Origin of the sequence: Aliiroseovarius crassostreae, assembly GCF_001307765.1 — a bacterium.
Taxonomy (GTDB): Bacteria; Pseudomonadota; Alphaproteobacteria; order Rhodobacterales; family Rhodobacteraceae; genus Aliiroseovarius; species Aliiroseovarius crassostreae.
The window spans coordinates 169,910-281,235 of record NZ_LKBA01000006.1; the positions used below are offsets into that span (position 1 = coordinate 169,910).

General features: G+C 59.2%; 118 protein-coding genes and 1 pseudogene (2 of these 119 running past the window's edge). 60 read left to right on the plus strand and 59 right to left on the minus strand.

All coding sequences use genetic code 11. The features are described from left to right. Window positions 1–1,027: the 3' portion of a fatty acid desaturase gene (locus AKJ29_RS07100; protein WP_055189395.1), read on the plus strand. 32 nt of this gene lie to the left of the window's left edge; only the last 1,027 of its 1,059 coding nucleotides appear in the window; its start codon lies beyond the left edge, outside the window; the stop codon is at window positions 1,025–1,027. A 269-nt stretch (window positions 1,028–1,296) separates the two neighbouring features. Here AKJ29_RS07100 and AKJ29_RS07105 read toward each other — a convergent pair whose 3' ends face one another. Further along, complete coding sequence (locus tag AKJ29_RS07105; RefSeq protein ID WP_139231545.1) at window positions 1,297–1,695, minus strand: hypothetical protein; 399 nt, start codon at window positions 1,693–1,695, stop codon at window positions 1,297–1,299. A gap of 189 nt (window positions 1,696–1,884) precedes the next feature. Between AKJ29_RS07105 and AKJ29_RS18650 the strand changes: the two genes are divergently transcribed. Continuing rightward, a complete protein-coding gene (locus AKJ29_RS18650) occupies window positions 1,885–2,112 on the plus strand; it encodes a recombinase family protein (RefSeq protein ID WP_235477391.1) in 228 nt (75 codons plus the stop codon). Beyond that, window positions 2,031–2,204: pseudogene (locus AKJ29_RS19235) on the plus strand (fatty acid desaturase); the annotation flags it as partial. The gene AKJ29_RS18650 and the pseudogene AKJ29_RS19235, both read left to right, overlap by 82 nt. 119 nt (window positions 2,205–2,323) lie before the next feature. Here the strand turns inward: AKJ29_RS19235 and AKJ29_RS07115 are convergent. From AKJ29_RS07115 to ruvC, 15 genes are all read right to left on the minus strand, one after another. Then, entirely contained in the window at window positions 2,324–3,019 is a 696-nt protein-coding gene (locus AKJ29_RS07115; protein WP_055189401.1) for a hypothetical protein, read from the minus strand. 200 nt (window positions 3,020–3,219) lie between these two features. Beyond that, entirely contained in the window at window positions 3,220–5,136 is a 1,917-nt protein-coding gene (ftsH, locus tag AKJ29_RS07120; protein ID WP_055189403.1) for an ATP-dependent zinc metalloprotease FtsH, read from the minus strand. Window positions 5,137–5,212: 76 nt separating this feature from the next. Beyond that, on the minus strand, window positions 5,213–6,493 hold the full coding sequence (tilS, locus tag AKJ29_RS07125; protein ID WP_055189405.1) for a tRNA lysidine(34) synthetase TilS: 1,281 nt from the start codon (window positions 6,491–6,493) through the stop codon (window positions 5,213–5,215). Between the two features lie 27 nt (window positions 6,494–6,520). Next, window positions 6,521–7,345 carry a tol-pal system protein YbgF gene (ybgF, locus tag AKJ29_RS07130; RefSeq protein ID WP_055189407.1) on the minus strand — a complete coding sequence of 275 codons (825 nt, stop codon included), beginning with the start codon at window positions 7,343–7,345 and terminating at the stop codon, window positions 6,521–6,523. A 224-nt stretch (window positions 7,346–7,569) separates the two neighbouring features. Then, window positions 7,570–8,073, minus strand: a complete 504-nt coding sequence (gene pal, locus AKJ29_RS07135) for a peptidoglycan-associated lipoprotein Pal (RefSeq protein ID WP_055189409.1) — start codon at window positions 8,071–8,073, stop codon at window positions 7,570–7,572. A gap of 141 nt (window positions 8,074–8,214) precedes the next feature. Beyond that, a complete protein-coding gene (tolB, locus tag AKJ29_RS07140) occupies window positions 8,215–9,534 on the minus strand; it encodes a Tol-Pal system beta propeller repeat protein TolB (protein ID WP_082392565.1) in 1,320 nt (439 codons plus the stop codon). 26 nt (window positions 9,535–9,560) lie between these two features. Continuing rightward, a complete protein-coding gene (locus AKJ29_RS07145) occupies window positions 9,561–10,604 on the minus strand; it encodes a hypothetical protein (protein ID WP_055189413.1) in 1,044 nt (347 codons plus the stop codon). 6 nt (window positions 10,605–10,610) lie between these two features. Then, window positions 10,611–11,090 carry a protein TolR gene (tolR, locus tag AKJ29_RS07150; RefSeq protein ID WP_055189415.1) on the minus strand — a complete coding sequence of 160 codons (480 nt, stop codon included), beginning with the start codon at window positions 11,088–11,090 and terminating at the stop codon, window positions 10,611–10,613. A gap of 1 nt (window position 11,091) precedes the next feature. Next, complete coding sequence (gene tolQ / locus AKJ29_RS07155) at window positions 11,092–11,787, minus strand: protein TolQ (protein WP_055189417.1); 696 nt, start codon at window positions 11,785–11,787, stop codon at window positions 11,092–11,094. Window positions 11,788–11,898: 111 nt separating this feature from the next. After that, window positions 11,899–12,279 (minus strand): tol-pal system-associated acyl-CoA thioesterase, encoded by a 381-nt coding sequence (ybgC, locus tag AKJ29_RS07160; RefSeq protein WP_055189419.1) that lies wholly within the window; start codon window positions 12,277–12,279, stop codon window positions 11,899–11,901. 29 nt (window positions 12,280–12,308) lie between these two features. Then, window positions 12,309–12,452 carry a hypothetical protein gene (locus AKJ29_RS19630; protein WP_161805383.1) on the minus strand — a complete coding sequence of 48 codons (144 nt, stop codon included), beginning with the start codon at window positions 12,450–12,452 and terminating at the stop codon, window positions 12,309–12,311. 89 nt (window positions 12,453–12,541) lie between these two features. After that, a complete protein-coding gene (locus AKJ29_RS07165) occupies window positions 12,542–13,207 on the minus strand; it encodes a type 2 periplasmic-binding domain-containing protein (RefSeq protein WP_055189421.1) in 666 nt (221 codons plus the stop codon). Window positions 13,208–13,333: 126 nt separating this feature from the next. Then, the gene (gene ruvB / locus AKJ29_RS07170; RefSeq protein ID WP_055189423.1) at window positions 13,334–14,380 is read right to left on the minus strand and encodes a Holliday junction branch migration DNA helicase RuvB; all 1,047 of its coding nucleotides are present in this window, start codon (window positions 14,378–14,380) and stop codon (window positions 13,334–13,336) included. Window positions 14,381–14,397: 17 nt separating this feature from the next. Then, window positions 14,398–15,081 (minus strand): Holliday junction branch migration protein RuvA, encoded by a 684-nt coding sequence (gene ruvA, locus AKJ29_RS07175; RefSeq protein WP_055189425.1) that lies wholly within the window; start codon window positions 15,079–15,081, stop codon window positions 14,398–14,400. After that, window positions 15,078–15,584, minus strand: coding sequence for a crossover junction endodeoxyribonuclease RuvC (gene ruvC / locus AKJ29_RS07180; RefSeq protein WP_055189427.1), 507 nt, complete (start codon window positions 15,582–15,584; stop codon window positions 15,078–15,080). The genes ruvA and ruvC overlap by 4 nt, the downstream gene beginning before the upstream one ends. Before the next feature lie 548 nt (window positions 15,585–16,132). Here ruvC and AKJ29_RS07185 point away from each other — a divergent pair. Both AKJ29_RS07185 and AKJ29_RS07190 read left to right on the plus strand, forming a co-directional pair. Continuing rightward, window positions 16,133–16,330: a DUF1127 domain-containing protein gene (locus AKJ29_RS07185; protein WP_055189430.1), complete on the plus strand. Its 198-nt coding sequence runs from the start codon at window positions 16,133–16,135 to the stop codon at window positions 16,328–16,330. 170 nt (window positions 16,331–16,500) lie between these two features. After that, window positions 16,501–17,136, plus strand: a complete 636-nt coding sequence (locus AKJ29_RS07190) for a methyltransferase family protein (RefSeq protein WP_055189432.1) — start codon at window positions 16,501–16,503, stop codon at window positions 17,134–17,136. A 91-nt stretch (window positions 17,137–17,227) separates the two neighbouring features. On the opposite strand, the gene AKJ29_RS07195 is transcribed toward AKJ29_RS07190, so the two are convergent. After that, window positions 17,228–18,670 (minus strand): Do family serine endopeptidase, encoded by a 1,443-nt coding sequence (locus AKJ29_RS07195; RefSeq protein WP_055190448.1) that lies wholly within the window; start codon window positions 18,668–18,670, stop codon window positions 17,228–17,230. Window positions 18,671–19,052: 382 nt separating this feature from the next. Here AKJ29_RS07195 and AKJ29_RS07200 point away from each other — a divergent pair, with 382 nt between their 5' ends. Continuing rightward, entirely contained in the window at window positions 19,053–20,036 is a 984-nt protein-coding gene (locus tag AKJ29_RS07200) for a hypothetical protein (RefSeq protein WP_161805384.1), read from the plus strand. 226 nt (window positions 20,037–20,262) lie between these two features. Here the strand turns inward: AKJ29_RS07200 and AKJ29_RS07205 are convergent, their stop codons facing one another. The 5 genes from AKJ29_RS07205 to rpiA form a co-directional block, all read right to left on the minus strand. Beyond that, on the minus strand, window positions 20,263–20,451 hold the full coding sequence (locus tag AKJ29_RS07205) for a DUF2065 domain-containing protein (protein ID WP_055189436.1): 189 nt from the start codon (window positions 20,449–20,451) through the stop codon (window positions 20,263–20,265). Further along, window positions 20,448–21,305, minus strand: coding sequence for a protease modulator HflC (hflC, locus tag AKJ29_RS07210; RefSeq protein ID WP_409360023.1), 858 nt, complete (start codon window positions 21,303–21,305; stop codon window positions 20,448–20,450). Before hflC ends, AKJ29_RS07205 begins: the two co-directional genes overlap by 4 nt. 14 nt (window positions 21,306–21,319) lie before the next feature. Further along, complete coding sequence (gene hflK, locus AKJ29_RS07215; RefSeq protein ID WP_055189440.1) at window positions 21,320–22,450, minus strand: FtsH protease activity modulator HflK; 1,131 nt, start codon at window positions 22,448–22,450, stop codon at window positions 21,320–21,322. A gap of 306 nt (window positions 22,451–22,756) precedes the next feature. After that, entirely contained in the window at window positions 22,757–24,133 is a 1,377-nt protein-coding gene (gene gor / locus AKJ29_RS07220) for a glutathione-disulfide reductase (RefSeq protein ID WP_055189442.1), read from the minus strand. A 243-nt stretch (window positions 24,134–24,376) separates the two neighbouring features. After that, window positions 24,377–25,159, minus strand: coding sequence for a ribose-5-phosphate isomerase RpiA (rpiA, locus tag AKJ29_RS07225; protein WP_055189444.1), 783 nt, complete (start codon window positions 25,157–25,159; stop codon window positions 24,377–24,379). 163 nt (window positions 25,160–25,322) lie between these two features. Here rpiA and AKJ29_RS07230 point away from each other — a divergent pair, with 163 nt between their 5' ends. The 3 genes from AKJ29_RS07230 to AKJ29_RS07240 all read left to right on the plus strand — a co-directional run bounded on the left by AKJ29_RS07230 (window position 25,323) and on the right by AKJ29_RS07240 (window position 28,197). Next, the gene (locus tag AKJ29_RS07230) at window positions 25,323–25,754 is read left to right on the plus strand and encodes a YbaN family protein (protein ID WP_235477337.1); all 432 of its coding nucleotides are present in this window, start codon (window positions 25,323–25,325) and stop codon (window positions 25,752–25,754) included. Window positions 25,755–25,843: 89 nt separating this feature from the next. Next, complete coding sequence (locus AKJ29_RS07235; RefSeq protein ID WP_055189446.1) at window positions 25,844–27,223, plus strand: L-serine ammonia-lyase; 1,380 nt, start codon at window positions 25,844–25,846, stop codon at window positions 27,221–27,223. Window positions 27,224–27,273: 50 nt separating this feature from the next. Next, window positions 27,274–28,197: a DMT family transporter gene (locus AKJ29_RS07240; protein WP_055189449.1), complete on the plus strand. Its 924-nt coding sequence runs from the start codon at window positions 27,274–27,276 to the stop codon at window positions 28,195–28,197. A 9-nt stretch (window positions 28,198–28,206) separates the two neighbouring features. Here AKJ29_RS07240 and AKJ29_RS07245 read toward each other — a convergent pair whose 3' ends face one another. Continuing rightward, window positions 28,207–28,878: a thiamine diphosphokinase gene (locus AKJ29_RS07245; protein ID WP_055190452.1), complete on the minus strand. Its 672-nt coding sequence runs from the start codon at window positions 28,876–28,878 to the stop codon at window positions 28,207–28,209. Between the two features lie 224 nt (window positions 28,879–29,102). On the opposite strand from AKJ29_RS07245, the gene AKJ29_RS07250 reads away from it, so the two are divergent. After that, entirely contained in the window at window positions 29,103–31,571 is a 2,469-nt protein-coding gene (locus AKJ29_RS07250) for a hypothetical protein (RefSeq protein ID WP_152972433.1), read from the plus strand. Window positions 31,572–31,638: 67 nt separating this feature from the next. Here AKJ29_RS07250 and AKJ29_RS07255 read toward each other — a convergent pair whose 3' ends face one another. Continuing rightward, entirely contained in the window at window positions 31,639–31,923 is a 285-nt protein-coding gene (locus tag AKJ29_RS07255; protein WP_055190454.1) for a DUF2842 domain-containing protein, read from the minus strand. Between the two features lie 76 nt (window positions 31,924–31,999). Beyond that, window positions 32,000–33,295: an adenylosuccinate synthase gene (locus tag AKJ29_RS07260; protein WP_055189453.1), complete on the minus strand. Its 1,296-nt coding sequence runs from the start codon at window positions 33,293–33,295 to the stop codon at window positions 32,000–32,002. 352 nt (window positions 33,296–33,647) lie between these two features. On the opposite strand from AKJ29_RS07260, the gene secG reads away from it, so the two are divergent. The 12 genes from secG (at window position 33,648) to AKJ29_RS07320 (ending at window position 44,907) form a co-directional block, all read left to right on the plus strand. After that, window positions 33,648–34,013, plus strand: a complete 366-nt coding sequence (gene secG / locus AKJ29_RS07265; protein WP_055189455.1) for a preprotein translocase subunit SecG — start codon at window positions 33,648–33,650, stop codon at window positions 34,011–34,013. A 207-nt stretch (window positions 34,014–34,220) separates the two neighbouring features. Further along, window positions 34,221–35,864, plus strand: a complete 1,644-nt coding sequence (locus tag AKJ29_RS07270; protein ID WP_055189457.1) for a CTP synthase — start codon at window positions 34,221–34,223, stop codon at window positions 35,862–35,864. Window positions 35,865–36,143: 279 nt separating this feature from the next. After that, window positions 36,144–36,578 carry a tellurite resistance TerB family protein gene (locus AKJ29_RS07275; RefSeq protein WP_055189459.1) on the plus strand — a complete coding sequence of 145 codons (435 nt, stop codon included), beginning with the start codon at window positions 36,144–36,146 and terminating at the stop codon, window positions 36,576–36,578. Between the two features lie 104 nt (window positions 36,579–36,682). Then, entirely contained in the window at window positions 36,683–36,976 is a 294-nt protein-coding gene (locus AKJ29_RS07280) for a DUF1330 domain-containing protein (RefSeq protein ID WP_055190456.1), read from the plus strand. Window positions 36,977–37,150: 174 nt separating this feature from the next. Beyond that, window positions 37,151–37,588: a tellurite resistance TerB family protein gene (locus tag AKJ29_RS07285; protein ID WP_055189461.1), complete on the plus strand. Its 438-nt coding sequence runs from the start codon at window positions 37,151–37,153 to the stop codon at window positions 37,586–37,588. A gap of 236 nt (window positions 37,589–37,824) precedes the next feature. Beyond that, a complete protein-coding gene (locus AKJ29_RS07290; RefSeq protein WP_235477338.1) occupies window positions 37,825–38,583 on the plus strand; it encodes an ABC transporter ATP-binding protein in 759 nt (252 codons plus the stop codon). 79 nt (window positions 38,584–38,662) lie between these two features. Then, window positions 38,663–39,373 carry a transporter substrate-binding domain-containing protein gene (locus AKJ29_RS07295; protein WP_055189463.1) on the plus strand — a complete coding sequence of 237 codons (711 nt, stop codon included), beginning with the start codon at window positions 38,663–38,665 and terminating at the stop codon, window positions 39,371–39,373. A 123-nt stretch (window positions 39,374–39,496) separates the two neighbouring features. Then, window positions 39,497–40,381, plus strand: a complete 885-nt coding sequence (locus tag AKJ29_RS07300) for an ABC transporter permease (protein WP_055190460.1) — start codon at window positions 39,497–39,499, stop codon at window positions 40,379–40,381. Further along, a complete protein-coding gene (locus tag AKJ29_RS07305) occupies window positions 40,378–41,184 on the plus strand; it encodes an ABC transporter permease (RefSeq protein WP_055189465.1) in 807 nt (268 codons plus the stop codon). Before AKJ29_RS07300 ends, AKJ29_RS07305 begins: the two co-directional genes overlap by 4 nt. A 278-nt stretch (window positions 41,185–41,462) precedes the next feature. Then, window positions 41,463–42,143 carry a type 1 glutamine amidotransferase gene (locus AKJ29_RS07310; RefSeq protein ID WP_055189467.1) on the plus strand — a complete coding sequence of 227 codons (681 nt, stop codon included), beginning with the start codon at window positions 41,463–41,465 and terminating at the stop codon, window positions 42,141–42,143. Then, window positions 42,143–43,522 carry a glutamine synthetase family protein gene (locus AKJ29_RS07315; protein ID WP_055190462.1) on the plus strand — a complete coding sequence of 460 codons (1,380 nt, stop codon included), beginning with the start codon at window positions 42,143–42,145 and terminating at the stop codon, window positions 43,520–43,522. Before AKJ29_RS07310 ends, AKJ29_RS07315 begins: the two co-directional genes overlap by 1 nt. Window positions 43,523–43,689: 167 nt before the next feature. After that, window positions 43,690–44,907 (plus strand): DegT/DnrJ/EryC1/StrS family aminotransferase, encoded by a 1,218-nt coding sequence (locus tag AKJ29_RS07320; RefSeq protein ID WP_055189469.1) that lies wholly within the window; start codon window positions 43,690–43,692, stop codon window positions 44,905–44,907. Window positions 44,908–45,106: 199 nt separating this feature from the next. On the opposite strand, the gene AKJ29_RS07325 is transcribed toward AKJ29_RS07320, so the two are convergent. Together AKJ29_RS07325 and AKJ29_RS07330 are read right to left on the minus strand one after the other, a co-directional pair. Beyond that, window positions 45,107–46,069 carry a LysR family transcriptional regulator gene (locus AKJ29_RS07325; protein ID WP_055189471.1) on the minus strand — a complete coding sequence of 321 codons (963 nt, stop codon included), beginning with the start codon at window positions 46,067–46,069 and terminating at the stop codon, window positions 45,107–45,109. Between the two features lie 64 nt (window positions 46,070–46,133). Next, on the minus strand, window positions 46,134–48,203 hold the full coding sequence (locus AKJ29_RS07330) for a ComEC/Rec2 family competence protein (RefSeq protein WP_235477339.1): 2,070 nt from the start codon (window positions 48,201–48,203) through the stop codon (window positions 46,134–46,136). Between the two features lie 89 nt (window positions 48,204–48,292). Here AKJ29_RS07330 and gltX point away from each other — a divergent pair, with 89 nt between their 5' ends. After that, window positions 48,293–49,696 (plus strand): glutamate--tRNA ligase, encoded by a 1,404-nt coding sequence (gltX, locus tag AKJ29_RS07335; RefSeq protein WP_055189473.1) that lies wholly within the window; start codon window positions 48,293–48,295, stop codon window positions 49,694–49,696. A gap of 58 nt (window positions 49,697–49,754) precedes the next feature. Beyond that, window positions 49,755–51,050, plus strand: a complete 1,296-nt coding sequence (gene gltA / locus AKJ29_RS07340) for a citrate synthase (RefSeq protein ID WP_055189474.1) — start codon at window positions 49,755–49,757, stop codon at window positions 51,048–51,050. Between the two features lie 77 nt (window positions 51,051–51,127). Here gltA and AKJ29_RS07345 read toward each other — a convergent pair whose 3' ends face one another. The 13 genes from AKJ29_RS07345 to AKJ29_RS07400 all read right to left on the minus strand — a co-directional run bounded on the left by AKJ29_RS07345 (window position 51,128) and on the right by AKJ29_RS07400 (window position 63,791). After that, window positions 51,128–51,982 (minus strand): hypothetical protein, encoded by an 855-nt coding sequence (locus tag AKJ29_RS07345; RefSeq protein ID WP_055189476.1) that lies wholly within the window; start codon window positions 51,980–51,982, stop codon window positions 51,128–51,130. A gap of 239 nt (window positions 51,983–52,221) precedes the next feature. Continuing rightward, entirely contained in the window at window positions 52,222–52,998 is a 777-nt protein-coding gene (locus AKJ29_RS07350; protein ID WP_055189477.1) for an enoyl-CoA hydratase-related protein, read from the minus strand. A gap of 169 nt (window positions 52,999–53,167) precedes the next feature. After that, a complete protein-coding gene (locus AKJ29_RS07355) occupies window positions 53,168–53,638 on the minus strand; it encodes a cytochrome c-type biogenesis protein (RefSeq protein ID WP_409360020.1) in 471 nt (156 codons plus the stop codon). Then, a complete protein-coding gene (locus AKJ29_RS07360; RefSeq protein WP_055189479.1) occupies window positions 53,635–55,608 on the minus strand; it encodes a heme lyase CcmF/NrfE family subunit in 1,974 nt (657 codons plus the stop codon). Before AKJ29_RS07360 ends, AKJ29_RS07355 begins: the two co-directional genes overlap by 4 nt. A gap of 117 nt (window positions 55,609–55,725) precedes the next feature. Further along, window positions 55,726–56,148 (minus strand): hypothetical protein, encoded by a 423-nt coding sequence (locus AKJ29_RS07365; protein ID WP_055189481.1) that lies wholly within the window; start codon window positions 56,146–56,148, stop codon window positions 55,726–55,728. Further along, entirely contained in the window at window positions 56,145–56,270 is a 126-nt protein-coding gene (locus tag AKJ29_RS20310; RefSeq protein WP_256415703.1) for a hypothetical protein, read from the minus strand. Before AKJ29_RS20310 ends, AKJ29_RS07365 begins: the two co-directional genes overlap by 4 nt. After that, window positions 56,267–56,458, minus strand: coding sequence for a hypothetical protein (locus tag AKJ29_RS07370; RefSeq protein ID WP_055189483.1), 192 nt, complete (start codon window positions 56,456–56,458; stop codon window positions 56,267–56,269). The genes AKJ29_RS20310 and AKJ29_RS07370 overlap by 4 nt, the downstream gene beginning before the upstream one ends. Next, on the minus strand, window positions 56,448–57,047 hold the full coding sequence (locus AKJ29_RS07375; RefSeq protein ID WP_055189484.1) for a holin family protein: 600 nt from the start codon (window positions 57,045–57,047) through the stop codon (window positions 56,448–56,450). The genes AKJ29_RS07370 and AKJ29_RS07375 overlap by 11 nt, the downstream gene beginning before the upstream one ends. Next, window positions 57,038–57,649 carry a holin-associated N-acetylmuramidase gene (locus AKJ29_RS07380; protein ID WP_055189486.1) on the minus strand — a complete coding sequence of 204 codons (612 nt, stop codon included), beginning with the start codon at window positions 57,647–57,649 and terminating at the stop codon, window positions 57,038–57,040. Before AKJ29_RS07380 ends, AKJ29_RS07375 begins: the two co-directional genes overlap by 10 nt. Window positions 57,650–57,714: 65 nt before the next feature. Then, a complete protein-coding gene (gene ccmE, locus AKJ29_RS07385) occupies window positions 57,715–58,158 on the minus strand; it encodes a cytochrome c maturation protein CcmE (protein WP_055190468.1) in 444 nt (147 codons plus the stop codon). Window positions 58,159–58,214: 56 nt separating this feature from the next. Next, the gene (gene argC, locus AKJ29_RS07390) at window positions 58,215–59,243 is read right to left on the minus strand and encodes an N-acetyl-gamma-glutamyl-phosphate reductase (protein WP_055189488.1); all 1,029 of its coding nucleotides are present in this window, start codon (window positions 59,241–59,243) and stop codon (window positions 58,215–58,217) included. A gap of 54 nt (window positions 59,244–59,297) precedes the next feature. Continuing rightward, window positions 59,298–60,110, minus strand: coding sequence for a glutamate racemase (gene murI / locus AKJ29_RS07395; RefSeq protein ID WP_055189490.1), 813 nt, complete (start codon window positions 60,108–60,110; stop codon window positions 59,298–59,300). A 264-nt stretch (window positions 60,111–60,374) separates the two neighbouring features. Next, window positions 60,375–63,791, minus strand: coding sequence for an indolepyruvate ferredoxin oxidoreductase family protein (locus tag AKJ29_RS07400; protein ID WP_055189492.1), 3,417 nt, complete (start codon window positions 63,789–63,791; stop codon window positions 60,375–60,377). A 210-nt stretch (window positions 63,792–64,001) separates the two neighbouring features. Between AKJ29_RS07400 and AKJ29_RS07405 the strand changes: the two genes are divergently transcribed. The 6 genes from AKJ29_RS07405 to grxD all read left to right on the plus strand — a co-directional run bounded on the left by AKJ29_RS07405 (window position 64,002) and on the right by grxD (window position 68,962). Then, entirely contained in the window at window positions 64,002–64,895 is an 894-nt protein-coding gene (locus AKJ29_RS07405) for a LysR family transcriptional regulator (RefSeq protein ID WP_055189494.1), read from the plus strand. Window positions 64,896–65,260: 365 nt separating this feature from the next. Then, the gene (purL, locus tag AKJ29_RS07410) at window positions 65,261–67,420 is read left to right on the plus strand and encodes a phosphoribosylformylglycinamidine synthase subunit PurL (protein WP_055190470.1); all 2,160 of its coding nucleotides are present in this window, start codon (window positions 65,261–65,263) and stop codon (window positions 67,418–67,420) included. Continuing rightward, window positions 67,420–67,959 (plus strand): hypothetical protein, encoded by a 540-nt coding sequence (locus AKJ29_RS07415; RefSeq protein ID WP_055189496.1) that lies wholly within the window; start codon window positions 67,420–67,422, stop codon window positions 67,957–67,959. The genes purL and AKJ29_RS07415 overlap by 1 nt, the downstream gene beginning before the upstream one ends. Before the next feature lie 145 nt (window positions 67,960–68,104). After that, window positions 68,105–68,341 carry a BolA family protein gene (locus AKJ29_RS07420; protein WP_055189497.1) on the plus strand — a complete coding sequence of 79 codons (237 nt, stop codon included), beginning with the start codon at window positions 68,105–68,107 and terminating at the stop codon, window positions 68,339–68,341. A gap of 3 nt (window positions 68,342–68,344) precedes the next feature. After that, complete coding sequence (locus AKJ29_RS19240; RefSeq protein WP_139231317.1) at window positions 68,345–68,587, plus strand: hypothetical protein; 243 nt, start codon at window positions 68,345–68,347, stop codon at window positions 68,585–68,587. A gap of 12 nt (window positions 68,588–68,599) precedes the next feature. Continuing rightward, a complete protein-coding gene (grxD, locus tag AKJ29_RS07425) occupies window positions 68,600–68,962 on the plus strand; it encodes a Grx4 family monothiol glutaredoxin (protein ID WP_055189499.1) in 363 nt (120 codons plus the stop codon). Between the two features lie 67 nt (window positions 68,963–69,029). Here the strand turns inward: grxD and AKJ29_RS07430 are convergent, their stop codons facing one another. Then, window positions 69,030–69,416, minus strand: coding sequence for a cell division protein ZapA (locus AKJ29_RS07430; RefSeq protein WP_055189501.1), 387 nt, complete (start codon window positions 69,414–69,416; stop codon window positions 69,030–69,032). Continuing rightward, a complete protein-coding gene (locus AKJ29_RS07435; RefSeq protein WP_055189502.1) occupies window positions 69,409–69,927 on the minus strand; it encodes a hypothetical protein in 519 nt (172 codons plus the stop codon). Before AKJ29_RS07435 ends, AKJ29_RS07430 begins: the two co-directional genes overlap by 8 nt. Window positions 69,928–70,302: 375 nt before the next feature. Between AKJ29_RS07435 and tkt the strand changes: the two genes are divergently transcribed. Beyond that, window positions 70,303–72,327 (plus strand): transketolase, encoded by a 2,025-nt coding sequence (gene tkt / locus AKJ29_RS07440; protein ID WP_055189504.1) that lies wholly within the window; start codon window positions 70,303–70,305, stop codon window positions 72,325–72,327. Window positions 72,328–72,550: 223 nt separating this feature from the next. Further along, complete coding sequence (locus AKJ29_RS07445) at window positions 72,551–73,426, plus strand: DMT family transporter (protein ID WP_055189506.1); 876 nt, start codon at window positions 72,551–72,553, stop codon at window positions 73,424–73,426. 8 nt (window positions 73,427–73,434) lie between these two features. Here AKJ29_RS07445 and AKJ29_RS07450 read toward each other — a convergent pair whose 3' ends face one another. Together AKJ29_RS07450 and AKJ29_RS07455 are read right to left on the minus strand one after the other, a co-directional pair. Next, the gene (locus AKJ29_RS07450) at window positions 73,435–73,956 is read right to left on the minus strand and encodes a hypothetical protein (RefSeq protein ID WP_055189508.1); all 522 of its coding nucleotides are present in this window, start codon (window positions 73,954–73,956) and stop codon (window positions 73,435–73,437) included. An 11-nt stretch (window positions 73,957–73,967) separates the two neighbouring features. Next, window positions 73,968–74,930, minus strand: a complete 963-nt coding sequence (locus tag AKJ29_RS07455) for a DUF808 domain-containing protein (protein WP_055189510.1) — start codon at window positions 74,928–74,930, stop codon at window positions 73,968–73,970. A 309-nt stretch (window positions 74,931–75,239) separates the two neighbouring features. Here AKJ29_RS07455 and gap (AKJ29_RS07460) point away from each other — a divergent pair, with 309 nt between their 5' ends. The 3 genes from gap (AKJ29_RS07460) to gap (AKJ29_RS07470) all read left to right on the plus strand — a co-directional run bounded on the left by gap (AKJ29_RS07460) (window position 75,240) and on the right by gap (AKJ29_RS07470) (window position 77,799). Beyond that, entirely contained in the window at window positions 75,240–76,238 is a 999-nt protein-coding gene (gap, locus tag AKJ29_RS07460; protein WP_055189511.1) for a type I glyceraldehyde-3-phosphate dehydrogenase, read from the plus strand. Between the two features lie 275 nt (window positions 76,239–76,513). Continuing rightward, on the plus strand, window positions 76,514–76,657 hold the full coding sequence (locus AKJ29_RS19860; protein ID WP_055189513.1) for a hypothetical protein: 144 nt from the start codon (window positions 76,514–76,516) through the stop codon (window positions 76,655–76,657). 140 nt (window positions 76,658–76,797) lie between these two features. After that, window positions 76,798–77,799, plus strand: coding sequence for a type I glyceraldehyde-3-phosphate dehydrogenase (gene gap, locus AKJ29_RS07470; RefSeq protein ID WP_055190473.1), 1,002 nt, complete (start codon window positions 76,798–76,800; stop codon window positions 77,797–77,799). A 149-nt stretch (window positions 77,800–77,948) separates the two neighbouring features. Here the strand turns inward: gap (AKJ29_RS07470) and coaD are convergent, their stop codons facing one another. The 3 genes from coaD to AKJ29_RS07485 all read right to left on the minus strand — a co-directional run bounded on the left by coaD (window position 77,949) and on the right by AKJ29_RS07485 (window position 80,076). After that, window positions 77,949–78,440 carry a pantetheine-phosphate adenylyltransferase gene (gene coaD, locus AKJ29_RS07475; RefSeq protein ID WP_055190475.1) on the minus strand — a complete coding sequence of 164 codons (492 nt, stop codon included), beginning with the start codon at window positions 78,438–78,440 and terminating at the stop codon, window positions 77,949–77,951. 223 nt (window positions 78,441–78,663) lie between these two features. After that, window positions 78,664–79,098 carry a CBS domain-containing protein gene (locus tag AKJ29_RS07480; protein ID WP_055189515.1) on the minus strand — a complete coding sequence of 145 codons (435 nt, stop codon included), beginning with the start codon at window positions 79,096–79,098 and terminating at the stop codon, window positions 78,664–78,666. Between the two features lie 78 nt (window positions 79,099–79,176). After that, window positions 79,177–80,076, minus strand: a complete 900-nt coding sequence (locus AKJ29_RS07485; RefSeq protein WP_055189517.1) for a LysR family transcriptional regulator — start codon at window positions 80,074–80,076, stop codon at window positions 79,177–79,179. A 271-nt stretch (window positions 80,077–80,347) separates the two neighbouring features. Here AKJ29_RS07485 and AKJ29_RS07490 point away from each other — a divergent pair, with 271 nt between their 5' ends. Continuing rightward, window positions 80,348–81,847, plus strand: a complete 1,500-nt coding sequence (locus tag AKJ29_RS07490) for a CoA-acylating methylmalonate-semialdehyde dehydrogenase (RefSeq protein WP_055189519.1) — start codon at window positions 80,348–80,350, stop codon at window positions 81,845–81,847. Between the two features lie 257 nt (window positions 81,848–82,104). Beyond that, entirely contained in the window at window positions 82,105–82,554 is a 450-nt protein-coding gene (locus AKJ29_RS07495; protein WP_055189521.1) for a hypothetical protein, read from the plus strand. Between the two features lie 73 nt (window positions 82,555–82,627). Here AKJ29_RS07495 and AKJ29_RS07500 read toward each other — a convergent pair whose 3' ends face one another. Continuing rightward, window positions 82,628–83,065 carry a hypothetical protein gene (locus tag AKJ29_RS07500; RefSeq protein WP_055189523.1) on the minus strand — a complete coding sequence of 146 codons (438 nt, stop codon included), beginning with the start codon at window positions 83,063–83,065 and terminating at the stop codon, window positions 82,628–82,630. Window positions 83,066–83,259: 194 nt separating this feature from the next. Here AKJ29_RS07500 and AKJ29_RS07505 point away from each other — a divergent pair, with 194 nt between their 5' ends. The 6 genes from AKJ29_RS07505 (at window position 83,260) to AKJ29_RS07530 (ending at window position 88,914) form a co-directional block, all read left to right on the plus strand. Continuing rightward, window positions 83,260–84,393 carry a carboxylate-amine ligase gene (locus AKJ29_RS07505; protein ID WP_055189525.1) on the plus strand — a complete coding sequence of 378 codons (1,134 nt, stop codon included), beginning with the start codon at window positions 83,260–83,262 and terminating at the stop codon, window positions 84,391–84,393. Between the two features lie 278 nt (window positions 84,394–84,671). Next, the gene (locus AKJ29_RS07510; protein WP_055189527.1) at window positions 84,672–85,823 is read left to right on the plus strand and encodes an acyl-CoA dehydrogenase family protein; all 1,152 of its coding nucleotides are present in this window, start codon (window positions 84,672–84,674) and stop codon (window positions 85,821–85,823) included. A 59-nt stretch (window positions 85,824–85,882) separates the two neighbouring features. After that, complete coding sequence (locus AKJ29_RS07515) at window positions 85,883–86,911, plus strand: enoyl-CoA hydratase/isomerase family protein (protein WP_055189529.1); 1,029 nt, start codon at window positions 85,883–85,885, stop codon at window positions 86,909–86,911. 11 nt (window positions 86,912–86,922) lie between these two features. After that, a complete protein-coding gene (mmsB, locus tag AKJ29_RS07520) occupies window positions 86,923–87,795 on the plus strand; it encodes a 3-hydroxyisobutyrate dehydrogenase (RefSeq protein WP_055189531.1) in 873 nt (290 codons plus the stop codon). A gap of 182 nt (window positions 87,796–87,977) precedes the next feature. After that, window positions 87,978–88,637, plus strand: coding sequence for a Crp/Fnr family transcriptional regulator (locus tag AKJ29_RS07525; RefSeq protein ID WP_055189533.1), 660 nt, complete (start codon window positions 87,978–87,980; stop codon window positions 88,635–88,637). Window positions 88,638–88,725: 88 nt separating this feature from the next. Then, a complete protein-coding gene (locus AKJ29_RS07530; protein ID WP_055189535.1) occupies window positions 88,726–88,914 on the plus strand; it encodes a YgaP family membrane protein in 189 nt (62 codons plus the stop codon). A 307-nt stretch (window positions 88,915–89,221) separates the two neighbouring features. On the opposite strand, the gene AKJ29_RS07535 is transcribed toward AKJ29_RS07530, so the two are convergent. The 3 genes from AKJ29_RS07535 to AKJ29_RS07545 all read right to left on the minus strand — a co-directional run bounded on the left by AKJ29_RS07535 (window position 89,222) and on the right by AKJ29_RS07545 (window position 92,464). Then, entirely contained in the window at window positions 89,222–90,613 is a 1,392-nt protein-coding gene (locus tag AKJ29_RS07535) for a TRAP transporter large permease (RefSeq protein WP_055189537.1), read from the minus strand. Between the two features lie 3 nt (window positions 90,614–90,616). Continuing rightward, the gene (locus AKJ29_RS07540; protein WP_055189539.1) at window positions 90,617–91,300 is read right to left on the minus strand and encodes a TRAP transporter small permease; all 684 of its coding nucleotides are present in this window, start codon (window positions 91,298–91,300) and stop codon (window positions 90,617–90,619) included. 162 nt (window positions 91,301–91,462) lie between these two features. Then, window positions 91,463–92,464 (minus strand): DctP family TRAP transporter solute-binding subunit, encoded by a 1,002-nt coding sequence (locus tag AKJ29_RS07545; protein WP_055189541.1) that lies wholly within the window; start codon window positions 92,462–92,464, stop codon window positions 91,463–91,465. Window positions 92,465–92,879: 415 nt separating this feature from the next. Between AKJ29_RS07545 and AKJ29_RS07550 the strand changes: the two genes are divergently transcribed. After that, window positions 92,880–93,515 (plus strand): hypothetical protein, encoded by a 636-nt coding sequence (locus AKJ29_RS07550; protein ID WP_055189545.1) that lies wholly within the window; start codon window positions 92,880–92,882, stop codon window positions 93,513–93,515. 54 nt (window positions 93,516–93,569) lie between these two features. On the opposite strand, the gene AKJ29_RS19985 is transcribed toward AKJ29_RS07550, so the two are convergent. Beyond that, window positions 93,570–93,728, minus strand: a complete 159-nt coding sequence (locus tag AKJ29_RS19985) for a hypothetical protein (RefSeq protein ID WP_235477401.1) — start codon at window positions 93,726–93,728, stop codon at window positions 93,570–93,572. A gap of 274 nt (window positions 93,729–94,002) precedes the next feature. Continuing rightward, complete coding sequence (locus AKJ29_RS07555) at window positions 94,003–94,209, minus strand: cold-shock protein (protein WP_055189547.1); 207 nt, start codon at window positions 94,207–94,209, stop codon at window positions 94,003–94,005. Window positions 94,210–94,381: 172 nt separating this feature from the next. Between AKJ29_RS07555 and AKJ29_RS07560 the strand changes: the two genes are divergently transcribed. Beyond that, a complete protein-coding gene (locus AKJ29_RS07560) occupies window positions 94,382–94,600 on the plus strand; it encodes a hypothetical protein (RefSeq protein ID WP_055189549.1) in 219 nt (72 codons plus the stop codon). Window positions 94,601–94,654: 54 nt separating this feature from the next. On the opposite strand, the gene AKJ29_RS07565 is transcribed toward AKJ29_RS07560, so the two are convergent. Continuing rightward, on the minus strand, window positions 94,655–94,891 hold the full coding sequence (locus tag AKJ29_RS07565; RefSeq protein ID WP_055189551.1) for a hypothetical protein: 237 nt from the start codon (window positions 94,889–94,891) through the stop codon (window positions 94,655–94,657). Between the two features lie 264 nt (window positions 94,892–95,155). Between AKJ29_RS07565 and AKJ29_RS07570 the strand changes: the two genes are divergently transcribed. The 8 genes from AKJ29_RS07570 to AKJ29_RS07605 all read left to right on the plus strand — a co-directional run bounded on the left by AKJ29_RS07570 (window position 95,156) and on the right by AKJ29_RS07605 (window position 101,122). Next, window positions 95,156–95,890 (plus strand): Crp/Fnr family transcriptional regulator, encoded by a 735-nt coding sequence (locus tag AKJ29_RS07570; protein ID WP_055189553.1) that lies wholly within the window; start codon window positions 95,156–95,158, stop codon window positions 95,888–95,890. Between the two features lie 430 nt (window positions 95,891–96,320). Then, window positions 96,321–96,587 (plus strand): hypothetical protein, encoded by a 267-nt coding sequence (locus AKJ29_RS07575; protein ID WP_235477340.1) that lies wholly within the window; start codon window positions 96,321–96,323, stop codon window positions 96,585–96,587. Beyond that, entirely contained in the window at window positions 96,584–96,970 is a 387-nt protein-coding gene (locus AKJ29_RS07580) for a hypothetical protein (protein WP_055189557.1), read from the plus strand. Before AKJ29_RS07575 ends, AKJ29_RS07580 begins: the two co-directional genes overlap by 4 nt. 46 nt (window positions 96,971–97,016) lie before the next feature. Beyond that, window positions 97,017–97,775, plus strand: coding sequence for a hypothetical protein (locus tag AKJ29_RS07585; protein ID WP_139231318.1), 759 nt, complete (start codon window positions 97,017–97,019; stop codon window positions 97,773–97,775). A 254-nt stretch (window positions 97,776–98,029) separates the two neighbouring features. Further along, the gene (locus tag AKJ29_RS07590; protein WP_235477341.1) at window positions 98,030–99,112 is read left to right on the plus strand and encodes a DUF1611 domain-containing protein; all 1,083 of its coding nucleotides are present in this window, start codon (window positions 98,030–98,032) and stop codon (window positions 99,110–99,112) included. Next, window positions 99,109–100,230, plus strand: a complete 1,122-nt coding sequence (locus tag AKJ29_RS07595) for an alanine/ornithine racemase family PLP-dependent enzyme (RefSeq protein WP_055189559.1) — start codon at window positions 99,109–99,111, stop codon at window positions 100,228–100,230. Before AKJ29_RS07590 ends, AKJ29_RS07595 begins: the two co-directional genes overlap by 4 nt. Before the next feature lie 108 nt (window positions 100,231–100,338). Beyond that, window positions 100,339–100,923, plus strand: a complete 585-nt coding sequence (locus tag AKJ29_RS19990) for a hypothetical protein (protein WP_074963613.1) — start codon at window positions 100,339–100,341, stop codon at window positions 100,921–100,923. Beyond that, window positions 100,904–101,122, plus strand: a complete 219-nt coding sequence (locus AKJ29_RS07605) for a hypothetical protein (RefSeq protein WP_139231319.1) — start codon at window positions 100,904–100,906, stop codon at window positions 101,120–101,122. The genes AKJ29_RS19990 and AKJ29_RS07605 overlap by 20 nt, the downstream gene beginning before the upstream one ends. A gap of 368 nt (window positions 101,123–101,490) precedes the next feature. Here the strand turns inward: AKJ29_RS07605 and AKJ29_RS07610 are convergent, their stop codons facing one another. Both AKJ29_RS07610 and AKJ29_RS07615 read right to left on the minus strand, forming a co-directional pair. Continuing rightward, complete coding sequence (locus tag AKJ29_RS07610; RefSeq protein WP_055189562.1) at window positions 101,491–102,729, minus strand: sigma-54-dependent transcriptional regulator; 1,239 nt, start codon at window positions 102,727–102,729, stop codon at window positions 101,491–101,493. Further along, the gene (locus AKJ29_RS07615) at window positions 102,726–104,426 is read right to left on the minus strand and encodes a sensor histidine kinase (RefSeq protein WP_055190479.1); all 1,701 of its coding nucleotides are present in this window, start codon (window positions 104,424–104,426) and stop codon (window positions 102,726–102,728) included. The genes AKJ29_RS07610 and AKJ29_RS07615 overlap by 4 nt, the downstream gene beginning before the upstream one ends. A 28-nt stretch (window positions 104,427–104,454) precedes the next feature. Between AKJ29_RS07615 and AKJ29_RS19245 the strand changes: the two genes are divergently transcribed. Next, window positions 104,455–104,742 (plus strand): hypothetical protein, encoded by a 288-nt coding sequence (locus tag AKJ29_RS19245; protein ID WP_152972434.1) that lies wholly within the window; start codon window positions 104,455–104,457, stop codon window positions 104,740–104,742. Between the two features lie 47 nt (window positions 104,743–104,789). Here the strand turns inward: AKJ29_RS19245 and AKJ29_RS07620 are convergent, their stop codons facing one another. After that, on the minus strand, window positions 104,790–105,251 hold the full coding sequence (locus AKJ29_RS07620) for an Lrp/AsnC family transcriptional regulator (protein ID WP_055189564.1): 462 nt from the start codon (window positions 105,249–105,251) through the stop codon (window positions 104,790–104,792). Between the two features lie 140 nt (window positions 105,252–105,391). Here AKJ29_RS07620 and AKJ29_RS07625 point away from each other — a divergent pair, with 140 nt between their 5' ends. The 5 genes from AKJ29_RS07625 (at window position 105,392) to AKJ29_RS07645 (ending at window position 109,439) form a co-directional block, all read left to right on the plus strand. Further along, window positions 105,392–105,712 carry a DUF2849 domain-containing protein gene (locus tag AKJ29_RS07625; protein ID WP_055189566.1) on the plus strand — a complete coding sequence of 107 codons (321 nt, stop codon included), beginning with the start codon at window positions 105,392–105,394 and terminating at the stop codon, window positions 105,710–105,712. Continuing rightward, entirely contained in the window at window positions 105,705–107,369 is a 1,665-nt protein-coding gene (locus AKJ29_RS07630; protein WP_055189568.1) for a nitrite/sulfite reductase, read from the plus strand. Before AKJ29_RS07625 ends, AKJ29_RS07630 begins: the two co-directional genes overlap by 8 nt. Continuing rightward, window positions 107,359–108,099 carry a phosphoadenylyl-sulfate reductase gene (locus AKJ29_RS07635; protein ID WP_055189570.1) on the plus strand — a complete coding sequence of 247 codons (741 nt, stop codon included), beginning with the start codon at window positions 107,359–107,361 and terminating at the stop codon, window positions 108,097–108,099. The genes AKJ29_RS07630 and AKJ29_RS07635 overlap by 11 nt, the downstream gene beginning before the upstream one ends. After that, complete coding sequence (locus tag AKJ29_RS07640) at window positions 108,096–108,518, plus strand: DUF934 domain-containing protein (protein ID WP_055189572.1); 423 nt, start codon at window positions 108,096–108,098, stop codon at window positions 108,516–108,518. Before AKJ29_RS07635 ends, AKJ29_RS07640 begins: the two co-directional genes overlap by 4 nt. A 66-nt stretch (window positions 108,519–108,584) precedes the next feature. Beyond that, window positions 108,585–109,439, plus strand: coding sequence for a ferredoxin--NADP reductase (locus tag AKJ29_RS07645; RefSeq protein ID WP_055189575.1), 855 nt, complete (start codon window positions 108,585–108,587; stop codon window positions 109,437–109,439). 318 nt (window positions 109,440–109,757) lie between these two features. Here AKJ29_RS07645 and infC read toward each other — a convergent pair whose 3' ends face one another. Next, window positions 109,758–110,303 carry a translation initiation factor IF-3 gene (gene infC, locus AKJ29_RS07650; RefSeq protein ID WP_063139423.1) on the minus strand — a complete coding sequence of 182 codons (546 nt, stop codon included), beginning with the start codon at window positions 110,301–110,303 and terminating at the stop codon, window positions 109,758–109,760. A 214-nt stretch (window positions 110,304–110,517) separates the two neighbouring features. Here infC and AKJ29_RS07655 point away from each other — a divergent pair, with 214 nt between their 5' ends. Then, window positions 110,518–111,132, plus strand: coding sequence for a hypothetical protein (locus AKJ29_RS07655; protein ID WP_055189581.1), 615 nt, complete (start codon window positions 110,518–110,520; stop codon window positions 111,130–111,132). Between the two features lie 117 nt (window positions 111,133–111,249). Here AKJ29_RS07655 and AKJ29_RS07660 read toward each other — a convergent pair whose 3' ends face one another. Beyond that, window positions 111,250–111,326, minus strand: partial view of an XdhC family protein gene (locus tag AKJ29_RS07660; protein ID WP_055189582.1) — the end only. Its footprint extends 895 nt past the window's final position; the window shows 77 of its 972 coding nt (coding positions 896–972); the start codon falls outside the window, past its right edge; the stop codon is at window positions 111,250–111,252.

Below are 111,326 nucleotides of genomic sequence, written 5' to 3' on the forward strand. Positions count from 1 at the left end.
AAAAACACAGGCAAAAACAGAAACGCAACCTGGCACACGCTCGGCGCGTGAATGGGTTTCGACCCTGGCGGAATACCGCGATCCGGACACCCTGCGCAGCAGCATCGAGCTTGCCATCAGCCTCCTGCCCTTCCTCGCCCTCTGGGCGCTGGCCTGGTGGGCACTGTCCGTCAGCTATGTGCTGGCATTTGCGCTGTCCGTTTTGAATGCGGCCTTCCTGCTGCGACTTTTTGCGATCCAGCATGATTGTGGCCACGGGGCCTATTACAAGAACCGACAGCTTAGCGACTGGATCGGCCGCGGGCTGGGGGTTCTGACCCTCACCCCTTATGACGTGTGGCGGCGCACCCATTCCGTGCACCACTCAACCGCCGGCAATCTGGATAAGCGCGGGATGGGGGATGTCCATACTCTGACCGTGGCGGAATATAACGCGCTGTCGCGCTGGGGGCAGCTGCATTACCGCCTTTACCGCCACCCGGTGACCCTGTTCGGCCTTGGCCCCAGCTATCTCTTTTATCTGCAGAACCGCCTGCCGATCGGGTTGATGAACAGCGCCCGCTACTGGATCAGCGCGATGCTGACCAACCTCGCGATCATCGCAGCACTTGGCGCGATCTACTGGTTTGGCGGGCTGATGCCGCTTCTGTTGATCTTTGTTCCCACCACGCTGGTCGCGGCCACCGCTGGTGTGTGGCTGTTTTACGTGCAGCACCAGTTCGAAACCACCCAATGGGATATGAACGAGAACTGGAACCTGCACGAAGCCGCCCTGCATGGCTCGTCCTATTACCGCCTGCCGAAACTGCTGCAATGGTTCAGCGCCAATATCGGCATCCACCATGTGCATCACCTTTACAGCCGCATCCCGTTCTACCGCCTGCCCGACGTGCTGCGCGATCATGCTGAACTTGCCGAAGAAGCCTATACGATGACGATCCGCGAAAGCTTTGCCAATGCGCGGCTGCACCTGTGGGATGAGAACAGCAAGTGCCTTCTTTCATTTGCCCAGGCGCGGGCGCTGTAAGGTCAAGATATCCTCCAGCCCGTCAGGCGGGCTGGACGGGACAGGCAGGGAACAGGTGGGGGGCCCGCCAGCCAGATTGTTTTCCCCTGCCCTGCGGGCATGCCTCGCGCGGCAAAAAAATTCTAGCTGTCGCCCTTGCTCTTGCTACCCCTACGTTCGCCACGTGGCAGTTTCCAAAATCATTTGGAAACTGCCTTCGATTGGGTGGCAGAGCATCGACGTGGGACGCCTAGTGGTGAGGTGTTGGGAAGCTACCCGAAATTAGCGGGTCATTTAGGAGCACATGTGAAAGTTGCGATTTGCCGGTTCTCTATACCATCTATTGGGACAGTGGAGAATACGACGAAAGACTGAGCGGCTTCGTCGCCATTGGTAATGGCGGAGTTGGGTAAATCTGCCCATTCTAAATAGTCGACAAAATCACCATAAAGCAATGATGGTACGGTATACATAGCTGAGATGTAATGTTCTGCCGCCCTCAAGCAATTATCTTTGCTGTTAAACTCGGCTGTGAAAATGTGGTATCCTTGATTTGCAGGCCTAAAGTCTAAAAGCATCAAAAGTACAAATTCCATAGTTTGAATCCCTATAATTTTTTTCACCTGAAACATTGCAAAACCAGAGCAATATTTGAATGGATAAATACGCAGTGTTTGTTTGTTATCCAATAGCATTCGCATTTAGCAGGTTGCGTTCGTAATGCGCTGATATTTTGGTGTTGCAAATGTCAGAACTTTTGCAACACTCCCCTGCCCTCTTTATTTCCAATAACTTGGATGTTGCATAAGTCTGTTGCATAAACTGGATATGCCCGCGTCAGCACACCGCAACAGAATATCGACCGACAGCTTGCCGCCCTGAAGGCAGAGGGCTGTGAACTCATTTTCAGCGAAAAGGCGAGCGGGAAAACCATGACCGCGCGACCTGAATTGAAGAGGGCTATTGCTGCTCTCAATCCCGATGATGTGTTTATTGTGCCTGAATGGGACAGAGCCACACGCTCCTTTACAGCCGCATCCCGTTCTACCGCCTGCCCGACGTGCTGCGCGATCATGCTGAACTTGCCGAAGAAGCCTATACGATGACGATCCGCGAAAGCTTTGCCAATGCGCGGCTGCACCTGTGGGATGAGAACAGCAAGTGCCTTCTTTCATTTGCCCAGGCGCGGGCGCTGTAAGGTCAAGATATCCTCCAGCCCGTCAGGCGGGCTGGACAGGACAGGCAAGGGGCAGGCCGGGGGCTGAAGCCCTGCCCGGCCAAACACAGCGGCCCACCCCATCTGCAAAGCGCATCCCCTCAGGGATAAAGAATTTCAGAAACCCGACCAAGCGTGCCTGTGTCGGGATCATATTGGGCCGAGAACCGCGCGCCGTCCTTTTCGTAAAACAGCACAACCGCGCCCCCTTCCAATCCCCAGATCTGAGGGGCCGCCGTCAGGTCAGACAAGATCACCGTGCCGCCCTGCCCGTCCGGGCCAAGCGCCATCACCGATTTCCGGTCGGAATGCGACAGGCGCCTGTCGCCGGAGCTGTCCTGATCCACAAATGTCAGCAGATATCCCCGCACGGGCCGGTCCTTCACGCGCTGTTCCCCCGGCGTTTCACCATAGAGCCCTTCGACATTGGTGATCAGCTGCTCGTTGCCGGAAAAGACCCAACGGGTCACGCCCGTCGATGGATCATAGAACCCCGTGTTCAACACCGAATCATAAGTATCTTTTGAGGCATAACCGCTGTCATATCCCTGTTCGGCCACCAGGCTCACCCGAAACAGCCCCTGCCCGGCCACCGGCCCGTTCACGCGGATCACACGGGTTTCAACAAGGGTCGTATCCTCCGGATCAATATTGACCACTTCCCGCGCGCTGCGATCGCGCAGCACATCTTTAAGCACAACCTGCCAGGTAAAAACCCCCGCAACCAGAACCAATATGCCGGCAAGCGCCAGCGCATTGAACCGCCAGATGAATTTGAAAAACCCGAGATCGTCCATCTTTTACTCCTAACCCATCTCTCCAAGGCAGGCCTTCTCTCTTAAGGGCTGCCCAGCGCACCCTCATTGCTACAGGCAACACCCTGTATTGAAATCTCTTTTACCCGGATCGGCGGCATGTCGCTTTCGTATGCAGACCGGACAAATGAAAACCGCCCCAAGGGTTCCCTCGGGGCGGTGTCTTTTATCTTTGTTGTGGCTTATGCGGTGGGTTCCGGTTCCGCATCCCCACCGGCACTGGGCTTTACCCGCGGCTTGGTTTTCGGAATGGCCGTGACCGAAGCGGCGCCATCATCCGGGGTGTCGGCCTCATCATCGCCGGCCTGCGGCGGCTGACCATCCATCACGCGCTGAATTTCCGCACCCGTCAGGGTTTCGTATTCAAGCAAGCCCTGCGCCAGACGGTCCCACTCCTCTTTATGTTCGGTGAGGATCCTGAACGCGGTGTCATAGCCGTTCTGGATAAAGCGTTTCACCTCATCCTCGATCAGCTCTTTGGTATGGGCCGAAACCGAGAAACCGGCGGTATTGCCCGAATAGCCCTCAGCCGCTTCGGCATAGTCGATATTGCCGACCTTGTCGGACATGCCCCAGCGCATCACCATGGCGCGCGCCAGACCCGATGCCTGCTGGATGTCGCCAGCGGGGCCGTTCGAGACGTTCTCTGCACCATATTTGATGATTTCGGCCGCCTTGCCCGCCATGGTCATCGCCAGCTTTTCTTCACATTCCGACAGATGCCAGTTCAGGCGGTCGATCTCGGGCAGGGACACCACCATACCCAGCGCACCGCCGCGCGGGATAATGGTCGCCTTATAGACCGGATCACATTGCGGCAGCTTGAGGCCAACCACGGCGTGCCCCGCTTCGTGATAAGCGGTCTTTTCCTTCTGATCATCCGTCAGCACCATCGAACGGCGCTCGGCCCCCATCATCACCTTATCTTTCGCGTTCTCGAAATCTTCCATGGTGACAAATCGGCGGCCCACGCGCGCAGCCATCAGCGCGGCCTCATTCACAAGGTTTGCCAGATCAGCACCCGAAAACCCCGGCGTACCACGCGCAATGATGCGCATATCCGCATCCGGGCCCAGCGGCACTTTGCGGGCATGCACGCCAAGGATCTTCTCACGACCCTTGATGTCCGGGTTCGGCACGGTGACCTGACGGTCGAAACGGCCGGGACGCAAGAGCGCCGGGTCCAGAACGTCACGACGGTTGGTCGCGGCCAGGATGATAACACCCTCATTGGCCTCAAACCCGTCCATTTCAACCAGCAGCTGGTTGAGCGTCTGTTCGCGCTCGTCATTGCCGCCACCATAACCGGCGCCACGATGACGACCCACGGCGTCGATCTCGTCGATGAAGACGATGCAGGGCGCGTTTTTCTTGGCCTGTTCGAACATGTCACGGACGCGTGACGCGCCGACACCCACGAACATTTCCACGAAATCCGACCCGGAAATGGTGAAGAAGGGCACACCTGCTTCGCCCGCAATGGCGCGGGCCAGCAGCGTTTTACCAGTGCCCGGAGGGCCCACCAGCAGCGCGCCTTTGGGGATCGTGCCGCCAAGGCGCGAAAACTTCTGCGGATTGCGCAGGAACTCGACAATCTCTTCCAGCTCTTCCTTGGCTTCGTCAATGCCGGCCACATCGTCAAAGGTCACACGGCCTTCGCGTTCGGTCAGCATCTTGGCCTTGGATTTGCCAAAGCCCATCGCGCCGCCTTTGCCACCGCCCTGCATCCGGTTCATCATGAAGAACCAGAACCCGATCAGCAGAATCACCGGCAGGAGCAGGGTCAGAAGGCTCATGAACCCCGATTGCCGCTGCGGCTCAACCTTGATGTCCACGTTTTTCGCCAGCAGCTTGTCCGACACATCGGAATCGCTGGGCAGAACAGTGGAAAACACTTTCCCATCCGAGGCCTGGTAGGTCAGTTCCTCGCCATCAATCGTGGCGGACTGCACCTGTCCCCCCTCCAGTGCGGCAACAAACTCTGTATAGCTGACCTTCGATGACGACATCGAGGCCTGCCCGTTTGAAAACAGGTTGAACAGGGTCAGGATCAGCAGAAACAGCACAATCCAGAAGGCGAAATTTCTCGCATTGCCCAAGAGGGATCTCCTTTGATTTCCGTGACACGATGGTCAGAGAGCGTCTTACCTTAAAATAGGGCGGAAGTCGCCATGTTCAATGCGATAAAACGGATGCAAGGAAATCCGTCAAGCTTGGGGCGGTCAGAATGCGGCAATTCGCGCCCGCCACACCGGGTTTATCCAGCAATGGCGCGGCAATCACACGGTAATTTGACCACAGCGCCGGGCTTGCCATCACTGTGGGGCGCGGCAGGCCTGCATCCCGCCAGTGCTTGACCTGGGAAATCCCCTCCCCCAAGGCACGAATCTCTCCGCCCTGATCCGACGCCAGCCGCCAGCGCCCATCCCAAAGCTGCCCCGGCGCCACAGAATGATCCGCGATTGCCGCCAGTTCGCGCGTGATCCGCAGGCCAGAGCGGTGCGGATGGATCAGGCAGCCCTGAAGCGTGGTTTTCTGCCGGTCCCATGCGGCTTCCTGAGAGCGCAACAGCGCCTCCAGCCGTGGCCGGTAAGGGGTTGAAGACACAAACCGGACGGCCTCCGCCAACAGCCGCAGGCGGATCTCTTCCGGCAATTCGCGAAACGGCTCGGTGTCAAACACCACATCCCCTGCCTCGACCCGGCAAAGGGCACAGGCCGCGTCATGCGCCATCCGGGTCAGGGCGGAGCGCGCCCGTGTCATCCCCTGCGCGGTGGCCACAAGCCGGTCCACATCCAGCCCCAGCTCTGCCAGATCCCGCATCGCATGGCGCATTTTCACCCGGTCAAACCGCGGATTGTCATTGGAGGGGTCATCGCTCCACGACACCCCGCGCGCCTCAAGCATTTCCCGCAACGCCGCCCGCCGGTCGGACAGGAGGGGCCGCAGCCAACGCATTCCATCTGCGCTCCAGTCGTCACGCATCGCGGCCAGCCCATCGACGCCGGACCCGCGCGCCAGACGCATCAGGAAGGTTTCCGCCTGATCCTCTTTGGTGTGCCCCAGGGCCACGGCCGCACAGCCTGCCTTACGGGCAGCTTTGGACAGAAGGTGATAACGCGCCTGCCGGGCCGCATTCTGCAGGTTCCCCTGCCCATCCCAGCCCTGCCTGTCCGAGCCCTGCCCATCCAAGCCCCGCCAGGTCAGGATCTCATGATCGACGCCGAGCCGCTGACACAGCCTTGCCACCGCCGCCGCTTCATCGGCAGAGCCATCACGCAACGCATGATCCACGGTAAATGCGGTGATCGCGGCCCCGGTCAGCCGCGCCCAGTCATGGCACAACAGAAGAAGGGCCGTGCTGTCACTGCCGCCGGAAACCGCCACGCCGAGATGCAAAAACGGGCCATCCGGCCCGTTTCGAGAGGTAAGAAAATCTGCGACCCGCCTGTTCATCCCTGACATCATCACTGGCTGCCCAAATCACTGGCAGCCCAAGGCCGCCCGTTCTGCTTCGGCATCTGATACGGTCGGATTGCCGGGGAAGCGGTTGCCCACTTCCGAAAGCGTCACGCAGGCCTCGGTCAACTGCCCCAGCCGGCCCAGAGATTGGCCAAGTCGAAACAGCGCATCCGGTGCGTGGGCCCCGTTGGGAGCCCCGGAAAAGGCATTCAGATAGGCGCGGGCCGCGTTTTTCACATCCCCCGCCCCGGTCAGCGCCTCGCCCCGTTGGAACTGGGCCTGTGCGGCCAGCGGTCCGGCGGGATAGGTATCAAGGAAAGTGGCAAACAGGGCCGCGGCCTCGTCAAACTGTTCCGCCTCAAGCGCCGCAGAGGCCGCATCGAAATCGGCCTGCTCTCCGATCGCAAGCTGTTCACCGCCCGCAGGCGGCGGGGGGGCCACCGCAACCGGCGCAGGCAGATCGCCACCCAGCGTGGTGGTTTCGCCCAACTGGCTGATATCGCCCCCTTCGAGTTCCACCAGGCGAAACTCAAGATTGGAAATCCGGTTGGTGCCGTCTTTCACGATCTGGTTGATCCTGAATTCCAGCTGTTCGATCTTATCGGTGAGCCGCGCCATTTCACCTTCGATGGTGGACAGGCGTTGCGAGGGGGATCCAAAAGCGGGGGCCACATTCGGGGCACCGGTGGTGGAAAGCTCGGTCTTGAGCGACTGAACCTCGACATACAGAAGCGACAGTTCCTGACGCACATCAGCGAGGGACTGCGCCCTGTCCTGCGCCACGGCAGGCAACACCGAGAGACCGCCCAGCAGGGCAAGCGTCGCTGCCATCAATTGTGCTCGCATCTGAACCACCTTTCCTCTTTGCAAAACCAGAAAACTAGTTTTCTAGTTTTCTAGTTTTCTAGTTTTCTAGTTTTCTAGTTTTCTAGTTTTCTAGTTTTCTAGTTTTCTAGTTTTCTAGTTTTCTAGTTTTCTAGTTTTCTAGTTTTCTAGTTTTCTAGTTTTCTCAGAAAACCAAAGCTCTCTCCCGGCCAATGTCAAGATGCAGACACCAACCGGGGCTTCCCTCAGCTGGTCAGGCCACCTGCCGCCAGCACCGTCACCGCGCGGCGGTTCTTGGCATAGCAGCTCTCGTCTGAACAGATCTCGATCGGACGTTCCTTGCCATAGCTTACCGTGCGCAGGCGGTTCGGGGCCACACCGCGATCAATCAGGAAATTCTGAACGGCAGACGCGCGGCGGGCGCCCAGCGCAAGGTTGTATTCCCGTGTGCCCTGTTCATCCGCATGCCCCTCGATCACAGCGGTAAAGGCCGGGTTTTCCGAAAGCCACGCCGCCTGTTTCATCAGCACATCCACCCCTTCCGGGCTGATCGAGGACTGATCCACCGCAAACAAAACGCGATCCCCGATGGTCTGCTGGAAATAGGCCGCGGAACGCGGGTCCGAGGCGCTGCCCGGCACAATCTGGTTCGCCCCAGCCCCATAGCCATCCACGGCAGCCGGGCTTTTCGAACAGCCCGCCAATGCCAGCGCGCCAATCACAATTGCGGTCAGTCTCATAGTTTTCATGATGTGTTCCTGTATCCTGTCCGACGTGTCCACGTCCGGTGATAAATTCTTTGCTCTTGTTTAGCGATAAGCCTAGCAGATCCGGGGCGAAAGGGGAAACCTGCCCCAGCGTCACCGGCCAAGCCCTGCCCATCTCCACCTCTATTTCAAAAGCGGCGACCAGGCCGGATCCGACGCGGGGCCATCCGTGACCACCCGACGCAGGTTCCGCCCGGAAATATCCACCGAGTAAAGCGCCGGGGCCCCGCCAGCCCCCTGGCTTTCGCGGGTAAACATGATCACCCGCCCATTGGGGGCCCAGCTCGGCCCCTCATCCAGGAACGATGCGGTCAGCAGGCGCTCTTCGCTGCCATCCGTGCGCATCACGCCAATGTGGAACCGGCCGGAGTTTTGCTTGGTAAAGGCGATCATATCTCCACGCGGCGACCAGACCGGGGTCCCGTAACGGCCCGGGCCAAAGGAAATCCGCTTGGCCTCCCCCCCTGCGGCGGGCATGATATAAAGCTGCTGGGTCCCCGACCGGTCGCTTTCAAACACGATATACTGGCCATCCGGCGAATAGCTCGGCGCAGTTTCGATTGAGGGCGCCGAGGTCAGACGCCGCTCGCCCCCCCCGTTAACATTCATCACGTAAAGATCGGTATTGCCCCCGGCAGACAGCGAATAGACCACACGCGTCCCATCGGGTGAGAAACGCGGTGCAAAGGTCATCGTCCCCTCTTTCGAGGACAGAACCCGCCGCGAGACCGAGGTCACATCCAGCACATTCACCTGCGGAAAACCGGTCTCATAGCTGGTATAAAGCACCTTGTCGCCGGCGGGCGAAAAGCGTGGGGCAAGCACCAGAGACGAACTGTCGGTCAGGTATTGCACATTCGCGCCGTCATAATCCATCACGCCCAGCCGCTTGCGCCGGGCATTCTTTGGCCCGCTTTCAGCCACGAACACCACGCGACTGTCGAAATAGCCGCTTTCACCGGTGATGCGCGAATAAACCGTATCCGCCACCTTATGGGCAATACGTCGCCACGAACTGACCGGGCCGCCAAGTTGCAACCCTTCCCCCAGCGGCTGGCCCGAGAACACGTCGAAGACCCGGAACTTGACGGTCAGGTTGCCACCGCTTTCGCTGACGGCCCCGGTGATCAGCGCCTGCGCATTGATCGCGCGCCAATCCTCATAGGCCACCGGGCTTGCAAAACTGGTGATGCGCGAAATATGCGCCGAGGCGGGGATTTCCCGAAACAGCCCGGTTCCCGAAAGATCCGCCGCCACCAGGCGCGAGATATTGGCTGCATACTCCCCAGCCCCCGCGTTTTCAGCCTGAAAACTGGGTGCCGCGAAAGGCAGGGGTTCGATGATCCCGTCATCAATAACAATGCGCAGAGGTTCCGCTTGGGCCGCCCCGATGCCCACGGGCCCGCCCAGCGCACTCAACCCGGCCAGAATGGCCGCAGACATCAGCTTTGCAATACGATGTTTCTGTCTCATTTGATCCTCATCTTGTCCGGGTTGAAGGTCATCTCGATCTGGCGCCATTGGCCATATTTTTCCTGCGGCAGGTCAAACCCGGACCGGCCACAGATCAGAACTGCCCTGCGGGCCGCCTGATATGCGATATCAGCGGCGGATTGGCTGGGTCCGTCCCAACTGGCAAGGCGCACAGCCTTGGGTTTTCCATCGCGGTCCATATCCACCATCACCACCACCGTGGTGCGCAGGGCATCCGACGAAGAGGACCCGATATTCCAGCACTGTTTCACCGCCAGACGAAGCCCCTCTTTTTCGCCACGGGTGAGTGGCGGGCCTTCGGGGGCGTCCTGCTGGGGCACGTCACGCTCTCCGCCGGCAATGGCGTCACTCACGGCGCTGGCCACCGCGTTGGCGGCGGAACTGGCGGGCGCTTGCGGTTCCGGCTGGGGTGGTTTTGGCGGGGTTGGTTTGTCCAGGTTCTGCGGGCGCACGCGCGGGCGGGCCGAGCTGGTGGGCGCGGCGGTCTTCGCCTCGGTCACGATCTCGGTTGTCGCTTCCTGCGGGGCGGCTGGGACAACCTCGGGCGTGGGCGTCGCATCTGCATCTTCCCGCGGGCTGGGCGCGTCAACCCGCTCGGGTGCCACCTCGGCCTCGGGCGCGGGTTTGGGCGCCGGTGTCGGGGCCACGCGCAGCGCATCCTGCAAGGCGGGTTCCGGTGCAGGTGGTTCCGGCACGGGATCAGGGATCGGCTCCGGCTCTGGGGTCGGCTCCGGTTCTGGTTCCGGGCGCGGCTGAGGCGCCGGTTCCGGCGCAGGAGCGGGCTCAGGTTCGGGTGCCGGGGTCGGTTCAGGTTCCGGCGCAGGTGCAGGCGGCGTGTCCGCCACAGCCGCTTCGGGCCTTGGCGCCGTCATCGCCGCGAACTCGTCCTCGGAAATGAACGACACATCAGACACGCGCAGCTTTACCTCGTCGTCCCGCCAGCCAATCAGCGATCCGAACAAGAGCCACAGGATCAGGAGCACATGGCCTGCCCCCGAAATATAAAGCCCGATGCGCATGAGGGATCAGCCTCCCTGCCCATCCAGGGTCGGCCCACCCCCATCGGTCACCATGCCGATGCTGGTAAAGCCCGCAGCGTTCAAAGCGCCCATCACGGTGGCAATCTCGGACCAGTTCACCGCACCATCTGCGCGCAGGAACACCTTGTCATCAGACCGTTCTGCGGCCACGGCACGCAGCTTGCCAATCAGGTCCTCCCGGGCAATCTCGGTCTTTTGCAGCATCACCCGACCATCTGCGTCAATGGTCACGGTCAGCGGCTCTTCCTCTACCGCAGGCAAGGCTGTGGCGGCGGTTTTCGGCAATTCCACCGGCACCCCCACCACCATCAGTGGCGCGGCCACCATGAAGATGATCAAAAGCACCAGCATCACATCCACGAAGGGCGTGATGTTGATCTCGGCCATCATCCGGCGATGTTTGCCCCGGCGGCGGCCCCGGCGGGCGCGGCGATCAGCGCCGCCCTGATTTACAGCGGCCCCCATATCAACTGTCCAACTGACGGCTGAGGATGGTGGCGAACTCGTCTGCAAATGCCTCGTAACCTGCGAGGATATTGTCACTGTCCACCGACAGTTTGTTGTAAAAGACCGCAGCCGGGATCGCAGCCAGAAGGCCCAGGCCGGTCGCGAGCAGCGCCTCGGCGATGCCCGGCGCCACAACGGCCAGGTTGGTGTTCTGTTGCTGGGCGATTTCGATAAAGGCGTTCATGATGCCCCAGACCGTGCCGAACAGCCCGACAAACGGCGCGGTCGATGCGGTGGTGGCGAGGAAACTCAGTCCCTGATTGAGTTTTTCGCCTTCCTTGGCAATCGCCACATCCATCGACCGGTCGATGCGGGACTGCGCCCCGGCAATCAGCCCCCCGTCAGAACGATGCGAGCGGCGCCATTCGATCATGCCGGCGGCAAACACCTTTTCCGGTGCGGCGTTGGGCGCAGCCCCCACCTGTTCGAACAATTCGTCCAGCGGCTCTCCCGACCAGAACATGCGGTCAAATTCCGCCGCCTCGGCTTGTGATTTCCGGTAAGCAATCAGTTTGGTCACAATGATGGCCCAGGACCAGAAGGAGGCGACAATCAGCAGGATCATAACCAGTTTCACGGTCAGGGTTGCACGAAGGAATAGGGCCAGAAAGGAGAAATCAATCTCCGCAGCCGCTGCAAGCGTTTCGGTTTCCATAGCTCTGTCTCTGCCTCACATCGCCCTCTTTGGGGCTGTTTTGCCGCCAAATTAGCGCAAAGGCACGGGGAAAGCTATCAAAACCGCGTCATCTGGCAGGATTTCGCAGCCTCAGTTGACACTCTGGCGAAAATTTGCCGGCAGGCGGGTCGGATGCCCATCCGCGAGACAGACAATGGTGACCTGCGCCTCGAACAGCACCTCTTCCCCCCGCCTGACCTTCTGATCCAGCACCAGCCGCGCGCCGGTCACGGTGTTGGTGGCGGTTTCCACCGACAGTTCATCGTCAAACCGCGCCGATCCAAAGTAATCCGCCTCAACCCGTCGCACCGCAAGAACCACGCCTTCGTCACGCATCGCGTTCTGATCCACGCCAATCTCACGCACCCAGTCAGAACGGGCCCGCTCAATATAGCGCAGGTAATTAGCGTAATAAACTATACCCGCCATATCGGTGTCTTCGTAGTAAACGCGGATCGGAAACTGGTGCATCGGGGCCTCTTACTGCCTTGCTCTGCAACTTAAAGCGCAAGCTTGTATTCCGCCAGCATTTCGTGACGCGCCCCATCCGGGTGCAGGTCGGAGCGGCATAACGCAAATCGGTCGAGCGTCAGCGGGGGCAGCTCCAGACCGCCAAATGCCTCCAGCGTCCGCCCCAGCGCCACCTAAATAAAGCACCCGGCCTGTTACCTGCATCACATATGGCGCAAATGCCCCGAGAATGCAAAGCAGGGACAGGCAACAAAGCTGCGCATCAGTGTCTGGTGTCATCCCCGGCGGCGACAGGCGCAGCAGGGGTCGCCTGCAATCTTGCAAAAAGCCGCAGCGCATGGCTCGCATCCTCCGCCGCCACCGGCATCACCGGATCATAGGCGGCAGCAATGATCCCCGCCACATCCGGACGCAGGATCACCTGACCGGTTTCCGACAACACAGCCAGCGGGCTTTTCGTCGAAAACGCCCCGTCCCCCCACAACAGTACCACCTGCACGGCCTGGGTCAGGGCAATCGTCTCGGCAGGCTGCTGGCCCATCTCACCCGCCATGCAGACAAAGACAAAACAGGCTTGAATGGCGCCCTGATCGTCAAACCGAAACGCGCGATACTGGCTGGCCCCACCCCCTTTCAGGCGCGCCACCAGCGGCTCAAGATCCGGCACCATCTTTTCCAGATTGGGCACCCCCAGCAGCTCATCCCAGTCACGAAAGAAAAACAGCATCAGGTTCGCGCCCAGCTCCGGGTCGGTCTCGGCCATCTTGTGACCGGCCAGCGCCACCACCGCCTCAACCGCACCTTTCACAACCTGAAGCGTCTCTTCCTCGACCCCGAACACCACGGGCACAATCGGCCGCCCCCAGCGGGCAAAAGCATAAGCCCCGTTCTTGTTGGTGAAATAGCTCTGAATCTCGTCAGGTGTCATGGCGCGGCCCTCTCGTCTTATCCCCAAAAGCCATAATTTCTCGCGCCGAAGGGGGCAATCGCAATTGTCTTTTTTTCTTGCTCCAAATACCTCCGCCGGAGGCAAGAAAATCAAATCACACGAACGTCACTTTCCAAAGAGGTCGGTCTGCGTCTTCTCCACCACCTCGGGCGCCTCCAGCCCAAGGTGACGCCACGCCTTTTGACCCAGCATCCGCCCACGAGGGGTGCGCTGAATGAGGCCCTGCTGCAAAAGGAAGGGTTCAATCACCTCTTCCAGCGCATCACGGCTTTCAGACAGCGCCGCAGCAAGGGTTTCGATCCCCACCGGGCCACCGCCGTAATGCTCTGCCATCAGGCCAAGATACCGCCGGTCGGCGCCATCCAGCCCCAGATGGTCAACCCCAAGCCGCGTAAGGGCCCCATCGGCAATCTCACGCGCGATGCGCCCATCGCCTTCGACCACGGCAAAATCCACCACACGGCGCAAAAGCCGCCCGGCAATCCGCGGCGTGCCGCGGGCGCGTTTGGCAATCTCTCGCGCGCCGTCATCATCAGCGGGCGTGCCCAGCTTGATGGCATTGCGGGTCACGATCTCATGCAGCTCATCCACGGAGTAGAATTGCAGTCGCGTCGGGATGCCAAACCGGTCGCGCAAAGGGGTGGTCAGCAGGCCCAGCCGCGTGGTTGCCCCCACCAGCGTGAAGGGCTGCAATTCAATCCGCACCGTGCGCGCCGCGGGGCCTTCACCGATCACCAGATCCAGCTCGAAATCTTCCATCGCCGGGTAAAGCACCTCTTCGACAACCGGGTTCAGCCGGTGGATTTCGTCAATGAACAACACGTCATTGGTTTCGAGATTGGTCAGGATCGCCGCCAGATCCCCCGCTTTTGCCAGCACCGGACCGCTTGTCATGCGAAAATTCACCCCAAGCTCGCGCGCCATGATCTGCGCCAGAGTGGTTTTGCCCAGGCCGGGGGGGCCGTGAAAGAGCACATGATCCATGGCCTCCCCACGACGCCGGGCACTTTCGATGAAAATGCGCAGGTTGGCGCGAGCCTCGGCCTGACCGATGAAATCGGTCAGCCGCTCGGGCCGCAAGGCGCGATCCTGTTCGATCGCGCGATCTTCGGGGCGCGGGGCGGCGCGCAGGGTGGGATCCGGGTCTGTCATATGTCTGTTCTACCTGATCAGCCCTTCGGCGCCAGCAGTTTCAGCGCCGCGCGGATAAGCGTTGCGGTATCTGCCTGCGGGATGTCCGCCATCGCCTGCGCCACGGCGGAGGCCGCATCACCCGGACCATATCCCAGATTGCCCAGCGCCGAGAGCGCCTCGCTTTGCGCGGCCGCATTGGCGGGCGGGGCTTTCGGTGTGGTTTTGCGGGGTTTGGGCGCGGCGGCCTCCCCTCCCTCATCCTCGACCACGTCCATGACCTCAGAGAGCGATCCGCCCCGCCCGGCCATTGCCATGACCGACGCGGCCTTGTCCTTGAGTTCATTCACGACGCGCTGAGCGGTTTTCGGGCCAACACCTTTTGCCGCTTTCACCGCGTTCCAGTCGCCCAGCGCAATTGCACGGCTGACCCCGTCCGGGCCCAAGGCCGACAGGATCGCCATCGACGCCTTGGCGCCAATCCCCTGCACCGAGATCAGCAGCCGGTGCCATTCCTTTTCAAGAAGCGAGGTAAAGCCGAAAAGCTGCAAGATATCCTCACGCACCAGCAACTCGGTATAAAGCGCCACCGCCTCCCCCGGGCCGGGCAAGGCGGACATGGTGCGGTCCGAGACATAGACCAGATAGCCCACGCCGCGCACATCAATCAGAACATGGTCTTCAGCGCGATATTCCAGCACCCCGGAAATTTTACCAATCATGCATTTGCCCTTTTCAATACGTCCGAAAGCCTGCCCGCGCTTTGTGCGTGAAAGGCATGGCAGATGGCAATGGCCAGCGCGTCAGAGGCATCCGCCCCGGCCAGCTTCACCCCTGGAAGCTGCATCCTGACCATATGTTCCACCTGCTGTTTGTCGGCATGCCCCACCCCGACCACGGCCTTTTTCACCGCGTTCGGCGCGTATTCCCCGATCTGCAGACCGAACCGGGCCGGCACCAGCATGGCAATCCCGCGCGCCTGCCCGAGTTTCAGCGTGCCAACCGCATCCTTGTTGACGAAAGTATGCTCAACCGCGGCCGTGTCCGGTTGATGCATCTGGAAAACATCGCAAAGCTGATCGAACAGCGACAGGAGCCGTGGGCCAAGATCGGTGCCGCTCGAATGGCAGATCCCGTTTGCCACATGGCGCATCTTCACGCCTTCGGTGTCAATCACCCCCCAGCCAAGGTTGCGAAGCCCCGGGTCAATTCCTATGACGCGCATCCTGCAGTCCTGCTCTTTAGTTATCGTTGCGGTTTGTTGTCGTTGCCGTCGCGTTGCGGTTTTTCCGCTGCTTCCGAATTAGCACGAAACAAGAACATGCGCCAGAACAATCCGCCTCTCCCGGCAGGTCTGCGGCGCGGCGGTGGCGCAGACCTGCCCGCGCACGGTGCAGGATCTGGGTCCGGCGGCGGCTGGTCGCAGGGCTGACGGCACAGGGCGTGCGAGGGCCGGGATGACGAGGACGGAGAGGGAATGATCTGACCGGCAGGTGAGTCGCAAACCCCGCATTTGCGACAAGGATCATTTGGCACTCATCTGGCAAGCCACACCGCAACAGCCAAAGCTTTTTTCTAAAAATCAGTTAATTCCGCCACGCCCCTTCATTCCCAGACCGATTTCGACCTCGTGAAACACGAATGCGACCCGTTGCAAAAAACGCATAGGGGACATGCAATTTGCGGCCTTGCTCGGGCCGGACAACGCCCCTAAGTGGCGCTGAGTGAGCAATGGTGCTCCCCCTTCGTTTTCTTGATCTAAGGACATGAACAATGGCTGTCTTCGAACCCACCCTGTTGAACCACGCTGGTTCTTCCTTCGGGGGCCGTCTGTCCATCGCAGTTCAGCGTGCCGTTGCCGCTGTAACCGCTTGGAATGACGCGCGCTCGACCCGTATTGCGCTGTCGAAACTGACCGACCGCGAACTTGCGGATATCGGTCTGACCCGAGCGGATATCAACGCCATCTGAGCGTTGCGATCCCGATCACAGTGGTTTCCAGGCGGCATCCTCTCTCTCCCAAAGATGCCCCACCACTCAAGAAAACCCGCAGCCTGCCTGCGGGTTTTTCTTTTCTCCGCTCCCCCGTTGAAATGCGCCGCCAGGCGGTCCATCTCAGGTTGAGAAAGAGGAGCGCCGTCATGTCTGCCATTCAAACCGCGAGCCTGCTGGTGCTCGCCCTTTATCTGCTGGCCTTTTTTGCAGGCTCGGCGCTGGCCGCCAGATCCGCAGGGCGGTCGATCTGGCTGTTTGGCAAGGCGCGCGGGCTGGATCGCCTTGCCGCAATCGGGTTTCGGGCAAGTTTTGGGCTCGCGCTGGTTGCACCTCCCCTTTATCTGATCGCGCCTGACGTCGCCAATATCGACCCGCTCTGGTGGCCCGGTCTTGGCGCGGCGGCCGTGCCCGGGCATCTGATCGCGGTGGGCGGGGCCATGCTGGCCTTTGCCGCTCAGATGGCGATGGGCGCCTCCTGGCGGGTCGGGGTGCTGGCCGAGGCAACCGGCGCGCTGGTCTCGGACGGGCTTTACACATTTTCGCGCAACCCCACCTTTCTTGGCCAGGCGATGCTGTTGGCCGGAGTCGCCCTGGCGCTTCCGTCCCTTCCGGGGGGCCTTGCCGTGTTGCTGTTTGTCGGGTCCGCGCAGATCCAGATCCGCTCGGAAGAGGCAGCACTTCTGGCCCATCATGGCGATGCGTTCAAAGCCTTCTGCGCCCGCACCCCGCGCTGGGTTGGACGGGCCCGGAATGGGGCTGGAACAGGTAAGTCATCGGGGTAAGCCGAGCACAATAGAAAAGCCCCGCCGAGAACCCGGCGGGGCTTTGTGTCTTTGATCGGATTGTCTGAAACGCGTCCGGAATATGCCGCGCTTACTCCTCCAGCGACAGTGCCAGGAAACGCGGCTCGCCATTGCGGCGGATCAGCAGCAGCATGGATTTGCGTCCGGCGTCACGACCATCCTCGATCATGGCCTCGAACCTGCTCAGGCTGGTGACCCCGGTCTGTCCGGCCTCGGCGATCACATCGCCCCGACGCAGACCTTTTTCAAAGGCTTCCGAGCTTTCATCCACATCAACCACAACAAGACCAGAGGCTCCGGGATTGAGACCCAGCTCTTCACGAAGCGTGTCATTCAGCTCTGTCAGCGTCATGCCAAGCAGCGTCTTTTCGACGGGGCTTCTCTGGCCCGGTGTCTGGCTGCCGTCATTTGAGGCCACAGCCTCTTCCCGACGGCCAAGCGTCACCTTCAGCGTTTCGGTCTGGCCACCGCGTTTCACGACAACGCGCACGGCCTTGCCCACCGGCGCATCGCCCACGATCTTGACCAGTTCACGGGTATTGGCCACATCAATCCCGTCAAAGGACAGGATCACGTCACCGGCCATAATACCCGCCTCTTTTGACGGCCCATCCGGCACATCATTGACCAGCACGCCATTGGTTGAACTCAGACCCAGCCCTTCGAGCATGTCCTCCGTGATGTCCTGAATGCGCACACCAAGCCAGCCACGACGGGTCTCGCCAAACTCCTGCAGCTGGCCGATCACTTTCTCAACCACATTGGAGGACATCGAGAAGCCGATCCCGATCGAGCCGCCATTGGGGCTGAGGATCGCAGTATTCACGCCGATCACTTCCCCATCCATGCTAAAGAGCGGTCCACCCGAGTTGCCCCGGTTGATCGCCGCGTCGGTCTGGATGTAATCGTCATAGACGCCGCCAAGGCCACGGTTGCGCGCCGAGATGATACCGGCGGAGACAGAAAAGCCCTGCCCCAGCGGGTTGCCCACGGCCATCACCCAGTCGCCCACACGCATCACGTCACTGTCACCGAATTTCACGAAATCCAGCGGTTCATCACTTTCGACCTTGAGCAGCGCAATGTCGGTGTTCGGATCGGTGCCGATCACCTTGGCGGGCAGCTCCTTTTCACCGCCAAAGAACTCGATCATAATCTCGTCCGCACCATCAATGACATGGTTGTTGGTCACGATGAAACCGTCTTCGGAAATCACAAACCCCGACCCCAGCGCCTGGCTGCGCCGCGGATTCGGGGCACCATTCCCCCCCGGCCCGTTGCGACCGCGGTCCCGGTCAAGGAAATCACGGAAGAAATCCTCAAACGGGCTGCCTTCGGGCACCATTGGCTGCTGGCCGACACGGCTTTCAATGATCGTGGAGGTGGTGATATTCACCACCGCCGGGCTGACCTGCTCGGCCAGATCCGCAAAGCTATCGGGCGCACCGCGCGCCTCGGTCCGAAGACCGGACACCAGCACAATCGCCGCGCTCATCACCAGTGCCACGAACATCATCATGCCCTGTGCGGGACGATGGCGTGTAATTGGAATTGCCTGCGCTCTCAAATCATCTCTCCTCGTTTTCACTCTCTGATTGGGACCCTGCTTGCGCGCGATCCCTTTGGGGACAGTCTCTAGATAGGAACAAAAATGTGCAACGCAAACTTGCACAAGGAAATGACGGGCACGTTCACCTGCTTGTGATCCCCATGCACATTCACGCGATAGGCCGGAATTGGCCGACATCCCCCCAAAGTCTCAACCTGATATTAGGACTTACCCGCCATAATTGCCCTGACAAACCGGTTGAGGCAATGATTTGAGGGTAGAGAACACAGCTTATCTTTCCTGCGACAGCACCTGCATACACCTGTGCCGCCAGCTTCTGTTTGCCTTGATACTCAGCATTTTCCCACCGGCGGCATTGCTGGCTGCCGACGACCGGTGCGGTGTCCCCGATGAAGTCAATGAACTGATCGACACGGTCAGCAGATATGCGGCAAAAGGTGCGGTGCTGTCGTCAGTGGAACAGCGCCAGCTTCGCCGCCAACTCATCCGTGCGCAATCCGTCATCTCCACCCGAGAGGATGATCTGGGCCTAGGCAGTTGGAAACCCGCATTTGACTGGATGGTCATCGCCACACAGGAAGCGTCGACTACGGGCCGGTTTCCGGACCCGGCAACGCTGCGCAGCCGTGTGGGTGTCCTGATCGCGGGGATGCGATTTTCCTGCAATGCCGGCGTGAGCGGTGGCAAGGGGGCTGCATGGGCAGGACAGGCGGACGGCACGATGAAAAACCGCCTGAAACGCTTTATGGAACGGGGTGTCTCTGACTTAACGGTTTTAGAACAATCGCTTGCGGGCCTTTTCCTTGTGACCTTCCTGGTGCCGATCATCATCGGGGCAATCTGGTTTTCCCATTGGATTATCCGCACCTATCACACGGAGGATAAGCCCCTGCACCCCGTATCAGAACCAATATCCACGCCGCCCCCTGCCCCCCCAACTGGCCTATTCAACCAGCATGAATGTCGCATTCACGCCGCTGTTGAATTCGATCTGGATGTTGTGGATGTCTCGATTGTCGCCCTGGATGAAATCGGTGCCCTGATTGCGCCTGTCAACTCCGGCGCATATGACCGGATCGTCACCTTGCTTGAGGAAAGGCGTGGCAATGGCCATTGTCAGATCATGGTCGGGCCACATCGTCTCGCCTTTCTGATACTGAACCATCACCACGGGCTGGCCGCCGGTTTTTTCTCCGATCCGCTGTCGCCAGAGCTGCTCGAAACTCTGTTGAACGCCTCTGTCACGCCGCCGGTTTTCACACCAATGCCGACGGCGTCATCCCCTGCGCCCGAATTGCCTGACGACTAGAACATATTTTTTTGAAATGGCGCTGAAACAGGACATGCAACTGACCGCAGGCGGTGGCGACCTCTCTTGTTCCGATGGCGCAGGGCTTACCCGAAACTGTGGCGCTGTCCTGAGCTCATCGCGGCGTCAGAAACGCAGCTGCAGACACAGCGCCGCACAACCGGCGCACAGCCGGCGCACAGGGACGTAGCCCGATGGGGGTCCCGCCCAATCACCTGTTCAAAACTCATCCACCCTGAGACAACCACACCATCACCGCCCCGAGACCAACCGCGCCCAGCCCGATGGCCCGGCGCTGGTCACGGGTCAATGCATTGATTGCCTGAACCAACTCATCAAGACGCGAAGGGGCCAGTGCGAACACCAGCCCCTCAATCACGAGCACAAGCCCGAAGCCTAAGAGCACAAAGCTCACTTCCGGCCCTCATCCGAATTCAGATAGTCGAAAAATTCGCTATCCGGCGAAATGACAAGCGAGGAGTTTTCACCGCTCAGCGAGGCTTCATAGGCCTGAAGCGAGCGCAGGAACGCATAGAATTCCTCATCCCGCCCAAGGGCATCTGCCAGAATGGCATTGCGTCGGGCATCCGCCTCACCGCGAATGATCTCGGCATTTTTACGCGCCTCTGAGGTGGTTTCCACCACGGTCCGATCTGCCGTTGCCCGCAGGCGTTGGGCGGCCTCGTTACCACGGGCAATTTCGTCTGCGGCAAGACGCTGACGTTCGGCTCGCATCCGTTCAAAAGTTGCCTCAAGGTTCTGCTTTGGCAGGTCGGCGCTTTTGATCCGCACGTCGATCACTTCGATCCCAAGATCAACCGATTGGCTGCGGGCGCGATCACGGATCTGGTTCATCAACACCACCCGGTCGGCGGATAGAACGACCCCGGATTTCACCTTCCCCAGAACGGCCCGAAGTTCGGCGTTCAGGATCCGTTCGAGCCGCGACGCTGCCCCGGCAATCCCCCCGGCCCCGACAGAACGACGGAATTCCTTTGCGTCAATGATGCGCCAGCGGGCAAAGGCGTCCACTTCCAGACGGCGCCCATCTGCCGGCGTCACCTCAAGCTTGCGCGTATCAAGCGGCAGGATCCGGTCATCATATTTCACGATTTCGTCGATCAGCGGCACTTTGAAATAAAGCCCCGGATCGCGCACCTCTTCCTTCACCTCACCAAAGCGAAGTTTCAGAACGGTTTCGCGCTCATCCACGATATAAATGGCTTGCAGCGCGGCCACGACAGCCACGACAACAACACCAATCAACATTTGTGTCTTGCGCATCACTTCGACCCTCCGCTGGATTTGTTCAGCTCATTGAGCGGCAGATAGGGCACAACGCCCCCTTCCCCGCCAACCGGGGTGTCAATGATCACCTTGTTCACCGATCCCATGACCTTTTCGAGGGTTTCGAGGTAAAGGCGTTTGCGCGTCACATCCTGTGCCTTCGCATATTCCTCATACACGGCGATGAAACGGGCGGCTTCCCCTTCGGCCTCATTCACGACTTTGGCACGATACCCTTCGGCCTCTTCCAGAAGCTGCGCCGCCTCACCACGTGCGGCTGCCACCACACGGTTGGCATAGGCGTCGGCCTGTTTTTGCAACGTGTCACGGGTTTGCTCAGCGGCCTGAACTTCACGGAAGCTGTCGATCACTTCGCGCGGCGGGTCAGCACGGTCGAAGTTCACGCGCACGATGTTCACCCCGGCCTCATAGCCATCCAGGGTCTGCTGGATCAGATCCTGCAATTCCTGCTGAATGACCCCACGGTCCGAGGTCAGGATCGGCGCCAGCAGGGAGCGGGCGATAATCTCGCGCATGGCCGATTCCGACACGGCGCGAATGGTGTCTTCGGGGGCTGCGAGGTTGTAGACGAACGCCTCGATATCCGAAATGTTCCAGACCACCTGGAAATCAATATCGACGATATTTTCATCCCCGGTCAGCATCAGGCCGGAATTGCCCTCGCCAATATTGATGATGTTTTCACGGGTCACCGGATAGATTTCCTTGGTCACCACCGGCCAGGGGGCAAAGTTCAGACCTTCCTGACCAACCCCGTAACGTGCGCCAAACAGCTGTTCGACCGATTGTTCCGAGGTATCAACGCGATAGAAGCTGGCAAACACCCAGACACCGGCAGCGGCCAAAGCCCCCAGCATCAGCGTGCCGCGACCGATCCCCGGCCCACCTGTGCCAGATCCCGAACCACCACGGCGTCCATCAGAACGGCCGCCCATCAGAACACGCAGCTGCTCTTGCCCCTTCTTCATCAACTCGTCGATTTCGGGGATCGGTTGGTCCCCGGGGCGCTGGGGACGATTGCCCCCCTGATTGCCGCCCTGTTTGTCGCCACCCGAACCGCCGCGGTTTCCACCGCCGCCCCAGGGGCCGCCATTATCGCTGGCCATGTGGTTATTGTCCTTATCTGGTCAAAGCATCAGAGCAATAACTGGCCTTTCGGGAGCGATTTTTCAAGGGAAAGCCCTTCGCTTGCGCGGGTTTTTCAGGTCATCGGGGGGGATTTTCAAAAAAACCAGAAAACTAGTTTTCTAGTTTTCTAGTTTTCTAGTTTTCTATGAAAACAGTGCAGCAGTCCCGGTACACAAGCTCTAAAGCGTTTCGACGTTCACCTGAGGCAGGGAAAAGTCGAAACACTGTAAATGAAACGCGCGCCCCAAAAAGCGCGCGTCCTCTTCTACTTTCAACGGTGCAAATCAATCGCGCCGTGTGGGTGTTTTCATCAACACAATCTCTTCCGACATGGTCGGGTGCACCGCCACGGTGCGGTCGAAATCTGCTTTGGTGGCCCCCATCTTCACCGCCACCGCTGCCAGCTGGATCATCTCGCCCGCACCCGGTCCAACGATATGAACCCCCAGCACTTTCTGGCTGGCCTGGCTCACCACCAGTTTGAACAGCACACGTTCGTCAGAGCCGATAAAGCTGGACTGCATCGGGCGGAACGCAGCCGTGTAGACGTCGATTTTTTCGGCGGCACGGGCCTCTTCCTCGCTCATGCCCACCGTGCCATATTCCGGCTGGGTAAACACGGCAGAGGCGACATTCTCGTGATCCGGGCTGGTCGGGTTGCCATTGAACACGGTTTCCACAAAAGCCATTGCCTCGCGGATGGCCACCGGCGTCAGGGTGATCCGGTTGGTCACATCCCCCACGGCGTAAATCGACGGGACCGAGGTCTGGCTGTATTGATCAACAACCACTTCCCCGCCACGACCCAGCTCAACCCCGGCTTCGGCAAGGCCCAGCCCGTCAGTATTGGGCACCCGGCCGGTTGCGAACATCACCTGGTCGAACATTTCTTCACGCCCATCGGTGCCCTTGACCCAGATGGCCCCGTCGCGGCGCTCCATCCGTTCCACTTCCAGCCCCACATGCAGGTCCACCCCGCGCGCAGAGATATGTTCCGCCAGAAATCCACGCACCTCGTCATCAAAGCCACGCAGGATCTGTGCGCCGCGATACCATTGCGCCACATGCGCGCCGAGACCGTTGAAAATACACGCAAATTCCGTAGCGATATAGCCCCCGCCAACAATCAGGATGCGATTAGGGAAGGTGTCGAGGTTGAAGACCTCGTTTGAGGTAATGCCAAGATCCTGTGCCCCGGGCGTATCAGGCAGGAAGGGGCGCCCGCCCGTGGCCACCAGGATATGCTTTGCGGTGAAGGTTTCCCCCGTGGACAGCGCCACCGTATGGGCATCTTTCACCACCGCGCGCGCATTGAAGATATCCGCACCGGAATTGCCCAGGTTGCGCTGATAGATCCCCTCAAGCCGATCCAGTTCCGCATGCAGCATCGGCTGAAACTGCCCCCAGTCGAACACACCTGCCGCATTGCCGCGCCAGCCATATTTCGCGGCCTCATCCGCCGCCGGGCCATAGTGGGAAGCAAACACCATCAGCTTTTTCGGCACGCAGCCGCGGATGACGCAGGTGCCGCCCATGCGGAACTCTTCCGCCAGCGCCACCTTGGCCCCGCCCTCTGCCGCCACCCGGCCCGCGCGCACGCCGCCGGACCCGCCACCGATGACAAACAGGTCATAGTCAAATTCGCTCGCAGTGGTGTTCATGGTCGTCCCTTCCGAAATCAAGTTGACGAGAACCTAGGGGTAAGGGGGAAAGGTTTCCAGAGTGGGAACGTGCGATTTTTCAACAAGCAGTCACAAAGCCGCGACCAGAGCGCGGGTCCGACAGTCCGGCGGACGCGACATACAGTCCGGCGGACGCGACATAAGGAGAGCCACCGCAGGCTGGAAAAGTTTAAACTCCGGCGTTTTTGATGTTCGAAAGTTTAAACTTTCCCCTCGGGAGGGTCACAAATCTTTAAAGATATTGTCTGTTTCGACAAACTCGATCCGGTCTTCCTCAAACGTGCCTTCATTGATGTCGATCACCTCAACCCGGCCATCCCCATGCCCCACGACAACCACGTCGCAGATGTCGATGAACAGGCCGTTCTCCACCACGCCGGGGATCTGGTTCAGCACCATCGACAATTTGCGCGGATCACCGATGCGTTTCAGATGCAGGTCAAGGATGTAATTGCCCTCATCCGAAAGAAAGGGCTGGTCCCCGTTCATGCGCAGCGTGGTGATCTGGCCCAGCACATCCATGGAGATCAGCATTTCTTCGACCAGGTTTTTTGACGTCTGCCAGCCGAACGGAACCACTTCCAAAGGCAGGGGAAAGGCGCCAAGTTGCTCAACCGATTTTGACGGATCTGCAATCACCACCATGCGGTCAGACGCGGTTGCGACAATCTTTTCAAGCAGATGCGCCCCGCCGGCGCCTTTGATCAGACAAAGGTCCGCGTCAAATTCATCGGTGCCGTCAATGGTCAGGTCCAGCCATTTGACCTCATCCAGCCCCGCAACCGGAATGCCCTGCGCCCGTGCAAGCTCTGCGGTGCGCACCGAGGTGGGAACACCGGTGACGCGCAAACCTTCTTCGCGCACAAGCTCCCCAAGGCAGCGCACCATCCAGGCGGCGGTTGAGCCCGTTCCAAGACCTACGCGCATCCCGTCCTCGACAAATTCCACTGCGCGCTTGGCGGCGACGAATTTGGCGGTATCGATGGGTGACAATTCGCCGGACATGGCGCCCCCTCCTCTTAAGACACTGTTTTGGCGGTTATAAATCAGATGTTGCCCCGTGGCGAGAGGGTCTGACCAGACCGCTATGAAAGGGGCGCTGCCCCTCGGCTCTTCGAGCCTCACCCCGGGATATTTTTAACAAGGAAAAGAGAGGTTTAGCGCGCCCATGCTGATTGCTGGACATTCCGAAAAGATTGCACCAGCATGGGGGCGGATAGGGTCGTTCTGGAGTGCGGCAAACGGCATGGGCAGGTTTTTCTTTATCGCGTTGGGCTGGGGCGCCGTGGGCCTTGGCCTATTGGGTATTCTGCTGCCAGTGGTGCCGACCACCCCCTTTTTGCTGGTGGCGGCGTTTGCCTTTGGGAAATCCAGCCCCCGGGCGCGTAAATGGCTGATTGAACACGCCCATTTTGGTCCGACCATTCGGGATTGGGAAGAACGAGGCGCGATTTCCCGGCGCGCAAAACTTCTGGCAACCAGCATGATGGCATTGGTGATAGCGTTTTCGGTGTGGAAGGGATTGCCGCTTTGGGTTCTGACCCTGCAGGGGGTTTTGATCGCGGCGGGCGCGGCTTTTGTGCTCACACGTCCTGACTAAGCACGAATATGTCGCTTTCCGCCCGTCATATGATCTAAAATTCGCCATGGTGGGGTCTATTGCTTGTTGACCAAATGCGCGAGGGTCTCATGTTTCTATCTGTCTTTGACATGTTCAAGGTTGGGGTTGGCCCCAGTTCGTCCCACACGATGGGACCGATGGTAGCCGGTGGCCGGTTTCTGGATCTGCTGCGCGAGCAGCCGTTTCAGGTGGCTGGGCTGCGGGCGTCCCTGCACGGGTCTTTGGCCTTTACCGGCGTGGGCCATGCCACGGACCGGGCGACTATTCTGGGCCTCGCAGGGTTTCTGCCCGACAGCTATGAACATGCGGCGGCAGAGGCCTGCCTGGATGCCATCAACGCCAGCAAGACGGTCAACCCGGAGGGGTTGGGGGCGCTGAAATTCGATCCAGCCACGGACCTGATCTTTGACTATGATCACCCGCTGCCCGGCCACGCCAACGGTATGGTGCTGATGGCCACGGATGCGCAGGGTGATGTTGTGGTTCGCGAGACCTATTACTCGATCGGTGGGGGGTTCGTGGTGACCGAGGCCGAACAGGCCGAAGAGCCGGTCCGCGACAAGGTAGATGCAAAAACCCATCCCTATCCATTTGAAACCGCAGCGCAAATGCTTGAGATGGCAGCCATGTCCGGCAAGTCGATTGCCGAGATGAAACGCGCCAACGAGCTGGAACATATGGGGCCAGCATCGCTGGATGCGGGCATCACGCGCCTGTGGCAGGTGATGGAGGATTGCATCACCCGCGGGCTGGATCGCGAGGGCATCCTGCCCGGTGGCCTGTCGGTGAAACGACGCGCGCGCGGCATTTACGAGGCCTTGCAGGCGGAGAAGGGGCTGAACCTGACCGCACCTCATACGATCAATGACTGGATGAGCGTCTATGCCATGGCGGTGAACGAAGAAAATGCCGCTGGCGGACAGGTGGTCACCGCCCCGACCAACGGGGCAGCGGGGGTATTGCCTGCAACCATCATGTACTGGCTCAACCATGTGCCGGGTGCAAGCCGCGACAAGATCGGCGAGTTCCTTTTGACCGCGTCGGCGATTGGCGGGATCGTCAAGCACAATGCCTCGATTTCAGGGGCAGAGGCGGGCTGTCAGGCGGAGGTCGGTTCGGCCAGTGCCATGGCGGCGGCCGGGCTGTGCGCCGTGATGGGCGGCACGCCGATGCAGGTGGAAAACGCCGCAGAGATCGCGCTGGAACACCACCTTGGACTGACCTGCGACCCGATCAAGGGGCTGGTTCAGGTGCCATGTATCGAACGCAATGGCGTGGGCGCGATCAAGGCGGTCTCGGCGGCGTCGCTTTCGCTGCGCGGGGATGGCACCCATCTTGTGCCGCTGGATGCCTGTGTGAAAACCATGTTCGAAACCGGGCAGGACATGATGGAGAAGTATAAAGAGACCTCTCTGGGCGGGCTTGCCGTGAATGTGCCGAACTGCTGATCTACCATAGGGTGAATTGACTTCTGACCGGGGCGGCGTAGGGTCGCCCCATGTCTAGTTCCATCACATCCTCAACCTCTCATGACCGCCCCTTCCTTGGCATCCTGTTGATGCTGGGATTTTGCATGTTGGTGCCGTTGTCGGATGCGCAGGCCAAGGCGCTGGGGGATGAAGTGGCGCTTTTGGCCCTGATCACCCTGCGATTTCTGTTTCCCCTTTTGCTTTACCCCTGGCTGAAGGCGCGCAACATCCCATGCCTGCCGCCCAAGGGCACACGGGTCTGGATGCTGGCGCGCGCGCTGGTTTTGCTGATCTCGATGGGGTTGATGTATCAGTCGCTGCGATTTCTGCCACTGGCGGATGCGGTGGCAATTGCCTTTGTGGCTCCGTTCATCATGCTGGCCCTTGGGGCGCTGGTGCTGGGCGAACAGGTTGGGCCACACCGGATTGGCGCCGCCCTGGTTGGTTTCATCGGCACGCTTCTGGTGATCCAGCCCAATTTCGTGGCGGTGGGGCTGGTGGCGCTCATGCCGCTTGGGGTCGCGCTTGGCTTTGCCATCTTCGCAATGATCACACGCAAGATTTCACGCGCAATGGATCCGCTGGCGATCCAGGTGGCCAATGGATCTCTCGGTGCTGTCATTTTGCTGCCGCTCTGGGGCATTGCCGGGGCAGACGCCCTGCCGCCGCTGCATCTTGCGCCAGATCTGGTCATGTTCGGAGTGATCGGGACCGCGTCGGCAATTTTGATGACCGCCAGCCTGAAATATGCCCCTTCTGCCACGCTGGCACCGATGCAATATCTGGAAATTCCCTTTGCCACGCTGATTGGCTGGCTTGCCTTTCACGACCTGCCCAACGGGCTTGCCGCGCTGGGAATCGCCATTACCGTGGCAGCCGGGCTTTACGTGATTACGCGCGAGCACCGGCAGGCGCGGCGTCAGGCAAAGTGTCAGGCTCAGCGCCCTACCTGACAGTCCGGCTTAGCCGAGCAGGGCCTCGATGACCGCCCCAAGATGGGCGCGCGGCAGGATCACCAACATGCCCGGCCGATCAAAGGACAGGGTCAGCTGGCCCTCGGCCACCTCATTTGAGGTCCCGACCCGCCCCCAGGGAGACAGGGTCAGCCCGTCAACCGGCCAGCGCAACCCGGTGCAGTTCCCGGTCACCTCCGCCATGGGGAAAAGTGACAAACGCGCCCCCAATGGCAGCGCCAGCTTGAGATTGTCCGCAAGATGGAAACAAAGATCCTCCTCTCCCAGCAAGACACAGGGCGCGGTGCTGCGCACCAATGCGTTGTAACAGGCAAGTTCATGATCCAGCCGTCCGCCCATGAACCCAACCCCCAGCACCAAGGGCGCCTGCCCCTGCTCAACCGCCCATTGCAACGCCTTGTCGAAATCCGTTCGGTTCTGGTCGGGGGTTTCCACAACACAGGCAGGGTCGAACACGGCACGAACCTCGGGGGTCAGACTGTCCAGATCCCCCACCACCGCCTCCGGCATCAGATCCAGCGACACAGCGGTCCCGGCCGCCCCATCCACCGCCACGAGGCGGGGGGCAAATTCAAGGCTCTCACGCAGAATCGAGTGGTTAACCCGCCCGCCTCCAAGCAGTGTTATTGACGCCAATTGTTGCAAAATATTCCCTTTCATGCGGTTATTGTTTCCAAATCGGCAAAAAAACACATTCCTGCCCAGAAAAAATACCGCGATTTTCCCGGTTTTGTTCATTTTCCCGAACCAGTGCATGGTAAACAGGTTCCTGCTGGATCGGGGGAGAAAGCGAGTTATTTATGGTGAGCAATAGCAAGATTCTCACTGTATCTTACGGCACATTTTCGTGCACGTTGGAGGGTTTTGACGAACCTTTCAACACGATGAAGTCAATTGCGGAGTATTTCCGTGATCTGGCGGCAGACGATCGCTACTTCGGCGCGGAACCACCCACGCCGGATGCAGAGATGCTGCATCGCATCGCTGAACGTGAGATTCAGAAACGGGTTGAAGCCCGCGTGGAAAAGGACGGTGTCGTCCTGCGTCAGGCTGACGCCGACGTGACCACCCAAACCGCCATTGGCGCAACCGCCGTGGAGGCGGGTCACCTGTTGACCGATGCGTCCACCACCGCCGCTGAAAACTCCGCTTCCGAACACGCCCCCACATCGCAGGCCGGCGCCGCTCAGGACGAGCCGACCCCGTCAGTGACTGAGGATGAGGACATCGCCCAACCGGAGGCTCCGGTTGCAGAGGTTCCGCAGGCAGATGAGGCGCCGCTGAACACGCCTGTTTCCGGCTCGATTGCTGACAAGCTCAGCCGCATTCGCGCGGTGGTCGATGAAAAGCGCGCCGAAGGGGCCGCAGCCTTTGTCGCCACCGATCAATATGCCGAAGATCAGGATCTTGATCGGGCCGACGTTTCCAATCTCTTTGTGGATACCGACGAGATTGAAGACCTGCCGGATGCCGTCGAGGCCGAGGTCGAAATGGACCTCGACACGGCCCCCGATACAGACACTGCTGCGCAGGACGCGGAGGGCGAGGACGCCCAGCCCCCTCAGAACCTGCGTTCTGAGGATGACGAAGCCCCCCTGCCTGACGCCCTGACCGCAGAAGAAGAGAATCTGTCTTCGGCAGAGATCCGCAAGCTGCGCCGCTCTCGCCGCGCCCAGCGCGCCCAACGTCTGCGTGAACTTGCACGCGCAGAACTGGCCGCACAGGGTATGTCGCAAGACGAGGATGAGGACGACGAGCAACCGGTTTCTGAACTCCAGGAGCAGGGGCTTGAAGAGGACGCGCAGCCCCGTGAGGACGCGCAGGAAGAAAGCCTGCAGGACGAAGATCTGGAAGACGAGAACGACATTGCAGAGGGCTCCTCGTCCATTTCGTCCGTTCTTGCCACGGTCGCGAAACATGGGCGCAGCAATGTGACCCTCGACGACGAGGCAGCCGATCAGGACAACCAACCTTCCGCATCTGTTGCAGAAACTGCTGAGCCTGAAACTCTCGATCAGGACCGCGGACAGGGTGAGGATACGATTTCCGGGATCCTGTCGCGACTGAACAGCGAGCCCAAGGCGGAAGAGGCCGCGGAAGAGGCAAGCGCAGACATCGCTGAGCCCGAAATCGCTGAAACTGTCGAAACCGAGGCTGATCTTGCCGAACAGGATGACATCGACCCGGAAGATACCGATCTGGACATGGCCGAAGAAGCGGCCACGGAGCGCGATGACCTACATGCCGAGGAGACTGCCGAAGAGGACGCTGCCCAGGAAGAAGAGGACACCTCCCCTCGCCCGGTCGCTCTGCGCAAACCCCGTGTGATTCGCGTGCGCCACGTGAAAGGCGGACAGCTTTCGTCCCCCGAGGACGACGCATCGCAGGACAATGAAAATGCAATGCTGACCCCGGAGGCTGAGGCGGAACTGATGGCCGAGCTGGCTGAGGCGGAAGCCGAAGCCGTTGCCGCGCAGACAGACGAAATCTCCGCTCAGGCCCCGCAGATCGAAGACGCACCCGCCATCGAGGAGGCCCCCGCCGAAGTCGCCACAGAAGAGCGTCCTGAAACACGCGATCTGCCGAAGCTCACCGCATTTGATGATGGCGGCGTCAGCGACAGCGAAAACGCGCTGGACCGGCTGCTGGCTGAGGCCGACACGCATATGGCCAGCACCGAGGTAAGCCGCCGCCGGTCTGCCATCGCACATCTCAAGGCAGCGGTTCAGGCCAAACGCGCAGATGACACACATGAGGATGCATCGGGTAAAAATGGTGACGACAGCGTCGGCGCCTATCGCGATGACCTTGCCCGTGTTGTGCGTCCGCGTCGCCCCGGCATGTCCGGAGGGTCGTCGCGCCGGATGCCCCCCCTGGTTCTGGTGTCCGAACAACGCGTTGACGAAATGGAAACAATTGATGAGGCCCCAGCGGTCCCGACCTCCAGTGACATCGTGCGCCCGCGCCGCGTTCTGCGCAACCCGCAGGCCGACCTCGCACGGGACGAGATCTCTGAAGACACGGCAACCGAACAGCTGGATGCCGGGTTTATCGACTATGTCGAACAAACCGGAGCCCATAAGATGGGAGAGCTGCTGGAAGCTGCAGCCTGCCACACCGTGCTGCTGAACGGGTATGAAAGCTTTACCCGTCCCCGCGTGATGGGCATGGTGCGCCGCTATGTGGGCGAAGAGGAGTTTTCGCGTGAAGAAGGTCTGCGCGCCTTTGGCAAACTGCTGCGCGAAGGGCGGATCAAACGCCTGAAACGCGGCCAGTTCGCCCTGACCGAAAGCACCCGCTTCCGTCCTGGCAGCGGTTCAGACGGAGAGACCGACGGGCGCCAATCTGCGTGACCCGGCACCAAACAGAAAAAGGCCCCTGCATTGCGGGGGCCTTTTTTGTGGTGAGATTACAGCAGCCTCAACCGTTCCGTTTGTCTTCGTCTTTCAGTGCATATTTCCCTGCCGGGTCGTGCGGATAATTGGCAGGATCTTCGTCCGGATCAGCCTTTCCCACCCCAAGGAACACTTTCTTGAACGGCAGCATCCAGAGGAAACCAAGACCGACATAGATGATCAGCTCCAGCCAGATCGGCGGGCGATTGAACAGCGACACAACCCAGATCGCCATGATGATATAGGCGGGCAAACCCAGCACAAGGATGAGCAGGGACAGTCGCTTGCGGGTTTTGTAACTCAGGGCCATCAGCGTTTCCTTCGGTTGAAAAAGGCGGGCAACGGTTTCCCGCACCCGCCTTCAATTCACGGCTTCGACCGGCGGATCAATCCGCAAACGGATCGGTCACCAGGATCGTATCATCCCGTTCCGGGCTGGTCGACAAAAGCGCCACCGGGCAGTCGATCAGCTCTTCCACGCGTTTGACGTATTTGATCGCGTTGGCGGGCAGGTCATTCCAGCTGCGCGCCCCTTCGGTCGATTCGCTCCAACCCGGCATCTCTTCATAGATCGGGGTGCAGCGGGCCTGTTGATCGGCGGCGGTGGGCAGGTAATCCAGACGCTCACCGTCCAGGTCATAACCCACGCAGATTTTCAGCGTTTCGAACCCGTCCAGAACGTCAAGCTTGGTCAACGAGATGCCGGACACACCGGAGGTGGCGCAGGTCTGGCGCACCAGGGCCGCATCAAACCAGCCGCAACGGCGCTTGCGACCGGTGGTGGTGCCAAACTCGTGGCCACGCTCGCCCAGGCGCTGTCCGTCCGCATCATCCAGCTCGGTCGGGAACGGGCCTTCGCCCACGCGGGTGGTGTAGGCCTTCACGATCCCCAGCACATAGTCAATCGAACCGGGACCAATGCCCACACCGGTTGCGGCCTGACCGGCAATCACGTTGGACGAGGTCACGAACGGATAGGTGCCGAAGTCGATGTCCAGAAGCGCGCCTTGTGCGCCTTCGAAAAGGATCCGTTTGCCGGATTTGCGCTTTTCATTAAGCACCTTCCAGACGGGAGCTGCAAAATTCAGAATTTTCGGTGCAACTTCCTTGAGTTGCGCGATCAGGGCGTCCCGGTCGATCGGTTCAACACCCAGACCTTTGCGCAGCGGATCATGGTGCTGCAGGGCGCGGTCCACACGGGCCTCAAGCGTGGCGTCATCGGCCAGGTCAGCCACACGGATCGCACGACGCCCGACCTTGTCTTCATAACACGGACCAATGCCGCGACCGGTGGTGCCGATCTTGGTGCCTTTGGACGCGGCCTCTTCGCGGGCGCGATCCAATTCACCGTGGAAGGGCAGGATCAGCGGGGTGTTTTCCGCGATCATCAGCGTCTCGGGCGAGATATCCACGCCCTGTGCCGTTACCGTTTCAATTTCTTTCAGAAGGTTCCAGGGATCCAGCACAACACCGTTGCCGATCACGCTGAGCTTACCCCCGCGCACAACGCCAGAGGGCAGCGCATGCAGCTTGTAAACCTTGCCGTCGATCACAAGAGTGTGGCCCGCATTGTGCCCGCCCTGAAACCGGCAGATCACATCTGCGCGTTCGCTGAGCCAGTCAACGATTTTGCCTTTACCTTCGTCACCCCACTGGGCGCCTACGACGACAACATTTGCCATGGTCTGTTCCTATCTCAAAGAAAACCCGGCCCGTCATAGCGGCTGGCGCGCGCTGGGGAAACACCTAATTCGCCGCAGATGCAAAAAGGCGGGAGTAAGGCGCGATACCAGAATACTAGTTTTCTAGTTTTCTAGTTTTCTAGTTTTCTAGTTTTCTAGTTTTCTAGTTTTCTAGTTTTCTAGTTTTCGTCGAACGCCCCAGCTGCCCGCCCTGCAAGCAAAATTTCATATTCAGACGAAAACAGGGCTTTCCCCTCACGAAAACAGAACGCCCCGAAACGCGGGTTGCGCTGCAGCGCCCTTTCGCCTAAATACCCGCGAAGACCGTCGTAACCGAATATTGGACCCCCTTATGGAAAATGTCGTCCTCGTCATTCATCTGATTCTGGCACTGTCACTGATCGGTGTTGTGCTTCTTCAGCGTTCTGAGGGCGGTGGTCTTGGGATCGGTGGCGGTGGGGGCGGCCTGATGTCCGCCCGCGGAGCGGCAACAGCCCTTGCAAAAGTGACCTGGGGTCTGGCAATTGCCTTCCTGATCACCTCGATCTCCCTGACGGTCATCGCTGCGAAAAACGCAGCAGACAGCTCGGTCACAGATGCGCTTGGCCTGCCGACGTCAACGGAAGAGGCCCCGGCAACTCCGGCGCTTCCGGATGTGGAAAGCCTGCTGCCGCCGGTATCGACCGACGAAAGCCTGACGCCGCCACGCGCCGAGTAATTCACTACAGATTGTGAAAGGGCGGTTTTTCCGCCCTTTATCTTGCGGTTCGGTTGCGCGGGTGGCCGGAATCGTGTAAGTCTTAAATCCCGTGGAACGCGGATTCGCAGGGGCCCGTCACCGACAGGTTTTTGCGTATTCCAAAAGAATTGACCGGGCCTCTCAGCAAAGCGCAAGAGGCCCATTTTCACGGGGGCAGCCAAGCTTATGGCACGTTACATCTTCATCACCGGTGGTGTTGTTTCTTCTCTTGGCAAAGGGCTGACCTCGGCCGCTTTGGGGGCACTGTTGCAGGCCCGTGGCTATTCGGTTCGCCTGCGCAAACTGGACCCTTACCTGAATGTCGACCCTGGCACGATGAGCCCGTTTGAGCATGGCGAGGTGTTTGTGACCGACGATGGGGCCGAGACCGATCTTGATCTGGGCCATTACGAACGCTTCACCGGCGTGGCCGCGCGCAACACCGATTCTGTCTCATCCGGCCGGATCTACACCAATGTGCTGGAGAAAGAGCGGCGCGGGGACTATCTGGGCAAAACCATCCAGGTGATCCCGCATGTCACCAACGAAATCAAAGACTTCATTGCCATTGGTGATGACGAGGTTGATTTCATGCTGTGCGAAATCGGTGGCACGGTGGGCGATATCGAAGCCCTGCCCTTTTTCGAAGCAATCCGCCAGTTCAGCCAGGAACGCCCGCGTGGGCAATGTATCTTCATGCACCTGACCCTGCTGCCCTATCTGGCCGCCTCGGGAGAACTGAAAACCAAACCGACCCAGCACAGCGTGAAAGAGCTGCGCTCGATCGGTATCGCCCCTGACGTGCTGGTCTGCCGCTCGGAACACCCGATCCCGGACAAGGAACGCGCCAAGATCGGCCTGTTCTGTAACGTGCGCCAGGAAGCCGTGATCCCCGCCTATGACCTGAAATCCATCTACGAAGCGCCGATGGCCTATCACAAGGTTGGCCTCGATCAGGCCGTTCTGGACGCCTTCCAGATCGCGCCAGCCCCGAAACCGGACCTGCGCCGCTGGGAAGATGTGGAAGACCGCATTCACAATGCCGAGGGCGAGGTGAAAGTGGCCGTTGTGGGCAAATATACCCAACTCGAAGATGCCTATAAGTCGATCAAAGAGGCGCTGACCCACGGCGGCATGGCCAACCGCACCAAGGTGAAACTGGAATGGGTCGATGCCGAGCTTTTCGACAAGGGCGACCCTGCCCCGCATCTGGAAGGGTTCCACGCAATCCTCGTGCCCGGCGGGTTTGGCGAACGCGGCACCGAAGGCAAGATCAAGGCAGCGCAGTTTGCCCGGGAACGCAAGATCCCCTATCTGGGCATCTGTCTGGGCATGCAGATGGCCGTGGTCGAGGCCGCGCGCAACGTGGCCGGCATCGCTGATGCAGGATCGGAAGAGTTTGACCACGAGGCGGGGCAGACCCGCTTCACCCCCGTCATCTACCACCTGAAGGAATGGGTGCAGGGCAATTACAAGGTCAAGCGCAAGCTAGGCGACGATAAGGGCGGCACCATGCGCCTTGGGGCCTATTCCGCCACGCTGAGCGAAGGATCAAACGTCGCGCGCATCTACGGCGCAACCGAACTGGAAGAGCGCCACCGCCATCGCTACGAGGTGGATGCGCAATACCGGGATCAGCTTGAAGCCTGCGGGCTGCAATTTTCGGGCATGTCACCCGATGGCCGCCTGCCCGAAATCGTTGAGTGGAAAGATCATCCCTGGTTTATCGGTGTGCAGTTCCACCCGGAACTGAAATCGAAACCCTTCGATCCCGCCCCCTTGTTCGCCGATTTCATCCGCGCGGCAAAAGAGGTGGAACGTCTGGTCTGACCCTGCCAACCCTGACATCAAAGGCGCGTCGCACAGCTGCGGCGCGCTTTTTTGTTGCCCTGTTGTCGGCGCATGCCTCCTTCGCGAAAACATTCTGGAGGAATGCCGGGGCACATGTAGATCCAGAAACGCCACAGCTGAGATGCCTCTTGCCGCGTTTCGGTTTTGCCCTGTGTCAGGTTGAAACCGAAACGCTTTATTGTGATCCAACAATATGTAGAAACGCTTTAGATTAAAATCGAAACGCTTTAGGCTCGCCGCAACACAGGAGAGGATCCCATGCTGTCCGAATTCTTTCAGAAGTTCCGAAAAACCCCGCAAGAGGCCCCCCCTCTGCCCGAACTGGATGGGCGGATTGCCATGGGGGTTCTTTTGGTGCGGCTTGCCAAGGCCGATCAGAACTACGCTGTGGAAGAAATCGCCATGATCGACAGGCTGTTTTCCCGATATGGAAACCTCAACCCCGTCGAGGCGGCCAAAGCCCGCGCCACCTGCGAAAAACTCGAGGCCGAAGCCCCGGACACCTCCGAACTGACCGCGCTGGTGCGCGAAGGCGTTTCCTCTGAAACCCGCCTTCAGATGCTTTCCGCCCTCTGGGGGGTCTCTCGTGCCGACGGGATCGTGCGCGATGAGGAAAGCTGTTTTGTCACCCGTGTCGCCCGCGAGCTTGGGCTGACCCGCGACGATATCACCAATGCGAACGGGGCGCCCTGACACATCACAGCGGGTTGCCACGCCTGGTGGGCCGCGACCAAAAAAGCTCGGCACCTTGCCGTCCGCCCCCCCTTTTCCCAAGTCGACAACAGATGGATGTGAATATGCCCAAAGGATATTGGATTGGCCGGATCGACGTCTCGAACCTCGAAGAATACAAGAAATACGTTGCGGCCAACGGCCCCGCCTTCGCCGCGTTCGACGCGCGCTTTCTGGTCAGGGGCGGCACGTTTGAAACCGTCGAAGGATCGGCCCGTTCCCGCAATGTTGTGATCAAGTTTCCAAGCTATCAGGCCGCAAAAGACTGCTATGCCAGCGCCGCCTACCAACAGGCCAAATCCCTGCGCGACCCCGTCAGCAGCGGCGATCTGATCATCATCGAAGGATATGGGGGCTGAGCCGCCGCGCTCTTCCTCTTGCCACAAATATCCCGGGGTGAGCGCGCAGCGCGAGGGGCAGCGCCCCTTTCTCACCACATGGGAGCACAGGGGATACACCCGATCCCCTGCCCACCCCAAAACCCTTTGTGATCCACCTTTTCAGCGCGCCCTTGCCCCCCTATAACTGATCCCATGATTGCTTCATTGTTCGACCGGCTGTTTGCCCCCGCCCCCTCGCCCCTCAATCAGGACGACGCCCAGCTTGCCCTGTCCGCGCTGCTGGTGCGGCTGGCGCGGTCCGACGGGGATTATGCGGCGACGGAAATCGCCGCGATAGATGCGGCTCTCACCGATCGCTACGGTCTGTCTCCGGACGCAGCCGCAGCCCTGAGGCATCAGGCCGAAACCTTCGAAACCCAGGCCCCTGACACTGTCCGCTTTACCCGGGCGATCAAGGATGCGGTGGGGCTTGAAGACCGTGTTGCGGTGATCGAAGCCGCCTGGTCGGTGGTCCTCGCGGATGGAACTCGCGCCGAGGAAGAGGACGCCCTGATGAGGATGGTGGCGCATCTTCTGGGGGTCAATGACCGCGATTCGAACCTGGCTCGGATCCGGGCCCAGAAGGGATAGTCCGGCCGGGCGCGGCACCCGCCAGACGTGTGTCGCTCCGGTCCCCGGCACACCTCACTGACAAATCGTCGGAATTACCGCCCTTTAGCCAAAGCTTACCCAACGCCACCGCCTTTTCGCCGTTGCATTTGTGCAAGATTTGCGCCCTACTCGCGGGTCAATGAACAAGGCAACTCCGGATCCATTCTGTGACCCCAGACACGATATCTGACCCTGCACACACTGCTGACACGCCCGTGATCGAAATCCGCGACCTGCATAAAAGCTATGGCGCATTGGAAGTTCTGAAAGGGGTCGATCTTGTCGCCCCGCGTGGCCATGTGGTGTCGCTGATCGGCTCTTCCGGCTCCGGCAAATCCACTCTTCTGCGCTGCGCCAACCTGCTTGAGGAAAGCCAGCAGGGAGAGATCAGGTTCGAAGGCGAGCCGATTGCCTGGCGTGGGCACGGGCTGGATCGCCACCCGGCAGACCGCAAACAGGTCACCCGGATCCGCACCAACCTGTCGATGGTGTTCCAGCAGTTCAACCTCTGGTCCCACATGACCATTCTGCAAAACGTGATGGAGGCACCAATCACGGTGATGGGCCGTGACAAGGCAGAGGTAGAGGAGAAGGCGCGTTACTATCTTGACAAGGTCGGCATTGGCGACAAATGCGACATGTGGCCCTCGCAGCTGTCGGGCGGCCAGCAGCAACGCGCGGCGATTGCGCGCGGGCTGTGCATGGAACCGCGCGCCCTGCTGTTTGATGAACCGACCTCGGCGCTTGATCCCGAGCTGGAACAAGAGGTGATCAAGGTGATCAAGGATCTGGCCGCCGAGGGGCGCACCATGGTCATCGTGACCCATGACATGCGCATGGCCGCCGACATCTCGGACCACGTCGTGTTCCTGCATCAGGGTCTGGTCGAAGAGGAAGGCGCCCCCGCAGAATTGTTTGGCAATCCGAAAAGTGACCGCCTGAAACAATTCCTGTCCCATTCGCAACCGGCCTGAAGCTAAGGTCGCGACATTCGACATTGATTTTCAGCGGGTTATCCGCAGACTAACAACAGAATAACCAAGGGAGAACAATATGAAGAAACTGATCCTGACCACGGCCGCCCTGGCTGTGAGCGCAGGGTTCGCTATGGCGGACACTGTGCGCATGGGCACCGAAGGCGCCTATGCTCCGTGGAACTTCGTCAATGACAATGGCGAGATTGACGGGTTCGAGCGCGAGCTGGGCGACGAGCTTTGCAAACGCGCCGAGCTGGAATGCACCTGGGTGAAAAACGACTGGGACAGCATCATTCCGAACCTCGTGTCGGGCAACTATGACACCATCATCGCGGGCATGTCGATCACCGACGAACGCGACGAAGTGATCGACTTCACCCAGGCCTATACGCCGCCCGATCCTTCGGCCTATGCCGCCATGTCGGCAGATGTGGACCCGGCCAACGCCGTGGTTGCCGCACAGGCCACCACCATTCAGGCCGGCTTTGTGGCCGCTCAGGGCTGGACCCTGATCGAGTTTGCGACCCCGGAAGAAACCGTAGCCGCGGTGAAAAACGGCGAAGCTGACGCCGTTCTGGCAGACAAGTCGTTCCTTGACAGCATGATCAGCCAAGAGGGGCTGGTGATGCTGGAGCGGACGGAAGCCATCGGTGACGGTGTGGGCATGGGATTTCGTGAATCGGATCCTGAACTGCGCGCCAAATTCGACGCCGCTATCCAGTCGATGAAAGACGATGGCACGCTGAACACCTTGATCGCAAAATGGGAAGTCTCGTCACAGTGGTGATCTGACTTTCTGATGTTCGGGGCCTGCCGGATTGGCGGGCCCCCTTTCAAACCTGGCCGCCTGACGGGCTTGCACTCCCACCCGATGCAGACCGCTCATGGCCCCCGCCCTTCGGATCCTGCGATGTTTTCCTACTGCACCGACCCCTCGACGCTTGAAGGCTTTCAGTGGCTTTCGTGCTACCTGACCACGGGCAAGCACATGTCTTTCTACCTGTCTTTCGGGACGGTTCTGGTGTTGTTGGCAATCACCGCGCCGGTGGCCCTTGGGTTTGGCTTTCTGGGGGCCATGGCCTCGCGCGCACGCTTTGCGCCGTTTCGCTGGATCGGCAAAGCCTATACCTCGATCGTGCGTGGTGTGCCGGATATTGCGTTCTTCCTGTTCTTTGTGATTGCGCTGGATCAGGCGTTTGAATGGATGCGCCACAAGGTGAAATGCCCCGACTGGACCGATCCGATCCGGCAGGGCAATGATTTCGTGGTCTGTGCGCAGGCGAAGCTGCCGCTGTCGACCAGTGCGCAATGGATGCATGAGACCTATGGGTTTTTCCTGGCTGTGCTGACCTTCTCCATCGTGTTCGGCGCTTTTGCGGCCAATGTGATCTTTGGTGCGATGAAGGCGGTGCCGCGGGCGCAGATGGAAACCGCCGAGGCCTATGGCATGTCCCATCGGCAGGCGTTCTGGCGGATCATGGTGCCGCAGATGTGGGTTTACGCCCTGCCCGGCCTCAGTAACCTGTGGATGATCCTGATCAAGGCCACGCCCCTTCTGTTCCTTCTGGGGGTCGAAGACGCGGTGTATTGGGCCAAGGAACTGGGCGCGACCAAAACGGCCAAGTTCTCGGACTACCCGCATTCCAACTGGCATATGTATTATTATTTTGGACTGCTGGTGTTTTACCTGGCCTTTACCAGCCTGTCGGAGCGCGTCTTCAAAAAGATCTCGGCCCGCCTGTCCAAAGGTCAGGCCACCGCAGCCGGGGAAGCACAAAGAAAGGCCGCGGCATGAGCTGTCTTCAAACCATTCAGGACTACGCGCTCCGCTCGATCGGGTATGGAGAACGACTGCTGCCGCGCACGGATTTCACCCTGTGTGACCAGTTTACCCTGATTGGCTCTGGGATGATCTGGAATATCTATTACGGCGTCGTGGCGATCTTCTTTGGCTTTTTCTTTGCCGTGCTTCTGGCGATGGGCAAGAACAGCCGTCATGCGCTCGCCCGAAAACCGGCAGAGTTTTTCATCTATGTGTTCCGCGGCTCTCCGCTGTTCATCCAGTTTTTCTTTGCCTATGCGGTGTTTTTGTCGCTGAAACAGGCCTATCCTGTGTTTCAGCCGCTGACCGCCGCCTGGCTTGGGGCGACGGTTGTGCTCTTTTGCAATACCTCCGCCTATTCTGCCGAGATCTTTTATGGCGCGCTTCGGTCCATCCCCAAAGGGGATCTGGAAGCGGCGGATGCCTACGGGATCATGGGGCTCACCCGGTTCCGGCGGATCACCTTTCCAACCATGCTACGGCTGGCCTGGCCATCTTATACAAACGAGGCGATCTTTCTGTTTCATGCCACGGCCCTGGTGTCCTTTTCCAGTTTTCCGGTGCGCGGCCAGCAGGGGGATGCGCTCTATTACGCCAGCTATTTTGCGGACAAGACCTTCAACCCGTTTGTCCCATACCCGATCCTTGCGATGTATTTCATCCTGCTTACGCTGGTGGTGATAACGATTTTTGGCCTGGCCAACCGGCATCTGAACCGGCACCTGCCGCAGGAACGGCGCGCACCTGCCAGGGGCCGCTTGAACCTGTTTCGGTAGGATAATGTGGCTGTAAAGGACCTTTCGTGTCCGACTCAGCCAGCCGTCTCAAGGCTCGCTTGGCGGGGGGCGCTTGACGGGGAAAGGGGCGCTGCCCCTCACCTCTTCGAGGCTCACCCCGGGATATTTGTGACAAGAAAATAAGCCGTGAAAACAGGCGTTCCTGCCTGTACTATCCTTTATGAGCGCCGATCCTGACATCCCTTCTTCAAAGTGGCTTGCCGGGCCGCATCTGCTCGTCTAGGTTAGGAGCGAAATTTGATCAAATTTGGTGTCACATGAAGATCGGTATCCTGCAAGCGGGCCATTCGCCCGACGAAGTTCGAGACAGTGTCGGCAATTACGGCGAAATGTTTACCCGGCTCCTCGATGGGCATGGGTTTGAGTTCGAGATTTTTTCGGTGGTGGATGGAGAGTTCCCTCCGGGCATCGACGCTGCGGATGGCTGGCTGATTACCGGATCCAAACATGGCGCTTATGAGGACCATGACTGGATCGGACCGCTGGAAGAGCTGATCCGCGACATTCGTGCGGCAGGACAGCCCCTGGTCGGCGTCTGCTTTGGGCATCAGATCATCGCGCAGGCCTTGGGCGGCAAGGTTGAGAAGTTTGCTGGTGGCTGGTCCGTTGGCCGGACGGAATATGATTTCGGCGATGAGGTGCTTGCGCTTAATGCCTGGCATCAGGATCAGGTGACCGAATTGCCCGAAGGCGCCGAGGTGATCGCATCAACCGATTTTTGTGCCAATGCCGCGGTGATCTACGGAGACAGGATCCTAACAATCCAACCACATCCGGAATTCACCGCAGATCTGATTGCCGGGCTGATTGAACATCGGGGGCGCGGCAAGGTGCCGGATGCGCTGCTGGATGAGGCAGAGCAGCAGCTTTCGACATCCACCGACAATGCCCGTTTTGCGGAACGCATGGCGCAGGTTCTGAAAAAAGGGGCAAAATGATGGGACAGTCCAACAAAACGACAACCGCCTGGATCGACACCCTGCCGGAAGCAGCGCAGGATTATCTGCACGGGAAACGTCTGGACGAAGTGGAATGTGTGATCTCTGATCTGCCGGGCATTGCCCGCGGCAAAGCGGTTCCGGCGGCAAAGTTTGGCCGGCAGGAGCATTTTCACCTGCCGGATAGCATCTTTTTCCAAACCATCACCGGAGATTGGGGGGAAGCTGCAGGGGACGAGGGGTTTATCGAACGCGACATGATCCTGAAGCCTGATATGTCCACCGCCACGGCCGCCCCCTGGACCGGAGACTGGACCCTGCAGGTGATCCATGACGCTTATGACCGCAATGGCGAGCCGGTGCCCTTCTCTCCTCGCAACGTCCTGAAACGGGTGGTTGAGTTATACCGTGCCAAAGGGTGGGAGCCGGTTGTGGCCCCGGAAATGGAGTTCTATCTCGTTGCCCGCAATCTGGACCCGGCTGAAGCGATCAAACCCATGATGGGCCGATCCGGACGTCCCGCTGCCGCACGGCAGGCCTATTCGATGACGGCCGTTGATGAATTTGGCCCGGTGATCGACGATATTTACGACTTTGCCGAAGCGCAGGGTTTCGAGATTGACGGGATCACGCAGGAAGGCGGCGCCGGTCAGCTGGAAATCAACCTGATCCACGGCGACCCGATCAAACTGGCCGACGAGGTGTTCTACTTCAAACGGCTGATCCGTGAAGCCGCGCTGCGCCACGATTGCTTTGCCACCTTCATGGCCAAACCGATTGAGGAAGAGCCGGGATCGGCCATGCATATCCATCATTCGGTTCTGGATTGTGAAACGGGCGAAAATATCTTTACCGGCCCGCAAGGCGGGGAGACGGATGCGTTTTTCCATTTTATCGCGGGTCTGCAGAACCACCTGCCCAGCGCCGTTGCCGTTCTTGCCCCTTACGTGAACTCCTATCGCCGTTATGTGAAGGACAACGCCGCCCCGATCAATCTGGAATGGGGACGTGACAATCGCACCACGGGCATTCGTGTGCCGATCGCGTCACCCAAGGCCCGACGGGTTGAAAACCGGATTGGCGGAATGGATTGCAACCCCTATCTCGGGATCGCCGCCTCACTTGCGGCCGGGTATCTTGGACTGGTCGAACAAAAACGCCCCAATGCCCAATACAGGGGGGACGCGTATGAAGGCGAAGGGGACATCCCCAACGGGCTGGGAAGCGCCCTGGATCTGTTTGATAACGCCACGGAAATGCAAAACATCCTTGGACCGGATTTTGCCCGTGTCTATTCCATCATCAAACGGACGGAATATGAAGAATTCCTGCAGGTTATCAGCCCGTGGGAGCGTGAACACCTTCTGCTGAACGTCTGATCTGAGCGATGATCACGCGCAGAAAGCCCGCTTTCCCTGGACGGAAGGCGGGTTTTTTATGGCCAGCCCCCGCAACCTGTTTTAGTATTTTGAAAGAGTAGTTTTGGGAAAGCTGAAAATCAAACCCGCTATCAGCCCCAATCGCCTTTGACAAAGCAGGAGATCCCATGTCGCTTGCCCCCAATGTCTATGACGCCGAACCCATCCCGGCTGCCGCACGCGCTGAAATTGATCGCCTGCTGCAATCGGGGGATCTGTTTCGCTATACCGCTGCCCAGGATGCGCCGGTTGCGCTTCTTGAAGAAGAATTCGCCGCAGAGATGGGGGCGAAATATGCGGTGGCGGTGGCGAGCTGCTCAGCCGCGCTGTTTCTTTCGCTCAAATCGCTCGACCTGCCACGCGACACCAAGGTGATCATTCCCGCCTTCACCTTCGCCGCTGTCCCCAGCTCCGTCATTCATGCGGATTGCGTGCCCGTGCTGGTCGAAGTTGGCGACAATTATCGCGTGGACCTGACTGATTTCGAGGCAAAGCTGCAAGACGATATCGGTGCGGTGATCATTAGCCACATGCGTGGGCATACGTCGGACATGGACGCCATCATGGCACTGTGCGATGCGCGCGGTGTCCCGGTGATTGAAGATGCGGCCCATTCTCTTGGCACGCTTTGGCATGACCGGAAAATTGGCACCATCGGCAAAATTGGCTGTTTTTCTTTCCAGAGCTATAAAATGCTGAATGCTGGCGAAGGGGGCATCCTGATTACGGACGATGCCAACCTCGCTGCCCGTGCCATCATCATGTCCGGCGCTTACGAGCATAACTGGAAAAAGCACAAAACGCCCCACGGAGACAACTCGCCTGAGCTTACAGATGCCTTTGCCCGTTGGCAAAACAGGCTGCCTCTCTACAATACCCGCCTGTCAAACCTGTCTGCGGCAGTCATCCGCCCCCAGATCCCCGAGCTTTCCAGACGGGTCACAGACGGATTGGCCAATCATGACTATGTCGCCGAACGCCTGAACCAAAGCCCCTGGCTGGCGGTCCCGCCCCCGCTCGAACCGGAAACCCGCGCCCCGGATTCGATCCAGTTTAACCTTGTTGGATTTTCCGATCAGGAAACGCTGAAATTTCAGGATGCGGCCAAGGCGCGCGGCGTATCCATTCAGGTGTTTGGGGCCAGTGAAGACAACGCGCGGGCGTTCTGGAACTGGCAGTTCATTCCGGATCCGGGCCCCTTGCCGCAAACCCGCAAAATGCTGATGCGCGCCTGTGACACGCGCCTGCCTGTTCGCCTGAAACAAAATGAGTTGGAATACATCGCACAGGCGCTGATCAAGGCCGCGGATGAGGTTGTGCAACACCGGCAACACTCCGCCGCCTGAGATGGGCCTGAAACAGCCCCCACGCTGACCGCACAGAAAACCAGAAAACTAGTTTTCTAGTTTTCTAGTTTTCTAGTTTTCTAGTTTTCTAGTTTTCTAGTTTTCTAGTTTTCTAGTTTTCTAGTTTTCTAGTTTTCTAGTTTTCTAGTTTTCTTTGAAATACGCCCCGGTCGGCCCCCGCCAAGCAGAAATCTTGCCCTCAAAGCAGCCGCAAGTCCTTTTGCAACCACGGCATTTCTGCCAGCGCAGGCTCCAGCACGGTTTGCGACAAAATGCTTTGTAGCGATTGTGCGATATCCAGCGGGAGTCCTCCCAGCACATCGCGCCGCGCCACTAAAGAGATCTGCCGCTTCAGCGCGCCAAAAGGCAGGGGCACCAACTCGACATCCTCACGAAATTGCTGCGCATGAAGATAGGCCAGCGGCGTGAGCACGCTCCACGCCCCGCCCTTTGCCACCATCGCCATGATCGCGTGATAGCTGTCCAGTTCAAACCGGCATTCCATGCGCAAATGGTGCCGTGCGATATAGTCGGAAATCTGCCGCCCCATGTAATGGCGCGCACTATATCGTACCAGGGGCAGATAAGAGAGCAGCGCTGCACTGTCCTTGCCACGCAGATACCCCCTTGGCACAACAGCCACAAAGGGATCCTGCAACATGGGGTGGATCTCCATCCAATGGGCCGCTGCACCAATGTCAGCGGCGACAATCACATCCAGCGCCCGTGCCTCCAACTGCTCATACAACCGATGCGACGCCCCGGTTTCCAGCAAAAACTGAGTTGTTCCAAGCTGTTGTGAAAGCTGTGTCAGCAATAGCGGTGTCACTTCCGCGTCAAGGTCCTCAATCACGCCAAGCCGTAGGCGCATCAAGCTGGCCAGTTCACTCTGGGCCAGTTCTGCACGAGCCTGCGCGGCTTCGTTCAAAATGGCCTGGGCCCTTTTCAGAAACAGCTCACCCGCCGGGGTCAGGGTCAACGGCCGGGCAGACCGATTGAAAAGCTCCGCCCCCAGCGACAGTTCCAGGTTGCTCAGTTGCTGGCTGACGGCAGAGGGGCTTGCCCCGAGGCGCCGCGCCGCTGCGGAAATTGCGCGCTCATCGGCAATGGCCACAAAGACTTCCACGCCCCAGAAGGTGATTTTGCCAACGGTTTCGACCATTTCCGCGCTCCTTGCCACATCGCCACAGGCTAGGGTCTTTGGGTCGGGCAATCAATATCCGCCGCTACCAGCGGGTCCACAACCGCTCCCCCTGCTGATCGCGCGCCGTAATCATGCGCCAGCCTGTCCCCTGAGGCCACAGCGCAAGGGAGCCGGTCTCGCGCAAATCGGTGGGGCTGATGATCCAGCAATCTGGCGACATCTTCGCCTCAGGGGGCTGGTTCATGACCACAATCCCCCCGGTGGCACAGGCCTCAACCAATCGTCCCGCCCCGCGTTTTCCACTGAGATGCACCATGGGCAGCCCGGCAAGAGCCAGTTCGGCATAGCCGTTGTCCCCCATAAAGGCCCCAAGCGCATAGGCCTCAACCTGCTCTGCGGGCGCACCATCGTTTTCCAGCCAGATCCGAGCCGCAAACCCCTCTCCCTTGGGTTTGGACAAAGCACGCCCCTGCTCGGTCATGACACCAACCAATCCACCTGTCTGGCTGATCAGGACCGGGGGTCTGTCGACACTGCTCCATAAAAACAGCCCACCCCCAAACACCAGCGCCCCCAGCAGCTTTTCCCACCGGGTCAGCAAAACCAGCAAAAGCCCTCCGAACGCCACCAAGGGCAAGACCGAAGACATCGGCTGCGGCACATAGCCAACCGCTCCATCCAGTGAGGAAACATAACCGGCAACGCCAATGATCCAGTTGATCGGTGGGCCCATCACCTTGATCGCCACCCAGCCCAGCCCAAACGGGCTGAGCAATGCCGCAAGCACCGCCGCGGGCATGACAATACTGCCCATCAGCGGCACGGACAGAAGATTGGCCAACAGGCCAAAATGGCTGACCTGATTGAAATGCGCCGCCGCAAACGGGGCTGTCGCGGCCGCTGCCACGGCAGAGGACAGCACCACCGCCACAACCGGCTGAAACCAGCGCGGCCCGAAAAACCGCCGATAAGGACCAAGCCAGCCGAACACCGCCACCAGTGCCGTGGTCGCGGCAAACGACATCTGGAAACCGGGTTCGGTCAGGGCTTCGGGATGCAGCAAAAGAACAATCACCGCCGCCATGGCCACGGCCCTCAGGCTCAGCGCGCGGCGGTCAAACAGGACGCCGACAAACATGGTGCTCACCATGATAAAGGCCCGTTCGGTCGACACGTTTCCCCCGGACAGAAGCAAATAGAATGCACCTGCCCCAATCGCCAGAACCGCCGCGATTTTCTTGGTCGGGCGTCGCAGGGCCAATCCGGGCAACAATGCCATCAGATAGCGCACAGCCTGATAGACAAACCCGGTGAGCAGCCCCATATGTAACCCGGAAATGGCCAGCAGATGCGCAAGGTTCGATCCACGCAACGCCTCCAATGTGGGACGGCTGATCGCAGAACGATCCCCCGTGATGATGGCGGCGGCAAATGCGCCCGCTTCGCCGGGCAGGATCCCCTGCACCCAGGCCGAAAGCGCCATGCGCAAGCGATTGATCTGCACCACACCCCAGCCGCCATCCGGCGGTTCAAGTTCCAGCACCGGGTTGCGGGTATAGCCAATTGCCCCGATCCCCCTGAACCACGCCATGCGCTGAAAATCGAACCCTCCGGGTTCAACCGGGCCGTTCGGGCCGGACAGATGGGCGGTCGCGGCCACACGCATCCCGATCTGCGGCGTGGTGAAACTGTCATCCCCATAAAGGGATATCCGCGCCTTTCGTGGCACCCGATCCGGGGACGTATCCGCCAGCCGGATCTGATCCAAGGTCAGCCGCACCGCTTCTTTTTGCGAGCGGTCCATGGCAATGATCCGCCCCTCAATCGGGCCGTAATAGCGAAAGTCGAGAACCGGCGCCGCCACGTAATGCGCCCTTGCCCCGGCCAGGAAAATCCCGGCGGCAATCAATGCCACGCCCCGAGACACAGGGCCAAGCCCCCAGGGCCAAAAACGGGTGATCAGGACAGAGAGGAGGAGGAGAACAACAAGTGCTCCGTAAACAAGAGGGCCCGGCTCTACCGGCAACAGGAAATAGATCCCGACCCCTGTTCCGAGGAAAATCGGCACCCAGTGCAGGAACCGTCCCCGTTCCCGTTCGACCCGGGTGAGGCCCGCCTGCATGACAGATAAGGGGCTGATCCTGGCCAGCACGCTTGTTCTTGGCCTCCCTTTTGCTTTAACACGCCCTTAACGCATCTACAGGCATACGCCTCACATGGTTTCCAAAAGGTTAACATCTCATGAACGCTGATCAGGTCGTCACCCGCTTCGCCCCCTCGCCCACCGGTTATCTGCATATCGGCGGTGCCCGCACGGCGCTGTTTAACTGGCTTTACGCCCGCGGCCGCGGAGGCAAGTTTCTGCTGCGCATCGAAGACACCGACCGGGCGCGCTCAACGCCCGAAGCGACAGATGCGATCCTGAGGGGCATGGAGTGGCTTGGGCTCGATCACGATGGAGAGGTGATCTCTCAGTTTGACCGCGCGGACCGTCATGCAGAAGTGGCGCATGAGATGCTGGCCAAGGGTTATGCCTATAAATGCTTCGCCACCCAGGACGAGATCCAGGCCTTCCGCGATCAGGCCAAGGCCGAGGGGAAATCCACCCTCTATCAATCGCCCTGGCGCGATGCGGATCCGGCCACCCACCCCGACGCCCCCTTCGTGGTGCGCCTGAAAGCCCCGCGTGAGGGCGTCACGGTGATCGAAGATGCGGTGCAGGGCAATGTCACGATCCGCAATGATCAGCTCGATGACATGATTTGTTTACGTTCCGATGGCACACCCACCTATATGCTGGCCGTTGTTGTGGACGATCATGATATGGGGGTGACCCATGCCATTCGGGGGGATGACCACCTGAACAACGCAGCCCGTCAGCAACTTGTCTATCATGCCATGGGTTGGGACATTCCGGTCTGGGCCCATATTCCACTGATCCATGGCCCCGACGGCAAGAAGCTGTCGAAACGCCATGGCGCGTTGGGGGTCGAGGAATATCAGGCGATGGGATATCCGGCTGAAGCGATGCGCAATTACCTGACCCGACTGGGCTGGTCGCATGGGGATGACGAGTTCTTCTCGGATGCGCAGGCGCTCGAATGGTTTGACCTGAAGGGAATCGGCAAATCTCCTGCCCGGTTCGATTTCAAGAAGCTCGACAACCTGTCCGGTCAGCATATGGCCGCAATGGAAGACGAGGCGATTTTAGCCGCATATGCAGCATTCCGTAGCGTCACAGGAGAAGTTGACCTGACAGCACTGCAAAGTGAACTTTTGTCAAAAGCGATGTATGTGCTGAAAACCAGCGCCAAAACCTTCCCTCAACTCACTGAAAAAGCTCATTTTGTTTTGGCATCTCGTCCATTGGATCGCGATGAGAAGGCCCAAAAGGCGCTGGACGATGTATCCCGTAGTATACTGAGAGAATTGACGCCGCAGCTGCAAAATGCTAGCTGGGATCGCAACACGCTTGAGGGGATCCTCAATGGCCTTGCCGAAGCCCATGGGCTGAAGTTCGGAAAGCTGGCCGCCCCACTGCGCGCTGCCCTCGCGGGACGTGCCGTAACCCCCAGCGTTTTTGACATGATGCTGGTGCTTGGGCCGGACGAAACCATTGCCCGACTAAACGACGCGAGCACATAATATACCAATACGACACCACCCGCCTGAACGGGCCGGGTCTTGCACGAAGGGAACTAGAATGGCTGAACAAACCGGAACCGCGAAACTCACATTTGGCGACAAGGAACTGGAATTGCCGATGTACTCGCCGACGGCAGGCCCGGATGTGATCGACATTCGCAAGCTCTATGCCCAGGGCGATGTCTTCACCTATGACCCGGGCTTCACCTCGACGGCAAGCTGCGATTCAACCATCACCTTCATTGATGGCGACAAGGGCGAGCTTCTGTATCGCGGCTATCCGATCGACCAGCTGGCGGAAAAATCGCATTACCTCGAAGTGTGCTACCTGCTGCTTTACGGTGAACTGCCTTCGGCCACCGAGCTTGAGGATTTCGAAAGCCGCGTGACCAACCACACGATGGTGCATGAGCAGATGATCAAGTTCTTCTCGGGCTTCCGTCGCGACGCACACCCGATGGCGATCATCACCGGCGTGATGGGGGCCATGTCAGCCTTCTATCATGACTCGCTTGACATCAATGACCCGTGGCAGCGCGAAGTTGCAGCGGTTCGCATGATCGCCAAGATCCCGACCATCACCGCGATGGCCTACAAATACTCGATCGGCCAACCGTTTGTGTATCCGCGCAACGATCTGGACTATGCCTCGAACTTCCTGCGCATGTGTTTCGCCGTGCCTGCCGAAGAATATGTGGTGAACCCGATCCTGAGCCGCGCCATGGACCGGATCTTTACCCTGCACGCAGATCACGAACAGAACGCCTCGACCTCGACCGTGCGTCTGGCCGGGTCGTCGGGTGCCAACCCGTTCGCCTGTATCGCCGCCGGGATCGCCTGTCTGTGGGGCCCTGCCCATGGTGGCGCCAATCAGGCCTGCCTGGAAATGCTGCGTGAAATCGGGTCGGTTGAGAACATCCCGGAATATGTGGCCCGCGCCAAGGACAAGAACGATCCGTTCCGCCTGATGGGCTTTGGTCACCGCGTCTACAAGAACTTCGACCCGCGTGCCAAGGTGATGAAGGAAAGCGCCGACGAAGTGCTGGGCCTTCTGGGCATCGAAGACAACGAAACCCTGAAAGTGGCCAAGGAACTGGAGCGCATCGCGCTGGAAGATCCGTATTTCGTTGACAAGAAACTCTACCCGAACGTGGATTTCTATTCCGGCATCATTCTGGAGGCCATGGGCTTCCCGACCTCGATGTTCACCCCGATCTTCGCGCTGTCGCGCACCGTGGGCTGGATTTCGCAATGGAAAGAGATGCTGGGTGATCCGGGCCAGAAGATCGGTCGTCCGCGTCAGCTCTATCTCGGTGCCACCGCCCGCGATTACACGGATGTAGAAACCCGCTGAAGCCCACCTGCTCCAACAAAAGGCCGCCCCAAGGGCGGCCTTTTTTACGTTTATTCGGCGCTGACACTCAGTGCAGATCAGTCCAGCGCTTCCGCCCAAGCCGCAGCCAGACCCGGCTTGTAGGTGGTCGTCAGAGGCGAGATTTTCGCACCCTCTGCCCCGAACGGAATACGCACCCCCAGATAGGCGCGATAGTCATTGCCATGGTCTTCTTCGTTGGCGGCGATATTCATGAGATCAATGCCGGCCTCACCGATCAAACGCGGCTGGAACGCATACGCGGCCTTGATACCGACTGACTTGTAATCACCCCAATCCTCCTCATCCTCGAACAGGTCAGAAGAGCGACCGTATTCCAAGTCAATCATTAGATTGAGCTTGTCAGTGATCGCCTGCGTCATGCCGAGGCGGACGAAGGTGCCCTCAAACCCGGTGTCACGGTCGTCTCCGGCCAATTCCGCCCTGCCCAGCTGTCCAAAGAAACCTGTGGTGCCGTTTGCCAGCTCGAACTGGCCCTCGATGCCATAGAGGTTTCCGCTTTCGGTACCATTTACAGAGCCGGCCTCTTCTCCCTGGAACCAGTTTCGCCCGGCGAAAACGCCGACATAGTTTTCACCCCACATATATCCCGCGTGCAGGCCCAGAGCACTTGCCCGACTGGGGGCGTAATCACTGAAGACCTTGCCATCCAGGTCGCGCCCAAAATGCGAAGCATCAATCATGAAGGCCCAGTTGCCCATCTCGGCGCGCAATTGACCGTCCAGCTTGAACAGGTCTTCCGAAGAATACTCATATTCTTCGTCCGAGTTTAGGAACGCAGACGTGCCAACACTGGCACCGATGCTGCCGGAGAAAGACAGTTCTGCCTGGGCAGGAAATGCCGCAGTGAATGCAAGACCTGAAGCCAGCAAACATTTGGAAAGATTTGTCATTTATAGTTTCCCCTCTAGGAAAGATTGATTCGCTCTGCGAGAGATAACCATTATTCTCCAGCCGCTACATGTAGCATTTGAGTTAACTATTATTGATTGCTGGAATCCTGTTACCTTGCCGCAACAATCCTGTTAGCTTGTTGTAACAACCCTGTTACCTTGCCGCATAAAGTCTCGATATCAGGTAAGATAAAGGCCGATCGACAAGCGAGCTTTCGATAAAACCCGCGCGGGGCCAGTCAACGCCCTTCATATTTCGGCCTGCGCTTTTCGAGGAAGGCCAGAACGCCTTCTTTGAAATCACGCGAGCGGCCACATTCGCCTTGCAGATGGGCCTCCAGCGCCAGTTGTTCGTCCAGAGAGTTGGTCAGCGACGCACGCATCGCCTTTTTGATATTGGCAAAACTCATGGTCGGACCATTGGCAAGATAGGCACCGCGCGCTTTCCAGGCCGCTTCAAAAGCGTCATCCGCCACGCATTCCCAGATCAGTCCCAGCTCGTCGGCCTCTTTCGCAGACAGTTTCTCAGCAAAAAGGGCCGCGCCCATTGCCTTGGCAAAGCCCATGGTGCGCGGCATCCAATAGGTGCCGCCCGCATCCGGGATCAAGCCGATGCGCGAAAACGCCTGCATGAAATAGGCGCTTTCCTTCGCGATCACCACGTCAGCGGCCAGCGCGATATTCGCCCCTGCCCCGGCAGCCGCGCCGTTGACCGCGCAGATCACCGGAATCGGCGCATTATAAATCGCATGCAACAGCGGTTCATATTCATCCTTCAGGGTGCGCTCCAGATCCACTGAATCCGCATTGGCGCGGTCCCCCAGATCCTGCCCCGAGCAGAAGGCGCGCCCTTCTCCCACGATCACCAGGGTGCGGGCGTTGTTCCCGGCATCCGTCACCGCATGGGCAATCTCGGCGCGCATCTGGGTATTGAGCGCATTCATCTTATCCGGCCGGTTCAGGGTCAGAACCGCCAGCCCGTCAGTGATTTCATAGGTGATCGTGTCGTATTTCATCGCATTCTCCCTGAGCTTGGCACATTTATAGCTGACCAAGCGGACGGCAAAAAGGGGAACGTGACGGCACGCTCCCCTTTCTGCAATCAAACGGTCATTTGAACGAGGCTGATCGCCCGCCTAAAGTGTTTCAGGGCACCCCTGAAACACATGTTTGTGCCGAAACGCCTTAGCCCTCCATCAACTCTTCAAGGCGTCTGGCTTCATCCTTAGACAACCCGTCATCCTTTTCGCGTCCCTGTGCGCGGCGGCGCAGATAGATCACACCTGTGATCGCCGCGATCAGGAACAACACCGGCCCAGCCAGCCACAGCACAATATTTGCCCCGGTGGCGGTGGGTTTCATCAGCACATACTCGCCGTAGCGTTCAACGATGAAGGCGACCACTTCGCTGTTGCTGTCCCCTTCCACCAGACGCTCGCGCACCAGCAGACGAAGGTCTTTAGCGATTGCGGCATTGCTTTCGTCGATGTTCTCCCCCCGGCAGACCACGCAGCGCAGACCCGCCGAGATATCACGGGCCCGTTGTTCCAGCACCGGATCATCCAGCACTTCATCCGGGTTCACCGCCAGTGTTGGGGTCGCCAGACTGGCAAGAACCACGGCCGCGACAATCAGACGTTTGATACGGGTCATCATTCTGCGGGCACTCCTTTCGGGGCACGGGTTCGGGCAGCACCTGCCGCGACACGGAAACGGCGGTCGGACAAGCTGATCAGCCCCCCCAGCGCCATCAGCGTACAGCCGAACCAGATCCAGTTCACAAAGGGTTTGATAAAGGTGCGCACCGCCCAGCCTCCATCATCTTGAGGATCACCGATCACCACATAGATATCCCTCCAGAACCCGTTGGAAATCGCCGCTTCGGTGGTTGGCATCCCCTGCACCGGATAGACGCGTTTCTCAGGATTGAGCAACGCCACGGTCTCGCCTTCCTGCTCAATCCGAACGGTAGCCTTGGTGGAGATGTAGTTTGGTCCCGGCTCGCGGTTCACCTCTTCCAGCGTCACGGTATAGCCTGACACCTCAAACGGTTCCCCGACCATCGTGGTCCGGATATCTTCATATTGCCACGCTTCCAGCCCCGAGATCCCCATCATGGTCACCCCAAGCCCAACATGGGCGGCAAATTTGCCCCAATCTGCACGAGGCAGACGGGTGAGGCGTGACAAGCGCCCGGCAAGGGCCCCTCGTCCGGTGCGCCCCATGATATCGACAATAGAGCCCGCCACCAGCCAGGTTCCGAGGAACATGCCAATCGGCCCCAGCGCCGACTTTCCGGTCTGCATCGCCCAGATCAGGGTCAACACCGACAGCGCGGCAATCAACGCCGGGACAAGCTGCTTTACCACCCGACCCAGCTTTGCGCGTTTCCACGACAGCATGGCCCCTATTGGCAAGATCAGCGCAAGCACAACCATGAAGGGGATAAAGGCGGCATTGAAAAACGGTGCGCCAACCGAAACCTTGCGATCAAATATTTCGCCAATCAGCGGCCAGATCGTGCCGATGAAAACCACGATTGAGCTCACCGCGAGAAGCACATTGTTGAACACAAGCGCGCTTTCCCGGCTTACGATTGAAAAGACACCTTTCGCTTCCATTGCATTGGCGCGGGCGGCAAAGAGCGTCAGCGCACCACCGGTAAAGACAGCGAGGATCATCAAGATGAACACGCCACGTTCCGGGTCCGATGCAAAGGCGTGGACCGAGGTGATCACCCCCGAACGCACAAGGAATGTGCCGATAATCGAGAAGCCGAAGGCGAGGATTGCCAGAAGGATCGTCCAGCTTTTCAGGCTTTCGCGCTTTTCAACCACGATGGCGGAATGAAACAGGGCTGCGGCAAAGAGCCATGGCATGAAGGATGCGTTTTCCACCGGATCCCAGAACCAGAAACCGCCCCAGCCCAGCTCGTAATAGGCCCACCACGACCCCAGCGCGATGCCGATGGTCAGGAAAACCCAGGCCGCCAGCGTCCAGGGGCGCACCCAGCGGCCCCAAGAGGCGTCAATCCGGCCCTCGATCAGGGCAGCCACGGCAAAAGAGAACGCCATCGACAGACCCACATAGCCCAGATAGAGGAAGGGCGGGTGCATGGCGAGGCCGATATCCTGCAACAGCGGGTTCAGGTCCCGCCCATCAAAAGGCGGGCTTTCAAACCGCAGGAACGGGTTTGAGGTAAAGAGGATGAAGGCCAGAAACGCCACCGCAATTGCACTTTGCACCGACAGAACACGCGCCCGCAAGGTCAGCGGCAGGTTGCCCCCGAACCAGGCGGCCATCGCGCCGAAAAACGACACGCTCATCACCCACAGAAGCATCGAGCCTTCATGGTTGCCCCACACGCCCGAGATCTTGTAGATCATCGGTTTCGCGCTGTGCGAGTTGTAATAAACCAACTGCACCGAAAAATCTGAGGTCACAAACGCGTAGGTCAGCGCGCCGAACGCGACAACGAGAAACGCAAGCTGCAGCGTGGCTGCTGGCACTGCCAGCTCCATCCAGCTGCGCCAGCCCTTATGTGCCCCAATCAGTGGCACCACCATCTGGATGGTTGCCACGCCCAGCGCCATGATCAGCGCAAAATGTCCAAGTTCAGTAATCATGAGGCGAACCCTACTCCTTCTCGCGGGGACCGACCAGCCCCGTTAAGGATTTTGCCCTGCGGCAGCTGGTCACGCCGTTAACCGATGTGCCCGGTCCTTAAAACCGAAGAAACCCTTTCAGTTTATGATGTAAATCAAGCCCGACAGACACACCGCCCCGAGCACGGGCCATAAAAACATGGCTCCATGCAGTCCAAAGGACCGATTAATCACGGAAAAGTGTAGAAGGGCACCCACAAGATACAGGGCCAGGAACACGAAATGCGCCGGGCTTTCCGCCGCCCATGCAGGTTCCCCCAACACCGAGAAGATCCACCACCAGCCCAGAACCAGGCTGGCCCCGGACCAGCTATAGGCCATTCCCAGGGCAAGCGGCGTGGCACGCACCACGTAAAGCCACAGAAAGGTCAGCGAAATCATCAACCCCATCAGCGTGATCGCCCCATATCCGATCTGGTAAATCGCCTCGTATCCCGCCCAAAGATACCCCAGTTGCAACACTGCGGCGATCACCATCATCAACGCAAAGGCCTGTTTCATTTCTGCAAAACCTCTCGCACCACCACATCCAATTCGGCGGCGGCATGTTTGTTTCTTTCGATCGACTGGCGCAGCTTGGCGCCAAAAATCAGCTCTTTGAGAAGGGAAATCAGCCGGGTCATCGCTCGCGCCCTCCTGCCGGAAGGCGTTCGCGAATAATTGTGGTGATCTCGATCAGGATGGATGAGTTCTTGTCCAGCACAGCCCGCGTGGCCTGATCTTTCTGAAGATCCCGGTAAAGAAGGTAAAAAACCAAGAGCACCCAGGGGCCATGCTCTGACACAAGTTTCAGGATCAGGTCACTGCCCATCGCGCCCTCCCCCAGCTTTCACCCAATCCTGCAAAGCCGCATTGCCGGATACATCCACTGACCCGGATGGCACAGGGGGCAAAAGCGGGGCTGGTGGGGCATCCGCTTGCGTAGCATTTTGGCGCTGCAACCCCTCAAGAGCCCTCAAATTGGCCACAACCTGAGGCGTGCGCGCAAGCGACATGGCGATTTCCTGCTGGAACGCCTGCCCCTTCGCCTGGTGGCGCGCCCCGAAATAGAAACTCACAATTGCGCCCAGCAGCCACCAGAGCGGTTCCGGCACCAAAGCCACCCCCTGCATTCGGGAGGAAAACCAGACCGGATCCACCATTGCCGCCAGAAAAAGAGCCAGAGTCCCCAATGCAAGGGCCGGGCGCGGAAGCCGGTTCAGCCCATCCATAAACCGATCAAACCCGCCTTTGCGGGCCACCATGAACTCCGCCGCATAAGCCTCTAACGTGGCCTGATGCAAATCTGCATCGCGCGCGGCCCCGGCTTCGCGGTTTTCAACAAATACCTCTGCGGTATCCCGGATCACATTCCGATTGGCACCAAACAGAATGTTCAAAATGCCACCAATCAGCCCCATTTTTCGACCCTTTCCCGATGTTCCAGATTCGAAAGATGATATTTTTCCGAGATGAATTCCTCGGCCCGCGTGATCCATCCGCCTTTGCCCCCATCGCGGCGGCGCGCGTATTTGCGCGATTTCGGTCGCTGATCCGCAAGACGGTAATAATAGTTGCGCCGTTCGATCCCATACGCGTCTGCCAGATGGTCCGGGGCTGCGGCCATGGCCAGACGCACCGCGCGCAGGGAGCGCGGGCCAAGCACGCCGTCCACGGCAACGGCATAGCCCATCTTGCCCACCAACCGTTGCAGGATACGCACCGCGCTCCCGCCTGCATTCACATACATGTCAAACACGCTGGGCTGCAGCGGGGCCGGCAAATCTGCAATTCTGGGTCGGTGAAAATAATGGCGCACAAAGATCTCGCGCGCCTGATCGCGGGTCAGAGCCTTGACGTCCTGAGAGGTGATCTTTCCATCCCCGGTCAGATCAATCCCCAGCCCACGCATGGTGTTGAGGGTGACCCCGTATTTCGTCGCCCCGCCCGGATCATCGGGGTCATTCACATACCCGCCTTCGCGGGCAATGATTTCATCTGCAATCTCTTCAACGCTTTTCATCGGGCCTCGCCCCCGTTACCTGAAACGGGGACAAGGATCGTTAAATTACGTTAAGATTGTTGAAATCAGGAGTTCGGATCCACGTAGACCCCGGTTTCCTTGAGGCTGTCGACCACCTCTTTGGGCATGTAATCCTCGTCATGTTTGGCGAGGATCTCCGACGCTTCGAACACGCCGTCCACATAGGTTCCGGTGCCGATCATGCCCTGGTTCTCAGCAAAAAGATCCGGCAGCACCCCGGTGAAACGCACCGGCACAATCTCCCCCCCATCGGTGACCGAGAAGCTGACCGTCTCGCCCTGACCGCGCACAATCGAGCCTTCGGTGACGAGACCACCCATGCGGAAAACCTCGTTAGAAGCGGGCGGTTCGGCAATCACTTCGCTGGGGGACCGGTAATAGTTGATCCCGTCTTGCAGCGCGTAGCCGATCAGACCCGTTGCAATAGCAAGTGCCACAAAAGCCAGAACGATGATCTGGATCCGGCGGGTTTTCTTTAGGTTCTTCATCCCAGCCATAGCGGGACACTCCTTTTTTCTGTTCGCGTGCGGGCGAGCGGCGGGCCTTATGGAAAGACCGGCACCAGCTCAAGTCCCGTGGTTTCTTTTTCACCGAGCATCAGGTTGGCATTCTGCAGGGCCTGTCCTGACGATCCCTTGCACAGGTTGTCCAAGGCCGAGACGACCAAGGCGCGACCGGGAACGCGGTCGCCGACCACCCCAAGATGGCATTGGTTCGAGCCCATCACCTGCCCCATGCCGGGCAATTGGCCCATCGGTAACACGGTCACAAACGGCTCGTCTTGATATTGCTCAACAAGTGCTGCGTGTATCGCTTCCGGGTCGCCCTGCACATAGCAATCGGCCAGAATGCCCCGGTTCACAGGCACCAGATGAGGGGTGAACATGATCCGCACCTCACGCCCTGCGAGCAGGGAAAACTCCTGGTCAAACTCGCCCAGATGGCGGTGTTTTCCGCCCTGCGCATAGCCCAGAACATCGGTCGAGCGTTCGGCAAACAACATGTTTTCCTTCAACGCCCGCCCAGCACCCGAAATACCGTTTTTCAGGTCGCAGATAATCGTGTCCAGATCCACCAACCCCTTGGAAATCAAGGGGCGCAGCGCAAATTGCACCGTTGCGGCATTGCAGCCGGTTCCTGCCACCAAACGCGCATCTTTGATCTCATCGCGGTAAAACTCGGTCAGGCCGTAGACCGCGGTTTTCTGCAGCTCGATGGCCACATGTTCGGCCCCATACCATTTTTCGTATTCCGCCGGATCACGCAGCCGGAAATCAGCGCCCAGATCAACAATCTTCACGTTTTCGGGAAGATCACGCACCAGCGCCTGGCTAAGCCCGTGGGGAAGGGCCGCGAAGGCCAGATCCACCTTGGAAAAGTCGATTTCATCCATCTTGACCAGTTTCGGCAGATCCAGATGACGCAGATGAGGATAGACCTCAGCCATCTCCATCCCCGCCTTACGATCTGCGGAGAGGGCGACAATTTCCATCGTCGGATGGGTGGCGATCAGCCGGACCAGTTCAGCGCCGGTATAGCCGGACGCGCCAAGAATAGCGATTTTATGGGTCATCACGACCTCCTTGCGAGTTGGGAATGATCTAATCGTTTTTACGACAGCCTTCAATCAGGCGGCTTCAAACGTGATCTTTCGTCGCAAGAACTGGGTGGCACGCGAGGAGACCTGCGCGGGGCTGCCCGTGGTCAGGAACTTGCTTTCCGTGCCCGCGCCCTTCATCTCCGGATGCCGGTCCAGATAATCTGCCAGGCTTTCCGCCACCAGACCGGCCTGACTGAACACTTTGACATCCGGGCCAAGTGCCGCCTGAAATTCCTTTTCCATCAAAGGGTAATGGGTGCAGCCCAGAATGGCGGCCTCGGGATTTGGCATTTTCCGTTTCAGCGCATCCACATGCGAGTGCACCAGCGCCTCTGCCAGGATCATGTCGCCTTCTTCAATGGCATCAACCACACCGCCACAGCTCTGCGCCTCGACATCCACACCGATGGCGCGGAACGCGAGTTCGCGCTGAAACGCGCGGCTGGCCACGGTGGCAGGGGTAGCAAACAGCGCCACATGTTTGGTTTCCACTTCACGCGGCGGCGTGTTGTCGCCCCAGGATCGTTCCGTCAGCGCCTCGATCAGCGGCACAAACACGCCCAACACCCGCTTATTGGGTGGGATCCAGCTTTCCTGCATCCGGCGCAGGGCAGCGGCCGAGGCGGTGTTACAGGCGAGAATCACCAGGTCACAGCCCTCTTCCCACAGTCGCGCCACCGCCTTTGTGGTCAGGTCATAGACGTCATCTGCATCGCGCACCCCGTAAGGCGCATGGGCATTGTCCCCGAAATAGACAAAATCGACATCTGGCAAGCGTTTGGTCACCGCATCCAACACTGTCAGACCACCCAGTCCCGAATCGAACACCCCTACTGCCATCTGTCTTATCCTTGTACTTGTTTTGCGAAAGCGTCTCGACTTTAGCCTGAGACAGGGAAAAGTCGAAACACTGTCAGAGATATCAAGGTCATAGGCGTTTCGGAATAACGATGTGTCACAAGTTTATCCCGAAGCGCTTCAGCCCCGGCCCCCGCAACGCGAAGGCCATGGTTCAAGGATTATGTCCGTTTGAACAGGAAATCCATCGCGGATTTACCTCAACGCGGGCGAGAGCGCCAACAGGCTGGGATTTCAGCCCGCAGATCACTCCGCGGCCTGAACCTGCCCCCCTGCACCGAACAGTCGCTGCAGCAGATTTTCCCGTTTCTTACCGGCTTTTGCGACATTTTCCGCCTTCACCGGGCCAAAGCCGCGAATATCCATCGGAAGCTCTGCCAACGCTTTGACAAGCGGCAGGTTGTCGTCGTTCAAAATCGCAAAGGCCCGCCCCATGTCCTCTTCGAACTGGGCAATCAACCCGCGTTCCATCTGGCGCTCTTCGGACCAGGCAAACACATCCCAGGCCGTGCCACGCAGGAATTTCAATCGGGCCAGCATCGGGGCAAGCCGCTCAAACCACGTGCCAAAGGCGCGTTTGCGCGGGCGACCATTCGGGTCGGTGCCGCCCAGGATCGGTGGGGCCAGATGGTAGGTCAGTTTCAGATCGCCATCAAACTCGGCATGCGCCTTGGTCTTGGTGTCACACAACAGCCGCGCCACTTCATATTCATCCTTATACGCCAGAAGCTTGTGATAGCTCAGCGCCACCGCCTCGCGCAGCTCCGCCGGGGCGCGCTCGACAAAAGCACGGTAACGGGCGGCGTAGTTTTCATTTTGGTACGCGGTCAGGTGCTCCACCCGGAAATTGATCTTTTCGTCCAGCGTCTGGGGCAGTTTGACAACATCGCCCTGCAGATAACCGGAGGCCTGTTCGGGATAAAGCACCGCCCAGCGCCCGATTTCAAAGGCGCGCTTGTTGCGCTCCGGCGCCTGACCATTGAGGTCAATGGCCTGCATCAGCGCCTCATGGGTCAGCGGCACATTGCCCGCCTGCCAGCTCGCCCCCAGCACCATCATGTTGGAGAAGATGCTGTCCCCCATCAGAACCCGGGCCAGCTCGCTCGCGTCAAACATGTGCAACTGGTCGCGAAGGCGCGCCTCAAGGGACAGGCGCAGCTGATCCCCCGGCAAGGTGAAATCCTTGTTGCGCGTGAACTCACCCGTCACGGTTTCATGGCTATCCACCACCGCCCCGGTGCGACCGGTTTTGGTCAGGCCAAGCGTGGTGGAGGCGGCGGACACGACAAGTTCGCACCCGATCAGCGCATCCAGCTCCCCTGTTGCCACCCGGATGGCCGAGATATCTTCGGGCCGTTCTGCCAGCCGCAGATGCACCGTGACAGCGCCGCCTTTCTGGGCAAGGCCGGCCATTTCCATCATGCCCGCGCCTTTGCCGTCGATATGTGCAGCCTGTGCTAAAATGGCCCCGATGGTGACAACACCCGTGCCGCCCACACCGGTGATCACCGTGTTGAAGGTGCCGTTGATCGCCGGCAAGACCGGGCTGGGCAGATCCGGCAGGTCCAGCGCAGCGGTTGCAGCCTTTTTGATCTTTGCCCCCTCGATGGTGACAAAGCTGGGGCAGAACCCGTTCACACAGGAGAAATCCTTGTTGCAGGACGACTGGTCAATGGCACGTTTGCGCCCCAGCTCAGTGTCAACCGGCACAATCGACACGCAGTTCGACTGCACCCCGCAATCGCCACAGCCTTCGCAAATATCGGTATTGATGAAGACCCGCTTGTCAGGATCGGGAAAGAGGCCGCGCTTGCGACGGCGACGCTTTTCAGCAGCACATGTCTGAATATAGAGGATGACCGACACCCCCTTGATATCCCGGCATTTCTTTTCGATCGCCAGAAACTCATCGCGGGTATGAAAACTCAGCCCCGCAGGGAACTGACCGACTTCCACATCTTCCTTGTCGTCATAGACCACAAAGATATTCTGCACGCCCATCGCCTGCACTTCACGCGCGATGCGCACCGCGTCCAAACCGCCTTCATTGGTCTGGCCCCCGGTCATGGCCACCGCGTCATTGAACAGGATCTTGTAGGTGATCGTGGTCCCGGCCGCGAGCGCCGCCCGGATCGCCAGAATGCCTGAGTGGTTATAGGTGCCATCGCCGAGGTTCTGGAACACGTGCCCGGTCTTGGAAAACGGCGCCTCGCCAATCCAGTTGGCCCCTTCCCCCCCCATCTGCGTAAAGCCAACGGTAGAGCGGTCCATCCACTGCACCATGTAGTGGCAGCCAATCCCCGCATAGGCGCGCGATCCATCCGGGACGCGGGTCGAGCTGTTATGCGGGCAACCGGAACAGAAATAGGGCAGTCGCGCCGCCAGTTGCGGGGCGTTATCCGCCTGTTTTGCCCTGCCAATTTCCGCAAGACCCGCCTTGACGGCATCGGTGCCACGCCCCTCGTCGATCAGGATCTGGCCAAGCTTTTCGGCAATCATGATCGGGTCCAGCGCATACCGGGTCGGGAACAGTTCGATCGGCTTGCCGCCCTCGGTCAGCTCGCCTTTATGCCAACCGTAAACGCGACGCCCCTGGCGCTTGTCAAAGATGGCCTCCTTGATCTGGACCTCAATCAGTTTCCGCTTTTCTTCAACTACAACAATAAGATCGAGGCCATCGGCCCATTCTTCAAAACTGGTCATGTCCAGTGGGAAGGTCTGACCGATCTTGTAGGTGGTGATCCCAAGACGTTCTGCCTCGTCCCCATCAACGCCCAGCAGGTTCATTGCATGCACCAGATCAAGCCAGTTCTTGCCCGCCGCGACAAAACCGATCTTGGCACCGGGTTTGCCCCAGACGCGGCGGTCAATCTTGTTGGCGCGCGCATAGGCCTCTGCGGCAAACCGCTTGCAGTCAATCATCCGCGCTTCCTGCGCAACCGGTGCGTCGCCCAGACGGATATTCAGCCCCCCTTCGGGCATATCAAAGGACGGGATGACCAGCTGCATACGATCCGGACGCCCATCCACGACAGAGGTGGCCTCAACCGTATCCTTCATCACTTTCAGACCGGCCCAGACCCCGGCAAAGCGGCTCAGACCATAACCATAGATGCCGTAATCAAGGATTTCCTGCACACCTGCGGGGGACAGAACCGGAATATAGGCGTCCACCATCGCCCAGTCCGACTGGTGCAGCACGGTCGAGCTTTCCCCCGTGTGGTCATCCCCCATTGCCATCAGCACACCGCCATGAGGCGATGATCCCGCCATGTTGGCATGGCGCATGACATCCCCGGTGCGATCCACCCCCGGCCCCTTGCCATACCACAACCCAAAGACGCCATCATAGGCGCCTTCGCCTCGCAGCTCAGCCTGCTGACTGCCCCAAAGGGCGGTGGCGGCAAGGTCCTCATTCAGCCCAGGTTGAAACAGGATATCGTTTTCTTTCAAAAGCTTGTCAGACCGCCCCATCCACAGGTCAACACCCCCCACCGGTGAGCCGCGATAGCCGGAAACCAGACCAGCCGTTTTCAGCCCCGACCGGCGGTCGCGCTCCTTCTGCATCAACATCAAGCGCACCAACGCCTGCGTGCCATTGAGCAGCACATGCTCTTTGGACAGATCGAACCGGTCATTCAGCGTCACGTCTGGCTTGCCCATGGCACCCTCCCTTGGAGTCGTGGTTTTATTGGGTTGCGGTCTTGTTGATCTACATTTTAGGTCACAATGCCTGACCTTTCAATTGTTTTATTTCCGCCACGCTTGTGCTTTTCACAGAAAAATTGTCGGATTAAACATTGGTTTCCTGGGCATTTCCCGCGATAACTTCTGGCAAGTTAAATATGCGAACAACATACGGATCCTTACCTGATGGATTGGGACAAGCTCAGAATATTTCATGCAGTGGCTGATGCAGGGTCCCTAACCCATGCTGGCGATGCGCTGCACCTGTCTCAATCTGCGGTGTCGCGCCAAATACGCGCGCTGGAAGAAAGCCTGAACGCAACCCTGTTTCATCGCCACGCGCGCGGACTGATTCTCACCGAACAGGGCGAGCTGCTGTTCGAGGCCACCAATGCCATGAATCACCGGCTGGAAGCCGCAGTGGCGCGCATTCGTGACAGCAAGGAAGAGGTCTATGGCGAGCTGCGCGTGACCACCACAACCGCTTTCGGATCGCTCTGGCTCGCGCCGCGCCTGCCGAAATTCTATGAGAAATACCCGGACCTGACCATTGACCTGATGCTTGAGGAGCGGGTGCTTGACCTGCCGATGCGCGAGGCTGACGTGGCCATCCGCATGAAAGAACCCAGCCAGGCCGACCTCATTCGCAAGCGCCTGATGGATGTCCACATGCGCCTTTATGCATCCCCCGGCTACCTGGAAAGCCATGGCACACCAGAGAGTTATGATGACCTGACCAAGCACAAGATCATCTGCCAAAGCACCTCTGCTCACCAGGTCTCTGCCGGTGCGGCCCTGGTCAAGCAACTGATCGCCTACGGCGTCAGCTCCAGCCTGACCGTGAACAATTACTTCGGCGTGCTGCAAGCCACACTGAACGGTTTGGGCATTGGCGTTTTGCCAGATTACATCATCGAGGATTTCCCGGAACTGCAGCGGGTTTTGCCGCAGGCCGAAAGCAAGGACATCCCGGTTTACCTCGCCTATCCAGAAGAATTGCGCCAATCCCAGCGCATTGCGGCCTTCCGGGATTTTGTCACTGAGGAAATCATCGCACAGCGCAAACGCGAAAAAGCCTGACCTTTCAGCGAATTGAAATCCACCCGTGTCAGATATTTGCGATAGCTATGCATGAGGCGCATAGCCGCAATGCGGCATTTACCCTTGTCACCCAGGTATTCAAGGCCTAAATCAGGCTCAAAGCCGATCATGGGCACTTGCCCTTCGGCTTTTACCTCCCTGTTGGACTTGGCCGGGCTATGCCCGGCCTTTTTTTTTGACCCCACCTCCCACAGCAACAATTTGCGGTGTTATCGCCGCAACTCGACAAATCCCCTGTTGAGCAGGCTTCCCACGCGCCCTCTTTTCCCATATGAGATGCCGCAACTGCCATTGCGCCCGCCACATGACCCAGGTGGGACGCGCCAAAAGGGGACATGCGCCAGATGCAAGAGCCAGCGATCACCACAGATCTCATCGAAGCCCACGGGCTCAAGCCGGATGAATATGAGCTCATTCTGGAAATCATCGGACGCGAGCCGAGCTTCACCGAACTTGGTATTTTCTCGGCCATGTGGAACGAGCACTGTTCCTACAAGTCCTCCAAGAAATGGCTGCGCACCCTGCCCACCGAAGGCCCGCAGGTGATCTGCGGTCCCGGCGAAAACGCGGGCGTGGTGGATATTGGCGACGGTCAGGCAGTCATCTTCAAGATGGAAAGCCACAACCACCCATCTTACATCGAACCTTATCAGGGCGCGGCCACCGGTGTGGGCGGCATCCTGCGCGACGTGTTCACCATGGGCGCCCGTCCGATTGCGGCGATGAACGCGCTCTCCTTTGGTGAGGTGGATCACCCGAAGACCAAGACGCTGGTCAATGGCGTGGTCGAAGGCATCGGTGGCTATGGCAACTGTTTCGGCGTGCCGAATGTGGGCGGCGAAGTGCGCTTCCACCCGGCCTATAATGGCAACTGCCTTGTGAACGCCTTTGCGGCGGGCCTGGCGGACGCCGACAAGATCTTCTACTCAGCGGCCTCAGGCGTCGGGATGCCCGTTGTGTATCTGGGGGCGAAAACCGGCCGTGACGGCGTGGGCGGCGCCACGATGGCGTCAGCCGAATTTGACGACACGATCGAGGAAAAGCGCCCCACCGTGCAGGTAGGCGACCCGTTCACCGAAAAACGCCTGATGGAAGCGACGCTGGAGCTGATGCAGACCGGCGCGGTGATTTCGATCCAGGATATGGGGGCTGCTGGCCTGACCTGTTCGGCCGTTGAAATGGGTGACAAAGGCGGGCTGGGCGTCAAGCTCAACCTCGAAGACGTGCCGCAGCGCGAAGAGAACATGACCGCTTACGAGATGATGCTCTCGGAAAGCCAGGAACGCATGTTGATGGTGCTGAACCCCGACCTGGAAGACGCAGCCCGCGCGGTCTTTGAAAAATGGGATCTGGACTTTGCTATCGTGGGCGAAACCCTGCCGGAAGACCGCTTCCTGATCATGCATAATGGCGAGGTGAAAGCCGATCTGCCGCTGTCGCCGCTGTCTGGCCGTGCGCCTGAATATGACCGCCCCTGGGTGGAAACTCCGCAGGCCGAGGAACTGGCCGACGTGCCGGAGATCGACGGCATCGACGGGCTGAAAGCGCTGCTGGGTTCACCCAACTATGCCGCCAAGAACTGGGTTTATGAGCAATATGACCACATGGTGATGGCCGACACGGTGCGCGCACCGGGTCTGGGCGCGGGCATCGTGCGGGTGCATGGCACCAACAAGGCACTGGCGTTCACCTCGGATGTGACGCCGCGCTACGTGCGCGCCAACCCGCTTGAAGGTGGGCGTCAGGCGGTGGCAGAGGCCTATCGCAACCTGACCGCCGTGGGGGCCAAACCGCTGGCCACCACCGACAACCTGAACTTCGGCAACCCGGAAAAGCCCGAAATCATGGGTCAGTTCGTGGGCGCAATCAAAGGTATCGGAGAGGCCGTGGCTGCGCTGGATGTGCCCATCGTGTCCGGCAACGTCTCGCTTTACAATGAAACCGACGGTCAGGCGATCCTGCCCACCCCGACCATTGGTGCCGTGGGGCTGATTGAAGATCTCGATCACCTGATCTGCGGTGATGCCCGCGACGGTCACGTGGCGATGATGGTGGGTGACATGGTTGGCCACCTTGGCCAATCCGCCCTGCTGGCGGAAGTGTTCAACCGCGAAGACGGCGATGCACCCCATGTGGATCTTGAGGCCGAGAAGAGAAACGGTGAGTTCATCCGTGCAAACCGTGACCTGATCAAGGCCTGCACTGACATTTCCGATGGCGGTCTGGCCATGGCGGCTTTTGAAATGGCAGAGGCCGGGAATGTTGGTGTTCAGCTGGACATGGCAGACACGCCGACCCTCTTTGGCGAGGATCAGGGCCGCTATCTCGTTGCGCTGAACTTTGATCAGGCGGAAGCCCTGATGATTGCCGCAGGCCAGGCCGGGGTCAAACTCACCTCGGTGGGCCGCTTCACCGGCGACACTGTAAAACTGGGCAGCTCGGAAGCGTCTTTGGAAGACATGCGCGAGATTTACCGCACAGGTTTCGACAAGGCCCATCGTTGATGTCACCTGCAAACACGGGGGGGGCCATTCCGGCCCTCACCGCCGACTGTCAGGCCTGCATGGGCATCTGCTGTGTGGCCCCCAGTTTTGAAAAAAGCGCGGAATTTGCCCTGTCAAAACCCGCGCTGACCCCCTGCCCGCATCTGACCGACCGGGACCGTTGCAAGATCTATCGCAATCTTGAATGGCACGGGTTTTCTGCCTGTGAAAAATTCGACTGCAAAGGGGCGGGGCAATATCTGACCCAGGTGGTTTACCCGGGCAAGTCCTGGCGCGACAACCCGGAGCAAAAGGCCGCCATGGCCGAAAGCTATCGCCGCCTGCGCCGGGTGCATGACCTGCTTGAGATCTTCACCCTTGCGAAATCCCTGCCACTTGACGCGGATCAAGAGGCGGCCCGGCAGGCCGCCCTATCGTCGCTGACACCGGAGGAAGCATGGAGTGAGGAGAGCCTGAAAAGATCTGAAGCAGATGGATTGTTTGGTCGCTTGCAGAATGTGCTTGCCACATTCCGATCCGCTTACGCACGCAAACCGTGAAGATGGCAAAACCAGTTTTCTAGTTTTCTAGCGAAGTCCATCCTCCACCGGTCGCGGGCAAGCGCAAATCTCGCTTCTTGCTTGAAGCCCCTGCCCCGCATGCCTAAATTCATCCCAACAACTGCTTAAACAAGGATCCCGCCACATGGCCATGGAAGCGCAACAAATCGAAGACCTGATCCGCGCAGGTTTTCCTGACGCCAAGATCACCATCACCGACCTGGCTGGCGACGGCAATCACTGGGCGGCAGAAGTGGTGGACGAGAGCTTTCGTGGCATGAACCGTGTGCAACAGCAACGCGCGGTGAACGCAACGGTGAAAGCACAGATCGATTCAGGTGAATTGCACGCGCTGGCGCTGACCACCAAGGCACCGGAGTAACAGGTGTTCTCCTTCGACATCATTGCCCCGCTCCTGCTGTTACTTGCAGGAGGTGTCACGGTGATTGCAGTGGTGGAATACCGAAGAAAGCGCAAAAACCGCTCCCATCGAAAAGGCGCCACCCCATCGCAAAACAGCTCACTTGTTGGCGGCGGAGTGATTTCAAACCATGGTGGACATACGCATCATATCGCGGTGCCCCGCGACCCACAGGACTACACAAGGGCGATGAGCCCGAAGAAGTAAGGACAACGACATATGACCGACGCAAAAACCCAAATCGATGAACTCGTCAAATCCAACGACGTTGTGCTCTACATGAAAGGCACCAAGGACATGCCGCAATGCGGGTTTTCCTCCCGCGTGGCTGGTGTGCTGAACTTCATGGGGGTGGACTACACCGATGTGAACGTGCTGGCAGATGAGGAAATCCGCGCAGGCATCAAGGAATATTCCGACTGGCCGACCATCCCGCAGCTTTACGTCAAAGGCGAATTTGTCGGCGGCTGTGACATCATCACCGAGATGACCCTGTCAGGCGAGCTGGACACGCTCTTTGACGACAATGGCGTGACCTATTCGAAAGAAGCGGCCGATAAGATCCGCGAAGCCAACGCATAATCTTGACCTCACCAAACAAGAAAAGGCGCTCAGATCTGAGCGCCTTTTCTTGCGACTGTCAGGGGGTTTAACCCGCTGTTTTTTCTTCCACGGCTGCGGCCATTGCCTCGGCGCGCGCGGCGATCTCGGCCAATGTATCGGTCACGCTCGACGGCACCACGGGCACCTCAACCTTGACCGGTTCCGCATTTTTCAAAGATGAAATTTCTGCCTGAAGATCAGCGATCTTCTTTTCCGCGTCTTTCAGCTTGTCATCCATGCCTGCCGTTTTGTCCGCCAGCATCAAGCCGGACATCAGCAACATCCGGCTTTCGGTCAGATTATTGATCTGCGACACCAACACCGAGGCTTCGGCATCCAGCATAGCCGCAGCCGATTTCAGGAAATGCTCTTCCCCCTCCTGGCAGGCGACTTCAAATCCACGACCACCGATTTTGATCACGACATCAGGCATCCATATTCTCCTGAGTTTGGGCCGCTTCCGCCTGCTGGGTTTCCGCTTTTGATATCAGGCTGTTCAGCTCACCCAGAACCGCATTCAGCTCGGTCCGGTCCGCCGTCTGCGCCGCACGCAGCCCTTCCAGCTCTGCCATCATCGACTTGTTGATCAGATGGGGTTCCACCACGCCCTGATTGGCCGCCTCACGCAAAGCATCATTATTGAGGCGCAGATCCGCGTTGACCTGGCGCAGCTTGGCAAGCGCCTTTTCCTCGCTCGCCAGCAGTGCAGTCAAACGCTCCACCTCTGCAGACAGCGCCTGAACAGTGCTGTCCTGTTTTTCCTTGATTGCCTTCACACGCTCTTCCAGCTGCGCATTCACGATGCGCTCATCTTCCAGTGCGGCGCTCAGCCGGGCAACCTCGTCACTTTGATCCGGCTTGGCGGGAGTAAGCGTGTCAATCCCTGCACCAATCCGTTCCAACGCGGTGGTGATGCGGGTCTCCAGTTCGGAAATATCGCTCATGCTCGTCCTTGTTCACTCTGCCCTGTTCAAATCACTTTCCCTTGCACGCGGCACTACTAAAGGCGAATCGTTGCGCGCCGAGGGCTTAGTCATTCCATGATGACTTCCGTTTTAGCCGATGAGAAGAAATTATAAAACGTCTGTTCCAATGACGCCCCGCCTGATCAGCGAAAATCACCGGAAAACCGGGGAAAAACCTGTTTCCAATTGACGATAAAGCACTTTCCAACCCGGTTTTTCGCGCAAACTGTGGCCCGGACACCCCCCAGCCCGTGTTCCGTCCTTCCTTGCGTCCGGTTTGCCACAGCTTGGCTTGACCCGCCCAAAATGGCTGTTAAACCCGTCGCAACTCTACTTAGCCAAAGGATCTGGGCCTTGGATATCGCAACCCTTCGCAAAAACCATCCCGACCACTGGAACAAGGCTGCGGCCATCCGTGCGCTGACGCTTGACGCGGTGGCGGCGGCCAATTCCGGTCACTCCGGCATGCCGATGGGCATGGCTGACGTGGCGACAGTCCTGTTCGAAAATCACCTGAAATTCGACGCCTCACAGCCGCGTTGGGCGGACCGTGACCGGTTCATCCTGTCGGCGGGCCACGGCTCGATGCTGATCTATTCGCTGCTTTATCTTACCGGTTACGAAGACGTGACGCTGGAGCAGATCAAGAACTTCCGCCAATGGGGCGCGATCACGGCTGGTCACCCGGAATATGGCCATGTGTCGGGGGTGGAAACCACCACTGGCCCGCTGGGTCAGGGTATTTCCAACGCCGTGGGCTTTGCCATGGCCGAAGAAATCCAGCGCGCCCGCTACGGCAAAAAAGTCGTGGATCACTACACTTACGTGATCGCCGGCGACGGTTGCCTGATGGAAGGCGTGAGCCAGGAAGCCATCGGCCTGGCTGGCCGTCACGAGCTGGGCAAGCTGATTGTGCTTTGGGACAACAACGACATCACCATCGACGGCAAGGTGTCCCTGTCCGATCGCACTGATCAGGTTCAGCGGTTCAAAGCCTCGGGCTGGCATGTGATTGAAATCGACGGGCACAACCCCGAAGAAATCGACGCGGCCATCACCAAAGCCAAAACCACCCAAAAGCCATCGATGATCGCGTGTAAAACGCATATCGCCCTGGGTCACGCCGCACAGGACACCTCCAAAGGCCATGGCGCGCTGACCGATGCGGAGCAGCTTAAAGCTGCGAAAGAAGCTTACGGCTACCCGCTTGAGCCCTTCGCGGTTCCCGCCAATGTGAAAGCAGCCTGGGAAGCCATCGGCGCACGTGGCGTGGCCGATCGCGAAGCCTGGGAAGCCCGCTTTGCCGAGATTTCCGAGCGCAAACAGGGCGAGTTCAATCGCGCCTATGCCCTTGAAGCTCCTAAGAAATTGTCGGCTGTCATCCGCCAGCTGAAAAAACAGGTCGCCGAGGAGCAGCCCAAGGTCGCAACCCGCAAATCGTCCGAAATGGCGCTGGCTGTGATCAACCCGGTGATGCCGGAAACCGTGGGTGGCTCGGCTGACCTGACCGGGTCGAACAACACAAAAACCGGCGATCTGGGCGTGTTCGACACCGACAACCGCAAAGGCCGTTATGTCTATTGGGGCATCCGTGAACACGGCATGGCAGCGGCGATGAACGGCATGGCGCTGCATGGCGGCATGCGCCCCTATGGCGGCACGTTCTTCTGCTTCACCGACTATGCGCGCCCCTCGATGCGTCTGGCGGCGCTGATGGGCATTCCGACCGTGTTTGTGATGACCCATGACAGCATTGGCGTGGGTGAAGATGGCCCGACCCACCAGCCGGTGGAACACCTGTCGATCTGCCGCGCAACCCCGAACAGCTTCACCTTCCGCCCGGCCGACACGGCTGAAACCGCAGAGGCGTGGGAGATTGCCCTGAGCGAAAAAACCACCCCGTCCACCATGGTTCTGACCCGTCAGAACCTGCCGACGCTGCGCACCGAGTACAAGCAGAAAAACCTTGTTTCTCAAGGGGCTTACGTGCTGGCCGATGCGGAATGCGGCAAGCGTCAGGTGATCCTGATCGCCACCGGGTCCGAAGTGTCCCTGGCGATGGAAGCGCGGGCCGCGCTTGAAGCCCAGGGCATCGGCACCCGCGTGGTCTCCATGCCCTGTATGGAGCTGTTTGCCCAGCAGGACGAGGCGTATCGCCGTAAAGTTCTGCCCGCTGGCCCCGTCCGTGTGGGCGTGGAAGCGGCTGTGCGCGATGGCGGCTGGGATCGTTGGCTTCTGGGCGAGCGTGGACGCGAAGCGAAGCAGGCATTTGTCGGCATGGACGGCTTCGGCGCATCAGCCCCGGCAGACGTGCTGTATGAGAAGTTTGGCATCACCTCTGACAACGTGGTCGAGACGGCAAAAACCCTGCTCGGCTAAGGCTGCAAATCCTTGCTGAAAAACCCGGACGCCCCGCCGACAGGTTGGGGCGTCTTTTCTTGGAAAGTTTAAACTTTGTCGGGCCCTGAAACCGGAAAGTTTAAACTTTTCCGCCGCCAAAATTCGAAAAATTAAAGTTTTCAGACATGATCACAGGGGTTTTCGCTTCCCCTTCCCGCCCTGATCAGACAGGTTGAAACCTGTCTGACTGCAGGACCCCAAGATGCCTCCCTCCCTTTCCAAAAACCTGCGCGATAATTTACGGGGTGCGCTGTTCATGGTGTTTTCCATGGGCGCCTTTGCGCTGGAGGACATGGCCCTGAAGGCCGCCGCCCGCGACATCCCGATCGGTCAAGCGGTGGCGCTGTTTGGCGCCGCAGGAATGGTGATTTTTGCCCTAATGGCGCGTGCGCAGGGACAACGGATCTTTCACCCGGATCTGCTGTCCCCGGTGCTGATCTGGCGGTCGCTGTTTGAGATTTCCGGGCGCTTGTTTTACGCGCTGGCCATTGCGTTGACCCCGCTGTCGAGCGCCTCGGCCATCCTGCAGGCCACGCCCCTGGTGGTGGCGCTGGGGGCCGTTGTGGTTTTTGGTGAGCGGGTCGGTCTGCGCCGCTGGATGGCCATTGCCATGGGGTTTGTCGGCGTTCTGATGATCCTGCGACCGGGGCTGGACGCGTTTGACCCGCTGTCGGGTTTTGCCGTTCTGGGCATGCTGGGCTTTGCCGGGCGCGATCTGGCAACGCGGGCCAGCCCCGTGTCGATGTCTTCCGCACAATTGGGCGTGGCCGGGTTTGCGGTGCTGACGCTGGCGGGAGTGGTTTTGATCAGCTTTGGCGGTGTCGCACGCCCGACCCCTGCCAGCCTTGGTTTTGTGGCGATGGCCAGTGTCATCGGGGTTCTGGCTTATGCGGCGCTTACCCGTGCGATGCGGGTCCGAGAGATGTCGGTTGTGACGCCGTTTCGCTATTCCCGGCTGCTTTTTGCGCTGATCCTGGGCATCACGGTGTTTGGCGAGCAACCGGATCTGATGACGCTGCTGGGGTCTTTGGTGATTGTCTCAAGCGGGGTGGTTTTGTTACATAAGCGTGCAAGATAGTGAGGACTCTACCGTCTCAATGTAATTTCATCCATCGGCGGCCAACCAAGAAAACTACGCCAATCGATGAACGGCCCCAGTTCTCTAAGAACTGAATCATCTATGTAGCGCCCTTTCATCAACTCACGCTGGCAATCTGACACATACTCACAAATCGCTTCCCAGATTTCTTGGTTTGTCAAATCGCCGGTCTTCCAAAGCGTGTGCTCCGGAGCGAGCTTATGCGTGCGGAAGGTAAAGACCTTTTTTCGACTAACGGGGTTGCGCTTTTTCTCTGCGCTAAAATACTCCCCACGGATTTGAGTTCCAAGAAAATGCAAACGAATATACCCGATAATTTCATTGAACTGCCAAGGGCCATATTTCTGGTCGTGGGGATTCGAAAGAAACATCTCAGTGTTACTCGGCATTTCTTTCCCAGCAGTCGTTCGCCATTGCTCTTGGAGCGGAACCATAAGCCCTTCAAACCACTTCTGATATTTCTTATCCGAAACTCGGTATACTGGAAGGTCGTAAAAAAACTTGTCCATTATTAGTCTTACTACGCCTTTCCCTTGAAGATCGCTTGCCAGATCGGGGCGATGATCCGGGTGGCGAGCGGAATAAGGAGGACCCCCAGGATCAGGCCCACCACGCCATCAAGGGCCGCGGTCACCGCCCATGCGACAAAGCCCTGGGCCTGTGTGACGGAATGCGCGGCGGCCTCGGCGATACGGTAGATCGAGTTGTAAGGTTCATGCAGGCCCAGTTCATGCGCGCCGTGGATCACGATGGATCCGCCGACCCAGATCATTGCAGCGGTGCCGATAATGGTGAGCAATTTCATGAAGATGGGCATGAACTTCACCAACCCGAGACCAAAGTTTCGGGTCAGGCCGAGGCGCCCTGTCCGGGCCAGGAACAGCCCCACGTCATCCATTTTCACGATGATCGCCACGGAGCCGTAGACGGCGATGGTGATGCCGATCCCGGCAATGGCCAGCCCGCCCGCCTTGGCGTAGATGGACCCTTCCGGCAGGGCGGCGAGGATGATTGTCATGATTTCGGCCGACAGGATGAAATCGGTTTTGATGGCGCCTGCGACCTTGCTTTCTTCCAGGTGGGTCGGATCGCCTTCTTCGTGGTCTGCGTGATCCCATTTATGTTCGTGCGGAAAGAGCACATGCCAGACCTTCTCTGCCCCTTCAAAGCACAGGTAGGCCCCGCCCAGCATCAGGAGGGGGGCCACCAGCCAGGGGGCGAAGGTGGACAGGAGGAGGGCTGCGGGCAGCAGGATCAGCAGCTTGTTCTTGATCGACCCCCAGGCGATGCGCCCGATGATCGGCAACTCGCGCGCGGGGGCAAAGCCCTGCACATATTTTGGTGTCACAGCCGCATCATCAATCACCGCGCCTGCGGCCTTGACCCCGGCCTTTGCGGCCTGGGCGGCCACGTCATCAACCGAGGCGGCCGCCACTTTGGCGATCCCCGCCACATCATCCAGCAATGCAATCAGACCACTCATCACCCCTGCCCCGTATCAACTGCGCGTTCCGGCGAATCCTACGGGTTGGCCACGGGAGGGGCAAGGGGCAGCCGGTTGGCGCGGGGAGATTGTCTGGGCCATGGCGTTCTGCGGCAGGCCCCCTCTGCGGCGATTGAGGCGGCAGATTTCACCGGGGTTGCGCTGGGGATTGCGCTAACATGGCATGTTTTCGCTAACATGCGGAGGGGAAAGGCGAATTCGACATTGGACCATGCCCGCCCCCCGTCTATACCCGGCGCAAATGCCAATGGCCGCCTGGGGGGTGGCCGGAATTCAAGAGGTACTTCGATGACTGTGAAAGTCGGGATCAACGGATTTGGCCGCATTGGCCGCTGCACGCTTGCTCAGATCGCCGCATCTGGCCGCAAGGACATCCAGGTTGTGAAACTGAACGCCACGGGCCCGGCCGAAAGCGCCGCGCATCTGCTGAAATATGACAGCGTGCACGGGCGGTTCCCCAACGAGGTGGTGCTGGGTGACGGCACCATGGACGTGGGTCAGGGCCCGATGCAGCTGATGTCGACCTATGACATGAACGAGCTGGACTGGTCCGGCTGTGACGTGGTTCTGGAATGCACCGGCAAGTTCAATGACGGCGAAAAGGCCAAGGCGCATATTGAGCGCGGCGCCAAGAAGGTGCTTCTGTCGGCCCCCGGCAAGAACGTGGACAAGACCATCGTCTTCGGCGTGAATGACGAGATGCTGGAAGCCTCGGACGTGATGGTGTCGAACGGCTCCTGCACCACCAACTGTCTGGCCCCGGTGGCCAAGGTGCTGAACAACGCCTTTGGCATCGAAAGCGGCATCATGACCACGATCCACGCCTATACTGGCGACCAGCCGACGCTGGACCGTCGCCACAAGGATCTGTATCGCGCCCGCGCGGCCGCCATGTCGATGATCCCGACCTCAACCGGTGCCGCGAAAGCCCTGGGCGAGGTTCTGCCCGCGCTGAAAGGCAAGCTGGATGGCTCTGCCGTGCGCGTGCCGACCCCGAATGTCTCGGCCGTGGACCTGACCGTGGTGCTGAACAAAGACGTGTCGGAAGCCGACGTGAACGCGGTGATGAAAGAGATGTCGGAAGGCGCAATGAAGGGCGTTCTGGGGTACACCGAAGAAAAACTGGTGTCGACCGATTTCAACCACACCGAGGAAAGCTCGATCTTCGCAGCTGACCAGACCAAGGTGATCGGTGGCCGCCTGCTGCGCGTGCTGGCCTGGTATGACAATGAATGGGGCTTCTCGACCCGTATGGGCGACGTGGCCGTCAAGATGGGCTCGATCTGATCTGACCCTTTGATCCGATGGAAATACTGACCCCCGGTTGGCCCTGCCTGCCGGGGTTTTTTCGTGGGGATCGCCCGCGGCCCTTTGCCCCCCTGCCCCCTTGCGCCCCCTTGCCCTGCCGCCGCATCCCGGTGATAAAGCACTTCGGGATAAACTTGTGACACATGGTTATTCCGAAACGCCGATAACTTTGATATCTCTGACAGTGTTTCAACTTTCCCCTGTCTCAGGTTAAAGTAGAAACGCTTTCGTGGCCTCAACGACAGGAGCAGCCTGTGACCAATCAGATCGCCTTTTCCATTGCCTTTGTGATCCTGGTCGCTCTAGGGCTGGATTATGCCCTGTCGGACCTTTCCAACAGCTTGTTTTTAGGACGAAAATTCCTGGAGCTGACCGAATGGATGGCCTTCTGGCGCTGAGCCCCCCGGTAAATCTGACATTTTGGCAACGGGTTGCACTTCTGCGTGACCCTCTCTTGACCTTTCCGTCAAAAAAGCCATGTTAGCGCCAACATGACATGCGGCAGCGTCTTGTGCGTGCCCCCGGAAGGAACGACGACATGAGTGTGAAACTGGCCATCAATGGGTTTGGGCGCATCGGCAGACTGGTGCTGCGGGCGCTTGCGGAACAGGGGCGTGACGATCTTGAGGTGGTGGCGATCAACGATCTCGGTTCGGTTGAGATGAACGCACATCTGCTGGAGTTTGACAGCGTTCATGGGCGGTTCCCCGGCACAGTCACCTATGGCGAAGACTGGATGGATGTGGGGCGCGGCAAGATTGCCGTCACCGCGATGCGCAACCCCGATGACCTGCCCTGGGGGCATGTGGATATTGTCCTGGAATGCACCGGGATTTTCAAAGGCGACAAGGCGCTGGTGCATCTTGGCAATGGGTCCAGCCGGGTGCTGGTTTCGGCCCCGTCTTCGGGGGCACATAACACCGTGGTCTATGGCGTGAACCATGACAGCCTGACCTCGGACCATGTGCATGTCTCAAACGCGTCCTGCACCACCAATTGCCTGGCGCCGGTGGCCAAGGTGCTGCATGAAACGGTCGGGATCGTAAAGGGGTTCATGACCACCGTGCATTCCTATACCGGCGACCAGCCGACGCTGGACCGGTTGCACAAGAAAGATTTCTACCGTGCCCGTGCCGCCGCGATGAGCATGATCCCCACCACCACCGGGGCGGCAAAGGCGGTTGGGCTGGTCCTGCCCGAACTGGCCGGCAGGCTGGATGGGGTGGCAATCCGGGTGCCGACACCGAATGTCTCCTGCGTGGATCTGACCATCGAGGCGGCGCGCGCCACGGATGCGGGCGAGATCAATGCCGCGATACATGCCGCCGCCCATGGGCCGCTTCGCGGGGTGCTCGGCGTGACCGACAAGCCGCTTGTCTCGGTTGATTTCAACCACGCCCCCGAAAGCTCGACCTTCGCCACCGATCAGACCCGTGTAATGGACGGCAATATGGTGCGCATTCTCAGCTGGTATGACAATGAATGGGGATTTTCAAACCGGATGCTGGATACGGCAGCGGAAATGGGAAAACACCTGTGAGCGGATGGGGCGCATAAACAGGACCGACAGAAGGCCCCGGAGGGGGCCTTTTTTGTGAACCAAACCCTCAACAGGCGGATTTTTCACAAAGGGAGGATCGCATTCATGTGCCCCCGCACACGCCCCCCGCAAAGGGGCAAAAGCCGCCTCTACCCGATTTTCGCGAGCAGCTTCTCTTTCACCTCAGGGGTGACAAATTTCGATACGTCGCCATCCAGCTTGGCGATCTCTTTCACCAGTTTCGACGCAATCGCCTGATATTTTGCCTCTGCCATCAGGAACACGGTTTCGACCGAGCTATCCATCGCGCGATTCATGCCAACCATCTGATATTCATACTCAAAATCCGTCACCGCCCGCAGGCCGCGCACGATGATCTGGGCGCCGACATCATGGGCGCAGTCGATCAGAAGGTTTTCAAACGGATGGGCAATGATCTCGGTCCCGGTTTCCTGGGCCAGATTTACGCATTCCTCTTCGACCATGGCCACCCGCTCCTCGAGCGAGAACATCGGCCCCTTTCCGGTGTTGATCGCCACCCCAATCACCAGCCGATCCACCAGCGCACAGGCACGGCGGATGATATCGGTATGTCCGAGCGTGATCGGATCGAAAGTTCCGGGATAAAGACCAACGCGCATATTCATGCCTCCTAAAGCGTTTCGGGATAAACTTGAGACACATGTTTATTCCGAAACGCCCACAACATTGTTATCACTTACGGCGTTTCGACTTTTCCCTGTCCCAGGCGAACGTCGAAACGCTTTAAAGCTGGGGCGCACGCAACAATATTGCGCGTGATTTTTCAAGACTTTTGGTGCCGCCACGTAGTTCTACGTAACGGCACAATGCGCTAAAATGCGCTCAGTAGCCCATGATCATATTGGTCAGCGCTTCGGCCTGGCTCGACAGCTCATCCAGTCGCGCCTTGACCACGTCACCGATCGACACCAGCCCGACCATCTCGTCACCTTCCATCACCGGCATATGGCGAAACCGACCTTCGGTCATGGTCTGCAACACCTGAATGGCCCGGTCGCCGGGGGCGCAGCTGACCAGTTTGGCGGTCATGATACTGTCGACAGTGTTGGTCAGGCACCCCGTGCCCGACGCCCCAAGGGCACTGACGACATCGCGTTCCGACACGATCCCCGCCGGGCGCACGCCATCCTCGGACACAATCACCGCGCCAATCTTTTTCTCCGACAAAAGCGCCACCGCCTCGGTGATCGAACTGCCCGGTTTAATCGTGGCAACACCGCTGATCGGTTTGTCTTTGAGAATTTGGCTGACGAGCATCTGAACCTCCTGGGGAATTATAATTTATGTCCCCAGCGTCACCCCTCACGCAACAATATGTCAAGAACATTCGGCACCTTAGGGTGTTTCTACCATGTTTTCCAACCGCGCCACCTCTGCCCGGATTCCCTGCGCCAACGCCTCTGCCACCCGCGCAAAACGCTCCACCCGCGCATCCCCTTCGTGGCGCACCAGATAAAAGGACCGCGTGATCGACAGCTGGTCGCTCAGCACCCGCCGCAGTTCCGGCGCAAAAGGCAGGATGAAATCATGGGTGATGCCAACCCCGCCCCCCTGGCGCACCATGCCCTGCTGCACCGCCACCAGGTTGGAGGCCAGCTGCACCCGCTCAATCCCCAGCTTGGTCAGGAAATCAAGCTCGGGATAAAAGATCATGTCCTGAATATACCCCACAATCGGATGATCCCGCAGGTCCGCCAGCCGCTCCAGCCGGGGGGCGTGGCGCAGATAGGTCTCACTTGCCGCAAGATGCAGGTGATAGTCGGTGATCCGCTGCACGGTGACCCGGCCCGCCTGCGGGGGGCTGACGGTAATCGCCATATCCGCTTCCCGTTTTGACAGGTTGATCACGCGGGGCAGCGCCACGACCTGCAATTCCAGCTCCGGGTGCTGGCGCTGAATCTGCGCACAGACCTGCGGCAGGATATAACTGGCGCAACCATCCGTGGCGCCAATCCGCACCTGACCGGACAATTGCCCGGACTGTCCACGCAGCTCATCCGCCCCGGACAAAACCGCCTGCTCTGCCCGTTCCGCATGGGACAACAGACGCGAGCCCGCCTCGGTCAGCGCATAGCCCTGCGGTGACTTGGTGAACAGAACCTGCCCCAGATCGCCCTCGAGCTTGGCCACCCGCCGCCCCACCGTGGCCGCATCACGCTTGAGCACCTTGCCCGCCCGCGACAGGCTTTCCGCCCGCGCCACCGCCAGAAACACTTTCAGATCATCCCAATCCATCACCCGCTCCGTAGACCAAGCTCCCAAACACGCCCCTCTTTTCCTGTCAGAAATATCCCGGGGTGAGCGCGGAAGCGCGAGGGGCAGCGCCCCTTCCGAGCGAAGCGAGGCCACCGACAGCGCGCTGAGGCGCAAGCCGAAGCGCCCCAGCCCCTACCCTGCCCCTGCTACCATCAGTCTTGCATTTTTGCAAAACCCTTTTGGGAAATACCCTCTTTTCAACCGCACAAACGCAAGACTAACCTGCGCGCAGAAATTTGGGAGAACCACCATGAAAAATCTTGGTCACTGGATCAACGGTCAGCTGGTCGACGGCACCTCAGGCCGCACCGCAGATGTCTATAACCCCGCCACCGGCGAAGTGCAGGCACAGGCAGCTCTGGCCACCAAAGCCGAGCTGGACGACGCTGTCGCCAAAGCCGCCGAAGCCCAGAAAATCTGGGGCGCCACCAACCCGCAGAAACGTGCCCGCGTGATGATGGCCCTGGTTGGCCTGATCAACCGCGATATGGACAAGCTGGCCGAGGCCCTGTCGGCCGAACACGGCAAGACCATCCCCGACGCCAAGGGCGACGTGCAGCGTGGTCTGGAAGTGATCGAATACTGCATCGGTGCGCCGCAGATGCTGAAAGGTGAGTTCACTGACAGCGCCGGCCCCGGCATCGACATGTATTCCATGCGCCAGCCGCTGGGTGTTGTCGCCTCGATCACGCCCTTCAACTTCCCCGCCATGATCCCGCTTTGGGGCATGGGTCCGGCGCTGGCCGCGGGCAACGCGATGATCCTGAAACCGTCCGAGCGTGACCCCTCGGTGCCGCTGATGCTGGCCGCGCTGTGCAAGGAAGCGGGCCTGCCTGATGGTGTGCTGCAGGTGGTGAATGGCGACAAGGATGCGGTGGACGCGATCCTTGACAATGACACAGTTCAGGCCGTGGCTTTCGTCGGCTCGACCCCGATTGCGCATTACATCTATTCGCGTGCCACCGCCAACGGCAAGCGCGCGCAGTGTTTCGGCGGCGCGAAAAACCACATGATCATCATGCCCGACGCGGATATGGAGCAGGCTGCCGACGCGCTGGTGGGCGCGGGCTTCGGCGCCGCTGGCGAACGCTGCATGGCGATCTCGGTGGCTGTGCCGGTCGGGGCTGAGACCGCAGACAAGCTGCGCGACGCGCTGGTCCCGCGCATCGAAAAGCTGAAAGTAGCCCCCTACACCGCAGGCGACGACGTGGACTATGGCCCGGTTGTGACCGCAGCCGCCAAAGAAAACATCCTGCGTCTGATCAACTCGGGCGTGGAACAGGGTGCTGATCTGGTTGTCGACAACCGCGACTTCAGCCTGCAGGGTTATGAAGAGGGCTTCTTTGTTGGCCCGCATCTGTTCGACAACGTCACCACCGACATGGATATCTACAAGCAGGAAATCTTTGGCCCGGTTCTGTCGATGGTGCGCGCGGAAAGCTATGAAGAGGCCATCGGCTATGCCATGGACCACGAATATGGCAACGGCACCGCGATCTTCACCCGCGACGGTGACACCGCCCGTGATTTCGCCAACCGGATCAATATCGGCATGGTCGGCATCAACGTTCCGATCCCGGTTCCGCTGGCCTATCACACCTTTGGCGGCTGGAAGAAATCGGGCTTTGGCGATCTGAACCAGCACGGCCCGGACGCGTTCAAGTTCTACACCCGCACCAAAACCGTGACCTCGCGCTGGCCGTCGGGGATCAAGGAAGGTGGCGAGTTCAACTTCAAGGCCATGGATTGATCCATGGCGTCAGATCCGCACGATCTGCGGGCTGAGGAACCATTAAGACCAAGAGCGCCCCGAGAGAAATCTCGGGGCGTTTTTTATTCGCCCAGCCCCGCAAACTACCGCTTGAGTTGTCTTCATGAGAAAACGGGAATGGTATATTTTTCCTTTTATCTTCATGAATTATGGAATATTTCAGTAAATTGAATCGACTTCCCCTACGTAATAAACTAGCCTCAACAACAACCAATGATTGTTTTCTGGATACTGAAATGGTGAAGAGTGAGTATTTCCCCACCAGCGCATTGCTGTATCAGTCCCTGTCCGGGGAAATCGGGCTGTCTCAGCTGGGCCAACTGCTGCCTGACCTGCAGGACCATCCCATCCCGCCCGGTGGGTATGATGCGCTGATCGACCTGTCCGGGGCCACCGATATTGACTGCAGTTTCACCGGCATAGCCACGCTGGTGCGCGCACGCAAGGCGCGACAGAAGACCCATCGCCCGCCCAACCGCATCGCGATCTGGGCCCCCGGTGATCTGGCCTTTGGCACCTGTCGTATGCTGGAACAACTGTCGCAAGGGGAGTTGGTTCTGGACCTGGCCGTGGTACGGGAGGAGGAGGAAGCCCTCGCCTTTCTGCACCGTTCGGAGCGGCGGCTTGAGATCCTGCGCGATCATCTGGAACGTGCTGAACGCAACGCCTCAGCGGCTTCGGCCTAGCAGGTTTTCATATCGCGCTGATCAACGGAATATCGAAACGCATGAGAGCGTGTTCAGTTCAATTGGACACGCTTTAATCCATGTGCTGCACATTTTGCTGATCCCTCAGCAACGCCTCCAGATCCGAGCTTTCAAAGCCCAGGAACCGCAGCGCGTCCTGTTCGGCGCGAAACAGGCTGACCTGCTCCTCCAGCACCCCTTCGGCCATCTGCTCAAACAATCGTGAGAGCACAAAGCCCACCGGGCTGTCGACAAGGATGGCGCATTTCTCGGGGCACGGCAGGTCTTCGTAAATCTTCGATTGCAGATTGATCAACTCTTTCACTCCGGTCTCGGAACTGTCCACCGCAAACAGGGCGCGTGAATCGGTCAGGCAGACATAGCCCTTTGGCACATGGAACCCATACATCCATTCCGCCATCCGCCCCGCCAGAGAGGTCAGGTTGATCGCCCCCCAAAGCTGGACATAGACCAGGTTCAGGTCCGGATAATACCGTGCTAACTGAGCCATCCCCTTTCCCTTCGCTCCCTACGCAAACCCACTACGGCCTCGCCCCCAAGCGCCCCCCTTGCACCACATGTTAACCAACTCCGGCCTGCAAGCAATCCTTTACTGGCAAAACACATGTGCGGCGCTTGCCCACCGGGCGATTTCCTGCATGATGATCAGGCGGGGCAGCCAAATCGCCCCGCAAAGGGGGGCAAATGGCACGTCAGGAACCAGCTTTTTCCATCGGCATCGAAGAAGAATACCTTCTCGTCGATCGCAACAGTTATGAACTGGCCCGCGCCCCGGACCAGATGATGCAGGATTGCCTGGCGGAACTGGAGGGGCAGGTCAGCCCGGAATTCCTGCAATGCCAGATCGAGATCGGCACCAAGGTCTGCGCCAATGTGGCGCAGGCGCGTGAGGATCTCAAACATCTGCGTGCCGCAGTGTCCAGACATGCCGCGCGCTATGATCTTGCGCCGATCGCGGCCTCCTGCCATCCCTTTGCCGACTGGAAAGACCAGCATCACGTGGACAAGGACCGTTACAACGATCTGCGCCGCGACCTGGCTGGCGTGGTGCGGCGGATGCTGATCTGCGGCATGCATGTGCATGTGGGCATTCCCACCCCCGACACACGCATCGACCTGATGAACCAGCTGAGCTATTTCCTGCCCCACCTGCTCGCGCTGTCGGCCTCGTCCCCGTTCTGGCAGGGCGAAGATACCGGGCTGGCGAGTTACCGTCTGACGGTTTTTGACAACCTGCCCCGCACCGGCCTGCCGCCCCATCTGTCCAGCTGGTCCGAATATGAGCGGTCCGTGCAGGCGCTGGTGGATATCGGCGTGATCGAGGACAGTTCAAAAATCTGGTGGGACCTGCGCCCCTCCTCGCGCTTTCCGACCATCGAGGCGCGGATCTGTGATGTGCAGCCCCGGCTGGAAAACACCCTCAGCCTTGCCGCCCTGATCCAGGCCCTGACCCGGATGCTGTGGCGCCTGAAACAGCAAAACCAGCGCTGGCGCACCTATGACAATTTCCTCATCGCCGAGAACCGCTGGCGGGCCCAGCGATACGGCGTGTCCGGTGGGTTGATTGATTTTGGCTGCGGTGAAATTATCCCGTTTGATCAGTTACTTGAGGATATGCTTGCTCTGGTGGAAGAGGATGCGGCGGCGCTGGGATCCACGGCCGAGGTGGAAGCCGCCCGCGCCATCCTGACCCAAGGCGTTCCCGCCGACCGCCAACGCGCGGTGTTTCTGGATTCGGTTGAGGCGGAAAAACCTGCCCCCGAGGCGCTGAAGGACGTGGTGCGCCATTTGATCGACGAATACCACGCAGATTTGTAAGCCACACGGCGGCGGCTGCGCACGGCGAGAAGGGGCTCTGCCCCTCGGACTTTGTCTGGGCTCCGCCCGTTCTTCGGGCGAATTGATCCCCCAGATCAATTCCGAGGAGCACCTCGAACCCTGGGATATTTCTGACCAGAAAATGAGGGAGATCCCGGCGGGCGGGTCCTTGTCTGAGGTGCGATTTTTTCCGGGGACGGGTGCCGGCTGAAAAACTCCTGAAAGAATTGGCCGATAGCGTTCACGCAAGCCAATCACGCGGACGGGAGGAGACCGGCATGGATTTTGCGCTTTCCGAGGAACAGACCCTTATTTTCGACATGGCCAAGGGCTTTGGCGAGGAGCATATTGCCCCTCATGCCGAGGCGTGGGAGATCGAAGGCACCATTCCACGTGACCTTTGGAAAGGGCTGGCTGAGCTGGGGCTTGGCGGGGTGTATGTGTCAGAGGAATATGGTGGATCGGGCCTGTCGCGCCTGGATGCAACGCTGGTGTTCGAGGCACTGGCGATGTCCTGCCCGTCGGTCGGTTCGCTTCTGTCGATCCACAATATGTGCGGCGGCATGATTGATAAATTCGGCACGCTCGAGGACAAGGCCAAGTGGCTGCCGGACCTGTGTTCGATGGAGAAGATCTTTTCCTATTGCCTGACCGAACCCGGATCGGGATCGGACGCGGCCGCGTTGAAAACCCGTGCCGAGAAGGTTGATGGCGGGTATCGGATGAATGGCAACAAGGCCTTCATTTCGGGCGGCAATTATTCGGATGTCTATGTGACCATGTGCCGGACCGGCGCGGATGGCCCCAAGGGGATTTCGACCCTGGTGGTGGAAAACGGCACACCGGGTCTGAGTTTCGGCGCCAATGAACGCAAGATGGGCTGGAAGGCGCAGCCGACCTCTCAGGTGCAGTTTGACGATTGTCTGGTGCCTGAGGAGAACCTGCTGGGGGAAGAGGGCAAGGGCTTTGCCTATGCGATGGCGGGGCTGGACGGGGGCCGCCTGAACATTTCGGCCGGGGCGCTTGGGGGCGCGCAGAAGGCGCTGGATCTGACGCTTCAGTATATGGGTGAGCGCAAGGCCTTTGGGAAGACACTCGACCAGTTTCAGGCGCTGCAATTTCGGTTGGCGGAATATGAGACCCGGCTGCAGGCGGCGCGCATTTTCCTGCGCCAGGCGGCGTGGAAGCTCGACAATGGGGCGCATGATGCGTCGAAATTCTGTGCCATGGCCAAGCTGATGGTGACGGATGCCGCCTTTGACGTGGCCAATGGCTGTTTGCAGATTCATGGGGGCTATGGCTATCTTTCGGATTATGGGATCGAGAAGATCGTGCGTGACCTGCGAGTGCATCAAATTCTTGAAGGGACCAATGAAATCATGCGGTTGATTGTCTCACGCCAGTTGCTCATCGAACGGGATCGGGGGTAAACCCTGTGCTTGACGGGGGCGTAAGGCCCGGACAACAAAGCAACAGGACAGACGGGCACATGACCGATATCACCACGCGACGGATAGGCAAGGCCGGGCGCATCACCCTTAACCGCCCCAAGGCGCTGAATGCCGTCACCCATGACATGTGCCGCGAAGTCGAGGACGCGCTGGAGGTCTGGCGCGACGACGACGCGGTGGGCGTGATCATCATGGATGCGTCCGGTGAAAAGGCCTTTTCAGCCGGGGGCGATATTGCCGCGCTTTATGACAGCGGCATCCGGGGCGACTTTGCCTTTGGACAGGCCTTCTGGCGTGACGAATACCGGCTGAACGCCAAGCTGCGGGAATATCCCAAACCGATCATCAGCTTTCTGCACGGGCTGGTGCTGGGGGGCGGGGTTGGCCTTGGCTGCCACGGATCGCATCGGATTGTGGGCGAGACGAGCAAAATCTCAATGCCCGAATGCCTGATTGGCCTAGTGCCGGATGTGGGCGGATCAATGATGCTGGCCAATGCACCGGGCTGGACCGGGCTTTATGCGGGCCTGACCGGGACACGCCTGAAAGCGGGGGATGCAATTGCCCTTGGTTTTGCGGATCTGTTCATTCCCGAGGCGGACTGGCCTGCCCTGATTGCGACACTTGAGACAACCGGTGACGTGACCTGCCTGAGCGCGGCGGCGCAACCTGCCCCCGAAGGCCCTGTGATGGCCGCAAGGGCCGACATTGACGCGCTGTTTGATGCCCCCACCCTGCCCCTGCTGCTTGCCCGACTGCGCAGGGCAGAGGGGGACTTGGCGCGTTCGGCGCTGCAGGTCATCGAGGGGGCCTCTCCGCTGGCGCTGGCGTACACGATCTGGATGCTGCATCAGCTCAGAGGCAACCGCAATCTGCGCGACGCGTTGCAGCTGGAATACCGCTTTACCGCGCGGGCCATGGAACATGGGGATTTCATCGAGGGCATTCGTGCCGCGATCATCGACAAGGACCGCAGCCCGCGCTGGAAACATGACATCGACGCCCTGCCAGAGCAGGATCTTGCCATCATGCAGGCCGATCTTGGCGCGTTGGAACTGACATTCTGAGGAGGAAAAACATGAAAATCGGATTTATCGGATTAGGCAATATGGGCGGCCCGATGGCGGCAAACCTGGCGGGTGCCGGGCACGAGGTTGTCGGGTTCGACATGGCACCGGTCGACATCGAAGGCGTGACCATGGCGGCCTCGGGCGCAGAAGCCGCGACCGGTGCCGACGTGGTGGTCACCATGCTGCCCAATGGCCAGATCCTGCGGGCCGTTGCCAATGAAATCATCCCTGCGATGAGCGCAGGTGCGGGTTTTGTCGATTGCTCAACCGTGGATGTGGAAAGTGCCCGCGCGGTGGCGGAACAGGCGGTGGCAGCGGGGCTGCTTGCGGTGGACGCACCGGTTTCAGGCGGCGTCGGCGGGGCTGCGGGCGGCACGCTCACCTTCATGGCAGGCGGCTCGGATGATGCTTTTGCCAAGGCAGAGCCGCTATTTGACATCATGGGGCAGAAAGCGGTGCATTGCGGGGCCTCCGGCGCCGGTCAGGCGGCGAAAATCTGCAACAACATGATCCTCGGCATCACCATGGTCGGCACCTGCGAAGCCTTTGCCCTGGCCGACAAGCTGGGTCTGGAACGCCAGAAAATGTTTGACGTGGTGTCGACCTCTTCCGGCTATAGCTGGACCATGAACGCCTATTGCCCCGCCCCGGGTGTCGGGCCGCAATCCCCTGCGGACAATGATTACAAGCCGGGCTTTGCGGCAGAATTGATGCTGAAGGATTTGCGTCTGAGCCAGCAGGCTGCGGAAGCTGCGGATGCGGACACGCCGATGGGGCTGCGCGCCACCGAGCTTTACACCAGCTTTGTCGAGGACGAGGATGGGCTGGGCATGGATTTCTCGGCCATGCTGCCGCGGTTTGAAAAGCGCGGGCGCAACTGACATCGGCGACGAGGGGGCTCTGCCCCCTTCGAACCCCCGAGGTATTTGGGGCAAGAAAAAGGGGCGCGGTTTGGGGTTCTGTCTTTTACGGGGGCGGAGTTTTTAACAAGGTGTGACCATCTGCGCCATGTCGTTGCGGATGCAACATGGTAAAAAGAGATTACGAACTGTGGGAGGTTCGCATGAGCTGGACGCAGGACAGCGACGAGATGGCCGGGCTGGACGCCCCGGCCCGTGTTCTTTTGAACACGCTGGCCCCTTTGGATGTGCCCAAAGGGGCCATTCTGTTTGCGCCGGGCGAAGCGGTGAAGGGCTATGTCGTCATGCTTTCGGGGCGGGTGGAAGTGAACCTGATCGGCCCCAACGGGCGTGACATCCTGCTCTATCGTGTGGCCCCCGGCCAGAGCTGCATCCAGTCCACCCTGGGCCTTTTGGGCGGGGAGGAATACACCGCAGAGGCCATGGCCCAGAGCCCGTCCCGCCTTGTTCTCATTCCGAAAGATGTGTTTTTCGCGCTGATCGACAGCTCTCCCGGATTTCGCCGCCTCGTTTTCGGGGCGTTCGCGGAACGGATGCAGGCGATGATGCAACTGATCGAAAATGTCAGTTTCATGTCGGTGGAGGCGCGGCTTGCGACGTTGATCCTTGACCGGGCGGGGCCTGACAATTGCCTGAAAATGACGCAGGCCGAAATCGGGCGCGCCATCGGCACGGCGCGCGAGGTGATCTCGCGCCGGCTTGAGAGGCTGGCGCAGGGGGGACTGGTGGCCCATGAACGCGGGGTGGTGACGGTTCTGGACCGAAAGGGGTTGGAAGAGATTTGCCGCGCCCCGGCATTCTGAGCAGTTTTTTCCTCTCTATGTGACAGGGTCACATGCCATGCCCGCCCCCCTCCTCTATCGTGATGCCAGATAGAACAGGAGACGTCTCATGACCAAGAATATCGGCGGCATCGACCGCATTATCCGAATCGCAATCGGCGCGACCCTGATTGTCTGGGCCATCATGGGGGGCCCGATCTGGGCCTGGATCGGCATTGTGCCGATGGCCACCGCCATCCTGGGCTGGTGCCCACCCTATGCAATCTTGGGGTTTTCGGCCTGCAAGATGAAAAACTGATCCATCCCCAAAGGCACCTTTGTCCCGGAAAGCCTTTTGCAACTTTTTCACGGTAACACTCAAACTGTGGCGAGTTGTAGTCTGCACCGGGCCACTGGTGCGGTGAGTTTCAGTAACAGCGTAATTGGTGACCGGGGGGCGTTTCGCACGTCCCCCGATTTCATCTGGCACCTGGTTTCAAAGCCGGCTTCCAATGAAAAAGGCGCGGAGCAAAACCCCGCGCCTTTCTTCTTGGCTCAAATACTCCGGGGTGAGCGAGCTTGCCTCGCGAGGGGCAGAGCCCCTTCCCCGGGACATATCTACTTCTCTACTTCGTTATGATCTCTGGCCCCATCAGCGTGGTCGGCAACCAGGTCGACAGGAACGGGATATAGGTCACCATGATCAGGAAGACGAAGAGCACGGCCAGGAACGGCGCGGCGGCTTTCACCACCTTCATCATCGGCATCCCGGCAACCCCCGAGGTCACGAAGAGGTTCAGACCAACTGGCGGGGTGATCATGCCGATTTCCATGTTCACCACCATGATGATGCCCAGGTGGATCGGATCCACACCCAGCTCGATGGCAATCGGGAACACCAGCGGTGCCACGATCACGATCAGGCCCGAGGGCTCCATGAACTGCCCGCCGATCAGCAGGATCACGTTGACGATGATCAGGAACATGATCTTGCCGAAACCAGCCGACAGCATCGCGCCTGCGATTTGCTGCGGGATCTGCTCGTCGGTCAGCACATGTTTCAGGATCAGCGCGTTGGCGATGATGAACATCAGGGTGATGGTCAGCTTGCCCGCGTCAAACAGCGTCTTGCGGGTGTCTTCGTGGAAAAACGCGGTGATCAGCGCCTGCGGGCGTTGGAACAGCGTTTTCTTGCCCTCCCCCTTGTCCGCCAGCGGCCCCATATCGCGATAGATGAAGGTCGCCACGAGGAACGCATACACGGAGGCAACAGCCGCCGCTTCGGTGGGGGTGAACAGCGCACCGGTAATGCCGGGGATGCCATAGATCCCCACCATGATGATCACGATCAGCAACAGACCCCAGACCGCATCGCCAAAGCTCTCAAGCACTTCCTTGATGCCCGCGAACTCACCTTTCGGCATGTTCTTGATCGTGGCGATCACGTAGATCGCGATCATCAGCATGACACCGGCCATGATGCCGGGAATGACACCGGCCAGGAACATGCGGCCCACGGACACCTCAACGGCGGAGGCGTAAACCACCATCACGATTGAGGGCGGAATGAGGATGCCCAGCGTGCCCGCGTTACAGATCACACCGGCGGCGAAATCCTTGGTGTAGCCCACCTGGCGCATCGCCGCGATCACAATGGTCCCGATCGCCACCACGGTGGCGGGCGACGAGCCGGAAAGGGCTGCAAACAGCATACAGGCAAACACACCCGCAATCGCCAAACCGCCGCGCATATGGCCAACGCAAGCGATCGAGAAGCGGATGATCCGCTGCGCCACGCCGCCGGTGGACATGAAGCTGGAGGCAAGGATGAAGAACGGAATGGCGAGAAGCGTATAATGCCCTGCCTCTGCTTGATAAAAGCTCTGTGCCACCGACGCGAGCGAGGTGTCGGAGAAGAGCAGCAGGAAGAGGATCGAGCTCATGCCCAGCGCCACCGCAATGGGCACGCCAATCATCAGAAACCCGATCACCATCAGGAAAAGAAAGACTACATCCATGGATCAGGTCCCCGGTTTTTGAGCAGCGTCATCGCCGTCATCATCATGTTGAAGCTGGTCGATTTCATCTTCGACCTCGTGGCTCACGATCAGGCTGTCCTGACGCCCTGACCAGATCCGCAGAGTGACCTGCAAAAACCGGAACAAAAGCAGCGCCATGCCAATCGGCAGGATGGCATAGGGGATCACCCGTGGCAGCTTGTCATAGGTCTCACCCTGGTTGATCCAGCCTTCCAAAAAGCGCAGGAAATCGGGCATCGGCACCTGATCGGTGATATACCAGGCCTGGTCGCGGGTTTTTTCGAACCCTGTCGGGAACCAGCGCCCCGAGGTCCGGTCAAGTGCGGCATAAGGCGCCCAGTAGTCCCACGCCCCCTTGAGCAGCAGGAAGGCATAGGCAATGCAGATCGCAGCTGCGATCAGCGCAACCGTCTTGCGGGCCCCTTCGGGCAATACATTGGTCAGCGCGTCCACGCCCAGATGGGCCGTGATCTTGACCCCGTAGCTCACACCGAACAGCACCAGCCAGGCAAAGAGGATCAGCACCACCTCCAGCCCCCAGATGAGCGAGCTATTGAACACGTAGCGCAGCACCACGTTGGTGAAGGTGATCATGGTCATCAGGCCAAGCAGCACGGCAATCGCCGTCTCTTCGAAACCTGTTTTATGTGTGGATGAATGGCTCATATCGCCCCCTTCTCGTCCCCGCTCACGGCCAGGCAACCCGGTTGAAACCTTCATTCCGGTCGATTGATTGCAGGCGGCTATGTCAGGATTTTGGGAAAATCCGGGGCCCATTTTCTGGACAGGCCCCGGATATCACACAGGAACTCGTTACACGTAAACGGCTTAATACATTGCGTTGGTTTTCTGTGCTTCGGCGATGTTCTCGGCGCCTACGTCACCTTCAAACTGTGCCCAAACCGGCTTCATGGCTTCGACCCAGGCCGCGCGCTGTTCGTCGGTCAGCTGGCGCACCACGCCACCGGCGTCGATGATCGACTGCTTGGCGGCCTCGTTCACGGAAAAGGCTTCGCCGTTGCGCTGCTGGGACACTTCTTTCAGGATCTGTGCCAGTTGGTCACGCACATCCCCCGGCAGGCCTTCCCACCAGTCCACATTGGTCACGACCAGATAGTCGATGATGCCGTGGTTGGTTTCGGTCACGCCGTCCTGCACCTCAAAGAATTTCTTGCCATAGATGTTCGACCAGGTGTTTTCCTGACCATCCACAACGCCGGTCTGCAGCGCGCCGTATACTTCCGAGAAGGCCATCGGCTGCGGGCTTGCCCCGATAGCTTCCATCTGCGCCACCAGCACGTCCGAGGTCTGCACGCGGAATTTCAGGCCAGCTGCGTCAGATGGCAGTTCCAGCGGTTTGTTGGCCGAGAACTGTTTCAGACCATTGTGCCAGAACGCGAGCCCCAGAAGACCGCGGCGCGTCATCGACTCTTTCATCGCCTGCCCGGTTTCCGACTGTTGGAACGCGTCCACCGCATCCATGTTCTTGAACATGAAGGGCAGGTCAAAGATGCGGAATTTCTTGGTGAAGGCTTCGAACTTCGACAGCGACGGTGCGGCCATCTGCACGTCACCCTGCAGCATCGCTTCCAGCACCTGGTTGTCGTTATAAAGGGTCGAGTTCGGGAACACCTCCATACAGGCTTTGCCGTTCATCTCGTCGTTCACGCGTTGCTCCAAAAGCGACGCGGCAATCCCCTTGGGGTGCTTGTCGGCATTGGTCACATGGCTGAACTTGATCACGATCTCGCCTTCATCACAGGCCGCCTGCGCGGTGCCCATGGAAACGGTCAGAGCGAGGGCCGATACGGCCAGAGTAAGGAATTTCATAAGATGTCCTCCCAGACAGAATTGCTTCCTACATCCTTGAAACGGATGTTGACGCCATTGGGGCATGGGGGGACGGACCTGCCAAGGGGAGAGGCAGAGGTTGCGTCAACGCTGAATTTTTACGTTATTTTTCATAAGATTGCCAAAATATGATGCGAGTTGAAATTTTCGTGACTTGGCCAAGTGGGCGATTTTCCGCACAGGGCATTTTCGGTGTGTGCGGTTTTTCGCACATTGCGCGAGACCGGATCGGACGAATCACCATGGCTTTTGCAGCAAACTGGAACGAATCAGGTCATCGTGGATGAGGTCGCATCGCATACCCAGTGTCCGACATGAGCCGATTTCAACCGATGCTGCGTAATGCACGATTAGCAGCTTTTACTTCGGTGCTGAAACATACGACAATCAGCTCATGGCGCTTACCAAAGAACACCACATCAACTTGCTAAAACTGGCGGAACAGCAATTTCGTCTTGCTTGCACTGTGAGAGTTCACGCAACTCTTGAAACTCTGCCGCTGGATGCACCCGTTTCACAGTCTTTTGGAAGGCACACATCCACTTGGGAAGAGTTTGGTCTTCGGCAAGATCAGGTTGAGTATGCCGCTCCAACACTTGAGTTCGTTTCGACGTTTGTAATGTCCTCAGCAATGCGACAAGCATTCGCTGAACATGTCCCCAATGCAAGAAACCATGAAAACTCTGAGATAGCTGCTGCTTATCAAATAGCCCGTCTGACCAGAAATGCGTTCTCGCACCACATGCTCGTACCAACGTGGTCCATCGACGGCGATTGCCGAGATCGCACATTTGAGGTGAGAGATGTAATTAGTTTGGACACGTCAGACCTCGATGGAGAACCTATGCGGTGGGAGCAATATGGCGGCCACCTTGCGATATGGAGGCTATGTCAGTGGGTTCGCTTTAACGTTTTGGATGACGCCCCTCCTGTTGATCGTAAGCTTCCTATTAGGCCAACAATCGAAGTTATCAAACAAGGCAACGTCTTGGCAAGAAAGATTGGCGACCTTCCCACCAGTGACGATTAAAGCCGACACTGGTGCGGATGCAGCCAATGCTCACTTCGTCCGCAAAGCCGCCCCTCACCCCCGATAATCCTCCGCCCGGATCCCATGGCGGGTGAGCTTATCGTAAAACGTTTTGCGTGGGAATTTGAGGGCGCGGGTCGCGGCCGTGGGCTTGTGGTTGCCAGCATCCGCGATCTTCACCTCTGCCGCCCCGTCCGCTTCCGCCTGTGACAACGCCGTGCCGAAAAATCGAAGGCCCCGGAGATGAGGCCAGAGATGAGGCCAGAGATGAAGCCAGAGACGGGGCCAAGGACGGGAAAGACCCCGTTTTTGTTCGGTATGACGTGGTTAAAGTGTTTCGACTTATTAGTGAGACACAACAATGAGGCGAAACGCTCGAAACCTACTGATGTTGCGGGCGTTACGAGATGCAACATGGCTACGCTGAAGCGCGGGCGCCACCCGGGCGCAAAAGAGGGCGCCCATGAGGAGCGCCCACTTGCAAGGTTCAGGCGAGCGCGATGTTGATTGCGCTTTCGCGGCCGTCGCGGCCAGCCTCGACATCAAAGGTCACCTTCTGATCGTCGTTCAGGGTGGTCATGCCCGATCTTTCAAGCGCTGAGATGTGCAAAAACACATCTTTCCCACCGGTCTCGGGGGCAATAAAGCCAAATCCTTTGGTGGCGTTGAACCATTTCACTGTGCCATTGGCCATGTGAATTTTCCTTATTTTAATGCTGCCCACGACATGCGGCAGCCCGGCTTCTCACGACAGTGTCGAGCGCTGAGAGCCGATAAAGGAAAACAGAGGGTCGAATGGTAGTCAGTAGCCCAACATAGGTGGTGCTTGCTTAGAGGGATTACAAGGGCGTACTGTCAGATTTCTGATGTTTCCTTTTGCCAAGGGGGCATCGAGCCGCTATGTGTTGCAAGCTGTCGGACACCCTGACGGCATGCAAAGGAAAGCTAAAATGTCGTTCAACGACTTGGCGAAGAAAGAGGCCGCCGCAAAAAAGGCCTTGCAAGAAAAAGATCCTAAATCGCAAACCGTGCCTGAGCAAATCTCTGAGACAAAGTCCGACCTGGCTGACCCGAAAACGGCTTGAGTGGCACGGCTGAGCCACTCGGCATCGCACATATCCAGCAGAGGATGGTTGGCCCTATAAGCGGTGCGATAGGTTACCGCCAACGATGATCTCATTGATCAGTTTAGCGGTTTTCGCATGCAGCTTTTGCTCGGCTTCCGTGCCTGGGGCATTCTCGTGGGGCGCAGCTGCATCGCGCAGAATTCCTACGATCTCGCGGTCCGGCAGCAGATTGCGGTCTTGCAGCGAAAGTAAGAGAGCCTCGCAAATCGATAAGGCAGCCAGGCCTGCGGGGTCTTGTTGGTCTGACATGGGGGCAATCCTCTTTCTTTGTTGTCTCGCGACCGGGCGAGCTCGTGATAAAGCGTTTCGAGAGTAACCTGAGACACAAGTTGATTCCGAAACGCCCGCAACATCAGTAGGTTTCGAGCGTTTCGCCTCATTATTGTGTCTCAATAATAAGGCGAAACACTTTAGTATTGAGCAATATCGCAGAGAGCCCGGTAGCCGTTACTGATCGAAAGCAGTCCGGAAGCAGATTTGTTGTTGGAGTATGCGCGGGGTCGGGAGGGACCGATGATGAATATCAAAGCCAGTCCACTGACCCGAAAGCTCTCTGCGTTTGTGGCGCTCTCGGATTCTGAACTGGCTGTTCTTAAGCGTTTGCATCAGCGCAGGAAATCCTTCACCGCGGGGCGTGATCTGGTTCACCAGGGCCAATCCGAACAGGCAGCTTACATCTTGGCGGCGGGTTGGGTCGTATCCTACAAGATCCAGCCTGACGGGTCGCGGCAGATCGTTGATTTCCAGATACCGGGGGATTTTCTGGGGCTGCGCAGCGTGCTGTTGCACACATCCGATCATGGGATTGAACCGATTGTCGATATCGAAGCTGCTGAAGTTCTGGCAAGCGATCTTCTGCAAGCCTTGGCCGCGACACCGCGGCTGGCCACGGCCATTTTATGGGCCGTGTCGCGCGACGAGGCGATGGTCGTCGAGCATCTGGTTGGGCTGGGGCGGCGCGATGCGGATGCGCGCATGGCGCATTTCCTGCTGGAGCTTGGCGTCAGGCTGTCACTGGTCGGCATGGGAAACCGGCAGGGCTATGCCTGTCCGCTCACTCAGTATCATCTGGCTGATGCGTTGGGATTAAGCGCCATCCACGTCAACCGCGTCCTTCGCAAGCTCCGCGAAGGTGGGCTTGTTACGTTTCAGGACGGGTTTGTCACCTTCGACAACTATGAGGGGCTGGTGGCTTTGGCGGATTTCGATCCGGCCTATCTGGATCAGTCACGGCCTCTTTTGCCGTGAAACAGCCGCCCGCAGCCTGCCTTTGGGCGGCCTGCTGTCATCTCACTCGGTTGCCAACATCACATCAGCGCGCGGCTGGCTTGCTTGAGTTCGTTATGTGCCTCTGCGTCGTTTTCGGCTTCGTGGGCCGACCCGGTTGAGACCCCCATGCCACTTGGGTCCTGCCAGCAGGCCAAGGGGCGGCAGCCTTGACAAGCCCACAGCCGCTTCACCTCTCCCCCCGGCAGAAAAGACCCCGACGGGACTAATCTCGATCAGCATCCCCCCCCGAAGCTTCGTTTAAGCTGCATGCAACTGCCTCACGAAAAAGAGGCGTTCCTTTCGACGCCCGCCTAAGTGGCAGCGGCGGAAAGCCCAACATTCTATTCAATGGAGAGCCGGGATGCTCACGCGTTCGATCAGATCAAAGGTGACGTTTTCCAACGCCTTCATGATTGGTGACAGCCAACGAAAGTTTCCGGCCGGAATCTATGAAATCGTTATCGAGGAAGAACTTCTGCAGGGCCTTAGCTTTGAGGCTTACCGGCGCACCGCGACATACCTGGTGGTCCGGGAGCAAGGCAGAAAAGCGGCCCAGACGAAAATGTACATGATCACAATGGAGGATCTGGATCATGCAATTGCATGTGATCAGGCTCTCACGGAAGCCATCAATCATAGCGAAGCGGCGCTTTCCCCGCTGGAGGATTTGAAATGAAAACGCCTGAATGGATCAAACCTGGCATCTATGGTGCCGTCATCGGCGCTGTCTTTGTTGGCATTGCCGGATTTTCCTGGGGCGGCTGGGTGACCGGCGGCACAGCAAATGACAGGGCAATGGCGATGTCCCGTGACGATGTCATCGCTGCCATGGTGCCGGTCTGCCTCGAACTGGCGCGGTCTGACCCGGCACGGGCAGGCAAGCTGGCAACGATCCGTTCCGCAACAACCTATAAAAGGCGCGATGCGCTTATCACTGCTGGCTGGGCGACGATGCCAGGAGCCGCTTCCCCGAACCGGGATATAGCGCAAGCCTGTTTGGCAGCCCTTGATGTTGACGGATCCCCGGAGCGCACGGAAAGCCCGGCCGATGAAGGATGATCCGTACCACCGTCGGAAAGCCAAACGGTCTCTGCTGGCCCGAACAATGTCCAGACTGGCGATCGCAGCCGGTGTGATCGCGTCCTTCGCCTTCCCGGTATTGGCACAGGGGGGCACCGGCCCGATCCCCGAGAACGCGCACCCCCAAAGCTATGGCGAGGGATGGGAATGCGATCGTGGGTATCGGCGTGATGCCGATGCGTGTCTGGCCATCATCCTCCCGGAAAACGCCTATGCAACGAACCGAACCACTGGCAATGGCTGGGAATGTTTGCATGGATATCAGGAGGCCAGTGATGCAACCTGTCGCAAGGTCTTTGTTCCAAATGAGGGATACCTTGATCCATCGGGAAAAAGCTGGAGCTGCAATCGTGGCTACAGGAAAGTCGGGGATCTCTGCCTCAAGGTCGTTTTGCCGCCAAATGCGTATCTGGCAGACAACCTATATGGGCCTGTCTGGTTGTGCGATCGTGGTTACGAAATCAAAGACGGCACATGTGTCGCCATTGCGGTTCCGGAAAACGCTTTTCTGAATGGGTCCGGCTATGGACAGCCATGGACCTGCGAGCGGGGTTTCTTCGAGAGCAATGGCCTTTGCAAAGCTGTTGTCGTTCCCGAAAACGCTTTTTTTGACGATGCCAGTTATGGCCCCGGATGGAAGTGCAATCGCGGCTATGCAGAGGCCGGCGATAGCTGCAAAGAGATCAAGCTCCCTGAAAATGCGCATCTCGACAGATCGGGAAATCGGTGGGAGTGCCACAGAAACTTTCAGCGATCACAGGGGCGTTGCGTCCTGAGTTACTAAGGCGTTTCGGAAAGAACGCGTGTCTCGCGCTTCACTCGAAACACTGCTGCACTCGCCAGCCAAACTGAAATGTCACTCACCCGCCCGAACGTTTCATCTGATCGGACGCGCGACACGTCACTAAAAAAGGAATAATCATGGAACCGGAAAACAAACACAAAACGCCGGCAAGGGCGTCGATGATGGGGCCGCAAGCCCCGCCTGACATGCCCGTCCCCCGTCGTTTGCACACCCCCAAAAAGATACCAAAAGCAGTGCCCACAGCAGTTGTCTATTGCGAAGGGAATTTCGGGCAGATCGACGGAAAGACCGCAAATGGCCTTGTCCGTCACAGTCAAGCCTACCGTATACTCTCTGTCATCGACAGCAGGCTTGCCGGGCGTGACAGCGGGCAAATACTGGACAACACACCCAACGCAATCCCCATCATTGAAGATCTTGAAGCCGCTGTTGGACGTGAAGCAGGTGTCCCCGACACGCTGATCTATGGGATGGCCCCCTCGACGGGTAAGCTGTCACCTGCAGATCGAGAGGTCGTGCTGGATGCAATCGCACTTGGTATGAATATCGTAAGTGGTCTGCACGAATACCTCGGGGATGACCCCGAGATCTCAGCCGCTGCTGACGCGGCCAACGTGACGATCCGCGACATTCGCAAGCCCCGAGCAAGCAAGGATATGCGCCTGTTTGACGGAAGCGTGTCCAACGTGAAGGCAATTCGCATAGCCGTGCTGGGAACGGATTGCGCAATTGGAAAACGGACGACGGCGACCATTCTGGCCAGGGAACTGAATGCGCGCGGCGTCAAGACTGTCCTCGTTGGCACCGGCCAGACGGGGCTTATGCAGGGCGCAAGATACGGGATCGCCATGGACGCCGTGCCACCGCAGTTTTGCTGCGGAGAACTTGAGCGCGTGATCGTCGCGGCATCCAAGGGCGACGAACCGGATGTCATTTTGATCGAAGGACAAGGGGCGCTCAGCCATCCAGCCTTCTGCACGTCTGCATTCATTCTGCGCGGCAGCCAGCCGCAGGCCGTCATTCTTCAACATGCGCCCAAGCGCGCCCATCGCTGCGACTTTCCCACCATGCCGATGCCAGAGCCGAAAAGCGAAATCGCCCTTATCGAAGCATTTGCCGACACGCGGGTGATTGGGATCACGATCAATCACGAGGCGATGACAGACGCCGAGGTGGATCAGGCCATCGCTCATTTTTCGCGCGATCTGAAAATTCCCGTGACGGACGCGCTGACCCGGCCGGGGGCCCATCTGGCGGACATGGTCCTTGCGGCCTTTCCGCGGCTAGGGTCCATGCCTCTTGTGGCCGCGGAATGACCGCGCCGCGGGTGGAAATTGATCTTGGCAAGATTCAGGCGAATGCGCGGTGCCTTGTCCGTCGCCTTGGTGCGCGTGGGATCTCGGTCACGGGGGTGACCAAAGCCGTTTGCGGGGATCCCGACATCGCCAAAGCCATGGTGGACGGGGGGGTCGCCGGTCTGGCCGATGCACGTATCAGAAACGTCGTTCGGATGCGAAAGGCGGGGATAACATGCCCGATCTCGATGATCCGCGCTCCGATGATGAGCGAGATGGAAGATGTCATCCGATATTGCGGCACAAGTTATAACACAGAGATAGACACGATCCTGAAGCTGGGCACTGCGGCAAAGAAACAGGGCATCACGCACGATGTCATCCTGATGGTCGAAATGGGGGACATGCGCGAAGGCATTTCGCCAGAGAACCTTAACGACTTTGCCGCCCGGGTCATCGCGACGCCCGGTGTCGTTCTGAAAGGCATCTCAGCAAATTTCGCCTGCCTGGGCAACGTGGCACCGACACCCGACGACATGGCCATGCTCTCGCGTCTGGCGAATGACATTGACAGCGCCTGTGGACCTTTTGTCGGTCTCGTATCCGGGGGGAGTTCTGCCAATTTGCCCTGGGCACTTGGCGAGGGGCAAACCGGGCGGGTCAATAACCTGCGATTGGGCGAAGCGATCCTGCTGGGCATCGACCCCGTGACAGGCCGCCCGATCACGGGGCTTCATACCGACGCGTTTGTCTTATTTGCCGAAGTGATCGAAACACGTGCCAAGCCAGGTGGCATACCGGCGAAGTCAACGTCTTCAGATCCTGAAGTTCTCAAATTGGTCCGAAATGGTGGCCTCCAAGTCCGAACGATCCTAGCGGTCGGGCAGCAGGACACTGACGCAGGCGGCCTTACATTTCCTGCAGGATTTAGGTTTGCCGGCGCCACCAGCGACCACACTGTTGTCGACACACCCAAATCCACCTTGTCCGTCGGGTCCGAGATGGAGATGGGCCTGAACTACTGCGCCCTCATCCGGGCGATGAGCGCCCCGGATATCGCCAAGGTTGTTCATGGTAAGAAAGGGATGAACGGATTTGCCAAGGGCCGCAAGACCGCACCCTTTTTGGCACTGGTGTGACGTCCAAGATGATCAACGCGGGGCCTGCGAAGACCTGAACCATGCACCGGAATGGCTCGCTTTGTGCAACCAGGTGAAACAGCAGCTCAATTGAAAGGACCAACCGCCATGGATGACCAAACAGCAAAGACCGTTGCGGTGTTTGATAAGCCTTTCAAACTTCCCGGATTTGATGAAACGCTTCCTGCTGGTGAGTATAATATCGAAACAGAGTTCGCCCCGCCGCCAGATCACAACGCCCCAGAAGCCTGGAAGGCTTCGGTTATCGTCCACCTGCATCCACGCGTGTCCCATCCGGGATTGACGCGGAGCCTGTCCGTATCGCTGGTTGATCTCGACCATGCCCGCGCGAAAGACAAGCTTTCTGGAAAGGCCCTCTCACAGGCCTTTCTCGAAGAAATGCTGGCCGATCCGATGGTGCAACTCGTCATGCAGGCAGATGGGGTGACCGAGGCACAGCTTCGCCATCTCTACTCTGGGATCCGGGTGTCACACACAAATACGGACAGTCCTGAACCCGAAACCGGACATGGAAAAGAACAAGGGTCTTCGCGGGACCGTTCGCAAACTCTTGATGCCGAGAACGAGGGGATGCCTTGCCGACCTCCTGCGTCATCCGCCTCCGAGCAATGTGACAAAGGCCAATTTGGGGACACAAGACTGCGTGGATCTGATGAAAAAAGCAAAAGATGATGCCCTGGTGGGCCAGCTGGTCCGCGCGCTTGGCGATGTGCCGAAGTCGCGGGTCTGCTTGCGTTGTGAAACTTCGTTTTGGAGCGAAGGGTTCGGTCAGCGCATCTGTTCGAAATGTAAAGCCAGTGCCGAATGGCGTGCAGCAGTGCCCGAAGGCATCAACCAAGGACGGCGTCGTCCCGGTGGTCGATCCACCTAAAGTGTTTCGACTTATTATTGTGTCTCAAGTTTATCCCGAAACGCTTTAGGCGAGTTCATACCGGCGATCACGACAGCAGACACCACTTATTGCAAGCGCACGCCCGCCGCCCCCGCGGCGCCAGATTGGTTTGCCTTTCCAATCCGTGCCTCTGTAACGTCCACCATATTTTCTTACATGTCTCTACATGCTGACGCGAAGATATGTTCTTGATACGGCCCTCAAATACGGCCTTCAAAAGAAACTGGCACCAACCGTTTCGGCGACGTCAGTTGCAACATAGCGACAGACGCGCCGCCACTGCAAAAAGATGCAGCTTCTGCGAAAGCCGCATCTGCACAAGCCCGGTTCGCCCGCACAGCCGGCAGTCACCCCCGATAATCTTCCGCCCGGATCCCATGCCGGGTGAGCTTGTCGTAAAAGGTCTTACGCGGGAGTTTGAGATCGCGGGCCGCCGCCGTGGCCCCGCCCCCGTGACGCCGCAGCGCTTCGATCAGCAGGGTGCGTTCCACTTGGGCGAGCTGTTGGGCAAGGCCGGGGCGTTCGCCTTCGCCGTCCTCCACATCGCCCAGCCCCAAGCCCATGGCAAAGCGCATCGCCGTGTTCATCAGCGCCCGCGCATTGCCCGGCCAGTCCTGCGCCATCAGTTGCGAGATCACCTCCTGGCTGATTTCCGGCGGGGTCAGTGCCGCCTGTTCGCTGGCGATCGACACATAATGGCGAAATAGCACCGGGATATCGTCCTTGCGTTCGCGAATGGCCGGGATGCGCACGCGCAGCACGTCGAGCTTGTAGAAAAGATCCGGGTTGAACCGGCCTTCCGCGACCTCCGCGGCCAGATCGCGATAGGTGCCCACCACCACGCGGGTCTGCCCCTGTTTTTCCAACAGGTCCAGAAGCGCAAACTGCGTCGATGGGTCCAGGGCGGCAATCTCATCAAGGAACAATGTCCCCCCTTCGGCCCGCTCATACGCCTCCGCCAGCCCCTCCGGCGTCAGCCCCGCCGCCGGGCGTTTCACCAAGGGCCGCATCGCCCCTGCGGAAAGAAGATGCACCACCTCGCCCACCTTGGCAGTGCCCGATCCCGGCTCGCCGCAGATCAACACTTCGGCCTGCATCTTGGCCACCGCCCGCACCCGCGCCCGAAGCTCCTCGGCCAGCACGCTATCGCCAAACAAAAGACGTGACGCGGCATCGCCCTTTTCCAGCGAATGTTTCAGCGCGCGGTTTTCAAGGATCAGCGCGCGCGTCGCCAGGGCGCGCTCCACCACCGAAAGGAACACATTGGTATCACAGGGTTTTTCCAGAAAATCAAAGGCGCCGGCGGTCATGCCCCGCACCGCCATCGGAATGTCCCCTTCGCCGGTCAGCAAGATCACCGGCAGGTCGCCATCCACCCCCTGCACCCAGTCCAGAAGCTGGAACCCATCTTTGCCCGGCATCCGGATATCGCTGACCACCACGCCCGCAAAATCGCGCGCCACATGGTCTTTCGCCTCGATATAGCTGCCCGCCAGCACCGCGTCATACCCCGCCAGTTCCAGCGTCTGGCCCAGTGCCTCGCGCACCATGGTATCATCATCTACAAGCAGCACCTGCGTGGTCATGCACCCTCCTCCCATCGGTCGAGTTCCACGGTGAATACCGCGCCCCGATCGCTGTTGCGGCCCCGAATGTCACCACCGAAACTTTGCACCAGACCATAAGAGATCGACAGGCCGAGACCCATCCCTTCCTCGCCCACTTCCTTGGTCGTGTAAAAGGGTTCAAAAATCTTGTCCGGGTCCGCGATGCCGGGGCCAGTGTCGCAGACACTGACGCTGATACGGTCCGCGCGGGTCAGCTCAAGGGTGATTTCCCGGTGCTCCTGTCCGATCATGGCATCCGCGGCGTTGTTGATCAGATTGACAAAAACCTGCCCAAGCCGCACCTCTCCGCCGCGCACGAACACCGGGCCTGACGGGCGGGCCCAGCGCAGCGCCACCCCTTCTGCGCGCAACCGCGCACCGGTCAGATCCACAGCGGTATCAAGGACATGCACAATGTCGATCCGCCCCAGAGGTTCGCTTTCATTGCGGGCAAAGGCGCGCAGGTTCTTGATGATCCGGTCCATCCGCCCCGCCAGTTCCGAAATCCGCCCCAGATTGACACCCGCCTGTTCCGGCGCGCCCCGGTTGAGGAATTCCGTGCCATTGTCGGCAAAGCTGCGAATGGCCATCAGCGGCTGGTTAAGCTCATGGCTGATCCCGGCCGACATCTGCCCCAGCGCTGACAGCTTGCCCGCCTGAACCAGGTCCGCCTGGGCCTGGCGCAGATGGTCATTGACCTCACGCAAGGCACGCGTGCGCGCAGCGACCCGCGCCTCAAGCCGCGCATTCACCGCCGCTTCCACCGACAGGCGATCAGACAGGGCACGGCGCCGCTCCGCCAGCACCAAAAGCACCGCACCGAAGACGAGAAAGACCGCCACCGCCACGGCAGCCTGCTGGCTTGCGGCGTGCAAAGTCGGAGAGGTGTCGAGCAGGATCTCTCCAGTCATGTCAATCACCGGCAAATCGGCCGCCAGATGCAGCGCATGTCCAGGCAGATAGGGGCCACCGCTCAGCGACCAGATGTCATGACCAAACCAGCGGGTCTTGCTGTGATCCGGAAACCCCTCATCGCCGAACCGGTTTGTCAGCGTCAGTTCAGAGCGGTTGGTGACAAAAACCTGTCCCTGATCATTGACGAAATAGACCGCGGCGGCGCTGGTTGGCCAGTTCTGTTCAAAAAGCCAGATATCAACCTCGACCACAACGGCGCCACGCGCTGGCCCCGGCCCCGCAAAAACCGGCGCTGCAAAGGAGAACATGCGCCGGGTCATACCGTTTGTCGCCAAACGCGTCCCATTTGCCCGGCCCAGCGCCCCATTCAAAGCACGCGCCAGAGGGGCTGTTTTTGGATCAAGCGCAGAGGCGCCCGGTTTGGTGGCGGCCAGAACCTGCCCATCACGATCCACAAGAGTGATCGCTGCAGCACCGGTCTTGCCCACCATCTCACGCAGCAGGTCCGATGCGTCCCTGCCCCCCCCCTGCCCCTTCAACCGAGCCACCATTTCCGGGTGATCGGCCAGCAGAACCGCCAGTTCACGATAGCGCAGCAGGTGGCGGGTCAGGCGGTCCGAGGCCAGCGTCAGGTCAATCCGCCCCCGCTCTTCCAATGCCGTCAACGCAGATTGCCACGAAACAAGCCAGACCCCTGCTGAAAACAGCAAAGCCGTCACAAGAAAGGCAAGAACCCATATGGATCGCAAAGACTTGACCATGAGCGGAGCATAGAAACGCGATTGCCACTTGACCACCCGGTTTCATTTTTTTGCTGGTCATCTGCACTGCCGCCCGACCAGCGCCCACCCATCCGGCTGTCTGACCGGCGTGGCCTCGCTTCGCTCGGCAGTTTTCTTGCCTTCGGCGAAGGTATTTACGGCAAGAAAAAAAGAGAGGGGGGCGCCCTCTCTTTCAAAGCTACTGCTTTTTCCTTGCGCGATCATCGGCGCCTCCGCCTGTACCGCGCAGCCACTTTGTCAGCTGAAGGTTAACAATTCATTGCGCCTTTTTCTTGCTCAAAATACCTCGGGGTGAGGGCCCTCTTGCAAAGAGGGGCCGAGGGGCAGCGCCCCTTCCAAGCTTCAGACCGGCAACTCGGTGGAAAACTTGATCTCTTCCATCGACAAAAGCGCGGTCACATTGAAAATCTTCACCTCGGAAATCAGCGCCTGATAAAATTCGTCATAGGCGCGGGCATTTTTCACGCGCACTTTGAGGATATAGTCGATCTCACCAGCAAGCCGATGCGCTTCCATCACCTCGGGGCGTTCCCTGAGGGCTTTCAGGAATTTATTCTGCCAGTCTGCTTCATGCTCGGCGGTGCGGATCAGCACAAAAAAACAGGCCTCAAACCCAAGGCTTTCCGCGTCCAGGATCACGGTGTTCTGGCCGATCATGCCAGCTTCGCGCATCTTGCGGATCCGATTCCAAACGGGTGTCTTTGACGACCCCACTTTGCGTGCAATCACGTCGAGCGACTGACCTGCATCGCTTTGCAGCTCGCGCAGGATTTTCTTGTCGATTTCATCGAGCCGAACGGACATTCCGGTTTTTCCTCTTTTTCAGGTCCAGCGTTCCATGCGGCGCCTAAAGAGGAACAATTTTCCTTATCTGCCGCAGGTGAGTGCCATTTATCGGGAAAATGTCCTATACAGCCCGAGAATGCAACAGGAAAGGACTGGCCATGCCGCGCCCGTTTACACCCAAAATCGTGACCGCAAATGATCTTCTGACCGGCGATGTGATCTATCTCGCCGAAGATGGAAGCTGGGTGCGTGACATGTGTATGGCTGTTTTGCTGGACGAAGAAGACGTGGCAAATGCCCGTCTGGCCGAGGCCGTGGCCCAGCCGCATATCACCGTCGGGGCCTATCTGGCCGATGCCAAACGGGGCGAGAAGGGCCCTGAACCCATCCATTTCCGCGAAGCGTTCCGGGCGCGTGGCCCGTCGAACCGGCTTCATGGCAAACAGGAACGCGCAGAAGAGGTGCACGCCCATGTATGATTACGCTGATTTCGACAACGCCTTTGTCCGCAACCGCACCGCGCAGTTCCGCAAGCAGGTGGAACGCCGCATTTCGGGCGCGCTGACCGAAGACGAGTTCCGCCCCCTGCGCCTGATGAATGGCGTTTATCTGCAGCTGCATGCCTATATGCTGCGGGTGGCCATTCCCTATGGCACGCTGGTCTCTGCCCAGATGCGCCAGCTTGCCTATCTGGCAGAGCGGTTCGACAAGGGGTATGGCCATTTCACCACCCGTCAGAACATCCAGTATAACTGGCCGCAGCTGACGGATATTCCCGACATGCTGGAAGCTCTGGCAGACGTGCGCATGCACGCGATCCAGACCTCGGGCAACACCATTCGTAACGTGACCGCGGATCATTTCGCGGGCGCAGCGGCGGATGAGATCGCAGATCCGCGTCCCACGGCCGAACTCATCCGCCAATGGTCCACCGACCACCCAGAATTCCAGTTCCTGCCACGCAAGTTCAAGCTGGCCGTGACCGGGGCAACGGCGGATCGCGCCGTGACCAAGGCACATGATATTGGCATCCGGATTGTCGAACGCTCGGGCGAAATCGGCTATCAGATCATCGTCGGCGGCGGTCTGGGCCGCACCCCGATCATTGGTCAGGTGCTGAATGAGTTCCTGCCGCAGGCGGACCTGCTGCCTTATCTCGAGGCCATCGTCAGCGTTTACAACGTGCTGGGCCGTCGCGACAACAAATACAAGGCGCGCATCAAGATCACCACGATGGAAAACGGGATCGAGAAGATCCGCGCCCTGGTGGATGAGAAATTCGCCCAGATTCGCCCGCAATTCACCGGCGTGGATCAGGAGCATTTCGCACGCATTCAGGCCAGCTTTCCGCAGCCTGAGCTGAAATCCCGCGACACCGGCGCCTTTGACGCCGCCTATGCAACCGACCCCGGCTTTCGCAGCTTTGCCGACACCAACCTGTCCGAGCATCGCCACCCGGAACATGCGATCGTGACCATCTCGCTCAAGGCGCATGGGGCCACCCCCGGTGACGCCACCGCCGAGCAGATGCGCGTGATCGCCGATCTGGGCGAGCAATTCAGCCATGATGATATCCGTATCAGCCATGAGCAGAACGTGATCTTGCCGCATGTACACAAGTCGGACCTGCCGGCGCTTTATGCCAAGCTGCGCGCCCATGGTCTGGCGACGGCCAATGCCGGGCTGATTTCGGACATTATCGCCTGCCCTGGCATGGATTACTGCGCACTGGCCACGGCCCGCGCCATCCCGGTGGCACAGAACATTGCCAAACGGTTTGACGAATTGAAGCTGGAACATGAGATTGGCGAACTCAAGATCAAGATCTCGGGCTGCATCAATGCCTGCGGGCACCACCACCTGGGCCATATCGGCATTCTGGGGCTGGATCGCGCCGGTGTTGAAAACTACCAGATCACCCTTGGCGGTGACGGCGGGGCAGACACGGTGATCGGCAAGCGGGCCGGGCCGGGCTTCTCTTATGACGAGATTGTTCCGGCGATCGAACGGATCCTGCTGGCCTATCTGGACCTGCGCGAAAGTGACGAGGAAACCTTCCTCGAGGCCTTCCGCCGTCTGGGGGAGGCCCCGTTCAAGGCCGCGCTTTATCCGGAAGGGAAAAGCCATGCCGCTTGAAGCCCCCCTCGCGCCCCTTGAAGAGCGCGTGGCCGATCTGAACGCGCGCTACAAGCACCATTCCGCCACGCAGGTGGTGCGCGATGCGCTGGCTGCCCCGGAAATCGGTCCGCTGGCCATGGTCTCGAGCTTTGGCGCGGAAAGCGTTGTGCTGCTCCATATGGTGGCGCTGGCTGACCGCACCATCCCGGTGATTTTTCTGGACACGCAGATGCTGTTTCAGGAGACGCTCGACTATCAGGTTGAGGTCAGCGAGAAGCTGGGCCTGACCGATGTGCGCGTCATTCACCCGGATGCCGATCAGGTGTTCAGCCGTGACCCGGACAACATCCTGCATCTGGCCGATACCGACGCCTGCTGCAACCTGCGCAAGGTGGAGCCGCTGGCCCGCGCGATTGCGCCCTTTGACGGCTGGATCACCGGGCGCAAGCGCTTTCAAGGCGGCAAACGGGTCGATCTGCAGTTTTTCGAGATCGAAAACGGTCGGGTCAAGGTCAACCCTCTGGCCCATTGGGCGCCGGAAGACGTGCAGGAATACATGATCAACAACCGCCTGCCCCGCCATCCGCTGGTCAGCCGCGGTTTCCCCTCGATCGGCTGCGCCCCCTGCACATCCGAGGTGAAACCGGGTGAGGACCCGCGGGCGGGCCGCTGGCGCGGTGCGGAGAAAACAGAATGCGGCATCCATTTCGTGGATGGCAAGATGGTTCGGATTGGAGCTGAACAATGACTGTGATTGTACGTGATGAGGGCTTTACCCCGGAAACCTGGGACTACGGCTTTGCCCCGGCCGGGGAGCGCGCCGCCAATGACGCGCGCGGGCTGGACCTGGCATCGGACACCGATCCGGCGGAGCTTGGCCACCTGATGCTTGGGGTCGAAGCAATCCGTATCGACTTTCCGTCCTTTGCCGATGGGCGCGGCTTCACCCTTGCCCGTCAGCTGCGCAACCTGGGGTTCCAGGGGCGTCTGCGCGCGGCCGGCCACGTGATCAGTGACCAATATGCCATGGCCCGCCGCTCCGGTTTCGACGAGGTGGAAATCTCGGACGAGCTGGCGGCCCGCCAGCCGGAACAGGAATGGGTCTATCGCGCGGACTGGCGCGCCTATGACTATAGGTCGCGGCTGATGGGGGCGGCTTCGGCCTAGACCCTTCCTCGCACAGAACATATATAGCAACATGAAAGGCCGGGGTGTTTTGCCCCGGTAAAGCTCATGAATGAAGTGACCGCCGTTATGGATGCCGAAACCAAAGCAAGACCCGTGCCCACCCTGCCCGATGCGCAGACCGTGACCGAGGTGAAACATTACACCGACCGCCTGTTCAGCTTCCGCTGCACGCGCCCTGCGAGCTTGCGCTTCCGCTCGGGCGAGTTTGTGATGATCGGGCTGATGGGGGACCCGGACCCCAAGACCGGCAAGCAAAAGCCGCTTTTGCGCGCCTATTCGATTGCCTCGCCCAGCTGGGACGAGGAGATGGAGTTCTACTCGATCAAGGTGCAGGACGGTCCGCTGACCTCCAAACTACAGCACATCCAGCCCGGCGACGAGGTGATCCTGCGCCCGAAACCGGTGGGCACGCTGGTGCATGATGCGCTGATTCCCGGCAAACGGATCTGGTTCTTTGCCACCGGCACCGGCTTTGCGCCCTTCGCATCGCTTCTGCGCGAACCGCAGACCTATGAGGATTACGACGAGGTGATCATCACCCATACCTGCCGCGAAGTGGGGGAGCTGACCTATGGCCGCGACCTGATCGAGGCGCTGAAAGACGATGAGCTCCTGAACGAGGTGATCGGTGAGGGCTTCTGGAAGAAGATCAAATACTACCCGACCACCACCCGCGAAGAGAGCCCCAAGATGGGCCGCATCACCGACCTGATGCGCTCGGGCGAGGCGTTCAAGGATCTGGGTGTGGAGCCGATCTGCCCGAAAAACGATCGTGCGATGATCTGTGGCAACCTCGCCTTCAACCTCGAACTGAAAGAGATGCTGGAGGAATACGGGCTGACCGAGGGGGCAAATTCCAAACCCGCAGAATACGTGGTGGAAAAGGCGTTCCTTGATTAAGGGGAATTCGAAGAATTCACCGATAAGGCGCAGGGGATTGGCACAATCCCCGAGAGCCGCCAAGTTCGAAAGCACAGCTTTCGAACAACAGGTGACAGGCGAATGCACAGCATTCGCCGAGAACCGCACAGGCGCAGAATAACAAAGGGACAGCCGGGCGCTGTCCCTTTTTCGTTGGACCGGCCCGCGTTCCGGCCTGACCCTGCCGAAACGCCCCCGGCATAAAGAACACCGGCCGGGAGGGACGTTCTTGCTCCGCCAACAAAAAACGCCCCGCAAAAGCGAGGCGTTTTCAATCTAACCTGATCTGGCGGGCCCTTATTTCGGTGCCGGTCCGATCATCATCACCATCTGGCGGCCTTCCATCTTCGGCATGTTTTCAACCTTGCCGATTTCCTTGATGTCTTCTGCCACACGCTCCAAAAGCTCACGCCCAAGGTTCTGGTGTGCCATTTCACGACCGCGGAAGCGCAGGGTCACTTTAACCTTGTCGCCTTTTTCCAGGAATTTCACCACGTTGCGCATCTTGACTTCATAGTCATGAGTGTCGGTGTTCGGGCGGAACTTGACCTCTTTGACTTCGATCGTCTTTTGCTTCTTGCGCGCCTCGGCCTCGCGTTTCTGGGTTTCGTATTTGAACTTGCCGAAATCCATGATCTTGCACACGGGCGGTACGGCGTTGGGCGAAATCTCGACGAGGTCCAGCCCCGCCTGTTCCGCAAGTTCCATGCCTCGTGACGGGGGCACAACGCCCACGTTTTCGCCGTCAGCTCCGATCAGGCGAATTTCAGGGGCACGGATACGTTCGTTGATCCGTGGGCCAGTGTCGCGCTGCGGGGGCGCATTATGAGGTCTGCGGGCTATTGTGCCATTCCTTCTGAAGTTTCAAATCTCTTAGTTGCGAAAGGTAAAGGCGGGAACCCGCGCTTTCAAGCTGAAAACGCGCGGGTTTTCGCGTTTTGACGTCTCAATCCCGAAACTCCCCTTGAGCACGAGACCCAAATGACCCATTTCACCCCTGTCGCCGGACAAACCGGCCAAGTACCGTTCCAAATCCAGGATTTCGAGGAAGATTTAAATGAACAAGTCCCTGATCGCCATCGTCATCGCCGCCGTTGCCGCCTTTGGCGGGTATAAGTGGTATCAGAACTCACAGGCCGAAACCGCCGCTCAGCAAGAAGCCGCCGCACAGGCAGAAGCTGCCGAGAAGGCTGCCGCCGAAGCCAAGGCACAGGAAGAGGCCGCCGCCGCAGAAGCCGCCAAGGCTGCTGAAGAAGCTGCCGCTGAGGCCGCATCTGCTGCCGCCGCGGTAACCGAGGCCGCAAGCAATGCCGTCGAAGGCGCCATGGAAGCTATGGGCGACGCAGTGACCGAGGTTGTCGGGGAAAGCGAAGCCGTGACCGGCGCCCTTGGCGCAGCCACCCAGGCCGCAACCGACGCCGTGACCGGTGCGGTTGAAGGCGCCATGAAAAACGTCACCGGTGCCGCCACCGAAGCCGCCGCAGAAAGCGCCCCCAACGCCGTGCTGACCCCGCAAGGCTTTGACGCTGGCAAAGTGGCTGAGATGATCGACGGCTCCTCGCTGAGCGATGTGCAGAAACTGGCGCTGAAAACCGCCGTTCAGCAGGCCGCCAACAACCCGGAACTGCTGCCCGCCACGCTTGACCAGGTAAAAGCCGCTCTGGGCATGTAAGCCTGCACCGATGGGGGTCCCCATCCGAACCACACAAAACGCCGCGCCTTTCGCGCGGCGTTTTTCTTTGCCCTGATCCTGCTGGCACGCATTGTGGTGCTGCGCCGCATCCCGCCGTCACCTGCGTGACAATCGACGGCTGGCCACCAGCTCCGCCAGGATCGACACGGCAATTTCCGCAGGTCCCACCGCGC

Excerpts from the sequence above, each read along its gene's own strand:
- AKJ29_RS07455 (WP_055189510.1), bottom strand. The coding sequence starts at position 74,930 with ATGAGTGGTCTGATTGCATTGCTGGATGATGTGGCGGGGATCGCCAAA.
- gltX (WP_055189473.1), top strand. The coding sequence starts at position 48,293 with ATGAACGCTGATCAGGTCGTCACCCGCTTCGCCCCCTCGCCCACCGGT.
- AKJ29_RS07345 (WP_055189476.1), bottom strand. The coding sequence starts at position 51,982 with ATGACAAATCTTTCCAAATGTTTGCTGGCTTCAGGTCTTGCATTCACT.
- AKJ29_RS20310 (WP_256415703.1), bottom strand. The coding sequence starts at position 56,270 with ATGACCCGGCTGATTTCCCTTCTCAAAGAGCTGATTTTTGGCGCCAAG.
- grxD (WP_055189499.1), top strand. The coding sequence starts at position 68,600 with ATGACCGACGCAAAAACCCAAATCGATGAACTCGTCAAATCCAACGAC.
- AKJ29_RS07610 (WP_055189562.1), bottom strand. The coding sequence starts at position 102,729 with ATGACCACGCAGGTGCTGCTTGTAGATGATGATACCATGGTGCGCGAG.
- AKJ29_RS07315 (WP_055190462.1), top strand. The coding sequence starts at position 42,143 with ATGGGACAGTCCAACAAAACGACAACCGCCTGGATCGACACCCTGCCG.
- AKJ29_RS19990 (WP_074963613.1), top strand. The coding sequence starts at position 100,339 with ATGGATGACCAAACAGCAAAGACCGTTGCGGTGTTTGATAAGCCTTTC.
- AKJ29_RS07255 (WP_055190454.1), bottom strand. The coding sequence starts at position 31,923 with ATGGCCCTGAGTTACAAAACCCGCAAGCGACTGTCCCTGCTCATCCTT.
- AKJ29_RS07615 (WP_055190479.1), bottom strand. The coding sequence starts at position 104,426 with ATGGTCAAGTCTTTGCGATCCATATGGGTTCTTGCCTTTCTTGTGACG.
- AKJ29_RS07485 (WP_055189517.1), bottom strand. The coding sequence starts at position 80,076 with ATGGATTGGGATGATCTGAAAGTGTTTCTGGCGGTGGCGCGGGCGGAA.
- AKJ29_RS07545 (WP_055189541.1), bottom strand. The coding sequence starts at position 92,464 with ATGAAATTCCTTACTCTGGCCGTATCGGCCCTCGCTCTGACCGTTTCC.
- AKJ29_RS07195 (WP_055190448.1), bottom strand. The coding sequence starts at position 18,670 with ATGTTCGTGGCACTGGTGATGAGCGCGGCGATTGTGCTGGTGTCCGGT.
- AKJ29_RS07620 (WP_055189564.1), bottom strand. The coding sequence starts at position 105,251 with ATGTCCGTTCGGCTCGATGAAATCGACAAGAAAATCCTGCGCGAGCTG.
- AKJ29_RS07540 (WP_055189539.1), bottom strand. The coding sequence starts at position 91,300 with ATGAGCCATTCATCCACACATAAAACAGGTTTCGAAGAGACGGCGATT.
- AKJ29_RS07380 (WP_055189486.1), bottom strand. The coding sequence starts at position 57,649 with ATGAAAAGCGTTGAAGAGATTGCAGATGAAATCATTGCCCGCGAAGGC.
- AKJ29_RS07310 (WP_055189467.1), top strand. The coding sequence starts at position 41,463 with ATGAAGATCGGTATCCTGCAAGCGGGCCATTCGCCCGACGAAGTTCGA.
- AKJ29_RS07525 (WP_055189533.1), top strand. The coding sequence starts at position 87,978 with ATGAGCTGGACGCAGGACAGCGACGAGATGGCCGGGCTGGACGCCCCG.
- AKJ29_RS07355 (WP_409360020.1), bottom strand. The coding sequence starts at position 53,638 with ATGATGACCCGTATCAAACGTCTGATTGTCGCGGCCGTGGTTCTTGCC.
- gor (WP_055189442.1), bottom strand. The coding sequence starts at position 24,133 with ATGAACACCACTGCGAGCGAATTTGACTATGACCTGTTTGTCATCGGT.
- AKJ29_RS07645 (WP_055189575.1), top strand. The coding sequence starts at position 108,585 with ATGAATGAAGTGACCGCCGTTATGGATGCCGAAACCAAAGCAAGACCC.
- AKJ29_RS07115 (WP_055189401.1), bottom strand. The coding sequence starts at position 3,019 with ATGGACGATCTCGGGTTTTTCAAATTCATCTGGCGGTTCAATGCGCTG.
- AKJ29_RS07145 (WP_055189413.1), bottom strand. The coding sequence starts at position 10,604 with ATGCGCATCGGGCTTTATATTTCGGGGGCAGGCCATGTGCTCCTGATC.
- AKJ29_RS07305 (WP_055189465.1), top strand. The coding sequence starts at position 40,378 with ATGAGCTGTCTTCAAACCATTCAGGACTACGCGCTCCGCTCGATCGGG.
- AKJ29_RS07190 (WP_055189432.1), top strand. The coding sequence starts at position 16,501 with ATGTCTGCCATTCAAACCGCGAGCCTGCTGGTGCTCGCCCTTTATCTG.
- AKJ29_RS07240 (WP_055189449.1), top strand. The coding sequence starts at position 27,274 with ATGTCTAGTTCCATCACATCCTCAACCTCTCATGACCGCCCCTTCCTT.
- ruvC (WP_055189427.1), bottom strand. The coding sequence starts at position 15,584 with ATGCGCGTCATAGGAATTGACCCGGGGCTTCGCAACCTTGGCTGGGGG.
- hflK (WP_055189440.1), bottom strand. The coding sequence starts at position 22,450 with ATGGCCAGCGATAATGGCGGCCCCTGGGGCGGCGGTGGAAACCGCGGC.
- AKJ29_RS07405 (WP_055189494.1), top strand. The coding sequence starts at position 64,002 with ATGGATTGGGACAAGCTCAGAATATTTCATGCAGTGGCTGATGCAGGG.
- AKJ29_RS07480 (WP_055189515.1), bottom strand. The coding sequence starts at position 79,098 with ATGCTCGTCAGCCAAATTCTCAAAGACAAACCGATCAGCGGTGTTGCC.
- AKJ29_RS07500 (WP_055189523.1), bottom strand. The coding sequence starts at position 83,065 with ATGGCTCAGTTAGCACGGTATTATCCGGACCTGAACCTGGTCTATGTC.
- AKJ29_RS07555 (WP_055189547.1), bottom strand. The coding sequence starts at position 94,209 with ATGGCCAATGGCACAGTGAAATGGTTCAACGCCACCAAAGGATTTGGC.
- secG (WP_055189455.1), top strand. The coding sequence starts at position 33,648 with ATGGAAAATGTCGTCCTCGTCATTCATCTGATTCTGGCACTGTCACTG.
- AKJ29_RS07560 (WP_055189549.1), top strand. The coding sequence starts at position 94,382 with ATGTTTCCTTTTGCCAAGGGGGCATCGAGCCGCTATGTGTTGCAAGCT.
- AKJ29_RS07350 (WP_055189477.1), bottom strand. The coding sequence starts at position 52,998 with ATGAAATACGACACGATCACCTATGAAATCACTGACGGGCTGGCGGTT.
- AKJ29_RS07495 (WP_055189521.1), top strand. The coding sequence starts at position 82,105 with ATGGTGAAGAGTGAGTATTTCCCCACCAGCGCATTGCTGTATCAGTCC.
- AKJ29_RS07275 (WP_055189459.1), top strand. The coding sequence starts at position 36,144 with ATGCTGTCCGAATTCTTTCAGAAGTTCCGAAAAACCCCGCAAGAGGCC.
- AKJ29_RS07625 (WP_055189566.1), top strand. The coding sequence starts at position 105,392 with ATGCCGCGCCCGTTTACACCCAAAATCGTGACCGCAAATGATCTTCTG.
- murI (WP_055189490.1), bottom strand. The coding sequence starts at position 60,110 with ATGGCAGTAGGGGTGTTCGATTCGGGACTGGGTGGTCTGACAGTGTTG.
- AKJ29_RS07515 (WP_055189529.1), top strand. The coding sequence starts at position 85,883 with ATGACCGATATCACCACGCGACGGATAGGCAAGGCCGGGCGCATCACC.
- tolQ (WP_055189417.1), bottom strand. The coding sequence starts at position 11,787 with ATGGAAACCGAAACGCTTGCAGCGGCTGCGGAGATTGATTTCTCCTTT.
- AKJ29_RS07325 (WP_055189471.1), bottom strand. The coding sequence starts at position 46,069 with ATGGTCGAAACCGTTGGCAAAATCACCTTCTGGGGCGTGGAAGTCTTT.
- AKJ29_RS07435 (WP_055189502.1), bottom strand. The coding sequence starts at position 69,927 with ATGAGCGATATTTCCGAACTGGAGACCCGCATCACCACCGCGTTGGAA.
- AKJ29_RS07450 (WP_055189508.1), bottom strand. The coding sequence starts at position 73,956 with ATGGACAAGTTTTTTTACGACCTTCCAGTATACCGAGTTTCGGATAAG.
- AKJ29_RS07235 (WP_055189446.1), top strand. The coding sequence starts at position 25,844 with ATGTTTCTATCTGTCTTTGACATGTTCAAGGTTGGGGTTGGCCCCAGT.
- AKJ29_RS07360 (WP_055189479.1), bottom strand. The coding sequence starts at position 55,608 with ATGATTACTGAACTTGGACATTTTGCGCTGATCATGGCGCTGGGCGTG.
- AKJ29_RS07635 (WP_055189570.1), top strand. The coding sequence starts at position 107,359 with ATGCCGCTTGAAGCCCCCCTCGCGCCCCTTGAAGAGCGCGTGGCCGAT.
- tolB (WP_082392565.1), bottom strand. The coding sequence starts at position 9,534 with ATGTCTGCGGCCATTCTGGCCGGGTTGAGTGCGCTGGGCGGGCCCGTG.
- tilS (WP_055189405.1), bottom strand. The coding sequence starts at position 6,493 with ATGAACAGGCGGGTCGCAGATTTTCTTACCTCTCGAAACGGGCCGGAT.
- AKJ29_RS07605 (WP_139231319.1), top strand. The coding sequence starts at position 100,904 with ATGAAAAAAGCAAAAGATGATGCCCTGGTGGGCCAGCTGGTCCGCGCG.
- gap (WP_055189511.1), top strand. The coding sequence starts at position 75,240 with ATGACTGTGAAAGTCGGGATCAACGGATTTGGCCGCATTGGCCGCTGC.
- AKJ29_RS07185 (WP_055189430.1), top strand. The coding sequence starts at position 16,133 with ATGGCTGTCTTCGAACCCACCCTGTTGAACCACGCTGGTTCTTCCTTC.
- ybgF (WP_055189407.1), bottom strand. The coding sequence starts at position 7,345 with ATGCGAGCACAATTGATGGCAGCGACGCTTGCCCTGCTGGGCGGTCTC.
- AKJ29_RS07505 (WP_055189525.1), top strand. The coding sequence starts at position 83,260 with ATGGCACGTCAGGAACCAGCTTTTTCCATCGGCATCGAAGAAGAATAC.
- AKJ29_RS07595 (WP_055189559.1), top strand. The coding sequence starts at position 99,109 with ATGACCGCGCCGCGGGTGGAAATTGATCTTGGCAAGATTCAGGCGAAT.
- AKJ29_RS07250 (WP_152972433.1), top strand. The coding sequence starts at position 29,103 with ATGAAGTCAATTGCGGAGTATTTCCGTGATCTGGCGGCAGACGATCGC.
- AKJ29_RS07490 (WP_055189519.1), top strand. The coding sequence starts at position 80,348 with ATGAAAAATCTTGGTCACTGGATCAACGGTCAGCTGGTCGACGGCACC.
- AKJ29_RS07230 (WP_235477337.1), top strand. The coding sequence starts at position 25,323 with ATGCTGATTGCTGGACATTCCGAAAAGATTGCACCAGCATGGGGGCGG.
- AKJ29_RS07575 (WP_235477340.1), top strand. The coding sequence starts at position 96,321 with ATGATTGGTGACAGCCAACGAAAGTTTCCGGCCGGAATCTATGAAATC.
- AKJ29_RS07300 (WP_055190460.1), top strand. The coding sequence starts at position 39,497 with ATGTTTTCCTACTGCACCGACCCCTCGACGCTTGAAGGCTTTCAGTGG.
- coaD (WP_055190475.1), bottom strand. The coding sequence starts at position 78,440 with ATGCGCGTTGGTCTTTATCCCGGAACTTTCGATCCGATCACGCTCGGA.
- AKJ29_RS07420 (WP_055189497.1), top strand. The coding sequence starts at position 68,105 with ATGGCCATGGAAGCGCAACAAATCGAAGACCTGATCCGCGCAGGTTTT.
- mmsB (WP_055189531.1), top strand. The coding sequence starts at position 86,923 with ATGAAAATCGGATTTATCGGATTAGGCAATATGGGCGGCCCGATGGCG.
- ybgC (WP_055189419.1), bottom strand. The coding sequence starts at position 12,279 with ATGCACCAGTTTCCGATCCGCGTTTACTACGAAGACACCGATATGGCG.
- ccmE (WP_055190468.1), bottom strand. The coding sequence starts at position 58,158 with ATGAAGAACCTAAAGAAAACCCGCCGGATCCAGATCATCGTTCTGGCT.
- AKJ29_RS07655 (WP_055189581.1), top strand. The coding sequence starts at position 110,518 with ATGAACAAGTCCCTGATCGCCATCGTCATCGCCGCCGTTGCCGCCTTT.
- argC (WP_055189488.1), bottom strand. The coding sequence starts at position 59,243 with ATGACCCATAAAATCGCTATTCTTGGCGCGTCCGGCTATACCGGCGCT.
- AKJ29_RS07585 (WP_139231318.1), top strand. The coding sequence starts at position 97,017 with ATGTCCAGACTGGCGATCGCAGCCGGTGTGATCGCGTCCTTCGCCTTC.
- AKJ29_RS07640 (WP_055189572.1), top strand. The coding sequence starts at position 108,096 with ATGACTGTGATTGTACGTGATGAGGGCTTTACCCCGGAAACCTGGGAC.
- pal (WP_055189409.1), bottom strand. The coding sequence starts at position 8,073 with ATGAAAACTATGAGACTGACCGCAATTGTGATTGGCGCGCTGGCATTG.
- AKJ29_RS07285 (WP_055189461.1), top strand. The coding sequence starts at position 37,151 with ATGATTGCTTCATTGTTCGACCGGCTGTTTGCCCCCGCCCCCTCGCCC.
- AKJ29_RS07245 (WP_055190452.1), bottom strand. The coding sequence starts at position 28,878 with ATGAAAGGGAATATTTTGCAACAATTGGCGTCAATAACACTGCTTGGA.
- AKJ29_RS07320 (WP_055189469.1), top strand. The coding sequence starts at position 43,690 with ATGTCGCTTGCCCCCAATGTCTATGACGCCGAACCCATCCCGGCTGCC.
- AKJ29_RS07375 (WP_055189484.1), bottom strand. The coding sequence starts at position 57,047 with ATGGGGCTGATTGGTGGCATTTTGAACATTCTGTTTGGTGCCAATCGG.
- hflC (WP_409360023.1), bottom strand. The coding sequence starts at position 21,305 with ATGTTGATTGGTGTTGTTGTCGTGGCTGTCGTGGCCGCGCTGCAAGCC.
- purL (WP_055190470.1), top strand. The coding sequence starts at position 65,261 with ATGCAAGAGCCAGCGATCACCACAGATCTCATCGAAGCCCACGGGCTC.
- rpiA (WP_055189444.1), bottom strand. The coding sequence starts at position 25,159 with ATGTCCGGCGAATTGTCACCCATCGATACCGCCAAATTCGTCGCCGCC.
- AKJ29_RS07260 (WP_055189453.1), bottom strand. The coding sequence starts at position 33,295 with ATGGCAAATGTTGTCGTCGTAGGCGCCCAGTGGGGTGACGAAGGTAAA.
- AKJ29_RS07445 (WP_055189506.1), top strand. The coding sequence starts at position 72,551 with ATGCCTCCCTCCCTTTCCAAAAACCTGCGCGATAATTTACGGGGTGCG.
- ruvB (WP_055189423.1), bottom strand. The coding sequence starts at position 14,380 with ATGACAGACCCGGATCCCACCCTGCGCGCCGCCCCGCGCCCCGAAGAT.
- AKJ29_RS07370 (WP_055189483.1), bottom strand. The coding sequence starts at position 56,458 with ATGGGCAGTGACCTGATCCTGAAACTTGTGTCAGAGCATGGCCCCTGG.
- AKJ29_RS07415 (WP_055189496.1), top strand. The coding sequence starts at position 67,420 with ATGTCACCTGCAAACACGGGGGGGGCCATTCCGGCCCTCACCGCCGAC.
- AKJ29_RS07400 (WP_055189492.1), bottom strand. The coding sequence starts at position 63,791 with ATGGGCAAGCCAGACGTGACGCTGAATGACCGGTTCGATCTGTCCAAA.
- AKJ29_RS07365 (WP_055189481.1), bottom strand. The coding sequence starts at position 56,148 with ATGAAACAGGCCTTTGCGTTGATGATGGTGATCGCCGCAGTGTTGCAA.
- tolR (WP_055189415.1), bottom strand. The coding sequence starts at position 11,090 with ATGGGGGCCGCTGTAAATCAGGGCGGCGCTGATCGCCGCGCCCGCCGG.
- AKJ29_RS07580 (WP_055189557.1), top strand. The coding sequence starts at position 96,584 with ATGAAAACGCCTGAATGGATCAAACCTGGCATCTATGGTGCCGTCATC.
- AKJ29_RS07280 (WP_055190456.1), top strand. The coding sequence starts at position 36,683 with ATGCCCAAAGGATATTGGATTGGCCGGATCGACGTCTCGAACCTCGAA.
- gltA (WP_055189474.1), top strand. The coding sequence starts at position 49,755 with ATGGCTGAACAAACCGGAACCGCGAAACTCACATTTGGCGACAAGGAA.
- AKJ29_RS07630 (WP_055189568.1), top strand. The coding sequence starts at position 105,705 with ATGTATGATTACGCTGATTTCGACAACGCCTTTGTCCGCAACCGCACC.
- AKJ29_RS07270 (WP_055189457.1), top strand. The coding sequence starts at position 34,221 with ATGGCACGTTACATCTTCATCACCGGTGGTGTTGTTTCTTCTCTTGGC.
- AKJ29_RS07565 (WP_055189551.1), bottom strand. The coding sequence starts at position 94,891 with ATGTCAGACCAACAAGACCCCGCAGGCCTGGCTGCCTTATCGATTTGC.
- AKJ29_RS07530 (WP_055189535.1), top strand. The coding sequence starts at position 88,726 with ATGACCAAGAATATCGGCGGCATCGACCGCATTATCCGAATCGCAATC.
- AKJ29_RS07550 (WP_055189545.1), top strand. The coding sequence starts at position 92,880 with ATGGCGCTTACCAAAGAACACCACATCAACTTGCTAAAACTGGCGGAA.
- AKJ29_RS07295 (WP_055189463.1), top strand. The coding sequence starts at position 38,663 with ATGAAGAAACTGATCCTGACCACGGCCGCCCTGGCTGTGAGCGCAGGG.
- AKJ29_RS07570 (WP_055189553.1), top strand. The coding sequence starts at position 95,156 with ATGATGAATATCAAAGCCAGTCCACTGACCCGAAAGCTCTCTGCGTTT.
- AKJ29_RS07535 (WP_055189537.1), bottom strand. The coding sequence starts at position 90,613 with ATGGATGTAGTCTTTCTTTTCCTGATGGTGATCGGGTTTCTGATGATT.
- ruvA (WP_055189425.1), bottom strand. The coding sequence starts at position 15,081 with ATGATTGGTAAAATTTCCGGGGTGCTGGAATATCGCGCTGAAGACCAT.
- AKJ29_RS07510 (WP_055189527.1), top strand. The coding sequence starts at position 84,672 with ATGGATTTTGCGCTTTCCGAGGAACAGACCCTTATTTTCGACATGGCC.
- gap (WP_055190473.1), top strand. The coding sequence starts at position 76,798 with ATGAGTGTGAAACTGGCCATCAATGGGTTTGGGCGCATCGGCAGACTG.
- AKJ29_RS07430 (WP_055189501.1), bottom strand. The coding sequence starts at position 69,416 with ATGCCTGATGTCGTGATCAAAATCGGTGGTCGTGGATTTGAAGTCGCC.
- AKJ29_RS07165 (WP_055189421.1), bottom strand. The coding sequence starts at position 13,207 with ATGACACCTGACGAGATTCAGAGCTATTTCACCAACAAGAACGGGGCT.